The 115,343-nt window shown below is 34.7% G+C and carries 94 protein-coding genes and 1 rRNA gene (1 of these 95 running past the window's edge); 57 read left to right on the top strand and 38 right to left on the bottom strand.

The genetic code is table 11. The features are described 5' to 3' along the window. Positions 1-444, bottom strand: the 5' portion of a protein-coding gene (locus BC781_RS17980) for an SRPBCC family protein (RefSeq protein WP_211323875.1). It extends 201 nt beyond the left edge of the window; only the first 444 of its 645 coding nucleotides appear in the window; the start codon lies at positions 442-444; the stop codon falls past the left edge of the window. Between the two features lie 212 nt (positions 445-656). Between BC781_RS17980 and BC781_RS17975 the strand changes: the two genes are divergently transcribed. Then, positions 657-1,667 carry an isoaspartyl peptidase/L-asparaginase family protein gene (locus BC781_RS17975; protein WP_109620393.1) on the top strand — a complete coding sequence of 337 codons (1,011 nt, stop codon included), beginning with the start codon at positions 657-659 and terminating at the stop codon, positions 1,665-1,667. Positions 1,668-1,728: 61 nt separating this feature from the next. Here BC781_RS17975 and BC781_RS17970 read toward each other — a convergent pair whose 3' ends face one another. Then, positions 1,729-3,084: a tetratricopeptide repeat protein gene (locus BC781_RS17970; protein ID WP_109620391.1), complete on the bottom strand. Its 1,356-nt coding sequence runs from the start codon at positions 3,082-3,084 to the stop codon at positions 1,729-1,731. Between the two features lie 330 nt (positions 3,085-3,414). Between BC781_RS17970 and BC781_RS17965 the strand changes: the two genes are divergently transcribed. The 12 genes from BC781_RS17965 (at position 3,415) to BC781_RS17910 (ending at position 15,587) form a co-directional block, all read left to right on the top strand. Then, positions 3,415-3,762 (top strand): hypothetical protein, encoded by a 348-nt coding sequence (locus tag BC781_RS17965; RefSeq protein ID WP_146201725.1) that lies wholly within the window; start codon positions 3,415-3,417, stop codon positions 3,760-3,762. 71 nt (positions 3,763-3,833) lie between these two features. After that, complete coding sequence (locus tag BC781_RS17960) at positions 3,834-5,327, top strand: acetyl-CoA carboxylase biotin carboxylase subunit (RefSeq protein WP_109620810.1); 1,494 nt, start codon at positions 3,834-3,836, stop codon at positions 5,325-5,327. Positions 5,328-5,458: 131 nt separating this feature from the next. Continuing rightward, positions 5,459-5,815, top strand: a complete 357-nt coding sequence (locus BC781_RS17955; protein ID WP_109620387.1) for a hypothetical protein — start codon at positions 5,459-5,461, stop codon at positions 5,813-5,815. A 345-nt stretch (positions 5,816-6,160) separates the two neighbouring features. Further along, positions 6,161-6,940: a ParA family protein gene (locus BC781_RS17950; protein WP_109620385.1), complete on the top strand. Its 780-nt coding sequence runs from the start codon at positions 6,161-6,163 to the stop codon at positions 6,938-6,940. Positions 6,941-6,948: 8 nt separating this feature from the next. Next, positions 6,949-7,872: a ParB/RepB/Spo0J family partition protein gene (locus tag BC781_RS17945; RefSeq protein ID WP_109620382.1), complete on the top strand. Its 924-nt coding sequence runs from the start codon at positions 6,949-6,951 to the stop codon at positions 7,870-7,872. 124 nt (positions 7,873-7,996) lie between these two features. Further along, the gene (locus tag BC781_RS17940; RefSeq protein WP_146201724.1) at positions 7,997-8,674 is read left to right on the top strand and encodes a DUF5683 domain-containing protein; all 678 of its coding nucleotides are present in this window, start codon (positions 7,997-7,999) and stop codon (positions 8,672-8,674) included. A gap of 61 nt (positions 8,675-8,735) precedes the next feature. Beyond that, positions 8,736-9,455, top strand: coding sequence for a 4-hydroxy-tetrahydrodipicolinate reductase (gene dapB, locus BC781_RS17935; RefSeq protein WP_109620378.1), 720 nt, complete (start codon positions 8,736-8,738; stop codon positions 9,453-9,455). A gap of 38 nt (positions 9,456-9,493) precedes the next feature. Beyond that, positions 9,494-10,630 carry a signal peptidase I gene (gene lepB, locus BC781_RS17930; RefSeq protein ID WP_245935634.1) on the top strand — a complete coding sequence of 379 codons (1,137 nt, stop codon included), beginning with the start codon at positions 9,494-9,496 and terminating at the stop codon, positions 10,628-10,630. Between the two features lie 157 nt (positions 10,631-10,787). Then, positions 10,788-11,099: a hypothetical protein gene (locus tag BC781_RS17925; RefSeq protein WP_109620376.1), complete on the top strand. Its 312-nt coding sequence runs from the start codon at positions 10,788-10,790 to the stop codon at positions 11,097-11,099. A gap of 5 nt (positions 11,100-11,104) precedes the next feature. Then, the gene (locus BC781_RS17920) at positions 11,105-11,872 is read left to right on the top strand and encodes an MBL fold metallo-hydrolase (protein ID WP_109620374.1); all 768 of its coding nucleotides are present in this window, start codon (positions 11,105-11,107) and stop codon (positions 11,870-11,872) included. A 12-nt stretch (positions 11,873-11,884) separates the two neighbouring features. Next, positions 11,885-12,580: an alpha/beta hydrolase gene (locus BC781_RS17915; protein WP_109620372.1), complete on the top strand. Its 696-nt coding sequence runs from the start codon at positions 11,885-11,887 to the stop codon at positions 12,578-12,580. 151 nt (positions 12,581-12,731) lie between these two features. Then, on the top strand, positions 12,732-15,587 hold the full coding sequence (locus BC781_RS17910; RefSeq protein ID WP_109620370.1) for a ring-infected erythrocyte surface antigen domain-containing protein: 2,856 nt from the start codon (positions 12,732-12,734) through the stop codon (positions 15,585-15,587). A 56-nt stretch (positions 15,588-15,643) separates the two neighbouring features. Here the strand turns inward: BC781_RS17910 and BC781_RS17905 are convergent, their stop codons facing one another. Then, positions 15,644-16,240, bottom strand: a complete 597-nt coding sequence (locus tag BC781_RS17905; RefSeq protein WP_109620367.1) for a T9SS type A sorting domain-containing protein — start codon at positions 16,238-16,240, stop codon at positions 15,644-15,646. A gap of 433 nt (positions 16,241-16,673) precedes the next feature. Between BC781_RS17905 and BC781_RS17900 the strand changes: the two genes are divergently transcribed. Then, positions 16,674-17,135 (top strand): hypothetical protein, encoded by a 462-nt coding sequence (locus tag BC781_RS17900; RefSeq protein ID WP_109620365.1) that lies wholly within the window; start codon positions 16,674-16,676, stop codon positions 17,133-17,135. 87 nt (positions 17,136-17,222) lie between these two features. Here BC781_RS17900 and BC781_RS17895 read toward each other — a convergent pair whose 3' ends face one another. Further along, on the bottom strand, positions 17,223-18,548 hold the full coding sequence (locus tag BC781_RS17895; protein ID WP_109620363.1) for a dicarboxylate/amino acid:cation symporter: 1,326 nt from the start codon (positions 18,546-18,548) through the stop codon (positions 17,223-17,225). 372 nt (positions 18,549-18,920) lie between these two features. Between BC781_RS17895 and BC781_RS17890 the strand changes: the two genes are divergently transcribed. Further along, positions 18,921-19,775: a hypothetical protein gene (locus BC781_RS17890; protein ID WP_109620361.1), complete on the top strand. Its 855-nt coding sequence runs from the start codon at positions 18,921-18,923 to the stop codon at positions 19,773-19,775. 152 nt (positions 19,776-19,927) lie between these two features. Then, positions 19,928-24,205: an AAA domain-containing protein gene (locus BC781_RS17885; RefSeq protein WP_109620358.1), complete on the top strand. Its 4,278-nt coding sequence runs from the start codon at positions 19,928-19,930 to the stop codon at positions 24,203-24,205. A gap of 80 nt (positions 24,206-24,285) precedes the next feature. Here the strand turns inward: BC781_RS17885 and BC781_RS17880 are convergent, their stop codons facing one another. The 4 genes from BC781_RS17880 to BC781_RS17865 form a co-directional block, all read right to left on the bottom strand. Beyond that, the gene (locus BC781_RS17880) at positions 24,286-25,275 is read right to left on the bottom strand and encodes a quinone oxidoreductase family protein (protein ID WP_109620356.1); all 990 of its coding nucleotides are present in this window, start codon (positions 25,273-25,275) and stop codon (positions 24,286-24,288) included. 128 nt (positions 25,276-25,403) lie between these two features. Beyond that, positions 25,404-26,333 (bottom strand): helix-turn-helix domain-containing protein, encoded by a 930-nt coding sequence (locus tag BC781_RS17875; protein WP_109620354.1) that lies wholly within the window; start codon positions 26,331-26,333, stop codon positions 25,404-25,406. A gap of 54 nt (positions 26,334-26,387) precedes the next feature. After that, a complete protein-coding gene (locus tag BC781_RS17870; RefSeq protein ID WP_109620352.1) occupies positions 26,388-26,750 on the bottom strand; it encodes a hypothetical protein in 363 nt (120 codons plus the stop codon). A 70-nt stretch (positions 26,751-26,820) separates the two neighbouring features. Continuing rightward, positions 26,821-27,762 (bottom strand): alpha/beta hydrolase, encoded by a 942-nt coding sequence (locus BC781_RS17865; RefSeq protein ID WP_158281517.1) that lies wholly within the window; start codon positions 27,760-27,762, stop codon positions 26,821-26,823. Between the two features lie 254 nt (positions 27,763-28,016). Between BC781_RS17865 and BC781_RS17860 the strand changes: the two genes are divergently transcribed. Continuing rightward, positions 28,017-29,588 carry a PepSY-associated TM helix domain-containing protein gene (locus tag BC781_RS17860; RefSeq protein ID WP_109620348.1) on the top strand — a complete coding sequence of 524 codons (1,572 nt, stop codon included), beginning with the start codon at positions 28,017-28,019 and terminating at the stop codon, positions 29,586-29,588. A 59-nt stretch (positions 29,589-29,647) separates the two neighbouring features. Here BC781_RS17860 and BC781_RS17855 read toward each other — a convergent pair whose 3' ends face one another. Together BC781_RS17855 and pepE are read right to left on the bottom strand one after the other, a co-directional pair. Beyond that, on the bottom strand, positions 29,648-29,902 hold the full coding sequence (locus tag BC781_RS17855; protein WP_109620346.1) for a hypothetical protein: 255 nt from the start codon (positions 29,900-29,902) through the stop codon (positions 29,648-29,650). Positions 29,903-29,916: 14 nt separating this feature from the next. Continuing rightward, on the bottom strand, positions 29,917-30,621 hold the full coding sequence (pepE, locus tag BC781_RS17850; RefSeq protein ID WP_109620344.1) for a dipeptidase PepE: 705 nt from the start codon (positions 30,619-30,621) through the stop codon (positions 29,917-29,919). A gap of 162 nt (positions 30,622-30,783) precedes the next feature. Here pepE and BC781_RS17845 point away from each other — a divergent pair, with 162 nt between their 5' ends. Continuing rightward, on the top strand, positions 30,784-31,998 hold the full coding sequence (locus tag BC781_RS17845; RefSeq protein WP_109620342.1) for a serine hydrolase domain-containing protein: 1,215 nt from the start codon (positions 30,784-30,786) through the stop codon (positions 31,996-31,998). Positions 31,999-32,298: 300 nt separating this feature from the next. Here the strand turns inward: BC781_RS17845 and BC781_RS17840 are convergent, their stop codons facing one another. After that, positions 32,299-33,255: a transketolase family protein gene (locus BC781_RS17840; protein ID WP_109620339.1), complete on the bottom strand. Its 957-nt coding sequence runs from the start codon at positions 33,253-33,255 to the stop codon at positions 32,299-32,301. A 211-nt stretch (positions 33,256-33,466) separates the two neighbouring features. Here BC781_RS17840 and BC781_RS17835 point away from each other — a divergent pair, with 211 nt between their 5' ends. The 3 genes from BC781_RS17835 to BC781_RS17825 all read left to right on the top strand — a co-directional run bounded on the left by BC781_RS17835 (position 33,467) and on the right by BC781_RS17825 (position 37,695). After that, positions 33,467-34,435, top strand: coding sequence for a GSCFA domain-containing protein (locus tag BC781_RS17835; protein WP_109620337.1), 969 nt, complete (start codon positions 33,467-33,469; stop codon positions 34,433-34,435). A 141-nt stretch (positions 34,436-34,576) separates the two neighbouring features. Then, positions 34,577-35,950 carry a signal recognition particle protein gene (gene ffh / locus BC781_RS17830; RefSeq protein WP_109620335.1) on the top strand — a complete coding sequence of 458 codons (1,374 nt, stop codon included), beginning with the start codon at positions 34,577-34,579 and terminating at the stop codon, positions 35,948-35,950. Between the two features lie 332 nt (positions 35,951-36,282). Continuing rightward, complete coding sequence (locus BC781_RS17825) at positions 36,283-37,695, top strand: alanine/glycine:cation symporter family protein (RefSeq protein ID WP_109620333.1); 1,413 nt, start codon at positions 36,283-36,285, stop codon at positions 37,693-37,695. Between the two features lie 93 nt (positions 37,696-37,788). Here the strand turns inward: BC781_RS17825 and BC781_RS17820 are convergent, their stop codons facing one another. From BC781_RS17820 to BC781_RS17810, 3 genes are all read right to left on the bottom strand, one after another. Further along, a complete protein-coding gene (locus tag BC781_RS17820) occupies positions 37,789-38,991 on the bottom strand; it encodes a BamA/TamA family outer membrane protein (protein ID WP_109620331.1) in 1,203 nt (400 codons plus the stop codon). A gap of 621 nt (positions 38,992-39,612) precedes the next feature. Then, complete coding sequence (locus BC781_RS17815; RefSeq protein WP_109620329.1) at positions 39,613-40,401, bottom strand: (Fe-S)-binding protein; 789 nt, start codon at positions 40,399-40,401, stop codon at positions 39,613-39,615. 28 nt (positions 40,402-40,429) lie between these two features. Further along, positions 40,430-41,761 carry a (Fe-S)-binding protein gene (locus BC781_RS17810; RefSeq protein ID WP_109620806.1) on the bottom strand — a complete coding sequence of 444 codons (1,332 nt, stop codon included), beginning with the start codon at positions 41,759-41,761 and terminating at the stop codon, positions 40,430-40,432. A 232-nt stretch (positions 41,762-41,993) separates the two neighbouring features. Here BC781_RS17810 and BC781_RS17805 point away from each other — a divergent pair, with 232 nt between their 5' ends. Both BC781_RS17805 and BC781_RS17800 read left to right on the top strand, forming a co-directional pair. Further along, positions 41,994-42,902: a hypothetical protein gene (locus BC781_RS17805; RefSeq protein ID WP_109620327.1), complete on the top strand. Its 909-nt coding sequence runs from the start codon at positions 41,994-41,996 to the stop codon at positions 42,900-42,902. Positions 42,903-42,905: 3 nt separating this feature from the next. Then, the gene (locus tag BC781_RS17800; protein ID WP_109620325.1) at positions 42,906-44,939 is read left to right on the top strand and encodes a caspase family protein; all 2,034 of its coding nucleotides are present in this window, start codon (positions 42,906-42,908) and stop codon (positions 44,937-44,939) included. A gap of 51 nt (positions 44,940-44,990) precedes the next feature. On the opposite strand, the gene BC781_RS17795 is transcribed toward BC781_RS17800, so the two are convergent. From BC781_RS17795 to BC781_RS17785, 3 genes are all read right to left on the bottom strand, one after another. Beyond that, positions 44,991-45,341, bottom strand: a complete 351-nt coding sequence (locus BC781_RS17795; RefSeq protein ID WP_109620323.1) for a hypothetical protein — start codon at positions 45,339-45,341, stop codon at positions 44,991-44,993. 21 nt (positions 45,342-45,362) lie between these two features. Continuing rightward, complete coding sequence (locus tag BC781_RS17790) at positions 45,363-47,780, bottom strand: penicillin acylase family protein (protein ID WP_109620321.1); 2,418 nt, start codon at positions 47,778-47,780, stop codon at positions 45,363-45,365. 191 nt (positions 47,781-47,971) lie between these two features. Then, positions 47,972-48,982 carry a response regulator gene (locus tag BC781_RS17785; RefSeq protein ID WP_109620318.1) on the bottom strand — a complete coding sequence of 337 codons (1,011 nt, stop codon included), beginning with the start codon at positions 48,980-48,982 and terminating at the stop codon, positions 47,972-47,974. Positions 48,983-49,085: 103 nt separating this feature from the next. Between BC781_RS17785 and BC781_RS17780 the strand changes: the two genes are divergently transcribed. Then, on the top strand, positions 49,086-50,540 hold the full coding sequence (locus tag BC781_RS17780) for a sensor histidine kinase (RefSeq protein WP_146201723.1): 1,455 nt from the start codon (positions 49,086-49,088) through the stop codon (positions 50,538-50,540). Here the strand turns inward: BC781_RS17780 and dinB are convergent. Beyond that, positions 50,525-51,637, bottom strand: coding sequence for a DNA polymerase IV (dinB, locus tag BC781_RS17775; protein ID WP_262510268.1), 1,113 nt, complete (start codon positions 51,635-51,637; stop codon positions 50,525-50,527). The two genes, BC781_RS17780 and dinB, sit on opposite strands and share 16 nt — an antisense overlap. A 175-nt stretch (positions 51,638-51,812) precedes the next feature. Here dinB and BC781_RS17770 point away from each other — a divergent pair, with 175 nt between their 5' ends. The 6 genes from BC781_RS17770 to BC781_RS17745 all read left to right on the top strand — a co-directional run bounded on the left by BC781_RS17770 (position 51,813) and on the right by BC781_RS17745 (position 58,678). Further along, positions 51,813-52,799, top strand: a complete 987-nt coding sequence (locus BC781_RS17770; protein ID WP_109620314.1) for a type I phosphoribosyltransferase — start codon at positions 51,813-51,815, stop codon at positions 52,797-52,799. A gap of 56 nt (positions 52,800-52,855) precedes the next feature. Next, positions 52,856-54,109 carry a cytosine permease gene (gene codB / locus BC781_RS17765; RefSeq protein WP_109620313.1) on the top strand — a complete coding sequence of 418 codons (1,254 nt, stop codon included), beginning with the start codon at positions 52,856-52,858 and terminating at the stop codon, positions 54,107-54,109. Between the two features lie 361 nt (positions 54,110-54,470). Further along, on the top strand, positions 54,471-56,900 hold the full coding sequence (locus BC781_RS17760) for a SpoIIE family protein phosphatase (protein WP_109620311.1): 2,430 nt from the start codon (positions 54,471-54,473) through the stop codon (positions 56,898-56,900). Positions 56,901-56,966: 66 nt separating this feature from the next. After that, positions 56,967-57,347 (top strand): outer membrane protein assembly factor BamE domain-containing protein, encoded by a 381-nt coding sequence (bamE, locus tag BC781_RS17755; RefSeq protein WP_109620309.1) that lies wholly within the window; start codon positions 56,967-56,969, stop codon positions 57,345-57,347. Between the two features lie 165 nt (positions 57,348-57,512). Next, positions 57,513-58,085: a hypothetical protein gene (locus BC781_RS17750; RefSeq protein WP_109620307.1), complete on the top strand. Its 573-nt coding sequence runs from the start codon at positions 57,513-57,515 to the stop codon at positions 58,083-58,085. A gap of 83 nt (positions 58,086-58,168) precedes the next feature. Next, positions 58,169-58,678 carry a hypothetical protein gene (locus BC781_RS17745; RefSeq protein WP_109620304.1) on the top strand — a complete coding sequence of 170 codons (510 nt, stop codon included), beginning with the start codon at positions 58,169-58,171 and terminating at the stop codon, positions 58,676-58,678. Between the two features lie 74 nt (positions 58,679-58,752). On the opposite strand, the gene BC781_RS17740 is transcribed toward BC781_RS17745, so the two are convergent. Continuing rightward, complete coding sequence (locus BC781_RS17740) at positions 58,753-60,381, bottom strand: alpha/beta hydrolase family protein (RefSeq protein WP_109620302.1); 1,629 nt, start codon at positions 60,379-60,381, stop codon at positions 58,753-58,755. Between the two features lie 190 nt (positions 60,382-60,571). On the opposite strand from BC781_RS17740, the gene dnaG reads away from it, so the two are divergent. Beyond that, positions 60,572-62,692, top strand: a complete 2,121-nt coding sequence (dnaG, locus tag BC781_RS17735) for a DNA primase (RefSeq protein WP_109620300.1) — start codon at positions 60,572-60,574, stop codon at positions 62,690-62,692. A 36-nt stretch (positions 62,693-62,728) separates the two neighbouring features. On the opposite strand, the gene BC781_RS17730 is transcribed toward dnaG, so the two are convergent. Further along, positions 62,729-63,502 (bottom strand): TIGR01458 family HAD-type hydrolase, encoded by a 774-nt coding sequence (locus BC781_RS17730; protein WP_158281516.1) that lies wholly within the window; start codon positions 63,500-63,502, stop codon positions 62,729-62,731. A 139-nt stretch (positions 63,503-63,641) separates the two neighbouring features. Here BC781_RS17730 and BC781_RS17725 point away from each other — a divergent pair, with 139 nt between their 5' ends. Together BC781_RS17725 and BC781_RS17720 are read left to right on the top strand one after the other, a co-directional pair. Further along, entirely contained in the window at positions 63,642-64,343 is a 702-nt protein-coding gene (locus BC781_RS17725) for a DUF4386 family protein (protein WP_109620296.1), read from the top strand. A gap of 65 nt (positions 64,344-64,408) precedes the next feature. Continuing rightward, on the top strand, positions 64,409-64,894 hold the full coding sequence (locus BC781_RS17720) for a hypothetical protein (RefSeq protein ID WP_109620294.1): 486 nt from the start codon (positions 64,409-64,411) through the stop codon (positions 64,892-64,894). A gap of 50 nt (positions 64,895-64,944) precedes the next feature. On the opposite strand, the gene ppk1 is transcribed toward BC781_RS17720, so the two are convergent. Further along, on the bottom strand, positions 64,945-67,065 hold the full coding sequence (ppk1, locus tag BC781_RS17715; protein WP_109620292.1) for a polyphosphate kinase 1: 2,121 nt from the start codon (positions 67,063-67,065) through the stop codon (positions 64,945-64,947). Between the two features lie 247 nt (positions 67,066-67,312). Here ppk1 and BC781_RS17710 point away from each other — a divergent pair, with 247 nt between their 5' ends. Both BC781_RS17710 and BC781_RS17705 read left to right on the top strand, forming a co-directional pair. Then, positions 67,313-68,602 carry a NupC/NupG family nucleoside CNT transporter gene (locus BC781_RS17710; RefSeq protein WP_109620290.1) on the top strand — a complete coding sequence of 430 codons (1,290 nt, stop codon included), beginning with the start codon at positions 67,313-67,315 and terminating at the stop codon, positions 68,600-68,602. Between the two features lie 204 nt (positions 68,603-68,806). Then, the gene (locus BC781_RS17705; RefSeq protein ID WP_109620288.1) at positions 68,807-70,114 is read left to right on the top strand and encodes a pyridoxal phosphate-dependent aminotransferase; all 1,308 of its coding nucleotides are present in this window, start codon (positions 68,807-68,809) and stop codon (positions 70,112-70,114) included. A 79-nt stretch (positions 70,115-70,193) separates the two neighbouring features. On the opposite strand, the gene thiL is transcribed toward BC781_RS17705, so the two are convergent. Together thiL and BC781_RS17695 are read right to left on the bottom strand one after the other, a co-directional pair. Next, on the bottom strand, positions 70,194-71,237 hold the full coding sequence (gene thiL, locus BC781_RS17700) for a thiamine-phosphate kinase (protein WP_109620286.1): 1,044 nt from the start codon (positions 71,235-71,237) through the stop codon (positions 70,194-70,196). 84 nt (positions 71,238-71,321) lie between these two features. Beyond that, on the bottom strand, positions 71,322-71,783 hold the full coding sequence (locus BC781_RS17695; RefSeq protein WP_109620284.1) for a hypothetical protein: 462 nt from the start codon (positions 71,781-71,783) through the stop codon (positions 71,322-71,324). A 323-nt stretch (positions 71,784-72,106) separates the two neighbouring features. Here BC781_RS17695 and BC781_RS17690 point away from each other — a divergent pair, with 323 nt between their 5' ends. Continuing rightward, positions 72,107-72,460, top strand: a complete 354-nt coding sequence (locus tag BC781_RS17690) for a hypothetical protein (RefSeq protein ID WP_109620282.1) — start codon at positions 72,107-72,109, stop codon at positions 72,458-72,460. A gap of 48 nt (positions 72,461-72,508) precedes the next feature. Next, positions 72,509-73,123 (top strand): Pathogenesis-related transcriptional factor and ERF protein, encoded by a 615-nt coding sequence (locus BC781_RS17685; RefSeq protein WP_211323873.1) that lies wholly within the window; start codon positions 72,509-72,511, stop codon positions 73,121-73,123. 55 nt (positions 73,124-73,178) lie between these two features. Here the strand turns inward: BC781_RS17685 and gcvT are convergent, their stop codons facing one another. Continuing rightward, positions 73,179-74,273, bottom strand: coding sequence for a glycine cleavage system aminomethyltransferase GcvT (gene gcvT, locus BC781_RS17680; RefSeq protein WP_109620280.1), 1,095 nt, complete (start codon positions 74,271-74,273; stop codon positions 73,179-73,181). 330 nt (positions 74,274-74,603) lie between these two features. On the opposite strand from gcvT, the gene aspA reads away from it, so the two are divergent. Further along, positions 74,604-76,022: an aspartate ammonia-lyase gene (gene aspA / locus BC781_RS17675; protein WP_109620278.1), complete on the top strand. Its 1,419-nt coding sequence runs from the start codon at positions 74,604-74,606 to the stop codon at positions 76,020-76,022. Between the two features lie 79 nt (positions 76,023-76,101). Here aspA and hisD read toward each other — a convergent pair whose 3' ends face one another. Both hisD and hisG read right to left on the bottom strand, forming a co-directional pair. Next, complete coding sequence (hisD, locus tag BC781_RS17670; RefSeq protein ID WP_109620276.1) at positions 76,102-77,388, bottom strand: histidinol dehydrogenase; 1,287 nt, start codon at positions 77,386-77,388, stop codon at positions 76,102-76,104. Then, positions 77,388-78,245, bottom strand: a complete 858-nt coding sequence (gene hisG / locus BC781_RS17665; protein ID WP_109620274.1) for an ATP phosphoribosyltransferase — start codon at positions 78,243-78,245, stop codon at positions 77,388-77,390. The genes hisD and hisG overlap by 1 nt, the downstream gene beginning before the upstream one ends. A 175-nt stretch (positions 78,246-78,420) precedes the next feature. Between hisG and BC781_RS17660 the strand changes: the two genes are divergently transcribed. Further along, complete coding sequence (locus BC781_RS17660; RefSeq protein ID WP_109620272.1) at positions 78,421-79,299, top strand: geranylgeranylglycerol-phosphate geranylgeranyltransferase; 879 nt, start codon at positions 78,421-78,423, stop codon at positions 79,297-79,299. Positions 79,300-79,321: 22 nt separating this feature from the next. Here the strand turns inward: BC781_RS17660 and BC781_RS17655 are convergent, their stop codons facing one another. After that, complete coding sequence (locus BC781_RS17655) at positions 79,322-80,110, bottom strand: queuosine precursor transporter (protein ID WP_109620271.1); 789 nt, start codon at positions 80,108-80,110, stop codon at positions 79,322-79,324. Positions 80,111-80,471: 361 nt separating this feature from the next. Between BC781_RS17655 and BC781_RS17650 the strand changes: the two genes are divergently transcribed. After that, positions 80,472-81,209: a response regulator transcription factor gene (locus tag BC781_RS17650; RefSeq protein ID WP_109620269.1), complete on the top strand. Its 738-nt coding sequence runs from the start codon at positions 80,472-80,474 to the stop codon at positions 81,207-81,209. A gap of 124 nt (positions 81,210-81,333) precedes the next feature. Further along, positions 81,334-82,923 (top strand): toxin-antitoxin system YwqK family antitoxin, encoded by a 1,590-nt coding sequence (locus BC781_RS17645; RefSeq protein ID WP_158281515.1) that lies wholly within the window; start codon positions 81,334-81,336, stop codon positions 82,921-82,923. A 67-nt stretch (positions 82,924-82,990) separates the two neighbouring features. On the opposite strand, the gene BC781_RS17640 is transcribed toward BC781_RS17645, so the two are convergent. Beyond that, positions 82,991-84,991, bottom strand: a complete 2,001-nt coding sequence (locus tag BC781_RS17640; RefSeq protein WP_109620265.1) for a peptidylprolyl isomerase — start codon at positions 84,989-84,991, stop codon at positions 82,991-82,993. Between the two features lie 296 nt (positions 84,992-85,287). Between BC781_RS17640 and BC781_RS17635 the strand changes: the two genes are divergently transcribed. The 6 genes from BC781_RS17635 (at position 85,288) to BC781_RS17610 (ending at position 90,383) form a co-directional block, all read left to right on the top strand. Next, entirely contained in the window at positions 85,288-86,595 is a 1,308-nt protein-coding gene (locus BC781_RS17635) for a thymidine phosphorylase (RefSeq protein WP_109620264.1), read from the top strand. A 50-nt stretch (positions 86,596-86,645) separates the two neighbouring features. Next, positions 86,646-87,341 (top strand): HAD family hydrolase, encoded by a 696-nt coding sequence (locus tag BC781_RS17630; RefSeq protein WP_109620261.1) that lies wholly within the window; start codon positions 86,646-86,648, stop codon positions 87,339-87,341. A gap of 8 nt (positions 87,342-87,349) precedes the next feature. Further along, on the top strand, positions 87,350-88,015 hold the full coding sequence (gene deoC / locus BC781_RS17625; RefSeq protein WP_109620260.1) for a deoxyribose-phosphate aldolase: 666 nt from the start codon (positions 87,350-87,352) through the stop codon (positions 88,013-88,015). A 6-nt stretch (positions 88,016-88,021) separates the two neighbouring features. Next, on the top strand, positions 88,022-89,173 hold the full coding sequence (locus BC781_RS17620) for a phosphopentomutase (RefSeq protein WP_109620258.1): 1,152 nt from the start codon (positions 88,022-88,024) through the stop codon (positions 89,171-89,173). 34 nt (positions 89,174-89,207) lie between these two features. Beyond that, positions 89,208-89,912 (top strand): purine-nucleoside phosphorylase, encoded by a 705-nt coding sequence (gene deoD / locus BC781_RS17615; protein WP_109620256.1) that lies wholly within the window; start codon positions 89,208-89,210, stop codon positions 89,910-89,912. Positions 89,913-90,089: 177 nt separating this feature from the next. Further along, complete coding sequence (locus BC781_RS17610) at positions 90,090-90,383, top strand: YciI family protein (RefSeq protein WP_109620254.1); 294 nt, start codon at positions 90,090-90,092, stop codon at positions 90,381-90,383. 82 nt (positions 90,384-90,465) lie between these two features. Here BC781_RS17610 and aat read toward each other — a convergent pair whose 3' ends face one another. The 4 genes from aat to msrA all read right to left on the bottom strand — a co-directional run bounded on the left by aat (position 90,466) and on the right by msrA (position 95,694). Further along, complete coding sequence (gene aat / locus BC781_RS17605; RefSeq protein ID WP_109620252.1) at positions 90,466-91,176, bottom strand: leucyl/phenylalanyl-tRNA--protein transferase; 711 nt, start codon at positions 91,174-91,176, stop codon at positions 90,466-90,468. Positions 91,177-91,428: 252 nt separating this feature from the next. Continuing rightward, positions 91,429-92,619: a phosphoglycerate kinase gene (locus BC781_RS17600; protein ID WP_109620250.1), complete on the bottom strand. Its 1,191-nt coding sequence runs from the start codon at positions 92,617-92,619 to the stop codon at positions 91,429-91,431. Between the two features lie 331 nt (positions 92,620-92,950). Continuing rightward, complete coding sequence (locus BC781_RS17595; RefSeq protein WP_211323871.1) at positions 92,951-94,813, bottom strand: glycoside hydrolase family 13 protein; 1,863 nt, start codon at positions 94,811-94,813, stop codon at positions 92,951-92,953. A gap of 326 nt (positions 94,814-95,139) precedes the next feature. Then, on the bottom strand, positions 95,140-95,694 hold the full coding sequence (gene msrA / locus BC781_RS17590; protein WP_245935632.1) for a peptide-methionine (S)-S-oxide reductase MsrA: 555 nt from the start codon (positions 95,692-95,694) through the stop codon (positions 95,140-95,142). Between the two features lie 350 nt (positions 95,695-96,044). Between msrA and BC781_RS17585 the strand changes: the two genes are divergently transcribed. The 7 genes from BC781_RS17585 (at position 96,045) to BC781_RS17555 (ending at position 105,182) form a co-directional block, all read left to right on the top strand. Then, positions 96,045-99,374: a response regulator gene (locus tag BC781_RS17585; RefSeq protein ID WP_109620244.1), complete on the top strand. Its 3,330-nt coding sequence runs from the start codon at positions 96,045-96,047 to the stop codon at positions 99,372-99,374. A 169-nt stretch (positions 99,375-99,543) separates the two neighbouring features. Further along, complete coding sequence (locus BC781_RS17580) at positions 99,544-99,927, top strand: response regulator (protein WP_109620242.1); 384 nt, start codon at positions 99,544-99,546, stop codon at positions 99,925-99,927. Positions 99,928-100,125: 198 nt separating this feature from the next. Further along, positions 100,126-100,773, top strand: coding sequence for a Crp/Fnr family transcriptional regulator (locus BC781_RS17575; protein WP_109620240.1), 648 nt, complete (start codon positions 100,126-100,128; stop codon positions 100,771-100,773). 34 nt (positions 100,774-100,807) lie between these two features. Further along, positions 100,808-102,514 carry a SulP family inorganic anion transporter gene (locus BC781_RS17570; protein WP_109620238.1) on the top strand — a complete coding sequence of 569 codons (1,707 nt, stop codon included), beginning with the start codon at positions 100,808-100,810 and terminating at the stop codon, positions 102,512-102,514. Between the two features lie 96 nt (positions 102,515-102,610). Further along, positions 102,611-104,014, top strand: a complete 1,404-nt coding sequence (locus tag BC781_RS17565; RefSeq protein ID WP_109620236.1) for an MBL fold metallo-hydrolase — start codon at positions 102,611-102,613, stop codon at positions 104,012-104,014. 178 nt (positions 104,015-104,192) lie between these two features. After that, on the top strand, positions 104,193-104,750 hold the full coding sequence (locus BC781_RS17560; protein WP_109620234.1) for a YeeE/YedE family protein: 558 nt from the start codon (positions 104,193-104,195) through the stop codon (positions 104,748-104,750). An 18-nt stretch (positions 104,751-104,768) separates the two neighbouring features. Beyond that, complete coding sequence (locus tag BC781_RS17555) at positions 104,769-105,182, top strand: DUF6691 family protein (protein WP_109620231.1); 414 nt, start codon at positions 104,769-104,771, stop codon at positions 105,180-105,182. A gap of 80 nt (positions 105,183-105,262) precedes the next feature. Here the strand turns inward: BC781_RS17555 and BC781_RS17550 are convergent, their stop codons facing one another. Next, positions 105,263-105,970, bottom strand: a complete 708-nt coding sequence (locus BC781_RS17550; protein ID WP_109620229.1) for a hypothetical protein — start codon at positions 105,968-105,970, stop codon at positions 105,263-105,265. After that, positions 105,960-107,123 (bottom strand): serine hydrolase domain-containing protein, encoded by a 1,164-nt coding sequence (locus BC781_RS17545; protein ID WP_109620227.1) that lies wholly within the window; start codon positions 107,121-107,123, stop codon positions 105,960-105,962. Before BC781_RS17545 ends, BC781_RS17550 begins: the two co-directional genes overlap by 11 nt. 516 nt (positions 107,124-107,639) lie before the next feature. Between BC781_RS17545 and BC781_RS17540 the strand changes: the two genes are divergently transcribed. Further along, positions 107,640-108,956: a nuclear transport factor 2 family protein gene (locus BC781_RS17540; RefSeq protein ID WP_109620225.1), complete on the top strand. Its 1,317-nt coding sequence runs from the start codon at positions 107,640-107,642 to the stop codon at positions 108,954-108,956. A 134-nt stretch (positions 108,957-109,090) separates the two neighbouring features. Further along, positions 109,091-110,524 (top strand): right-handed parallel beta-helix repeat-containing protein, encoded by a 1,434-nt coding sequence (locus BC781_RS17535; RefSeq protein ID WP_109620223.1) that lies wholly within the window; start codon positions 109,091-109,093, stop codon positions 110,522-110,524. A 1-nt stretch (position 110,525) separates the two neighbouring features. Here BC781_RS17535 and BC781_RS17530 read toward each other — a convergent pair whose 3' ends face one another. The 3 genes from BC781_RS17530 to BC781_RS17520 form a co-directional block, all read right to left on the bottom strand. Next, positions 110,526-111,137, bottom strand: a complete 612-nt coding sequence (locus tag BC781_RS17530; protein WP_109620221.1) for an NUDIX hydrolase — start codon at positions 111,135-111,137, stop codon at positions 110,526-110,528. Between the two features lie 11 nt (positions 111,138-111,148). Beyond that, positions 111,149-111,688: an inosine/xanthosine triphosphatase gene (yjjX, locus tag BC781_RS17525; protein WP_109620219.1), complete on the bottom strand. Its 540-nt coding sequence runs from the start codon at positions 111,686-111,688 to the stop codon at positions 111,149-111,151. A gap of 168 nt (positions 111,689-111,856) precedes the next feature. Further along, a complete protein-coding gene (locus BC781_RS17520) occupies positions 111,857-112,696 on the bottom strand; it encodes a helix-turn-helix domain-containing protein (RefSeq protein ID WP_109620217.1) in 840 nt (279 codons plus the stop codon). 237 nt (positions 112,697-112,933) lie between these two features. Here BC781_RS17520 and BC781_RS17515 point away from each other — a divergent pair, with 237 nt between their 5' ends. Next, entirely contained in the window at positions 112,934-114,829 is a 1,896-nt protein-coding gene (locus BC781_RS17515) for a beta-L-arabinofuranosidase domain-containing protein (protein WP_158281514.1), read from the top strand. Between the two features lie 426 nt (positions 114,830-115,255). Here the strand turns inward: BC781_RS17515 and rrf are convergent. Next, positions 115,256-115,343, bottom strand: a 5S ribosomal RNA gene (rrf, locus tag BC781_RS17510); the annotation flags it as partial.

The raw sequence follows: 115,343 nt of genomic DNA, 5'->3' as shown, positions 1-115,343 counted from the left end.
AGAAGTCATACTGATTAATGCTAAAGAAGGTGTGAAATATAAATTATTCTTAGTCACAAGCTCCTTATCATTAAAAGGCCATGGAATATCAATAAGCGTATAAGTTTTCCATGATTGTTGAGTTTCATCTATTTCAAAGGCTCTAAATTTTAACGCCCTGTTTAGACAAGAGAGGTTTGATTCATCATCTTTTAAAAACTTTAAAATTCTTTCTAAAGATGACTTAACTTCAAACTCACCTTTATATTCATATACCTTCAATGAATCTAGGTATCTTCTGTAAATATTTACGCCGTCACCCTCCTTTTTCAAAACCCAATCAGATTTAGACTGAGCACTAACCGTACTATTATGAAAAAGCGATACTAATAGTACAATACTCAAAGTACTTTTTAGTATGATATGAACACCTTGTCTCAAAATAAAAACCATGTTTTTACTCATCTTATATTGACAAATATTTACAATATCTTTCAAAAAAAGCAAGTCTACAATCAAATATATACGGAGTGTTGTAATTGATCACTTTGTCAATTAGCTGATTTAGATTCAAGGAAATTAGCCATTCAAACCCTCTGATGAACTAAGGTTTAATAGCTTCGACTTATATTTTTTCTTAGATTAAGAGTATTTTACAATAACTAGAAACTAAAAACATGAAGAAATTACTCTTAACTATCATCATTTTTTTGACTTCCTTGTCGCTTTTTGCACAGTCTAAAAAAATTGCAATTGTGATACATGGAGGTGCTGGTGTCATTAAAAGAGAAAATATGACTCCTGAAAAAGATAAGGCATACCGAGAGAAACTTGATGAAGCTTTGAATGCTGGATATTCAATACTTGAAAATGGTGGAACTAGTGAAGAGGCTGTAATTTCAGCTATCATGATTTTAGAAAACTCACCTTTATTCAATGCTGGAAAAGGAGCAGTCTTAACTCATAATGAAGAATGTGAATTAGATGCATCGATTATGTTTGGAAAAAACTTAAATGCAGGTGCTGTAGCTGGTGTTAAAACAGTAAAAAACCCAATTCTTGCAGCTCAAGCAGTAATGCATAACTCAAAACATGTAATGCTCTCAGGAAAAGGTGCTGATACCTTTGCTGAAGAACAAAATTTAGAGCTAGTAGAAGCTAATTACTTTATAACTGAAAGAAGGCATAAATCATTATTGAAAGCCAAAGAACTAGAGCAATCACAAGGTTATATTGAGAGGGGTAATGATGAAGGCAATAACAATTTCAAATATGGTACTGTAGGTGCTGTTGCTTTAGATCAGTCAGGGAATATTGTGGCAGGTACTTCTACAGGAGGCATGACAAACAAGAAATATGGAAGAGTTGGAGATTCTCCGATAATTGGAGCTGGAACATATGCTAACAATAACACCTGCGGAATATCATGTACTGGACACGGTGAATACTTTATTAGACTAGGTGTCGCTAAAGATGTTTCAGACCAAATGAAGTACCAAAACAAATCGATAGAAGAAGCATCTGAACATACTATTCAAGATCAATTAACTGAAATAGGTGGTACAGGAGGATTAGTTGGTTTAGATAAAGATGGGAATATCGTCATGGAATTCAATACACCAGGAATGTTCAGAGGTTATAAAAAAACAAAGGAAACGACCGTTGTAAAAATATACAAAGGAGAATAAAAAAATACCCCTAGATTCAATAACTTGACTCTAGGGGCAAACTAAACTTTGGTTTAGTTGATTATTGATTTTTTCCTTTAGTAGCTTTCTTATGCAAAGCTTGAACTTCTTTGTTACCTAATTCTAACATTTCAGTTCTTGCAGCAGCCTTAAATGCCGCTGGCATTGGCATATTTAGAACAGCTTTCGCTTCATCATTTTTTCCTTGTTGATGATAAATCATTCCTAAGAGTAAAACACTTCTTGATTTAGTATTGATATCAATTTTAGATGTTTTTAAAAGCTTCAAAATTTCAATAGCTTCCTCATGACTACCCGCCATATGCAAAGCTCTTGCTTTAAAAAATCTGATATCAACATCAACCATATTTTCTTTTTCCATCATAGCAACTAGATCCAGTGCTGTTTGAAAATCTACTCTTTCTAGCTGGTCTTCTATGATTTCAGTATAAATTTTCTGGTTCATTGGCATAGAGGAATTACTAGCCAAGCTCATTTTTGTATCAAACAGTTCATCTTCATCAGAACTCACAGCCCCTTTGATAGTCACTAACAACTTATGAGATGGAAGAAATGAAGGTTTTATTGATATCACCTTTTTCAATAATGCTTCAGCAGTCTCGTAATCGAAGACGTGATAATACCCTAAAGCTGCTTGGTATAAAAACTCAGGAGAAAACTCTTTAATTTTTGATTGGTACTTTGGGTGGTTTACTTTATCAAAAGCAGTGGATGCATGATCAAATTCTTCTAAGTGATGATGAGCATAGCCTAGTTCATAATAAATATGTTCCTTCAGATTATCATTCTTAGAGTCAGCCACTTGAATTGCTTTCTTCAAGATATCTTTTGCAGCCTTATGATCTTTACTGATTTGATTGTGATACTTTGCATCCCAATATAATATTTCAGTATCTGTAGCAGCTAAAGCTTTTACCTCATCGATATGCTTACCTGCTAGATAAAACTTGTCAATTTTTATTAACTTCTTAATAATTTTCTTTTTGTAGCCTACTCTTGATGCTATATCTTTCCCATGAATAAAAGCTTGATCAAGGTATTCTACCGCGAGAATCTCATCTCCTTTTTTTGATGAATAATTTGCCAAAAACAAATATGCATCAATATTCGTCTTATCTAATTTAATCGCAGTTTCTATCTCAGCGACAGCTTCGTCAGCTCTTTTCATTTTATAAAGACAGACTCCCTTCTTGAAAAAATACTTACTATTATTCGGAAGAACCTGAATAGCTCTTTTATAAGTGATCAAGGCTTCCGAATACTTTTTTTCTTTCATCAAAATCTCTGCTCTCACAAAATAGTCTTCAGCTTCAGAACTTTGAGCGTGCAATTGAAATAAAGGACAAAAAACAACAACGATTAAAAGTAGCAGTGAGATGGTTTTTTGAAACTTCATAGTAATACTTTCGAAATTTAGCAATTGGTATGTTATTTGAGCTAAGAAAAAGTTTTCTTATGTGAGATAAATTTAGACTTTTTTTCTCCCTATTTAATTTATCGGCCTCACATTACTCTTTTATTTATAAAAGATTATTAGAATAATACAAAACACTTTTTATTAACACCTATTTTTAGCGTCCTTTCATTATTTTTGTCTGAATAATACAATATTCTAAATCTTATATTACAAATGTCAGACATCAACTCCTCTAGGTTATACTCACTCCTCAAAGAACTTGAAGTCCCTTTTCTTGACATTAGATCTTTACAAAATCTAATTCTTAGAATGGAAGAAAGCTTCAATGCTCTAGACCATAGTGAAAATAAAATTATTTCTGCAGCATGGACAGGTTTTGATAAAGGTAATGGCTCAGATCAAATGGGTATCTTATTTCTGAGACAATTTGGTCTAGCTTTTATAGGTGTAAACCCAAAAGAACAAAAGCTTTCATCATTTGAAGTACCATACACCCTCATATCGGGAATAAAACTTCAGAAAGAGCTTCTCACAGACCTCACACAAGCAATTATTATAAAAACACCTCAAGATAAGCCGTATATATTCAAAGGAATGAAAGGAATGATCCCTTCATCATTTATGAATTGCATGAGAAAAATTGAACTTATAGAATAAATATTTTTAAAATAGTACTTACAACACTTATATTCGAAGACACCGAAACCAAAAACTACAATAAACACATGATCAAGAATATTAAGAAAGTACTAATTGCCAATAGAGGTGAAATAGCTCTGAGAATCATCCGTTCAATCAAAGAATTAGGAATTAAATCAGTAGCTGTTTTCAGTGAGGTAGACCGAACAGCTCCACATGTTTTAGCAGCTGATGAAGCTGTTTGTTTGGGTGGTAATACTGCTGCAGAATCATACTTAGATATTCAAAAAATACTAAATATTGCCAAAGAACTAAATATAGATGCTATCCACCCAGGCTATGGTTTTCTATCTGAGAATGCTGATTTTGCTCAGAAAGTAGAAGATGCTGGAATAATATTTATAGGGCCATCTGCTTCTAGTATCCAAATCATGGGGAGTAAGATTGAAGCTAAGAACACTGTAAAAGCTTACAACATACCTTTGGTTCCTGGCATTGATGAGGCTACACAAGACCTTGATGTTATCCGACCAAAAATCAATGAAATTGGTTTCCCTCTTTTAATAAAAGCAAGTGCTGGCGGTGGTGGAAAAGGAATGAGAATTGTTGAAACAGAGGAAGAATTTGAAGAACAATTGGAAAGGGCTATAAGTGAAGCTAAGGCCGCTTTTGGTGACGGAACCGTATTTGTGGAAAAGTACATCACTTCACCAAAACATATCGAATTTCAAATTCTAGCTGATAAGCATGGGAATGTAGTACACCTTTTCGAAAGAGAATGTTCGATTCAACGAAGACATCAGAAAGTAATTGAAGAAGCCCCATCTATTTTCCTTGATGAAAAATTAAGAGCTGAAATGGGCAAATGTGCAGTTGATGTTGCAAAATCGTGTAATTATGTTGGAGCAGGAACGGTAGAGTTTATTATGGATAGTAATAAGAACTATTACTTCCTAGAAATGAATACCCGACTTCAAGTAGAACATGCCGTGACTGAAGAAATTACAGATGTCGATCTAGTTAAAGAACAAATAAAAGTATCTGACGGACATCCTTTGAGTTTTACACAGGATGACTTAAAAATAAATGGACATGCTATAGAAATCAGGGTTTATGCAGAAGACTCTGAAAATGGGTTTATGCCTGACACAGGAACTTTGTCCACATATCAAATTCCACAAGGGTACGGCACTAGAGTTGACGATGGCTATCAAGAGGGAAATGATGTATCTATTTATTATGACCCAATGATTTCTAAATTAATTGTAAGAGCTGATAATAGAGATAATGCAATTGATAAAGCTTTAAGATCAATCGATGAATACATAATTGCAGGAGTAAAAACCACACTCCCATTTGCATCTTTTGCTATCAACCATGAAGCATTTAGAACAGGGAATTTTGATACTAATTTCATCAGCAAATACTACAGCAAGGATAGTCTAAAACAGACAATGGAAAATGATGAAGAATTTATCGCCTCTGGAATTGCAGGATTACTCTTCAATGAAGAAAATAAAAACATAGAAACTCAACATCAAACTGAAGGAACTGTAAATAAGTGGAAAACAAGAGCTAAATAAGGTTTTAACGGGTTGAAAGCTGTGCGAATTAGACGTGACTTGAAGAAAAAAATTATAGCTAAGCTATTTTTAGTACAATATTTGAGAAGGAGATTTTTTTTTCTACAATGACGGACTAAACTTATAGATAGATGAAAAATCCTTTAAGTCAATTAAAAAACAATTTAGCTTCAGCCTATACAACTCATAAGAATAATGTCAAAGCTTCATTGAAGCGTATGAAAGCTAAGTTTTCACCTGCCTACGAAGTAGAATTCACTTTATATATTGTAATTCCGGGGCAATCTTTAAAAACAGATGTGAAAACTTATTCTTTTGACAAAGGGGATTTACAAGGAGCCAAAGAATTCTTTGAAAAAGTAGTATCGTCTACTGCTGAAATTAAGTTAGCACCTTCTGAGGTCACGCTCAAAACTAAAAAAGGGAAGCTACTTGATAGAAAAACTTTTGGACCTGTAGATGAAGTTTTAAAAACAATTGCAGCTTAGATATAATCCGACTGAAAATTCAGTCGGATTTTTTTTATAAAAAATACAGGTTTCATGTCCATCAATGCTTTCAAGCAATAGCATTTATCCTTTAAAAGATTATATTTGTAGAAGAGTATTTGAATCTAATCGTGTTGAATGAGCTATTTAGTTCATGTGCAGAGATTTGGAAGTAATAAATAAGAAATAAGTTTTCCTTGTTTTCTTATTATGCAGGGATTAGAAGGTAAATTTCATACTCATAAAGAATATTATTCTATATTTTTTACTTTTTTTAATTCATCCCTAAACCAAAGTGAACTCGTTTAAAACCTTACTCGGTTTTAAATTTAAATGTGAAAAAAGATGGGTAAAATTATAGCAATTGCCAATCAAAAAGGTGGTGTTGGAAAAACAACTACTTCAGTGAATTTAGCAGCCAGTTTAGCTGCACTTGAATACAATACCCTTGTTGTAGATGCCGATCCTCAGGCAAACTGTACTTCAGGTTTTGGACTTGACCCAAGACAAGAACGAAATACCATCTATCATTGTATGGTTGGTGAATCTGACATTGAGTCTGCTATAGTACCCTCTGAGTATGATTACTTGGACATTCTTCCTTCTGACATTGATTTAGTTGGTGCAGAAGTTGAAATGATTGACATTGAAGATCGCGAATTCAGAATGCGCAAAGAGCTGAACAAAATTCGTGATAAATACGACTTTATCATCATTGACTGCTCTCCTTCACTCGGTCTAATCACAGTAAACGCACTTACAGCTGCCGACTCTGTAATTATACCTGTACAATGTGAATATTATGCATTGGAAGGTTTAGGAAAGTTGTTGGCTACAATAGAAAGAATTCAACAAAGACTCAATCCAAAACTTGATTTTGAAGGAATTCTTCTAACTATGTATGATGTTCGTTTAAGACTGTCTAACCAAGTAGTAGAAGAAGTAAAGCAACACTTCAAAAACATCGTTTTTGATGTACTCATTCCTCGAAATATCCGTTTAAGTGAGGCTCCAAGTTTTGGCGTACCTGTTATCGCTCACGACGCTACTAGTAAAGGAGCTGTGAGTTACTTAAACCTTGCTCAGGAAATTTTAGACAAAAATAAAGTATCGCAAAAGGCGTAAAATAATATATGGCTAAGAAAACGTTGAAAAAACGCTCTTCTTTAGGAAAAGGATTAGGGGCTATTTTAGGTGATGGACCAGAAAACTCAAGTTCTGGGCAAGAAAATGTGCAGAAGGAAACTGTAGTTGAAAAAATGGATGAAATTCCTGTTTCTGCTATTGAGCCCAACCCTTATCAACCTAGAACTCACTTTGAGGAAGAGGCTTTAAGAGAATTAGCTGATTCTATCAGAGTTCAAGGTGTTATACAGCCAATCACTGTTCGTAAATTAAGCGAAGGTTCTTATCAACTTATTTCTGGAGAACGCAGATGGCAGGCGTCTAAGCTTTCTGGCTTAGAGACTATTCCTGCATATGTAAGAAGTGCTGATGACCAACAAATGTTGGAAATGGCATTGATCGAGAACATTCAAAGGGAAAACTTAAACCCAATTGAAATCGCAATTTCATATCAACGTCTTATTTCTGAATGCGATCTTAAACAAGACGAATTGGGAGGAAGAGTTGGTAAAAAAAGGTCTACAGTTACCAATTACTTAAGACTGTTGAAGCTTCCTCCAGAAATACAAAAGGGAGTTGAGTACAGTAAAATCTCAATGGGGCATGCTAAGGCATTGATTAACATTGAAAATATTGAATTACAATTAGCGATTTATCAGAAGATTCTTGATGAAAACTTATCGGTAAGAAAAGTCGAGAATCTTGTTAGAGATATCATTCAAGGTAAAGAGCCGCTTTCTAACAAGAAACCTGCTCCGAAACCATTGAGTCAAGAATTTAATAAATTACAATCAGACCTTTCTTCACACTTTGGAACACGAGTGAATGTCAAAAGCAGTGGAGAAGATAAAGGAGAAATTCGAATTCCGTTTACATCAATCCATGATCTAAACAGAATTCTTGACATCCTCAAGAATAACGACGATCTATAATTGTCTATTTTTTAGAAATGAGTATGTACTCAAAAGCATAAATAATTTTAAATAGTTGTTGTTTATGCTTTTGAGTTTCATTTTTAAAGCGAATTCTGCTAAAACTAAGATTAAATCAGTACTTGTGAGATCATTTTTTGGAAAATTAGGGCAATGGAGAGCGCTTCCAATTCTTATTGTGCTTCTGACAGGAGTGCAATCGATGGACTGTTTTGCTCAGGGGTTTGAAATCACAACTCAAGATGCTGAAAAGTATGCCTCTGCTGTTGAGGATTCTTTGTTACAGCTAAAAAAGAAAGCTAAAATTAAAGAAGTAAAACCTCAATCATACGCACTAAGAAGTCCAAGTAAAGCAGCACTTCTCTCTGCTGTTATACCTGGAGCAGGACAAATCTACAACAAAAGCTATTGGAAAGTACCCGTAGCATGGGCAGGCTCAGCTATATTTGGTTACTTAATCGGCTGGAATCATGTACATTACCTAGAGTCAAAGACAAACTTGGCATATCTTACAGATAATGACCCTACAAACGATGAACTTATCGATGATCGTTTTGCCGGTGTTTCTGCTGATGCCTTTAGGAGAAACCGTGATCGATTCAGAAGAGACCGAGATTTCTTTGTCATACTTACAGTAGTGTGGTATGGAATTGTAGTTGGAGATGCAGCTGTAGATGCTCACTTCAAGAATTTTGACCTAAGCGAAGATTTATCAGCCCGAATTCAACCTACTTTAATTGAAGTTGGTGGTCCTGATCAATTCGCTCCTGGTTTCAAAATAGCTTTTAGTTTAAACAACTAATTGATGTAAATAACGTACATCAGTTTCAAGACAAGATCAAATTGACTTATTTTCAGATACTATGAATGTTTTAATCGTTGGATACGGAAAGATGGGACAAACCATCGAAAAAATACTAATTGAAAGAGGACATAATGTTGTTGGCATCGTCGATAGAAATACTGATACTAAAATTGAAGATTTTGACGGTGATAAAGTAGACATTGCTATTGAGTTTACACAACCATCTTCTGCATTCAATAATATTTCTAGCTGTCTTAAACAAGGAATTAAAATAGTAAGTGGAACTACTGGTTGGCTAGATAGAAGAGATGAAATCGAAAAACTATGCGCAGATAAAAATGGTGCTTTTTTCTATGCGTCTAATTTCAGCCTTGGTGTTAACCTATTCTTTCAGCTAAATAAACAATTAGCAGAGCTCATGAAACCGTTTAACGACTACGGTGTGAGCATGGAAGAAATTCACCATACTGAAAAACTAGACGAGCCTAGTGGTACTGCGATCACGCTTGCAGAAGGTATCATAGAAAAATATGACAATATTAATGATTGGTATTTAGAGGGTGAAGAGAGGAAAAATGAGGCTGTTGGAATCAAAGCATTAAGAGAACCTCATGTACCAGGTACTCATACTATAAGATATACTTCAGAGCTTGACGAAATAGAGATCAAACACACGGCTCATACGCGTACGTCTTTTGCTTTAGGAGCAGTAGTAGCCGCTGAATGGGCGAAAGATCGTCAAGGGATTTTGAGCATGGACGACATGTTAAAAATCTAAGTATCATTTTAATAAAATCCGATCCGAACTGACCAATTATGGTAAAAAATATGGGCTTATTTAAAAAGGAGAAAGAACAAAAAAAGAAAAAAGGAATTATCAGGGAATGGGTAGACGCATTCCTTTTTGCTGTAGTTGCAGCAACACTAATTAGATGGTTCTTTATGGAAGCTTACATGATACCTACGCCATCAATGGAAAAATCATTGTTGGTAGGTGATTATCTTTTTGTAAGTAAATTACACTACGGCCCTCGTACGCCACAAACACCTCTTCAAGTCCCTCTAACGCATCAATCTTTAGGAAACATCAAAACTTACTCTGATGCTATCCAACTTCCGATGTTCAGACTGCCTGGTTTTTCTGAAGTAAAAAGAAATGATGTTGTTGTATTCAACTTCCCTGAGGAAATGCAATACCCTACTGACTTGAAAACAAACTACATCAAACGTTGTGTAGCTGTTGGTGGTGATACGCTAAAGATCAGAGATCAGCAATTATATGTAAATCATACTGCTGTAGATGCACCTGAAGACAGCGAATACTACTACAAGGTAACGACTAAAAAGCAGGGTATCAGCCGTAAATTCTTTAAAGATCATAACATTTACGACTATACATCTGATCATTACACCAACTACTCGCTTAGCCCAATGAGAAAAGGAGATGAATCTATTTATAGACTTCCTCTTACTCAAGCTCAGGCTCAAGATTTAAAGAAATACAACTTTGTGAAGTCTGTAGAAGTTGACCTTGATAATCACAGATCATATCAAGATGCTTATACAAAAGACTCTACTTATTTGTGGCAAGTAGATAACTTTGGTCCTTTAGTTGTTCCTCAAGAAGGCATGACTATCCCAATGAATGAGAAGAATATTACACTATATAGAAAAGTGATTCAAAACTTCGAGTATAATGATAATGTAGAAGTTAAAGCCGGAAAACTTTTCATAGATGGTGAAGAAGTTCGTTCTTATACATTTAAGCAAAACTATTACTTTATGATGGGAGATAACAGACATAATTCTCTGGATTCTCGATTCTGGGGATTTGTACCAGAAGATCATATTGTAGGAAAAGCATTATTTGTATGGTGGTCTATGAATCCTGATGCTTCTGAAAGTCCATTAGGAAGAATTAGATGGAATAGAATTTTCAAGATCATTGACTAAATGGTCTTAAGCCTTTAAAAAGCCAAGTACTTCAGCTGAAGTACTTGGCTTTTTTATTTATCATTTTCTCGGATTTTTTCAGTTAAATAATTCCCAAAAGACAATTCAATATAAAAAATGGAATGTTATATTGGTAAAATACAAAATCAGGAAGTAGATGATTAAATACACAAAGCATTTCTTAAATAAACTAGAAGACTTATTTGCAGAGTCTGATTATGTGCTTAGATATGAGAAGGGGAATTTCAAGTCTGGTTTTTGTGTCTTGAAAAATACTAAAATTGCCATTATCAATAAATATTACCCTCTTGAAGGAAAAGTAAACTCTTTAGTTGAGATCGTCAAAACAACAGACATGGACGAAAGTTTATTCAGTGAAAAGGTATTAGAACTCTATAAAGAAATTAAAGAGCTGAATAAACAACAGTCAACTTTAGAGAGCCTAAAAGAAGAAGATCATCAAGTCTAGAATTTATGCAAATTAACTTTTTGGGTACAGGCACTTCACAAGGTGTTCCTGTCATTACATGTGAATGTCCAGTTTGTAAATCCGTTGATTTCAGAGATAAACGATTAAGAACAGCTATTCATATTTCTGTAAATGGTCATAGTATATTTATTGATGCGGGTCCTGACTTCAGACAACAAGCACTTAGAGCAAAAATCGCGAAATTAGATACCATTTTATTTACTCACGAACATAAAGATCATACCGCAGGTCTAGACGACATAAGAGCTTACTTTTTTGCTCAAGGATTAAAAGATATCCCTGTATATGCCACTGAAAGAGTAAAAGCTGAACTTAAAAAAGCATATGGTTATATTTTTCAAGAGAAAAAGTACCCAGGAGTTCCTTCTATTATTCTAGAGTCCATTGAAAAAGATCGTGATTTTTATTTCAAAGATCAGCTCATTCAACCCATTGAGGTTATGCATGGGAAACTCCCTATCATGGGCTTCAAAATTGAAAATATGGCATACATAACAGATGCTAATTTCATTGCAGATGATCAAAAAGAGAAATTAAGGAATCTTGATGTACTTATAATAAATGCACTTCATCATAAAAAACACCATTCGCATTTCACATTAGAAGAAGCATTGGAAGTGATTGAAGAACTGTCACCTAAAAAAGCATACCTAACTCACATCAGTCATCAAATGGGAAAGCATATCGATGTACAAAAAAGCCTACCCGATAATGTATTTATTGCATTCGATGGTCTAATTCTGAACATCTAAAACCTAAGAGCCATGAACGGATTAAAAAAAAATGACATCCACATCTCCTACTCTACTTCATTTTTTCAGCTAGGAGAATTCAATCATCAAACAAAAAGAATCTGGGTAGTTTGTCATGGATATGGTCAATTAGTCAAATACTTCTCAAGAAGGTTTGATGCAATTAAGTCCGAGGAAGATCTAATTCTTTTTCCAGAAGCTCTATCTCAATTCTATTTAGACCAAGAATACAAAAATGTGGGTAGTTCTTGGATGACTAAAGAAAATCGGTTGAGAGATATAGAAAATATCCACTCGTATCTAAATTCAATGTTAAGGTCTATTTCTTCTTTAAAGGAAATACAAAAGCGTAATATTTCTATAAACCTTCTTGGCTTTTCACAAGGGGCAACTACAGTCAGTCGATGGGCATTTGCAGAAAAAATACCTTTTGACAATCTCATATTATGGGGCGGAAATACGCCTCATGAAATGGAGGAATATGATTTTTCCTTCTTGAAAACTAATGCCAAAATACTTTCTGTCATTGGGAAAATTGACCCATTCTTTAAAGATAAAAGAGATGAAAAATTAATAGACTACCTAAAGAGTACTTTTGGAGAAGACAGATACTCAAATCTGTATTACAACGGAGGACATCAGATTATTAGAGAAACTCTTTCAGAGGTTAAAAGTCTTATTGAAAAAGAAAGACTATTAAACAGTTAACAACTTTACCAATAACTGAATGATGCGATTCAAAAACTGTATTTTTATAATGATTATAAGAATAAATTTTTGCATCTTTCGTTACTTTTATAATTACTAGCATAAGTGTGATGAATCCCTTTGAGTGGGGAAAAACTAAAACTAAGGATATATGTCATTTACGTTAAAGGCTGAGAATTTGGGAGCGCTTCTAATAAGCACTTCAGACTACAAGAAAGAAAGTGCGTTTACGGAAAATTTAGAAGCTAAAAATAATGTAGAAAGCCTTAAGGCTCTACTTGCTGATGCATATATTTTGGGGTTACCTCAAGAAAAATTATTAACCGTTTCTGATGAAGCTGATAATACCAAACTTCTAGAAAAATTAGCCGATTTATCTGGGAATTGTGGTGATGCTTTTCTCTTCTACTATAGTGGAGATTTAATTGTTAGAAAGAATAAATTATTCCTTGCTGGCCCTAAATCGACAGTAGCTCAAGCTCACATAAATGCTCTATCTTTAGAAAATATCATTGAGGTTTTAGAGGAAAGTACAGCAAAGCAACTTTACTTTATCTTTGATGTATCATACCATTCTTACCACTCAGACGAAGATATCCACTCAGTTTTAGAAGATAGATTTAAGTTTTACAACACGGAAGGAAAACGCAAACTATTCCTTTGTTCAAATACATCTTCTGGTTCATCATTCACTTCTGATTTCTCTAAAGTATTATCTAAAGGAGACCTAAAACCTAAGGAATATCTATCGTTTTTAGATACTGCAGATTTGTTAATTAATCACCTTAAAAGTTATAATGAGCTTACTCCTTTTAGCTTCGGAGAAACTGAATCTGACTATCCGTTTATTCCAAATACTAGGTACCAGAAGTATCTTAGAAATAAAAGAGAAGCTGATTTGTACTTTGAATCAGAATCTTATCAAGCTGCACTTCCTTTTTATCAGATGGCGCAAGAGCTTTACTCTGATCCGGATAACCTTAAGAAGATTCAGTTTATTGAATTGATACAAAATGCAGATGATGCGTTAAGAGTTGAAGATTTACATAGCAGCAAAACATATTTTAAAGAGGCTACGGCTTTATTCCCGAGTAGTTATGCAACTGGAGGGGTTAAGAATGTGCTTACTAAAATTGGTGATTTAGAATTCAATACAGGTAATTTTGAAGATGCTAAAAATGCATATTTAGAATTAGAACGCATTGAAAACACTGATACTGTACGTTCAAAAGTAGAACTATGTGAAAAAGAAATTAAGTTTTCAAACTTCAATGATGAAGCAGACCAAGCTTATTTCAATAATGATTTTCACAAAGCTCACCTACTCTACGATAAAGCTTTGCAGTTGAAACACAGTCTTCAATTAGTAAGAAGAAAAGAAGAATGTGACCGTTTCATTAAGCAGGAAGTTAATATAAGGGAAAAAGTAGAGGAAGAAATCAAAGCGCAATATGAGAATGAGTTGCGTCAAACTTCGTCTAAAGACTCTCTTGTTTCAGAAATAAAAGACGAATTAAAGTCTGATATCGAAAGAGAATTCAACTCTAAAATTGACCACGAACTTTGGAGAAGAGTGGCTATCATGAATGACCTTTCAGCCTATCAACTTTATTTGGGTATTTTCCCGAATGGTATTCATGTAGAAAAAGCCAATAAACGAATTGCTGAAATACATGAAATAGAGAAAAGCAAACAAGCACCTAAAAAGCCTGCTCCTATTCCACAGGAAGACTCTTCTGGAATCCCTGTAGATTTACTTTTGAAGCTTAGAACAGATGACATCGAAGATATTTTAGGTGAAATAAACGCTACTCCTTTACAAGTTTCTGAAGACAACGTTGAAACAGAAAATGAAGTAGAAACTGCTGAAATACCTCAAAAAGAGGAAGAGATTTCAGAAGAAGAAAACGCTCAGAAACCTGAGAAAAAAGTTATAGTTGTTGAGCCAAAAGCAACAAAACGTAAAGAAATTCCGAAAGAAGAACAACGTATTGTAGTTGTAAAACCTAATAGTAGTGAAGAACTACAACAATTGGATGAAGCTTCTCTATGGAATTTTGCGGAACAAGAAGGAACGATAGAATCATACATGGCATATGTTAACCATACAAAAGCATCTTTGCACTTAGCTGATGCTTATTATATGATTAACAAATTAAACCTTGATGACTTACAGAGTGATAATACGCCTGTATTTACAGAGGAAAACACTGAAGTAGTAGTAAAAGAGGAAACAGAAGCTCCTTTAAACGAAGTAGAAACAGTTGAAGACAATTCTACTATTGTTGAAGAAGAGCCTAATCAAAATAATGAAGCTACGATAGAAAATATAGTAGAATCAGCTGTAATTGAAGACGAAGAAAACCAAATCACTGTTGGCTTGATTGAAAATGATGAAATGGTTGGTCTTTCTGAAAGTGAATTATGGCAAAAAGCTACTGAAGATGATACGATAGCTTCTTACAAAACATACTTATCTTTCACAGAAGAATCTGATCATATTGCAGATGCTTATGCAAGAATCAGTGAACTGAAAAGTGGAGAACCAAGCACTCCTACAGTTTCATCAACTGAGACTCAAGAAGTAACTGTAGAGCAAAAAGCTGAAGTAGTTCAAGAAATTGTCGAAGAAAAAACAGAACCTGAAGTAGTAGTAGAAGAAAAAGCTCCAGCTAAAGAAAACGAATCTTCGATCTTAAGCACATTGAAAGCTAAACCTGAAGCTCTACCGAAAGTTGATGAAGAAGACATTTGGAAAACTGCACAATCAACAGATACTCTTAGTGCATATTTCAATTATCTAAACTCTACTCTTGAGAAGAAATATTGGGCAGAAGCTAAAGAGCGTATTCATCAATTAAAGAATGACTCTATGCTTAAGGAAATTCAAGACTGGGAAGACACTGAAAATGAAGATACATTAGAAGCTTACAAAGCATATATCCAAAAATACCCACTTGGAAATTATTATGCGAAAGCAATGTTCAGAATAGACAAGCTTTCATAGTCTGCATAAAATGTTTGAAAGCCTCCATTTGAAAATACAAATGGAGGCTTTTTTATTTACAATTCTAAGGTATCTTCAAAATTGAAATGATCCCCTTCCAGTTTTAGAGTATATACCCCAGATTTCAACTTTTCTAAATTGAATCGTTTTTTTATTTCAGATTCAATAAATGAAGTAGAATACACTAGCAATCCATTTTCATCTAAAATCTCTAAGCCATATTCTTCTTCAAATTTATTAGACATTACAAACTCTAACTTCTTTTCTTTTAACCTTAAATAAAATGGATCTCCGTGCTTTAAAAGCATCTTATGACTAGTCATGATAGCTTTACGCTCTTCATTGATAGAAAATGTTTTTATGACTCTCCTATCGCTTAATTCCATAATAAATAGGTAGTCTCCTTGGGGTAAGTAACTAAAATTCACTACTTCATTGGCAGACTTAACATCTACAATCATTTTATGGAGGAATCGAGTACCTTTCATGTCTTTAATTGAATAAGTAACTCTCTCTCCTGAAACATTTCTAAGCTTTAAAGTCGCTGATTTATGATCAACAGAAGATTTGAAAGAATAAGATATCAATCCATCTTCAGCAAAAGAAATAAGGACTCTAAGAAGTAGTAATGAGCAGAATAGTAACTTTTTCATAGGACTTGACTGTAAGTGAATGGGTTATAAATTATTACAAGACAAATCAACCACCTAAAAAATTTGAAATCAAAGGACAATCTCACACTTAACTTTTAAAGTGTTAATCATAGCCTTAATGACAGAAAGCTCCTTATGATCCATTTCATTCTTTTTAAGAAATAAATATTTATACTTTCAAATTCTATTCTACAATACTTCAAGTTGATACTCAAAGAGCTTTGTTCTGTTGAAATAAATAAGTGTAAACATGATTGATAATTTAATTAACTTATTTTAACAACAGAGTCACTAGATGAATTTTCAAAATGACTAAAGGTAAGAGGTATTACCCTGATTAATAGAGATTGATTTCAATTAAGTTTAACATCTAAAAGAATTATAGCTATTTTGTAAATCATTATTATGACTTCGAAAATGAACCACTAAAATTATGAAGAAGGTATTCTATTTATTAATCACTACTTTATTTTTCACTTCATGTAAGTCAAACCAAAACACAGGTATGGCACAAACAACATTAAAACAAGGTATTAAAGGACAAGTTATTTGGGTTGAAGGCAATCAAATGCCTTCTATTGGAGAGACTAAAAAAGCTGAACCTAAGGGAATTGAAAGAGAGGTTTATATTTTCCCAGCACAGAACACAAGTGATCATAAAATAATTGGTACATTTTATACCATTGAAGCAAAACCAGTAAAAGTGGTAAAAACAGATGAAAATGGGTTTTATGAAGCTGAACTAGAAGCTGGAACTTATTCTGTGTTTATAAAAGAGGATAAAGGCTTTTTTGCAAATGGTTTTGATGGGAAAGGAAATATTTCTCCAGTAGTAGTCACTGAAGGAGAAATAATAGAGAAAAATATAAGAGTTGATTATAAAGCTGCTTATTAAAAAAAATCATTATTTATTTTTAGATAGCATAAAAAAGAGCATGTTCTGTAACTAGAACATGCTCTTTTCATATAAATCTATTAAACCTTAGGCCGCTAATTCTTCTTCTTGTGCTTTCCTCTTTAAAAGCATACGTTCAATCAATGTACATACTGCTGCATCGCCTGTTACATTCACCATAGTTCTGAACATATCTAAGATTCTATCAGGAGCTAAAATCAATGCGATACCATAAACAGGCAAACCAACTTGCTCCAATACGATGATCAACATAATCAATCCAGCGCCAGGTACGGCAGCAGAACCGATAGAAGCCAAAGTAGCTGTCAGAATGATACTCAACTGATCACCCAAATCTAGAGGTATACTATATACTTGGGCAATAAATACAGCTGCAACACCCTGATAAAGGCTAGTACCGTCCATATTAATTGTAGCTCCAAGAGGCAGTACAAAACTTGCCGTTTCTTCTGATACTTCTAACTCTTCCTCTACTTGCTTCATTGTGACAGGCAATGTTGCGGCACTAGAACTAGTAGAAAATGCCATCATTTGAGCTGGAAAAATTCCTTTTAAGAACTTTTTGATAGGCACACCACCAAAAAATCTCAAGATTAAAGGATAAACTCCAAACATCATCAGAGCTAAACCTACGACTACAGTCAAAGAGTACTTGGCTAAAACCGACAATAACTCTAAGGCTTTATTTACGTCTCCTCCAGAAAAATCTACAATTAACGATGCCAATAATGCGAATACTCCAATCGGAGCTAAAAGCATTATGATGTTAACCATCTTAATAATGATTTTATCTAAAGCTATTATAACATTCTTAAGTGGTTGAACAACGTCTTGAGGCTTTATCATCACCATCGCAGTACCGAAAAGTAGAGCAAAAGTAATGATTTGAAGCATATTTGAATTGCTAGACATTGAACTGATAATGTTCTTAGGCACTAGATCAACAAGTGGTTGAAGAGGACCCTTATTTTTAACTTTACTAGCTGCTTCAGATCTTTGCTCAGTATCTTTTGAAAATTTTTCAGTCAATTCCGTTTTCATCTCTTCTGAAAAACCTTCTCCAGGCTGAAAAGCATTAACCAAAAATAATCCTATAGAAATAGCAATTACAGTGGTCAAAATATAAATCCCAATCGTTCTTGATCCCATCAAGGATAACTTAGATACATCAGTAAGACTTGTAACACCATTAACTAAAGAAATGAAAACCAATGGTACTGCTATTAGTTTTAGCAAGTTCAAAAATATGGTTCCAAATGGTTTGATCCAATCATCAGAAAAGTCTCCCATTCCTGCCAAGCTCAGAAGTAATCCTGCGACTACCCCTAAAACCATCCCAATAATAATTTTCCAATGTAGTGCTAGCTTCTTCTTTCCTGATTGCTTCTCCATATAAAAATTTAATTTGCTTCTATTAAGTTTTCAACTGAGAAGTTAGCTATTTATACTAAACTCCCCATCAATAATTCAAACATATTTTTAAATAGTAAAAGAATACCCTCTCTGAACAATTGAAGATTTTACTATTCAAAAGCCTACAAATATAGCATTTCCAAGAAGTGTATGCCATCCATCATTGATTATTTCGAGTTATACATTTTAAAGATTTAAAGGGATAAACTTGTGAAAAATAGAATAAACGTTAAAAATACTTGATTATCAATTAAAAAAGTTGCAAAATAATAATAGAACGCAGGTTAGTGTAGACAGATATAATTATTGCATCATTACTTTAAACGCCATTTTTACACTAAAGCCTTTACTATGTTTTTTAAAATCCAAAACAAATTCTACAAGTGGAGAACTGATCGAAATGAATCCAAAAAGATAACTTTAGTTGATTCCCTCCAAAATAGTTTAGCTGATTCACACCATATCAGCAAAGAAATTGCAATGTCATCGGTTCGCATTCAAGATGTCATCAATTATTTAAAATCTAATAGTTCGCAAATTGATATTCAATACCGTTCTATTCATCAAGATAGTCTTGAAGCAGCTTTAAATGACAATAGCTTATTGCTTAATCAATTAATTGAAGATGAACTTCAGTTGAAATATACTCAGAAAGTTTACCTACATAGAGTTGAAGAGCTTAGTATTCTACTTGATTATCTCAAAGAAGGTGTTCATGAAATTGATGATCTTATTCGAAGACAAGAAGATCGAATACTTTACTTGACATCTAATAATTTTAATAGTTTACCTACTGAAGATATTCAAGAGAGTCTCATTAATTCTGAGAAAAACCATAAGCAAATTTGGGATATTATTAGCCATGCGAATAAACTATTATCTAAGTATCAGCAAATCCCAACCTTTAATCAGAAGAATCTTAAGATTGAAGATATTGAAGCTAAAAAGCAAAGTATCTACTTAGAGTTGAAAGAAAATCATAACCTGGTTGCTCATATTACTGCTCTTAAATCTTCAAAAGATAAAAAATCTAAAAGATCAGAGGCTCTAACACAAAAAGAGAAATCTGCGATGTTCAATGAATTCCTCAATGATCCTTTTAGCAGTAATGAGACCAATATCAATCATGAAAAAGTGAATAAGGTCCTAGATGCTTTTCTAAATTCGACACCTATTCAAACCTACAACCATCGTAAAAGGGGGTAAATACCTCAAATAAAATATTTTACCTATACTCCTTTCGTCATAACTCAATCCATAACTGTGAAGCTGCAAAGTCAAATTTGTAGCTTTTTCATTTGTCAAATAGCTTGTTTGTTATATTTGTATTCCAAATATCTATAAAAAGGAAGAGAAGTATGGCAGAGCACCCTAAGGCAGTAGAGTTTTTTAAAGGGATTCAAGACATTCACAAAGATGATAGACTAAGTGAAGATCAGAAGTTTATAAAGCTTAAGAGTCTGACAGAACTTATCACAAAAGAACTTACAAGTGAAGAAACTCTTCATTTCTCGACCTTATTTGCCAGAATTTCATTTATCGGAAACAAGTATAGACTTCCTCGAAAATTAATTTGGCGACTTCATAAATTCAGAATTACTGAGCAAAAAGTACGTAAAGAGCATTACAGGCCTTCAAATGAAGAATACTTATTTGCAATTTGGACAATAGCTCAGACCATCCATTTAATTTATGAGGCGAGTATTCCAGAAGAAATAGAGGAACTGAAGCCTACCTCATCTCCTTACATTGAAACAGCCTATGAAGTTGAAGACAGAATTGATTATATCCGTATGGAAGTCATCGGGTTTGATCATGAACTGAAAATACTTCAATGCGATACAGATGACAGCCTTTCCATTGAACCGATCAAAGTCAAATATGGCATTCCAAATGTTAACTATGGCTATGAGCCTTCTATTCTAAAACTTTGGGTTGGTGCTCAACTCAATTTAATTGATACCTATATCGATCATGATGGCTTTTTCATACCAAAACACTTCATTCTTGAGCCAGACTATCTAATTGATGTAACCGCAGTTGCAGAAAGTAGACAGAAAACGCAATTTCTTCCTAAACTTCATTTATTAAAAAAGTTCTCAATTAGTAGCACTTCTGCGGCCATGCATTTGGGTAATGTAGCCAACTTTTTCCTAGATGAATTGCTTCAAGAAGACGTAGATGATCCAATTGTTTTTGAAGAAACACTAAAAAAGACCTTCCAAAACTATCCTTTAGCATACACTTGTATTGATGACCTTCAGAGTAAAGATGAACTGAAAAAGTTTATTGAGAAAGCTAAACTCCACTTCGGAAATATTAGAAGAGTCGTAAGACAAGACTTGAAATCAAACAACATCGATTCGACAAACTGTTATATAGAGCCTTCGTTCTTCTCTGAAAAATACGGCTTACAAGGTCGTCTAGATTTACTGCATTTTAGTGAAAAAAAAGACCATTTCGACATTATAGAATTGAAAAGTGGTTCTAGCCCTCAGATGGGAATGTGGGGAGAAAGCATGTGGTCAAATCATCAGATTCAAGCCAACTTATACCGCATGATGCTGGAAAGTGCGTTTGGTGTAGATAGTCAGCAGATTAACCCTGCCATTTTCTACTCTTCCGCTCCCGAATCTAACCTCAGATTTGCAGCCATTGCTCAAACATTAGAAAGAGAAATTCTTAATGCTCGAAATATGATTGTGCATTTTGAGTTTGAACTGGCTAGAGCGACTTCAAATCTTGAAATCTTGAAATTATTGAATGGAATAAATAACCGACAGTTACTTGGTTTACCTCCTTTCACACAACAAGATGTTCAGATTTTTGAAGACACAATAAGAGATTTAAATCCGACAGAAAAAGCCTACCTCCTCACCTACACAGGCTTTATTGCTAGAGAACATTTACTTGCAAAAGTTGGAGATACCGAATTCAGACAGGGGCTTGCATCTATTTGGCTAGACGATTTCGAGTCTAAAGCAGAGAACTTCAGCATCTTTTTCGATCTTGAAATCATAGAAAATAAAGCTGATGCAGAAAATCCATTCATCAGATTTAAACGTACAAACCCACTCAATGATTTTGTCAACTTCAGAGAGGGAGATATCGGTATTCTGTACCCTAAGAATAATGATAATGACACGGCTCTTAATAATCAGATTTTCAAGTGTACTATTTCATCAATTACGAAAGATGAAATACTGATCAGATTCAGATATAAACAGCGAAATACTGCATTTTTCACAGAATACACCAAATGGGCAATTGAACATGATTTTATGGATCAAGGAGTTTCTTCTATGTATAAAAGTCTGTTTTCTTTCTTGAAAAATACGCCAAATTCAAGAAAACAAACACTTTTAGGAATTGCTCCACCTGTCCAAAATCCTTTAGCAGAGTTTGAGTCTGATGATGTCCTCAATGAAGAAGAAAGAAGAATCTTAGGAAAAGCTTTAGCATGTGAAGATTACTTCCTTATTGTTGGCCCTCCAGGAACTGGGAAAACCTCTAGGATGCTGAAAAACTTGACTGCAAACCTTCACAAAGACCCCGAAAGAAATATTCTACTCATGGCGTATACCAATCGTGCCGTAGATGAAATCTGTGAATCGGTAGATGAAGCCATTTCTAAAACCGTAGATGGAAAACGTAAATTTATTCGAATCAGCTCAGAGTTTTCTACTTCTCCGCAATGGCGAGATAGTTTGCTGGATAAAGTTGCTTCTGAAGCGACTACACGCAAAGAGCTGAAAAGTAAGATTGAACCTTACCGTATTTTTATCGGGACGGTTGCGTCTATCACGGGAAAGCAAGATATCTTCAAATTAAAAGATTTTGATATCGCACTTATCGATGAGGCATCTCAAATCTTGGAACCACAGATCATTGGTCTTTTGCCAAAAATCAAACGATTTGTGATGATTGGCGACCAAAAACAGCTTCCTGCCATTGTACAACAAGAATCGAAAGAATCAGCTACTGAAGAAAAGGTTTTACATGACATTGGTCTTCAGAACTGTAGAAATTCATACTTCGAGCGTATCTTCAATCAGTGTAAATTAAATGGATGGGATTGGGCATTTGACATGCTGACACATCAAGGTAGAATGCACGAATATATTTCTGTTTTTGCCAATCAATCTTTCTATGACAATAGGCTAACAACGGTTCCACTACCTTGGCAGAGTGCTCCTTTTGATATAAAATCAGGAGGTGAAAATGAGTTTGAAAATATCTTAGCTTCAAATCGACTATTGTTTATTCCTTCGGGAGAAAATCAAGATCGAAAATCGGACAAAGTACATTCTGAGGAAGCGAAAAGATGTGTAGAAATTGTAAAGGCGACAGAAGCACTTTATAAGAAAAATAACAAGCCTTTCAATCCTGCAAAGGTGATTGGGATAATTACTCCTTATCGTAATCAGATTGCATTAATCCGTCATGAACTCGAAAAAGCAGACATTGAATATGTAGATCAAATCACAATTGACACTGTAGAAAGATACCAAGGAAGTCAGCGTGAAGTGATCATCATGTCATTCTGTGTAAACACCATTTTCCAAGTAGAAAACTTGATGTCTTTGACCGATGACGGGCTTGTAGACAGGAAATTGAATGTTGCAATCACTCGTGCTCGTCAGCAAATGATTTTCTTAGGAAACGAAGAATTACTTTCTAAAGAACCGATTTTCTTCCGTCTTATTGAATGGGTAAAATCATGTAAAGGTTATATTTCTTCGAACCCTGTTCTTGACACTTTAAATGCCATTCCCGATGAGACATTTGAAAATATCTACAGAACAGAAGTTACAAGTGTTCTTAAAAATGATCCTCGAACAACTAATAGCTTAATTCTTGGAGAAAATAATCACTACCTCAGAAACATCATCATAGAATACGGAATCACTGATTTCTCAAATGAATTTAAGCATAGTGCGCAAAGCTTGAATACCGACAACACAAGCTTTAGTCCAAGAGATAAAGTATTGTTATACGCATCTCTTAAAATGAAAAAGCGTTATTACGCATCAAGATATGTGTTCAATTCCGAAAGACACATTATTGAATCTTTTGCAAAAACTCATCATAATCGTATCTGCTTCTTCGATTTTGGTGCAGGTCCGATGACTGCAGGACTTAGTTTCTTCCAAGAATTTAAAAACTTGGAGAAAAACTTCATTGCGAATTTCATTGGGGTAGAACGAGCTGAAGAAATGAGAAATCTAGCAAAAGTCTTTAGTTCTGAAATCATCAGCAAGCAATCGTATATTCAGAATGAAGCACTTATAAAAGACTTAAATTGGAAGTATCTAGGAGATTGCTTCAACCAATCTCATCTTGTGATTTTCAATTTCTCATATATTTTTAATTCATTGAATTTGTCCGATGCACTGCGTTGGGCTGAAAGGATTGAGCAAATTGTAAAGCACTATCATCAGAATGAATATTTATTGATCTTCCAAACGGCAGCAACTGAAAAACACCATTACAATTACCGATTCTTCAGAGACAAACTGAAAGTCCTCACTCGTCTTCATTCTTCGGGTAATAGAATTATCCGATCGGAGTCCAAACTTTACCAAGATGATTATGACCAACAAGAAGAAGTTTATTATGAAGTTTGGACACAGTAAATCTAAAATTCAATTTAGATAAAGAAAAGCCACTTCAAGTCTAAACACTAATGAAGTAGCTTTTGTCATTTATAAAATTCTTAATCATTTGTCAGAAGTAATTTTCCTTTTACGAGACCTTTTTCAAGTTTCTGATGGGCTTCTTTTACATTACTCAAAAGCATTGTTTCATAAATCGGATTTATCTTTCCTTCATCAAGCCATTGATAAAGTTCTTTCAATCCTTTGTCTACTTTTTCATAATCATTGAAATAGGTCGCATATATTTCTGAGAATGAAATAGACGGAGCTTTACTAAAATATTTCACAGACTCTTCCATTAGGTTAAAATCACTCATTCCTCCTATAAAACCGAAAATGACGATATGTCCTAAGGGAGCCAACAACTCCAAATCATTCTTAACACTATTCCCTGCCACAGGGTTAAAAACATAATCAATGCTATTTTCACCTACGGCTACTTTAAGCTCTTCTTTCCAATTTTCTTGGGTAGTATTGAAAGCGTAATCTGCCCCTAACGAAAGTGCATTTTGTAACTTAGTATCTCTTCTTTCCAATGCTACGATTTTCAAATCTAGTAACTTTGCAATCTGAATCAGTGCTGTTCCAACGCCTCCCGATGCAGCATAGATCAAGGCTGTTTTCCCAGCTTTTACTTGTGCCACATTTTTGAGCATATGGTAGGCTGTAAAATAATTGACAGGCAATACGGCTGCAGCCATTAAATCTGCCTCAGAACTTAGAACAACAAGCTTACCTGCATCTACCAAAGCATATTCGGCATAAGTAGACGAACCAATCACTCCTAAAAATGCTACCTTATCTCCTTTTTTAAGAATGCTATCATTTGGATCTTCCACGACACCTGAACCTTCTACTCCAGGAATAAAAGGTAGTTCGGGAGCCATTCCCGGAGGCATATTCCCCTCACGTAAAACGGTATCAATAAAATTAACAGGCGCAGCATGTATTTTTACCAAAACTTGCCCTTGAGCAGGGATTGGCTTTTCTACATCTGTAAAATTTAGGACTTCTACCCCTCCGTTCTTTGTGATTTGTACTGCTTTCATACCAATCGATTATATCTGACAAAATTCATCTATCAGATAACATCAAAAAAGGAAAAATAATACCCCTCTACCCGATTCAAAAAATAATGCTTCAAGACGCTCGGTTAGATGAAAAAATATTAACAAACTCAATTGGCACTAGTACTCTCTATATAAGCTTTCGGACTCATTCCTGTTTTCTTCTTAAAAAGTCTTGAGAAATACTGAGGATACTCAAACCCTAATTTATAAGCAGTAGATGAAATTGATGCCTCGGGAGCTAAAAGTAAATTCTTAGCTTCTTCAATCAAGAAAAGGTTGATCTGATCTACTGCTGTTTTACCTGTTTCAGCCTTGATCGTATCACTCATATACCGATGACTAACTCCTAATTTATCAGCAAACCATTCAACACTTGGTATTCCTTTTTCTTCTAATTGATTGGTGGCAAAATACGTTTCTAGAATGGTCGTAAACCTTGTAAAAAGATCTTGATTAATCTCTTTTCTATCTAAAAACTGACGCTTATAAAAACGGTCTGAATATTTCAATAAAGTATCTAGATGAGAAAGTATTATTTCTTTACTAAACTCATCTTGGTTATTATGATACTCTGCTTCAATATTCTTGAAAATAGTTTTTAGAGTCTTTTCTTCCTTTGGAGAAAGATGAAGCGCTTCATTTACATTATAATTGAAGAAATTGTATTTTTTGATTTTTTCAAACAGTTCATAACCATTCAAGTAATCTTTATGGAAAACAATATGGTAAGCTTCAGAACTAAAGACCATATTCTTGAAAACCATTGTCTGATTTGGTGCTGTAAATAAAAGAGTTCCTTTACTTCCATCATATTTGGTACGCCCATAGACCAACTCTCCAGAAATGATATTTTTCAGACTGATGCTATAAAACTGATTGGTCAAACTTACTGTTTCGTTTAAACCATCAGTTTCACAGTCATTCGTTTCACCTTCCTTTAGTTTGGTATGACTCACACTGAATAAAGGATTTTCGGGCTCTGCCTCTCCCATATATTCATGTAATTCTGCTATATTTTTAAAAATGAGATTTTTCATTTTGACGCTTTCATGTAATTTCCGACAGGAACAGTATCTCCAATTATTTCAATTCTACAACTTCGGAACAAGCTCTGTTGTAGAAGCCCCATGTTTTGATCTATCATAAGTCAATCGCATTAACCAATACACGATATTCATTTTCTTGAAATATGCTTTATTGACTTTCGGATTCACTTCATCTAAATCTTTTGGTACTACCCCATCAACATTAAAAATCTTATCTCCGATCTTCATAGCTCCATCAGAATTCTCTAAAAAAGCTTCTCGCCAACTCCTTTTCCCAAATTTGTACTGACGGACAAAAAACCTTCCTTCTGCTTCAACAATCGAGATATCGATAAAACGATGATCTCCACCTCTGATTTGATGCGTCCATCGAGAATTTACCAATTTTGCTATTTCTTGTGTATCCATTTTATTGTTCCCAATTATAAATTATAATAGAGTGAGGATTAATTAGAATATCCTCACCCTAAATCAAAAATTAATACTTTCCGAAGAATTCAACCATTTTCTCTACAGCTCTATCCACATCTTTATCGATGTCATAAAGACTAACGTGAGATGCATCTGGTATTTCAAAAAGTTCTTTTGGTTCACTACAAGCATCATAAAACATTGTGGTCAATGGTGCTGTATCAGCCATTGCTTTTTCACCATAAATACCAAGATATGGCGTATTTAGATTTGGCGCATAAGCCGTTGCATTAGCCAAAGGTGCTTGCTCCATCAAAAAAGCTGGAGCCATATGTGTATAATTTGGGTAAGTTTGCGTACCAGCACGTTCTGTCATGTAGTAATCATAACCTTCTCCATACGCACCTTCTGGAAGTTTATTTGGATCAACCGCATTCATATTAAGCGCATCGTAATAATCTACTTCACCTGACTCATATGCTTTCTGACGTGCTTCATTTGCCATATTAAACATAGCATTCAATTGTTCTTTAGTCATCACTCCAAAATACGAAGCTTGATTATTCATCATACCACTTACAGTTGCGATCGCTTTCAAACGCTTATCGGTTGTTGCTACGATAGGCATATACCCCCCACTTGCACAAGCACCATATCCGTAAAGTTTTTCTCTGTCCACACAAGCCAAAGTTCTGATGTATGAGATAGAATCACGGATACTTTCAATTTTAGTAAATGGATTTTCGTAGTTACGAACATCGCCTTCGCTATCTCCGTAACCTAAATGATCAAAGCTTAAAAAGATGTAGCCTTTGTCTGCAAACTTCTGACCGTACAAAGCGCCCATTTGCTCTTTGACTTGATTGAAAGGTCCCGAAAAAACAACCGTTGGGTACTTTTTACTCGCATCAAAATTGGACGGAGTGAAAATCAAGCCTGCGAGACTTACGCCTTGACTTTTAAATCTTACTTCGTTTTTCCCAGCATTAATTTCTGTAGTATTTTTCATTGTGTTCATGTTTAAGTGCTTCTTTTTCGATTTTTGCTATTGCAAAGTTCGCTCAAACAGAGTGCTTACCACTTAAACATTTTGGTAGATAAAGTATACATTTTAGTTTCTCTACAAAACTCACTTTGAAGAAGACATACTAACCCATATTTAAATACAAATAAAACTTAACCAACCACTTAAAATAAAAGACTTAAACATCTTTTATTATACATTTACCATAAATGGATCACAAACCAATTCTTTGTTTGTAAATGAGAAATTTCTTTTCGCCTATCCCTAAACGGACATATAAACTAGCCAAATCATGGCATAAATACATCGGACTTGCGCTATCTCTCTTTCTGATTTGGATGAGTATTTCGGGTGTTATTCTTAACCACCCCGATTGGTTTGCGAATTTTAGTGTATCCAAAAATCTAGTTCCAGATGAATATCATCCATATAATTGGAACAGAGGAGCTGTAGTTGATGCAGAATTCATAGGAGAAGACACGCTATTCTTTGCTGGAAAACAAGGGATTTGGAGATCTATAGATAGAGGAAAATCTTTTATTTCAGAAAAAGAAAATGGATTTACAGACTCAAGATATTTTCAGAAAACAAATGATATCTGTCTGCTGAAAGAAAACAAACAAATAGTAGCTGCTACTTATGGCGGAATTTGGTTACTGGATTTAGAAAACAATCATTGGCAACAGGCTGACCTTGGGAATTATACAAACGATCAATTTGTCAAAATTATAAATAGAGGAAATGAGTTATTAGCTTTTTCTAAGTCAGGAGTTTATAAAAGCAGTATTCAATCACCTCTCCTATTTGAAGAAGTTGAATTGAGAAGAAACAGCCGTCCGTACATGGATTTAATTATGTTTTTCTTCGCACTTCACAGTGGTTGGCTTTGGGGCTTGCCCGGAAAACTAGTTTATGACATCGCTGCTATTGTTTTAATTTTTCTTTCTGCTACAGCTCTTTACATCACTTTCAAAAAGAAAATAAATCGAAAAAATAAGCAAAATGGCAAAGTCAGTTCAAACAATAAATGGCTTGCCTTTACCATTAAAAATCACAGTAAAATTGGGCTATGGATACTCGGTTTTCTAATGATTTTTGGAGGCACAGGCTTATTTATGCGCCCTCCTCTACTCGTCGCTTTAGTAAACGGAAAAGTACCCGATAAATATATTCCATCATATATAGTCAAAAACCCTTGGTATCATTCTATCAGAAATACTTGTTATGATCCTGTAAAGGATCGAATCATCTTAGATACCACAGAAGGTTTATTTGAGGGAAAAGCTGATCTGAGTGAAGAGTTTAAGCCGATTAATTGGGATGTAAATATCTTTGTAATGGGAGCAACAGTTTTTGAGGCTAAACCCAATGAGCATTTTTGGATAGGCTCATTTTATGGGCTTTTTGATTATAAAGAAGGAAAAAAATTATCAAAAGATTTGATGATGAATACCGCAGTTCCTCTTTACCAAAGCATGGGACGACCTGCACAATATATGGTTACAGGATATTTTCAGAGACCTGACGGAGAAGAATTTGTGAGTGCACACGGACAAGGCTTAATGAACTTAGATATGTATGGAAAACAGCCTTATCAGATGCCGAAAGAAATGTATGAAGATTACCGTATGTCATTATGGAATTATATGTTTGAGCTTCACAACGGAAGACTTTTTAGTCCAATTCTTGGAAAATGGGGCATTTTATTTATCCCAATTACAGCTCTCCTATTTCTGATTTTAAATATTACGGGTACATACGAGTATATATACAGAAACAGAAAAAAGTTATTCCGCCTAAAAAAGAAGTAAAAAGAAAATCCTGTCTCTACCACTTGAGTAAAGACAGGATTTTGTTCTTCTGAGAGAAATTAAGCATTCTTGATTTCAGCAATTTTAGCTAAAACAGCATCCAAATTCTTTTGCGCTTGCTCATTTCCTTCTACATCCAATGTTTGAAGATAAGCCTCAACTTTGCCAATGATCTCTGCAATTTGCTCTGGACTCATTCCGCTTCCTTGCAAAAACATCATTGCTTGTCCGATTTGCATTGAGATTGTGTCTTCACTTTCTGCTGTCATGATCACATTTTTGATCTGAGCAGCAATCATATTTTCATCAAACATAATTTCCTTTGTTCTTAAAATTTGATTTTACTTCCTGTCGGAACCTCATAAGGTTCTTTTCCTTGCTCAAAAATACGAGCAGACAATTCACCGCACAAAGTTACATCTTCTCCCATTACTTCCAACCAACTTCCCTCACGGATACCTACCACAGGCTGATCATTGAAGAAATGAAATTCTTTAATTCTAGTTTCTCTTGTCTCTCCCATATGTTTTGAATCTGGGTTCGGATCAAGATAATGTGGATTGATATTGAAAGGAACTAGCTGTAAAGCTTTGAATGAAGGAGGGTAAACAATTGGCATATCATTGGTTGTACAAATGCTCAATCCCGTAATGTTAGAACCAGCACTTGTTCCCATATATGGCTTACCGTTTTCTACTGCATTTCTTAAGGGCTCAATCAAACCATTTTCATACAATTGCTTCAATAGCACATAGGTATTTCCACCTCCTGTAAAAAAGCCATCGGCTTCAGCTATTGCTTTTTTCGGGTTTTCAAACTCATGAATACCTTTTACTGAAAGCCCCAATTCTTCAAATTTCTTACGAGCAATCTCAGTATATTCATCATGTGAAATGCCACCTGGTCGTGCATAAGGAATAAAAACAATGTTCTTATTCTCTCCGAAGAAGTTCTTAATCTCTTCTTCCATATAACCAAGATAACCCTTTCCGTATACTGTAGATGTACTGACGATTAATAAATGCTTACTCATATTGGTTTCGTTTGTATTCGGGGTAAAACTACGAAGACATTAACAGAATCTCACTTTTTAATACCTAAAGAAAACAAACTTTAATAGAGAGAACCTTCCAGTACAAAAGTCCCTTTGTATATTTGTGTTTCGATTAGACCAACTGTAGAGATTGAAAAAGTGATGCGAAGAAATTTACTTCTCGGAATATTATCCGTGATCATAATTATAACCAGCTACTCCCATTTTACTGACGAACCAACGCAAGCTGTACTTACAGCTTCTTCTGATTCTACATATCATGAAACAGCAGGAGAAAATGTGAGTGTTGAAGATAGTATCAATGCCTTGATCGAGACATTTAACTTCGATTTGAAAGAGCATGTCATTGATTCTATATTCCAAAGAAGAGCCAAACATAATGCTTTCAATGGGGTCATTTTAGCTGCTCAGAAAGGACAAGTAATTTATGAGGAGGCCTTTGGGTGGGCAAATACAAGTAAGAAAGAAAAGATGCAGAAAGACCATGTTTTTCAGTTGGCATCTGTATCTAAGCAGTTCACGGCTGCATCTGTCATGTTGCTCAAACAAAAAGGATTATTAGCTTACGAAGATACCATTCAGCAATACATTCCGAACTTCCCCTATGAAGGTATAACTATCAGACAGTTGCTTACGCACAGGTCTGGTCTTCCGAACTATATCTATAAGGCTGAGGAATATTATCCTAAATCATACCATCATGATAGTGTGGTTTCCAATGAAGAAATCATGGAAATGCTAATCGCTGACCCTCCAAATAAATACGGACAACCTGATGGTCGCTTCTTGTACAGCAATACGGGGTATATCGTTTTGGCATCCATTGTAGAAGAAGTAAGCGGTTTACCTTTTGATGTTTTCTTAAAGAAAGAAATTTTCGAGCCTTTAGGCATGAAAAATACTTTTGCGAGATCTGTTCAAACCCCAAAAGAACAATTAGAAAAAGTTGTACAGGGTTATACGGCAAGAAGACGTCCTTATAGAGATTATTTCTTAGATACCGTAATGGGTGACAAAAGTGTTTACTCAACAGCATACGATATGTTCTTGTGGGATAAAGCCTTATTGGATGGTACAATTATTCAGAAGGATATTTTAGCAGATGCATTTGAAAAAGGAAGTCCGAAGAAAAGAGGAAAATACAATTACGGGTTTGGCTATAGATTGTATGAAACTACTGATGGCAAAACGGTAGTCTATCATACAGGATGGTGGAAAGGGTTTTCTACACTATTTGTTCATTACCCAGAATCAGAAAGTTGTTTGATCATTCTCACAAACCGTCTGAATAAATCTTACTATAATATCAATATGGTCTTAGATACTTTAGCTATTCCAGAATATCACAGAACTTAATGACCAGGACATAAGAAAATGGATATTCTATTCGAAGAGTTAACGAAGTGAGCGAGTGCAGCATCTTCGAATTAAGAAATGGGAATTAGAGTCTTCATACTCGACATTTTAGCAGATTTTTCGAATCTAAAGACTTTTGCTTTCACAGACAAATCCTTAGATCACTTCGTTAACTCTAAGGATAGTTACACTCATTTCTTTTGTCCATCTACTAATGTTCTAAGAAAGTATAAATATGAAAAAAGAGTCATCCCGAAATATTCAGGATGACTCTTTTTGTATAGAAATGAAAAATACTAATTAAGCATTCTTTCTTTTCATTACGTTTTCTACTGATTCAACGATGTTAACAGCTTTCAAACCGTATTTTTCCATCAATTCATCAGGAGTACCACTCTCACCGAACACATCTTTCACACCGATCATCTCGATTGGAGCTGGATATTCTCTTGAAAGTACACCCGCCACGCTTTCTCCAAGACCACCGAAAATTTGGTGCTCTTCAGCAGTAACTACACAACCTGTTTTCTTCACAGATTTCAAGATTGCTTCAGTGTCAAGAGGCTTGATTGTGTGGATATTGATGATATCAGCTTCAATACCTTTTTCTGCCAACATTTCACCTGCTTGGATAGCTTCCCATACCAAGTGACCAGTTGCAATGATAGTTACATCAGAACCTTCGTTCAATTGGATTGCTTTACCAATTTCGAAAGATCCTTCTGGCATAAATACTGGTACTTTCGGACGTCCGAAACGCAAGTAAACAGGTCCATCATAATCAGCGATTTTGATCGTAGCTTCTTTTGTTTGATTGTAATCACAAGTATTGATTACAGCCATGTGAGGAAGCATTTTCATCATACCCAAGTCTTCCAATACTTGGTGAGTAGCACCGTCTTCACCTAGTGTTAAACCTGAGTGAGAAGCACATACCTTTACATTTTTCTTAGAGTATGCAATCGACTGTCTGATTTGATCATACACACGGCTAGTAGAGAAGTTAGCGAAAGTACCTGTGTAAGGAATTTTATCACCAATTGTCATACCTGCAGCGATACCAATCATATTAGCTTCTGCAATACCTGTTTGGAAGAATCTTTCTGGAAATTCTTTAGCAAAAGCGTCCATTTTCAATGACCCAGTAAGGTCAGCACAAAGACCTACTACTTTGTCATTCTTCTTTGCTACTTCCAACAACCCATCACCAAAACCTGAACGGGTATCCTTTTTTTCTGTGTACGTATATTTTTTCATAGTCAACACTCAGGAAATAAGTAGAATATTATTTATTTCTTCTTATGTTATTTTTATTTCAATCTAAGGTAAGTGTAAAAATTAATCTTCTTACCGATTGAAATTTGATTTCAGTCCACAAAAGTAGTTATTCCAAGTACATTAACAAAGGAAGATTGTTTTTCATTATAGAGAGATAAACAATTAGTTTTGCAAAAAAAGTTGATTCGCAATGGCTAGAGTATTCCGTACGACATTTGAGATAAATCCTTCGGATAAAAAAATATCATTTGACACCCCCATTTTACTAATTGGATCGTGTTTTTCGGAGCACATTGGTAATTTATTAGCCTACCACAAATTTTCAATTCATCAAAATCCTTTTGGGATATTATATAATCCTTCATCAATCAAACAGTGTTTAAGCAGGTGCGCTTCTGAAAAGTTAATAGAGGAAAAAGACCTATTCCAAAATCAAGGAGTTTGGCGACATTTCGACTTTCATTCTTCTCTGAGTTTTTCTTCTCAAAAAGAAACCTTAGAAAAAATGAATAAAGAGATAAAAAAGATTCATAGAAATCTGACACATTATAAAAAAGTAATAATCACTTTAGGTACTGCTTTCGTTTACAAAAAGAAAAACTCAAGCCAAATCGTAGGCAACTGTCACAAGATTCCTAATAAAGAATTTGACCGAGAACTTTTAAGTTATGAAGCTTGCTTAAATGATTTGAAAGAAATCAGATCATTATTCCCTTCTTCCACTGAGTTTATCTTTACGGTAAGTCCTGTTAGACATATCAGAGATGGTTTAGAGCTGAATAGCGTGAGTAAATCTACATTACGATTGGCTTGCCATCAAATGACACAAGAATTTGATAACTGTTCATATTTCCCTTCTTATGAATTACTTTTAGATGATTTGAGAGATTATAGATTCTTTGAATCTGATATGGTACATCCTAGTAAAGAAAGTATAGACTATATTTGGGAACACTTTCAGCAAACATACTTTGACAACAAAGCAAAAGAAATGTTGAAAGTGGTTGAGAAATTAAAACGAGCTGCCGAACATCGCCCTTTTAATCCGAATACTGACGAATACCGAAACTTTGCAGAAAAAACCATACAAAAGATGGAAGGTCTTGAAAAGCTCGACTTTCAAGATGAGATTGCCCATTTAAAGAATCAGATCAGTTAAAAAGCCTTTAATTAAGCTCAACAATTAACTTCTTGAAGAAGGTTAATAGGATTATAGTTAAAAAAACGATATTTTTGTACGTTCAAATTGAAGCGTCACATAAGAATATTACAACGAATATTTTTTTAAAGTCTAATATTCATGTTTGAGAATTTAAGTTCAAGGCTAGATAGAGCCGTTAAGAATATCAAAGGAGAAGGTCGTATCAGTGAAGTAAACGTTGCTGCTACGATCAAAGAAATAAGAAGAGCTCTTCTAGATGCCGATGTTAACTTCAAAATTGCAAAAGAAGTTACCAACGAGATCAAGGAAGAAGCATTAGGTCAAAACGTACTTACTGCAGTTTCACCAGGACAAATGTTCACTAAGATCGTAAGTGATAAACTTACTGAGCTTATGGGTGGTGAGATGGTTCCTTTTTCTCCAAAAGGCAGCCCTGCGGTAGTTTTAATTGCTGGTCTTCAAGGTTCTGGTAAAACTACTTTTACTGGTAAACTTGGACTTCGTCTTAAAAAACAAGGACAACAAGTTTTATTCGTAGCCTGTGACGTTTATCGTCCTGCCGCTATCGATCAGCTTGAAACGCTTGGTGAGCAAACAGGAATTGAGGTTTATACCGAAAGAGAAAATAAAAACCCTGTTGAGATTGCTCAAAATGGTATCAAACATGCGAAAGCAAACGGTAAAAGCATTGTAGTAGTCGATACTGCAGGTCGTTTGGCTGTCGATGAGCAAATGATGAACGAGATCACTGAGATCAAAGAAACCATTGCTCCTTCTGAGACACTTTTCGTAGTTGACTCAATGACAGGTCAAGATGCTGTTAACACTGCTAAGACTTTCAACGATCGTCTGAATTTTGATGGTGTTGTTCTTACTAAGTTAGATGGTGATACTCGTGGTGGTGCTGCTCTATCAATTCGTAGAGTTGTAGAAAAGCCAATCAAATTCATCTCTACTGGTGAGAAACTAGACAACACTCTTGATGAGTTCTTCCCAGAGCGTATGTCACAACGTATCTTAGGTATGGGTGACGTTGTATCTTTGGTAGAAAGAGCACAACAAGCTTTCGACGAAGAAGAAGCTGCTCGTTTGAACAAAAAGTTGCGTAAAAACCAACTTGACTTCAACGATTTGCTTTCTCAAATCCAAAGCATCAAGAAAATGGGTGACATCAAGGACTTGATGGGAATGATCCCGGGTATGGGTAAAGCCTTGAAAGATCAAGAAATTGATGAAGATGCATTCAAACCAGTTGAAGCTATCATCTATTCAATGACTCCAAAAGAGCGTGCTAATCCAGACTTGATTGACAACTCAAGAAAGAAAAGATTGGCAGCTGGTTCAGGTACTTCTATCCAACAGGTTAACAACTTGCTGAAGCAATTCAATGAAATGCGTAAAGCAATGAAGAAAATTAACCGTATGACTGGTGGTAATGCTCCTGGTGCCGGAGGTGGTAAAAAAGGAAAGAAAAAAGGAGGCCTTAGAGGTCGTTTAATGGGAAGAGGATAAATCTATCCTTTTCAATAAATTAGCCCGTTTTGAAGCAATTCAGAACGGGTTTTTTCATGTCTTTCAGTATTCCTTATGAAATGACCGTCTCATTTATAAAGTAATATTTCTACCTCATTCTGGTAGATTTGAAAGATTTTAATCTAAGCATATAATCACCCTTATTTCTTAGCGACTCTGTATTTCTAAAAAATAAATAGGAATTAAGTGTCACGAAAGGAATAAGTAGATCAAAAAAGTGGTTGTAATTATTATATATTTCTTTTGAGAAGATTTCATTGAAAATATACCACGTACTTCTCAAGAATAACACATCACAGGAATCTCAAATTATGTTAGAACTCTTTGAATCATTTGTAAACGAAAGTAACAATATTCTTTGGTCTTATGTACTTATCATTTTATTGATTGGAGCAGGCTTATTTTTCACGATAAAAAGTGGATTCGTACAATTTGTCAATATAAAGGAAATGTTCAGCCTTTTGGCACAAGGAGCAACCAGTAAAAGAGGTGGTGTTTCTTCTTTTCAAGCATTTTGTATCAGTACTGCATCTCGAGTAGGTACAGGAAACTTAGCGGGTGTAGCACTAGCTATCGTAGCAGGAGGACCTGGTGCTGTATTTTGGATGTGGTTAATCGCTCTTATTGGTTCTGCATCTGCCTTTGTAGAAAGTACTTTAGCTCAGATTTATAAAGAAAAAGAACCAACCAAGCATTCATTTGTTGGTGGCCCTGCTTATTATATCGAAAAAGCATTAGGAAGTAGAAATCTCGGTATTGTATTCTCCATACTTATTACCATTTGCTTTGGTTTTATTTTTAATGCAGTACAATCAAACACCATCACTTTTGCCTTCCAAGAAGCTTATGGAATTGATCGTATTCAGCTCGGATTAGCACTTACATTTCTGACTGCAATAATCATTTTTGGTGGAGTAAAAAGAATTGCAAAAGTATCTGAGACATTAGTACCTATAATGGCTGTTGCTTACATTTTGGTAGCCATCTATGTACTTATTTCTAACATCGGACAAGTACCTTCAATCATTGCTTTGATTGTAAATAACGCTTTCGGACTTGAACAAGTAGCAGGTGGAGCCGTAGGAGCAGCACTAATGCAAGGTATTAAGAGAGGGCTTTTCTCCAATGAAGCAGGTATGGGATCAGCACCAAATGCGGCAGCAACAGCCAATGTTACCCACCCTGTAAAGCAAGGATTTATTCAAACACTCGGTGTATTTACAGATACGCTTCTTATTTGTACTGCAACAGCTTTTCTTATTCTTATTTCTGGAGAATACACTGTAAAAGGAGTTGATGGTATTCAGCTTACTCAAGCAGCTATGAAAAGCCAAGTTGGTGATTGGGGTACTCCTTTTATAGCTGTATGCATTCTTCTATTTGCATTCAGCTCGATTGTAGGTAACTACTACTATGGCGAATCAAATATTAAGTTTATTTCAAGCAATAGAGTCTACCTTATAATGTATAGAGTTTTTGTTCTGATCATGGTGATGTTTGGAGCATATACTTCAATTGGATTGGTATGGAACCTTGCCGATTTATTTATGGGCTTAATGGCTCTTATAAATATCTACGCAATTTTGAGACTTTCACCGATTGCTTTTGCAGCCCTTAAAGATTATATGGCTCAAAAGAAAGAAGGAAAAAACCCTGTATTTCTAGCTAAAAATATAGGTCTAGATAAAGGTGTTGAATGCTGGAAAGAAGAAATTAAGGCATAGTTATCTCATTTATAAATAATATAAAGACCTCTATTCAACACTAGAATGTTTGAATAGAGGTCTTTTTTATTAATTGACGAATAAAGGAAATGTTTAGAACGCTTCGGTCATGTTCATATAGAATAGCACATTTCCAGTTCCTGGTTCAAGCCCTACGTCTAATCTAAAATTCATTCGTGGCTGAACCTCATATCGATAGCCAACACCGACGTTTGGAAGTAAATGACTCCAATCTTTAGGAGTATCCCCCATTGTACCAGCTCCTACCCAAGTCGCAAATCCAGATTTAGATTCATAACTCCCTTCTTTATTTGGCTTTCGTCGGTTAAACATATGTCGGTACTCTACCATACCATAAGCCATACTTCTGTCCCTAAACTTCCCCCATCTATAACCTCTTAAGTCATTAGGGGAACCAATCATTGACATTTCTGTATAAGGTACATCTCCAAAACCTATTTCTGTTTTTGCCATCCATGCCAAAACACTACGTCTATTGAATAGCTGTTTAAACTGGCGGTACTCTAGTTCTAACTGTTGATAGCTGAAGTCACTACCTAAGCTTTTTGAGAAAAAGTTACCTCGAATGCTCAAAAGCATCCCCTCGTATGCATTTGCATTTACATCTCTGGTATCATACTGTGCTTGAAGTATGAATCCACTGTTAAAGATATCATCTCCAAATTTCTTGAAGTCTTTATCTTCTTGCATTCTCTCATTCGGGTTTTCCACCCAAGTTCTATTTAAGTCTATACCAGCACCTAAAAATACATTAGGTACAGCTTGCCAAATAAATACGGGGTTTAATTCCCATGAAAATCGATCATAAAGTGTTGTATTATCTCCTACATCACCAATTTCAGTTGCAGATTCGTACCCTACCCCAAAATAATGATCGGGCATCTGTTTATAGATTACCTTATTTTGGATTCTGAATTTATCTTGGTTAAAAAAGAGACTTTGAGCTGAAGCAAAAACCATTGCTCCTGTAAGTGAAAAGTTGAAGGCAATAGGCACGGTTGACCGTTGAATCAATGAATCTTTTGGATTAGTCTTAAAAGTAAATAAGACCGCACCTCCTACCCCTGCACTCATTTCTGGAGTATAAGAAGGACCACCCATTATACTTGATCTCAGGTTCTTTTCTGGTTTTGTAGAAATCGGTTCTTCTACAATGGTCGAATCTGAATAAACAGTATCTATTGTATTTCCTATAGCAAGTTCTTGACTTTGAGCTTGAAGGTTAGGAATTGAAATAATGGATAAGAATAAGGCTAATGCTACAATTGTAAGCATGCGAAATCAGGTTTGTTATTTATTTGCTTTTTAACTAACAATTAAAAGCAATATTCACCAAAAAGTTATATTCTGTTGGGACTAATTAAGCAAAAAACCCATCGGCAAAGCCCTATGGGTTTTTCTATGTTAATCAAGAAACAGTGGAGAGAAAATTTCATTTTGCCTGAAGAAATGCTTCAGATCAAATATTTTTAACACTGAATAAAATCATTTCTTTCAGATGTAATAAGTCCTACCATGATTACACCTTTCGAATAAATAAACTAGAGTTCTTAACATATAATTCCCAATCCTAGACCTATGTAATAAAAATGAAGAAGTACAAAAAAAGGAGCCTTACTTAGGCTCCTAAATCGATTTATTTTTTTGATTTTCTCTCGCTTTATAACTTTTTTTCTTCTTTCGATAATCCAAATAATACCCTGCCATTGGGAAAAGAGTACTCGCAGCTAGGATAAAAATGATGAGATTTATATTTATTTCCATAGTTCAATATTTGTTTAATGATTTAACCCAAACACTTTAAATTTGTTTAGCAAAAGAAAGCCCCTATTCACACAAAGTAAACAGGGGATCCTTTAACTACATCCATTCATTAATTGGAAAAGTTTTCAAAGACTATAATTGTTGAGCAAGCATTTCAGCTAAATCTAGTACTTTTACTTCCTTCTCTTTTTCTTTATTCTTGATACCATCTGAAAGCATAGTCATACAGAATGGGCAACCTGCTGCGACAATTTTAGCTCCTGTATCCAATGCCTGTTCAGTACGTTCAATATTAATATCTTTATTTCCTGGCTCAGGCTCTTTAAACATCTGAGCACCTCCGGCACCACAACAAAGACCTTTAGTCTTGCATTTTTTCATTTCTACAAGATCAGCATCTAATGCCTTCAAAACATCACGAGGAGCTTCATAAACATCATTTGCTCTACCTAGATAGCAAGAATCATGGAAAGTGATTTTCTTTCCTTTAAACTCACCCCCGTCTTGTACCTTCACCTTTCCTGCATTAATCAATTGTTGGAGATATTCAGAGTGATGAAGCACTTCATATTCTCCGCCAAGCTCAGGATATTCATTCTTCAGTGTATTAAAACAATGAGGACAAGCTGTTACAATCTTTTTCACATTGTAAGCATTTAATACCTCAATATTGGTCATTGCTTGCATTTGGAAAAGAAACTCGTTACCAGCTCTACGAGCAGGGTCTCCAGTACAACTTTCTTCAGGTCCTAACACTGCAAAGTTGATTCCTACTTTGTTTAATATTTTGATAAATGAAACAGTAACTCTTTTATATCTATCGTCAAACGAACCTGCACATCCTACCCAAAATAAGATTTCTGGTTCTTTGCCTTCAGCAGCCATTTCGGCCATTGTAGGGATTTTAATATTCTCGCTCATGGTTGATTGTGTTTATTTGGTTAAAAAATTATTGTTGGCTGTCTACAGAATTTGAAATCTCTTCAGCCCATTTGAAACGGTCTGCAGCAGGGAATGCCCAAGGTGCTTGACTGTTTTCTACATTTTGGAACATTGCATTCCAAGAAGCTGGTGTACTTGCTTCTTCCATTGCAACATATCTTCTCATATCCAAAATGATTGAAAGTGGATCAATGTTAATCGGACAAGCATCGGCACAAGCATTACATGATGTACATGCCATCAACTCCTCTTTTGAGATATAATCTCCATATAGTGATTTACCGTCATCATGATCTGCTCCATGTTGATCAATATTTTTCCCAACTTCTTCAGCGCGATCTCTTATATCCATCATCACTTTACGAGGAGATAGTTTTTTACCTGTTAAGTTTGCTGGACACTCAGAAGTACATCGACCACATTCAGTACACGAATAAGCACTCATGATTTGATTCCACTGCAAGTCTTTAACATCTTTAGCTCCAAAAGTCCCAACTTCTTCGCCTGAATCCTCAGCAGGTGCTCCCATCATGATTTTAACCTCATTAGTCACACTCTCCATATTTTTCATCTTACCACGTGGCTCCAATCTAGAGAAGTAGGTATTTGGGAAAGCTAATGCAATGTGAAGGTGTTTAGAATATGTGATATAAACAGCGAATCCTAAAATACCAATGATATGTACCCACCAAGCTGATCTTTCAACCATCACTAAAGCCTCAGGAGAAAGGCCACTATATAAAGGCACTAGATATTGACTAATTGCAAAGCTGCCAACTACAGGGTAATGAGCATCACCTGCTTCTTGAAGCAAATAATCTGTTGCATTCATGGTATATAGAAAGAACATCAAAACGATTTCCCATACCAAAATGATATTTGCATCACTTGTAGGCCAACCTTTCATTTCATCCTTATGGAATCGTTTGATACGAGCTACATTTCTTCTAAGTAAGAATACGACACAAGCCAAAACGACTCCTATAGCTGCACACTCAAAGAAATTGATTAGAAAAGGATAAACATCTCCCAAAACAGGAACAAACAATCTATGAGTACCCAAAATTCCATCCAATATAATTTCCAGCATTTCTATATTGATTAATAGAAATCCTGCATAAATCAAGAAGTGCATAAATCCTACGAACGGGCGATCAAACATCTTTTGTTGTCCAAAAGCAACTCTGAACATTGTCCCCCATCTCTTTCCTTTTTGATCGTTGAATTCAGCGTCTTTACCTAAAAGGATATTCCTACGAATGGAACTAGCTCTCTTAAAAACAAAGAAGCCAGCTATTCCGAGGGTAATCACGAATAGTACTTGCTGAATAATAGTGATTGTATTCATCATGTGTTGTTTATTGGTTATTGCGTAGTTGTCTTTGGTTATTCTTAAACTTCAAAAAAATATTAGAATCTTTGCTCTACATACTAAAATCGTCCAAAATTAGTATGCATGCAGAGCTTTTTCTCTAGATAATCATTCTAAATATTTTTTGCAAATAAAGTTAAATGCTAATTTCTAGTAAACTTCGGTAAAATACTGAAGAACCTTGAGCTAAAAACTGAAAATGAAGGAAAAAGACACTATTTGGAATAAGTATAAATTGTACTTTATACATTTTAAATTTCATTGCATCGCAAAAGCCTTAATTCTCTCGTTTCTATTAAATACACAGACGCTTAACTTTGGATATTCACAAGATAACCCAGCTTTTGAATTTCATGTATCCCCTCTTCAGTTACTAAATTCTCCCGACTTAAATGGAAGTAGAGCAAGTAATTTTGGCGGCGCTTTACTCTACAATATTAGTCGCAATATTGCCATAGGTACCAACTATCATTTTATAAGACTAAATGACCTTTATACGATTGGAACTATGGTCATAAATGAAAATAATACAAATGATATCATATTATTAGATGAGTTTGCTGGTAACCTTCAACTTCAAAATCATTTCTTAAATGCTGTTTTCAGATACCAAACCTTTTCTATTAAGCGTACACAATTTTATATCAGCTTTCTAGCAGGCATACTTTTCCATCGACCGAGACTTCTAGATTTCCCTCAAAATACATATATGATGCGCAAAGGATATAAGGATATTATAACAGATGCAAGCGAAGGTGCAAACCTTGATATTTTTGATATAGATGATCCTTTTAACCCAGAATTCATTGAACCTATTCGCTATTTGGACAATGACGAGCAAATCATTTTTGGTCTTGAATTGGGAATTATATTGAAAGTCAATAGAGTTGTGTCTTTTGATTTAGGAATTTCTTTAAATGATGTTTTCAAGGCTGTAGAATACTATAATACCCGAACCATAGGAATGATTTCTGAAGTAGAGGATAATGAAAACTTTCTTCAAGATGCATCAGCTTCTTATTTGGGGCAATCAACTACTAGAGAGAAAAATTTGTTCTTAAATTTTAAAATAGGATTGATTTTTTCATTTCTGGACAAGAAGCTTTAAAGCATGTATAAATATTGGTTTTATATTTTCTGTTTTCTGATTATCCCTTCTTTCTGTTTAGGACAAGGGGAAGTTGTGACGTTCCCAACCGAAGGTCATATCAAACAAGTCGATTTTAGTCCTAATGGAAAATATTTCGCTATTGCCCACAAGAGTCGTATTTCAATTTGGTATTCGGGGAGTAGAGGACTAAGGTCAATTATTCAAACTGATCTTGCTTTCTTACATGATATTAGCTTTTCTGCAGACAATGAAAAAATCTATTTCGTCGGCGATAAAAAAGTGTTCGGCTCACAAAATACACTCAAAAACTGCATCTGGGAATACAATCTTGAACTTGATACCACTCGCGCCATCATTTGCAATATTCAGGATAAAATATACAATCTCACTGTCAATTCTAACAATCAAGAAGTCTCTATAGGCACAAAAGGTGGTGATATATTTATATACCATCTTAAAACAGGTAGTAAAATAAATAGCCGTAACCCAAATAAAGGACAAGCTATTTTAGACTTATTCTACGCTGCTGATGGTACTATGTTAGGATTCAGTAATACCAAAGGCGAAGTAGGAATCTGGGATTTATTGGAAGATGAACTCATTGATGTTTACCAACATGATGATTGGGTTAGAGCTATAGCTATTAGCCCCAATAAGCAACTCATTGCATCTGGAGATGACAAGGGTTGCCTTCTAATCCATAGCCTCGAAAATGATAGTATCAAAAGTATAAAACTACCCAAAAAACACACTGATCGAATTTACGATATTGCTTTTAGTATTGACTCAAAGTATTTAGCCAGCAGTGGGAAAGATGACTTCTTTAATATTTGGGAAGCTGATAGTAGACAATTCAGAAGTCAAAACATAGTAAAAAATGGTGGTACAATCACTGCCATTGAATTTGACCCAACCGGAAAATATCTAGCCACAGGAGCATTCCTATCAGAGGATTTATTTATGTGGAATGTCACCAATCTCAATATTATACCTCCGATAGTTTACAGAGATGAAGAAGATATTTACCCACCCCTCATTAACATCAGCCATCCTGTGGTGAGAGGTGGACAATTACTTATGACACAAGAAGAAATTCTAATCAAAGGAAATATCATTGATGAATATGGTGTAAGTAGTGTTTCGGTCAATGGAATGAAGCTTGATCTGACTGAACAAAATGATTTCCAAGTGTATGTAGAATTGGCTATGGGACAAAATGACTTCCAAATAAAAGCCACTGACATCAATGGGAATGAGGCTATCAGAGAAATTACCGTTACGAGAAGAGAAGACGAGACCTTAACTGCAACTAATAAAGAAGGACATAACTATCTTCTTGCAGTTGGCATTAATGATTATGAAAACTATCCTTTACTAAACAATGCGGTGAGTGATGCTAGGGCAATTGTCACTACATTGGAACAGAAATATACATTTACAGCTCCTAGAACTATTGAATTATATGACAATAAAGCAACTCTTGATGCTATTCAAGACACCTTAAAGTATTTAGTTAAAAATATGAGTTGGAATGATAATCTGATGATTTACTTTTCAGGTCATGGTATTTTTGATGAAATCTTGAAAGAAGGATATTGGGTTCCTGTAAATGGTGTTCCCGATAAAATGAGTACACTATTGAGTAATGCTGAAATTATACAGAATATAAAAAATATAAGAGCACAACATATCTTTATAGTAGCTGATGCTTGTTTTTCAGGTTCATTATTCAATCAAAGTTCTAAAGGGTTTATTGAAAATGTTGCTCAATATCGGTCTAGGTGGGCTTTGGCTTCTGGTCGGTTGGAAACTGTTGGAGATGGTATAGCAGGACAACATAGCCCATTTTGTCAGACCATGCTAGATTTCTTGAATCAGAACAATGTCAAATATGTAGCAGTATCTGATCTAGTGCAATATGTGAAAAAAAATGTTGCTGAAGAGAGTTATCAAACTCCCATTGGAAACCCATTAAGAAGCGTGGGTGATGAAGGAGGAGAATTTATTTTTGAACGAATATCTGATACTGAATAAAAAAGACCATCCAAGTTGGATGGTCTTCTTAATTATATTTTATTCTTAGAACTAAAACAATTTACGCAGTGAAAAGCCTGTTAAACTAGACAATCCGCCAAGCAACCCTCCGAATACCGCAGTAATCAGAAATAAATACTGATAATTTGGTAACTGAAATAACTCTCCAATTTTTGTACTTAGAATAGATGCATTATTTGAGTCTAGATAATAAGCATAAGCAAACCAAAGAATTCCAACACCAACAAACCCACTTAAAAAAGCTTTAGTTGCTGTCTGATTTACATAAATCAGAGCAAAAGTAGCCGCAGCTACAGAAGCCGTTCCCCACCACGGAAATACCCATTGGGCTAAACCTACTACAAAAGCAATTCCGATTGATTTTAATAATATATCTTTCATTTCATTAATTCTTTAAAAAAATTACTCCGCTTTTAATGTAAGCTTTGACATTACTGGGTCTTCCTTGGAAATCAAAGTATTTGGGTAAAGCTTACATGCCTCCCAATTTCTAATCATGTTATCATAGTAATAACTCCCTGGATTTCCCTCTTGACCTCCTGGATAAGCAAAATACCCTTTTGTACCTGAAGGGTCTAACTCAACAACCATTCTCCAAGATGGACCATGTCTTTCACTTGTCGCATTCACAATATTATGATTTCCTCCATTGTGAACTTCTACACTAAATGGTGCTAGCCTAGTCAAATGCTTTACTTGCGTAGATTTATAATTTTTCCATACCGCATTTTGTTCTTCTCCCTCCCAATCTTTGACTTTCTTTACTGCGTTTTCAAAAGAAATAAGAAGAACATCTTGCATCGTTTCTACCTTATCTGTTTCAGCAATATCAAATAGAGGAAAGTCTGGATTTTCCATAATCAACTTGTGGGTCACAGCCTTGTAAGGTCGTTTTAATGCCATAAAGTCAGTTGTGGTTTCATCCCAAATAGTTTCATAAAGTTCATCCATCCAAGCTTCAAAATACGCTGGAGCTACTTGATCGGCATCATTAAAGAAATCCCAATCAGCTAATGTCTTGAAAAACTTCTTTTTACTCTCAGTATTCATTTTATCTTTCACTTGCGCTAAAAGGAAAGGTAAATTTTCAGAAGCAAGTAGGTTAAAATTATCATCAAGCATTTCCTCCATCTCAGATACAGTAATGTTAGACTTCTCTGTCAAAAGTTGATTGATTCGTCTATTTCTGTAATGCTCATATACCGCATCAAAAATATAATATGGATAAGTATAATCTGCAGGAATTTGATTTGCCGAGCTTACAAAACCTCTTTCTGGATTTTTGTCAAATACATTATGTTCTACAGGAATGAAACCCTGCCAGTCATTAGCTTTTGTCGTACCATCCATTACAAATTTACCTTGCCCTTGCCATTTCATTGGATATCTTCCTTGTACTGTCATTCCAATATCTCCGGTATTAGATGCGAAAATCATGTTCTGTCCAGGACTAGAAAAATCTTTAATGGCCTCACGATATTCATCATAACTTTTGGCTTTATTTAGATTCATCAAAGCTTTTATTTCTTGAGATGGCTCATGTGCAACCCATTTCAAGGCATAGTAATGAGGGTCTAAATCTCCACCATAGCTATTATCATAAACCACAGGCCCCCAATATGTATGATAAACAGTATCTATAAAATCTGCACCACCTCTAACTTTGAAAGATTCGACAGCCATTTCAGCCTTAACCCACTCATCATCTAACAGGTAAGAATTATTGCTTTCATCAAAGATTAACTTATACCAATCTTGAACATCTCTTTGTGCATTGGTTACTCCCCAAGCAATATCTTCATTGAAACCAATAATAACAGTTGGTGCACCTGGAAGTGATGCCCCCATCACATTCATTTCTGGAGTATTCAGGTGAATTGCATACCAAATAGAAGGTAAATTTAGACCTAGGTGAGGATCATTACATAGAATAGGATTTCCTGAAGCTGTTTTAGAACCTGCAACAACCCAGTTATTACTACCATTATCTGGATTTGGCTTCGGGTCCATTTCTTTCAAAACAGGCATTTCTGAAAGTGTTCCTAATTGAGGTTTTTCTATTTTCACTGCATCAAACTCCCATCTGTTCTCTTTATTTACAATAGGATCCTCACCTTCTAACCTTTCTGGATACATTAAAGCAAATAAGTCCGAGCCAAAAAGCTGGATTGCGTTAGTGTACTCCACATCTTCATTACGACCAGAAAGGTCATTCGCCATATATTTTAAAAGTAAACCTGACTTTAGCTTCGTCCATTCTTCGGGAGCATAATCTAATAATTTATACTCTAAAGGATACTCTCTGTAAGTAAGTGAATTGATATAAGAATTTACACCTTGTACATAAGCCCCTAGTTTTGAATCTACTTCCTTATCTTTCTGAATTTCATTTATAAATATTTCAGCTGCTCTTTTCAAACCAATACGTCGATGATAACGATCAGTTTTCAACAACGACTCCCCCATGATTTCAGTAAGCCTACCTGCAGCCAAATGTGTTTGCATTTCCATTTGCCACAATCGGTGCTTAGCAGTAAGATATCCTTGAACTAAGAAAGCATCGTAATCATTTTGAGCATAGACATGAGGAACAAGTATGGAATCATAAGAAACTTGAACATCATTTTTCAAGCTTGGAAGTTGTAATGTAGCATCGGTATAAGCCGTACTACTTTCTGCATTTTGCCAAAATCCATTAAATGGATCAAAAAATTTCCCCAAAGGTGGTACAGGATTGCCCCCAATTTCCTGTCTTTTATTTCCACTCCAAATAAAAAGTACTGTGAGAGAGAGTGATAGTAAAAATCGTAATAGTTTCATAAAAATGATAGTTGAGTTCTCTCTTAAAAAAAGAACATTGTAAACGTTATAGGCTAAAAATAGCTAGTCTATACATTAATAATGTTCAAAAAATAGAAATAAATGGTATTTTTTACTATTAAAAAATAATTTTTCTTACTATCATTTTATAAAAATAGAGAACGACCAGTTCGCTCACCCGAATTATTATATCATTTCAAGATAATTTTTGATATCATTTCTTCAGATAAGGGCTTACAGATAAAGCCTTTCACACATTTAAAACTAAAAGCTTTTACTCTATCTCTGTTGTCCAAAGAAGACGAAAGCATATGAACTTCTATATTTTTATCTTCTTCACTCAATAAGCTCTCGAGAAATTCCCAACCATCCATTTCAGGCATATTAATATCTAAAAGGATCATGTCTGGAACCTCTGCATTCAAGAGGATATGTTTGAGTGCATTTTCTCCAGATTCAAAAGTCTTCACTTTCATATCAGCAGCATAATTATGCAAAAGCTGAGTGTTAAGTGCATTCTGAAAAGGGTCATCATCAATCAAATAAATAGATTGAATTCTTTTGGGCTCTGAATTTGTCATAAAAGGATTCTCTATTTCATCTGCAATTGCTGTATTCATGTCAGTAATGACTTGATCTAAACTAATTGCATTTTGGTGTAGCATCTCTTTTAACACTTCAGAATCATTATCGTTCAATTTATCGATCAAACTGAGGATGTTCACCATAGGCCCTCTCACCTTATGAGAGTTGATAAAAGCAAACTCTTTTAACTTCTCAGATTGATTGATGATTTGATCTTTTAACTGAGAAATACTCTCCAAAGAAGGCTGACTCTTGACTATTCGTGCATTAATTGCATCAATTAACTCTTGGTAGTCAAACGGCTTGGTGATATAGTCATCAGCTCCTTTATTCATACCCGATCTCACATCTGTCCGCTCCGATTTAGCTGATAAGAAAATAAATGGAGTATGCATTAGGGTACTTTCTTGCCTCACAAAATTCAAAACAGCGTAGCCATCAGCTCTTGGCATCATGATATCAGAAACAATTACATCTGGCGTCTCTTCGGAAAGAACTTCAATTCCATCCAAACCGTCCTTGGCTAAAATAACTTCAAAACCTTCAAGTTCTAAAATATCAGCTAATGACTGACGCAATACCTCTTCATCTTCTATGACTAATACTTTTGTACTCATTTAAACTAAAAGATTACATATAAGTGATTTTGTGATTTATTCAGCGATTAATATAAGAGCTTCTCTTTAAATTGTGAGCATTGATGTACTAACTAGGAACACCTTGAAGAATTTTAATAGCCTAATCGATACTTACTTTAAAGATTTCATTTATTTTTTTAGTGGTCACCCCAAAGACTTCCCTCTAGAGCATAGAACCCTAAACATTGCATCATTAATCGCTTTTGTATTTATATGTGCATTCAACATTGCGATTAACCTACTCTTACATTCACCCATGCTTATGCTTTTCTTAAGCATAAACGCACTCACTTACGTTTATTTCTATTACCGTTCCAAAATCAAAGGTGAGTATCAAGGAATAGTCATCCCTTGGTTTATCCTTACTTTTTTTCTTTTTAATGTGATATACTTTTTCTCTGATGGATGGAAAGGAACAGGTACGATATTAATTTTCTATGTGATAACCATTCTACTTTTTCATTTTACTGATAGTAAAAAACATATTCTTTTCGGATTACTAATCATTGTAAATTTGGCAATTCTAATGATTATGGATTATGTCTATCCTGATCATACTTATCATTTCCCTACTGATAAAATTCGATTTGTTGATGATTTTATCGTGGTCATCTGTTCCTTCTTTGCAATCATACTCATTATCAACACTTTTAAACGAAACTTTGAATTAGAAAGAAGGCAAGTTGCTTATCAAAATATATCTTTGAAAGTCGCAAAAAAACAAGCTGAAACAGCTTTACAAAGACAAAGAGAATTGACCGAAATGGAATCATTCTTTATTTCAATGGCTTCTCATCAATTCAAAACACCACTAGCCATTATCAAAAGCAATATTCAAATCCTACAAAAAATCAGTAGTCAGAATGAGGAAATGAAAAAAAATGAGATGTCGAATAGGGCTTATCAAGGAATTGAATATGCTGTAGGACAAATGAATCACCTCCTTCAAGATGTATTGTACATGAAAAAAACTGAGCAAATGCAATTACATTTTGTCCCGACTAGGTTATCAATGCTCTGCCATGAATTATCAGCACAGTTACAAATCAGTGATAAAGAAAGACGACGCGTAGAAGTAATTATGGAAGGAACAGAAGTCCCTATCTACCTTGATACGGAATACTTCAAAAATGCTTTATCTAATCTATTTTCTAATGCATTAAAATATTCGGAAGGACAAAGAGCACCAATTATTTTCATTTCTTATTATGCAAAAAATGTTTTCATAAGAATAAAAGACTTTGGAATTGGTATTTCACAAGGAGATATGAAAAACCTTTTCCACCCATTTTATAGAGGGCAAAATGTCAAACAGTTAAACGGCTCTGGTTTAGGATTATCAATTTCTAAGATAATTATTGAAAAACATCATGGAAAAATACGCGCTTTCAGTCAGTTAGAAAGAGGCACGACTATATGTATCAACTTGCCGTACGAGTTTGCAAATCTAGCCGAAAATGAAGAAATAATGACGGATGAAATGATTGATGAATTAATAGCAAATGAAGAAAGCATAAGTAATCAAAAACCTTCATAGTTGATTTTAAGCTGTCTTACTATATGTTCTTTCTTAGGTTCTCCAGTAGATAAATTCGAAATACTTAAACCCAACAATCTTATCTGAAAATCTTGTTCATTCCATTCATTGAGTAGTTCCATGTAGATTTCTCTAATTTCAGATTGACTTTGGATTAAATGATCGACTGTTTTACTTCTTGTCAAGACCGTAAAATCAGAATTCTTCACTTTGAGGGTAAGGGTTTTTCCTCTTTTCTGAATTTTCTCAATACGTTTCCACAAAATTTCTTCAATTTTTTGAAGTTTCTCTGTTAGCTCATCAATAGTATTCAAATCATCAAAAAAAGTAAGCTCTGCTCCTACTGACTTTCTTTCACGACTCGAAATAACACGCCTACCATCTATTCCTCTAACAATATTAAAATAGTAACTACCTGATTTACCAAACAATCTTTTTAACTCACTTTCAGGCCACATTTTAAGATCTTTCCCCCTATGAATACCCAGAGATTTCATTTTTTTGGATGTCACTTTTCCAATACCATAAAACTTTTCAATGGCTAAATTCTCAAGAAATTCGATAGCTTGGTTTGGTAGAATGACCGAAAGTCCATCAGGCTTATCAAGATCAGAAGCCGTTTTGGCTAAAAACTTATTATAAGAAACTCCAGCTGAAGCCGTAAGCCCCGTCAACTCCTTAATTTCTCGTCTGATCAATTGTGCGATACGTATTGCAGACTTTATTTCAAGTTTATTTTCTGTAACATCAAGGTAAGCCTCATCCAATGAAAGTGGCTCGATCAAATCTGTATATTTCTCAAAAACACTCCGAATCTGCCCCGAAACTTCCTTATACACCTCAAACCTTGCTCTCACAAAAATCAAATCCTTACACTTCCTTTTGGCTACAACAGAAGACATTGCTGACCTAACTCCAAATTTACGTGCCTCATAACTTGCGGCAGCTACAACTCCCCTTTTAGAATCGCCACCTACAGCTATTGGTTTACCTCGTAAATCTGGATTATCCCTTTGTTCAACAGATGCATAAAAAGCATCCATATCTACATGGATAATCTTACGGATTGGTTCTATATCGTCCTTTATATTTTCCAAATGAATTTTAAGACTTTTTAAGGTCGAGTAAAGATTCTCTAAATTGCACCCTCAGGCAAGCGGTCGTGAAAAGATCATAGTCTGAACAACAGATTATTTTCTCCGCCCGAGCCCTCAAAAGCTAAACTTATTTAGTTTTTGAGGGCTTCTTTATGAAAACAAATAATGTTTTATCATGCTTCAGGAGATCCGAAATCAGAAAGAAAATTCCCTCTACAAAATTGCAGATGAAAAGTCTACAAATGTTGAACGTTTCATCTTGTCTACCCCAGAATCAAGAGCCATTTGTAATGATCCATTAGTACTAGGAATAGAATATACTCGCAATTTAAGAAAATCCTGTTCTAAATTCTTTAAAATAATTAAAGAAGAACACGTTTTTGAGCTTGAAGAAAAGCAAACAGTAGTTTACAATATTCTTAGAGGAGGGCTTAATTTTGACCTCAGAGAAGCTTTAGCTGATGCTTACTCATGGAACCTACATAACTCTGCATTTATTTCAGCCCAAAGAAGTCGAGTGTCAGAAGATTCTGAAGAATGGCATATTCTAGAATCTGATTACAAAAAAGTATATTTCCCAAATGATGCTGACATTGTGATTGGAGATGTAGTCGCGACAGGAACTAGTCTCAAACATGGGATGGAAATCATGATTAAAGAAGCACAAAAGCAAAACAAAACGCTAAGATCATTAACATTTTTCACCTATGGTGGCCCAATTACCGACGATGTACTTGAAGAAACGGATCAAAAACTCAGAAAAGCGTTTCCAAACTATCAAAAAACAATGCTTTGTTACTTGGAAGGTCGATTTGAAATCCCAACTCCAGAAAGTGTTTTCCAAATAAAAATAACGGGAACCGACCTTGTTCGAAAAGATTCTTTAATGGCTCCTGAGTTTATAGAATCACAATATGAAGCTCCTAGTTTCCCCCTTGAAAGGTGTACAATTTATGATGCTGGTTCAAGGGCATTTCATGTTCAAGAATACCTAGAGGATGTTTTAGAATATTGGAGTGAGGTATTAAAATTAAGTGATAAGGATACATTTGAGACATATCTAGAAGAGCGTTTTCCAGAACTTGACCAAACACGATTTGGTAACCAAAACCTCAAAAGTATCTGCGAAGAACAAATCAAAAAACTTCAGAAACTACTATAAGAACTATCACTAACTTCCAATTATTTTAAAACTGAACTACAAACAAAACACTTAATATGTCACAAACTGAAGACCGAGATTTTGCATTAGGCAAAGTAAAAGAATCACACAAGAAAGGGTTCCTTCCAATGCTAGTTCTAATGCTTGGATTCACTTTCTTTTCTGCTAGTATGTGGACAGGAGGAGAATTGGGCACAAAGGTAACTGCCTCTGAATTTATTATTGCGGTACTTTTCGGGAATTTAATTCTGGGTATTTACACAGCATCGCTCGCATATATCTCAGCAGATACAGGATTATCTACACACCTTTTAGCAAAATATTCATTCGGAAAAGTTGGAGCGCACCTTCCATCAATTTTATTGAGTGTGACTCAAGTAGGCTGGTTTGGTGTAGGTGTTGCGATGTTCGCATTACCTCTTCAAAAAGTGACAGGCTGGGATTTACAAACCATCATTATTGTGTCGGGTTTAGTCATGACACTTACAGCACTTTTCGGAATTAAATCATTGACAATCCTAAGTTTCATTGCTGTTCCTTCAATTGCTGTTTTAGGATGTTATTCTGTAGGAAAATCTTTATTTGATTTTGGAGGCACAGACGCACTCTTCAATATTCAACCAACAGAAACAATTCCGATGTACACAGCCATTAGTATGTGTGTTGCTACATTTATCAGTGGAGGTACATTGACACCCGATTTCACAAGATTTTCAAAAAATAAGAAAACAGCCGTATCAACAACTCTGATAGCCTTTTTCTTAGGGAATTCGTTGATGTTTATTTTTGGAGCAGTCGGAGCTGCATTTTACAAAGAGTCTGATATTTCAAATGTATTGATGCAGCAAGGTATGATTGTAATTGCAATGATTGTGCTTGGTCTTAACATCTGGACTACGAATGATAATGCTCTTTATGCCTCTGGACTTGGTATTTCTAATATCACTCAACTTCCTAAAAAAATAGTTGTACTCATCAATGGTGTGCTAGGAACATTACTTGCTCTCTGGTTATACAATAACTTTGTAGGCTGGTTGAGTTTCCTTAACACTATGCTTCCTTCTATTGGAGGAGTAATTATTGCAGACTATTTCTTAGTAAAAAAAGGCGTTTACTGTGACTATACATCCAATACTTTTCAAAAAATTAGATGGACGGCAATTGTCGCTTGGGTAATGGGAGTTTTAGCCGCTCAGTATTTGCCAGGTATTCCACCGCTAAATGGCGTAATTTCAGCAATTGTATCTTATTGGATTTTCGAAAAAGTCCAGCTTTCTATACAATCGAAAAAACAGCTAGAAACGAACTAAAGTATACAATTAATAGAGATTTTAGAATAAGATGGATGCTTTAATTAAGGTATCCATTTTACTTATATCTTTTTACTGGTATTTAAATCAGCTGTATTCTTAAAAATCAATTGATATTTTTTGAAATGTTATTTCGGTATTATACTTTTATCTGTCTTTTTAAGATGAAATAAAGCCAAAATTCATTTTAGCTTTGTCTCTAAACATTCTTAATTGATATTTTTTGATAATTATTTGCCTTAATTCATAAGGGAATAGTTCTTTTTCTAAGGTTAGATTTATCTTTTACCATATCTTTTTGAATCTTCTGATCCGAAAACTAAAAAAGAAGGCTAAGGATACACCAAATGACTTACTACTGATGAGATACTTACTTTTTATTATTGGACTGTGGATTACAAATTCTGCTTTTGCTGATCAGATTGTTCATCTCAATGAGCAGAAAGAAATATATCACACACATCCAACTTGGCATTCTACTCCTAGAGACCTATCATTTGACCTTATTCAAAATCACTTTGAAAATAAAGAGTGGGATAATTTAGAATTGCCAAAAGATGACAAGGCATTTTGGGCTGTATTAAACCTAGACAATCAGACAGAAAAAACTGCTTGGACTATCGAGCTTTCTGATGTTTTAATTGATTCTGCGTTCATCTATATTCAAGATGAAAATCAAGTTTGGCAACGTGTAAACTTGAGTGAATCTCTTACAATTACAAGCTCTTCATTTCATTTACTTTCTAAACAAAGTATCGAAGCTAAATCAATTGCTAAAGTTTATATCTCAATCTATGATGATGAAGATCGCAGTAATCAAACATTGATAATTAAAAGCTCAGAAGCCTCTAAAAACACTATTGATATAAAGAATACTTATTCATCAGTTATTTTCATTCTTATATCAATTATTTTCTGCGCTAGTTTTGGTCTTGTTTTCTTCTTACCGAAACAGAGTATTATTTCACTTTTTACCTTCTTATTAGGAAGTGTTGCTTTGTTTTATTTAGATAGCGGATTTCTTCTTCATAAAATTGCTTTTGTTCCTCTACAATATATTCCACATTCACAGGTTATTGGCAGTTCTCTATTTATCATCTTCGGACTGTTCTACACCAATAGCTTTTTACAAACTGGATTGCATTTCCCTTGGTTGAATAAGATCAGTTGGGTAATGATGCTTTTCGCAGTTACTGCTATTCCAATGATGGTATTGGGTATTGGCAATAACTCCCAAAATGCTCTTTATACTTTAGTATTTGGTCTTTTCTTCAACCTTATTGTTATTCTTGCTTGTATTATCCGAAAAGTTCCCAAAAGCGGGTTCTTACTGATGTGTTTTGGGCTTCTATTTTTGGTTAAAGCAGCTATTCTAATATCAACTTTCGAAAGCAGTCTTTACCATGGTGTCTTATTCAGAATCTCTGAATTTGCCTTAGGCCTTAACACATTACTTCTACCAATTACTGTTTCAAGCTTTAGAATAGGTAGAAGAGCCGAATTCGACAAAGAAAAGAGTGAAATAGCAACAGCGCCTAAAGACGTAGCCGAGAAAGAATTTTACAAAGACCTAGTTCATAATTTTAGACACCAATTTATATTTTTCTCTTTAGATCAGTCTTATAAAGTCACATACATAAGCCCATCATTTACGGATTTATTAGGCTATCAAATTTCTGATATTCATAATAAGAATTTTGTAGAAGTAACCCACAGTGTTCAAACTTCAGAACCTATAGATTCGCTCTTAGAAAAAGTATTTAATGGAGATACATCTGAAAAAACAGAAGTACGACTAAAGCATCTTAAAGGTCATTATCTCACATTTGAATGTACTATCGTTCCTGTTTTAGATCGTTACTCTAAAGTATATGCAGTAAAAGGAATCGTACAAGACATTACAATCCGAAAAGAATCACAGCAGATTCTTGAAGATACACTTGAAGAACTTAACGCAAGTACAGATATGCTTAGTTTTTCATTTAATCAGTTGAATAAACAAAAGCTGCTGATTTCTTCAAATAATGAGCAAATCTCGGCAAGTATCAACTATGCAAAAAGGATTCAAAGAAGCATACTTCCTACTAAAGAAGAATTCACTAGTCACTTCCCTTATTCTTTTATTTTCTATCAGCCTAGAGATATCGTAAGCGGCGATTTCTACTTAGTCAGAAAACTGAATGATGGTCGTACACTTTTAGTAGCTGCTGACTGTACGGGACATGGTGTTCCTGGAGCATTAATGAGTAGTGTTTGTATTCACCTTCTTGACTCTGTAGTAGACAAACTGTGTTTAAGTAATACTTGCTCAGCAAACAGAATCATTGAAGACCTCCATCAAAGTCTTTACACTACCCTGAATCAGGAAACTACTGGGATGAATGACGGTATGGACCTTGCCGTTTGTATTATTGATGATGAAAGAGAGGAATTGGAATATGCTGGAGCCAAAACACCTTTAATTTATGTCCAAAACAATGAATTAAAGATGGTTAAAGGAAACAGACGCTCAGTTGGTGGTGAACTGATGGGTAGTACGGTCAATTATGATAGTCATTTTATTGACATCAGTGAGTCTACTGTAATCTACCTTTTCTCAGATGGTTTCCAAGATCAATTTGGAGGACCACAAGACAGAAAGTACATGGCTAGAAGATTGCGAGAAGATTTATACAAAATCCATAAACTCCCTATGCATCAGCAGAAAGAAGTAATGGAAAAAATATTTACAGATTGGAAAGGTGATGAAATGCAAATTGATGATATCATGCTACTTGGTGTCAGATTATAAAATAGATTCAAACTTTTTCTAACCATTCAAGTTGTAGAGTAGATTGTCAACTGCATATTTTTTGTAATGAGAAATTGGATTTTAATACTTGGAGTCAGTTGCCTTTTCGGGTTTGCTTGTAGTAGTAACATCTCGAAAGAGGAATTTGATAGTGAAGTTTGGAAGAATGATCGGTTAGCTTGTAAAGATCAAAGAAAAGCCTTGAAAGATAACCTGATCAATATAAAACAGAAATTGATTGGTTTATCAGAGTCACAAATTAGAGGAGTTCTTGGAAAACCTGATCTTGTGAGTTTGTCTAAAAGACATGAAAAATATTATCTCTACTACTACGAACAAGGTTCACAATGTGAAAGCACTGTTTTCACAACTAAAGGAAAAGCCTTTGAAGTACGATTTAACCCTCTAAATCAAGTAAAAGAGATTAATCATATTTTACAGCCATAAAATTTAAAAGCCTCTATTCCACACCGAATAGAGGCTTTTTTAGTGAATTTATTATCTAAAACTTACATATTAAAAGCTCTTAGGAACTCAAATCAATTTCTTTTCTAAAAAATTGTACTTTTGTATCTACAAATAGAAAAAACTAACACAGATACACATTTCCACATGAAAAAGTACATTTTATCCATTTTTGCTTTATTATTAGCTCAATCACTTTTTGCACAAGAAACAGCAACATACCTTAAAGGGCCTTCCGATTGGAAATATGAAAAGATTGATTTCCCTTTAGATTTTGCTCCAGAAATTAAATATCAAGGCTTCGAAGAATTACGTTTTGCACCAGGTATGTTCGATACAAATGCTGAAGGCTATTTTTCTTACGCTTTTGCATTCGAATTGGATGACATTAAAAAAATTGAGGAAAAAGAACTGAAAGACATCCTAGAAAAGTATTATAAAGGACTGCATTGTGCAGTTGCTACAAGTAAAGAAATGCAACTTCAACCCGAACTTATTGCTGTAGAAGTAAAGAAATTAAGCAAAAGTAGCTTTGAGGCAAATGTGTCTTTTATTGATACCTTTACCAATGGTCAAGCAATTAACATAAAAATGGAAGTGAATACTTTCAGAGCAAGGGCTAAAAATGCGTTAGTAATAATGGCTATTGCCAGTCCTCAGTCACACTCCCACCCTATTTGGAAAGAACTTTATCAATTGAGAGACTCTTTAGCTATCTAATCAAAGATCAAGCAAAAGTGAATTGATTTTGAAGCATCATTCACTTTCTTTACTTTTGCATTCCAAAAAATTAGATATTTAAAATGAGCAAATTTCAATCTCCATACCCAATAGTCGATCGCATCAGAGTTATTTTCTATGCAATGACTGCACTTACATTACCATTATTCTTATACACATACTCGCAGAGTAAACAAGGAAACTACCATCCTCCATTTGAGGATTTGTCTGATACATTCTTATGGGTCTTGGCAGCAATCTGTGTTATAAATGCTGTAATTGCTTACATTATTTATCAAAAGAATATTACGGAGCATCGTAAACTGCCTACACTCTCTGATAAACTTCATATTCTGTTGAAATCAAATATCAAAAAGTTTATCCAAATGGAAATCACTACAGTAATGGCTGCAGTTGTTTATCTTTTAAATGGAACGGAGGCTGCCGCAGGGGTATACATTATCGCCATTATCCTGTTTGCTATGAGTAATCCTACTATTTATAGCATTATTGGTGACTTAAAACTTCCAAAAGATCAAGTACACCAACTCAAGAAAGATATTCCATTTGATCAAGCAGAATCAGCTGAATAATAATTTCTTAAAGGTTATAAAAAATGGGATCTCAATAGCAATTGAGATCCCATTTTTGTCTATTCAAAATTTACTTAAGGCTTATCTTTCCCTAAATAAAAATCTACCCAATCTATAATTTGATAAAAGACTTCAGGAGTATATCCAGTGACTTCTGAAAGCTGAACATCACCTCTATTTGCCTCCAAGAACATCATATGATTCGTTTTTGGATAAACTTCAACTTTTACTTTATCAGAGTTTTTCTTCAAATATTTCTTTGCTAAATGTGCATTTTCTTTTGCAGATAGCAATACATCATCTGCTCCGTAAAGTGCTAAATAAGGTTGCTTGACTTTTTTCAATTCTTCAGCAGGGTCAAAATTATAGAATTTCTCCCACCAAGCCATATATGCTTTATTGCTTGGCATGGTAAGGTATGAGGCAAAAGCTCTATCCTCAATTTTTTTAGCATCCTTTTCTAATTCATCCATTGAAACTGTCCCCTCCCAATAATTGAAAAATTGATCAAGATAAGAAATAGCAGCATTCACTTGTTCTTCATCAAAACCATCACCTTCCATACGATGCTTTAATGCAAATTTCTCATGGGCTTTCATCCCAACTGTAGGAGAAGAAACACTCACTGCAAACTTTAATTTATCTGATTTATTCAATGCAATAGGCATCACATAACCTGCTTGATCAAAACCGACCAGACCAATACGTTCTGCATCAATTGAATCATTCTGTACCAACTGATCTACAAAGCTTAAAATATCTGATGCTAAAGTATCAAAACTACTGTTTCGATCTCCTTCAGACATTCCACAACCTCTTTTATCATAAACTAAAGTTGCATAGCCATAATAAGGCAAAATTCGCACAAATTCATCAAACGTATTACCTCTAGCTTGCACACCTGCACCTGGCACAAAAATGACTAAAGGGGCTTTTTCTTTGATATTAGGATAAGTAATTGTGCCATAAAGTGGGCTTCCTTCACTCTCAACTTGTATTTCTTCTACTCTTTCTAATCCCTGTAATCGTTTACCTCCTGTATAAGTTTTCTTACTTTCTAAATCGATCAAATCGATGCTCATCAAAGCTCCTGCCGAGTCTCTATGACTCACAATTTGGAGAGATGAAGGATAGTAATTATACATAGAAGGCCCTGCCTCAAACACATTTTCTTCAACAGGAATTGCCATTCTACGCTTTCCTGTTTTATAGTCTAGTATCTCGATAGGAGCAGCAAGAGTTCCCATCATTAAAGGATTCAATTCTACTACATGATTGGCATCAAAAGAAAAATAACCGACCATATCGGCCATATCTTCTAAGCCTACTGCAGCCATTTTTCTGAGATGAAAGGGAAAATCTTCCCCTCCTGCTCTAACTTTTCCTCTGATAGTATTTTCATTTTCTCTGTAACCAGAGAACTCCCCTTGCCAATCCAACGAATTGATCGAAAAAGAAAGCGAATCATTTTGTGTTTTGAAATCAATAAGTGGAATCAAGTCCACATTATTGTAGAACATTTTTGCCAAGACTGTACTATCCATCACTCGAAGACTCAAGAGATCTGGGTAAGGCTCTGTACTTACTTGCCCGATCCATTCTCCTTGTAAATTACCTGTGTCTACTTTTTGTGCAAAAACAGTATTTGAATAAAAAAATGAGAAGAAAATGAATGATATATATAAGTTCAATTTCAGTTTCATATGACTTTAGTCTAATTGCTAAGAATGGAAAATTAAACTTCCTTCATCAAAAAGTGAAAACTTTCGATCAAAGATTGTGTAAATTGCGTTTTCTTAACACCAAATACCATGTTTTAGTCAGCTTGGAAAAACGGCGAATCTACTTTCCAACGGAATAGCCCTTCACCAAGTTTCATCTTGTAATTGTTCTATGCCGATTAGCGAAAAAAGCATACAAGAGGTAAAAGATGCCTTAGATATTGTCGATGTAGTTTCCGATTATGTTGATCTCAAAAAAAATGGGAACAACTGGTGGGGATTATGTCCTTTTCACCAAGATAATACGCCTTCTTTTTCGGTTGCACCCAATAAGAATTTCTATCACTGTTTTGTATGTAAAGCCAGTGGTGATTCCATCAAATTCGTGCAAGAGATTGAGGGGATTTCTTATATAGAATCTATCCGAAAACTTGCTCAGAAATTTGGTGTACAAATTCAAGAGACACAAGTCACACCCGAAGAAGAAAAAGCTCAGAAACACAAAGAAAGTCTTCACATTGTCTTAAAATTCGCTCAAGAGTTTTTCTATGACAATCTGATGAACTCCGAGGAAGGGAAATCCATCGGTCTGAGTTATTTCAAGGAAAGAGGTTTCAGAGAAGGTACAATAGAAGAATTCGGACTTGGATATACGATCAACGATTGGCATGCCTTCGAAAAAGCTGCCTTGGAAAAGGGCTATCAAGCAGAATTGCTGAAAGAAGCTGGTCTGATTATTCAGAAAGAAGGAGGAAAACAATACGACCGATTCAGAGGACGTGTAATTTTCCCTATTCATGATCTTTCGGGAAGGCCTATCGCCTTTGGTGCTCGTACACTTAAGAAAGACGAAAAGCCGAAGTATCTCAACTCACCTGAAACACCTGTTTATCACAAGGGGCAAGTTCTGTATGGATTATTTCAAGCGAAGAATGAGATCAGACAGAAAGACAATTGCTATCTGGTAGAAGGATATACTGATGTAATTACCCTTTATCAAGCAGGAATTCACAACGTTGTAGCAACATCGGGTACAGCTCTTACAGAAGGTCAGATCAAGCTAATCAAAAGGTTTACTGAAAATGTAACTGTACTTTATGATGGTGATGATGCGGGTATCAAAGCTTCATTGCGAGGTACTGACCTTTTACTCGAGCAAGGGTTAAATGTTCGTGCTGTCCGATTCCCTGATGGAGAAGACCCCGACAGTTATTGTAGAGGTTTAGGTGGTGAAAAGTTCCAAGAATACTTAGAGCAGAATCATCAAGATTTTATTCTCTTTAAAACAAATCTCCAACTCGACGAGGCTTTAAATGACCCGATCAAAAAAGCCGCTGTCACTAGAGAGATCGTAGAGAGTATTTCTAAAATACCAGACCCAATCAAGCAATCATTCTTCTATAAAGAATGTAGTTCACTTCTACAGATTGACGAAGACATTCTAAAAGAAGAAGGACGTAAGATTGCAGAACAGAAGATTTGGAAAGAGGAAAAACGTAGAACACAAGGACGTAGATCTTGGGAGCCTCCAATTTATGATGCCCCAATTCCTACACAAGACCCTTCTTCGGTTCCTCCTCCACCTCCAATGGACTATCCTCCTCAGGAAGCCTTTATGCCTCCTCCAGAATATATGGATATTCCTACAGATGAAGCCCCAAGTGTATCGCCCTTACCTCCAATCGGTAAACAGGAATACAAAGAGCCTGAGTTTCCTTCATTTGTTTCAGGAGAATCTATTAATGTTCCCTTAGAAGTTCAAAAAGCAAATAACGAAAGATTATTTATTGCAGAACTTGAAATGATAAGAGTGATCTTGGAGAAAGGTACTGAGGTAGATTCTCAAAACATCTCTGTTTTAAGTCATATTATTGAAGATATTGGTGATGCATACTTTATTTCACCGACCTTGAGAGACATCTTTAATACTTACAAGAATGAAATCATTATCTCAAAAAATATTGATATAGACTTCTTTAAAAATCACTCTGATCCACTAATCAGAAATGCATGTAAAGATATTTTAAAGATTAGTCCTAAAGCGAGTAGGAATTGGCTTGAAAAATTTAAGATTTTTGTCCCTGAAAAAGACGAGGATCTTGAACAAATTGTTTTTAAAACCATTGCTCACTGGAAATATGTCAGACAAAAATATCTTTTTGAACAAAGACAAAAAGATTTGATGACTTCAACAGATTTTGAAGAGCAAGATCAGATTTTGAAAGAGCTAGCTGAGCTAAAAAATCAAATGACTGTTCTTGCCAATGATTTAGGCTATAATGATATCAATTAAGATAAAAATAGGGCAAGTTTTCACTTGCCCTATTTTTTATAGCTTAGATGCTAAATCCAGTAAATTTTCGACAATTAAATCTGGCGTCACTCCCGACTTCGCAGTAAATGAGGCATTATACTTTCCTGTTTTCACTAAAACACCTCTGATTTTTGCATTCATAGCTCCTCCAACATCACTCAACACATCATCCCCTACCATTAATACCTCATCTTTTGACAATCCCATACTTTTTTGAGCTAGCTCAAAAAATGTTGCAGAAGGCTTTCCCATAACTTTGGCTTCAGAATTTGTCGCATACTCCAAACCATGAACAAAAGCCCCTATATCTAACTGTAAATGGTCTTTCTTCTTCCAAAATCGTCCCTTGTGTAAAGCCACAAAATCAGCTCCATTCAAAATGTGTTCAAAAAGAGTTGTCATTAGTTTATGATCCCATTTACTCCCAATATCCCCCACAACTATTGCATCTGTATTTTGGTCGTCCTCTTCTAAAAAGTCAAAACAGGATTTTATTGAATCTCTAATTATAGGCAAGTAAGTCTTATAGTTCTGAGCCTTTAGATAATCAGCAGCAGCAAAAGGAGGATTAAATATTTGAGAAGCCTCTACTGTAATACCCATATTCTGCATATGCTGTTGAATCATCTCAGGAGTTGCACCCGAAGTATTTGTAACAAATCGAATTTGTATGCCTTTATCATTTATAATTCTTAGAGCTTCTATTGAGCCTTCAATTGGAGTTTTAGAGGTGTAAACTACTCCATCTAAATCACAAAGAATGCCTTTTATGTTGTTTATCCAGTTCATACTTTTCATTATTTGGACGAAAATAAAATAATGACAAAGAAGTTGAAAATAAACACAAGATATATCAGAGCAACTGATACAAAACTGAACCTTTAAAGCTTGATTAAAGCTAATTAGATAAGAATCATCAGAAAGAAATATGAAAGATGAATATCTAAGAAAAAGTTGTAAACAAGGAGCTTATTTCAATTTCGTTGCAGGCTTCTGCTACCTAGCCATGACAATTTGTGCATTTATCTTGCCTAGCTCTATTGCCACTTACCTTCCAACTGATGCTTATTTTCAAGAATTCCCTGATTACAAATACCTGTTCATCACTCTCAAATACTTAATGATTCTAGGTAATTTGGCAATGCTTGGAGTCATTTTAGCCATTTACAGAGTGACAAGGCCCGAAAATAAAAGTACCGTCACTTGGTTGAGTTTAATTGCAATTATCGGATATGGAATTAGCTTTTTTCAATCAGTGGAAGACATGAGTAGAATTCCATATTTGGTAGAACAATATAATTTGGGAAATGAAAATATAAGACATAGCATCAAGACTTTTGGAATCACCAATCTCCACTTATTTATTTTATCGATGGGATTTCCTGGAATTTGGGCTATAGGGATTGCTTGCCTTGCATATTCTAATCCAGTTGTACCAAAGTATGTTGTGTTCTTTGGCTTTTTATTTGGTTTAGGTAATATCACAACAGTCTTTGCTCATGTTTTGGTCATCCTACCGCTTATCTATTTAGTAGCTTTAGGAGCATTTATTTTTACACCTTGTTGGGCAATTGCAGAAGGTTTATTTCTATTAAAAGTAGCTAAAGGAGAAGCACCTACAAAAGCATAAATCTAAACTTTTTAAAGGTCTATTCGTACATAATTAAAACCAAAAAACTACTATAAGAATAAACCATGAATATCGAAAGTACATCATCAAATGGGAGTTTCACATTTTACAATAATGGCGTTTCAATAAGTTCTCTTCAGTTTATAAAATGGTATTCAAAAGAGGCCGAAATAAAATACTTGGATTCTACCATCAAGATAATGCAAGATGGATTTTGGGGGACTAAATATAAAATTGAAAAGGACGAGCAGAATGTCGGTAAGATCACGATGAATTGGAAAAGTGATTTTCTACTAGAATTCAATACCTCTGAGAAAAGCCTCAATTATACACTAAAGTGTAAAGGATTTGCTAAAACAAGGTTTGAATTACATGATGATAAAGGAAATATCATAATCATTTTACACTCGAATATGAATTGGAAAAAATTCAATTACAACTATGAAGTTGAAGTGAATACAATTACTGATGATTATGACATAAACGAATTGATCAGCTATTGCGGATATGCGGCTAATCTATATTTGGCTATGATGGCAGGAGCTGTTTAGCATAAAAAGGAACTCCCACAATTTTAGGAAAGTTGTGGGAGTTTTATTTATTAAAAAAGTTGAGCTTTCTTCAAGTTTTTCTTTGTCAATTTAAAGAACTCTTCCATCGAGTTAAATCGAGGTTCGCCTTCTACTCTTTTCACCTTATCGTAAGACCCATCTTCATTCATCTGATAAGCATTTACATTGTCTTTCAAATTATAATGAAGAAGGTTAATCGTCTCCAGCTTACAAGCTTCATCTTGAATAGAGAACATTGATTCAATTCTTCTTTCAAAACTTCTGACCATTGCATCTGCACTACCACCATAAACAACCGGATTTCCATTATTATGGAAATAGAAAACTCTAGAGTGCTCTAGATAATCGCCTACTAAAGATCTAACAGTGATATTTTCACTCAATCCTTCTCTACCAGGTCTGATACAACAGATACCTCTTACAATCAAATTTATCTTAACGCCAGCTTGTGAAGCTCTATACAATGCATCAATAAATTTATCATCTTGAAGTGAATTCACCTTCACCACAATTCCAGAAGCTTGTCCCGCTTTTGCATTTTTAGCTTCTTGATTGATCAAATCAATGAGCTTCTTACGCATATTTTCGGGAGCAGTAAGAAGTACATTATAGCCTTTTGGTTTCGAATGTCCTGTAATTGCATTAAAGAATTCAGAGACATCTTCTCCGTATTTACTATTCGTAGTAATCAAGCCAATGTCAGTATAAAGTCTAGAAGTATCTTCATTGTAGTTACCACTAGCCATGTGCACGTATCTTGTCACTTTATTACCTTCCTTTCTGACAATCAGCATTAGCTTTGTATGGGTTTTCAAAGAACTGATCCCATGAATAACAAAACCACCTGCTTTCTGAAGTTTTTGAGCTTGACGAATGTTGTTTTCTTCATCAAATCGTGCTTTCAATTCAAAAAGAGCTGAAACATGTTTACCATTTTCCAAAGCCTTATGTAAAGCTTGGATAAATCGAGAATCATCAGCTAGACGATAAATCGTCATTTTGATAGCCAAAACTTTTGGATCGTCGGCAGCCTTTTCAACCAAATCCATCAAAAACTCTGGGCTATTATATGGATAATGCAAAAAGACATCTCTCTTTTTTAGTACATCAAATACACTATCTTCTTCGTTTCTGTCTTTAAGTGTAAGAGGCTGAACTGGATTTGGAAACTTAGGACTTAAATACTTGAAGTTTCTATGTTTTATGATTTGCCAAAGAGCAGTGTAATCAATCAGAGTACCAATGTGGAAAAAGTTAGTTTCGTCAATATCCCACTTTTCAGCAAGAAGATTCATGACCATTTCAGTTGCCCCTTCCTCAACTTCTACCCTGACTACTCGACCTGTTCTACGTGTTTTCAATTTCAACTTGATTTCTTCAATGAAATCAGTTTCCATATCCTCACTTTCCTCTAAGGTAAAGTCTCCATTTCTTGTAATACGGAATAAATCAACAGAGTCAATCGTTACATTTCTGAATAGCTGACTCATATTCTCACGGATAATCTCCTCAATAGGAACAAAAACCAAGTGATCTTCTCTCTCAATCGTATAAAAACGAGGGATATTTTTTGGTATTTGTACGAAAGACAACTTCTTACGATTCGTTTTATCTTCCTCCTCTCTAGTTACAATTGCAAAAATATTTAATTTATTCTGCAGCAATGGAAAGGCATGATATGAATCATAAACCATTGGTGTTAGCATTGGGAAAATAGCCTTTTTGAAATATGCTGATACGGCATCTAATTCAGCAGCATTCAGGTCCGAGCCTTTCGCTATTTTGAACCCATTCTCCTCAAAATACGGAGCTAACTTTGTATTGTAAAGTTCTTTTTGTTTATCATAAAAGTCATGGATTTCAGCATATAACGTATCTCTAAACTGATCTTCTCTCAGACCTGAATAATCTGTACGACTTTTATTAAAATCTATATAATTATATAAACTCCCGACTCTGACCATAAAAAATTCATCTAGGTTAGATGCTGTGATCGCCAAGAATTTCATTTTCTCAAAGACAGTCCTACTATCTTTATATGCCTGATCTAATACACGATAGTTGAATTGCATCCAACTCAGATCCCTACTGATGTATGGACTATTTTGTATTAAAGATTCGAAACGTTTCAAATGGTTTGTAGCTGGCATATTATGTTATGGTTTATAAAGCTTATTCGTTAGAGGGGCAAAACTAAACAACAAAAATGTCATCACATTCATTTTAGGAGCAGCTAACGGTTAAATTTCACAATAAATTAATTTAGACTACCCTCGTTTCCCACTAACGTATTTATTGAATAGAATAAAAAATAGGAGCTGTTCACATTGAATATTCTTTTATATCGGTAGTTATTGTTAAATTTACATGATTTAAATTATAATTAATAAAGGTTACATGATTATTGTAAGAGGAATTGTAGGGTTATTACTCCTTATTAGTATAGGGTTTCTTTTCTCTGAAAATCGCAAAGCTATCGACTGGAAACTGGTTGGTGCAGGTTTATTTCTCCAAGTTATTTTTGGTATTGCGATTTCTCAATCTGAAATGGTTGCAGGAGCATTTGAAACCATCGGACAAGCTTTCGTTACTTTTCTAAACTATTCGGCTGATGGAGCTGCATTCCTTTTCGGGGGGTTTGTAACAGATATGAATCAATACGGATTCATCTTTGCCTTTCAAGTATTACCAACTATCATTTTCTTTGCCGCAGTTACTTCTGGACTCTATTACTTAGGTGTACTTCAGAAATTTGTCTACGTTATTGCTTGGGTAATGTCCAAATCAATGCGTTTGTCTGGAGCAGAAAGCCTTTCTGCTGCTGGAAATATTTTCTTAGGACAGACTGAGTCTCCTCTTTTGGTTAAACCATTCATCGAAAAGATGACTCGATCTGAGCTTATGTGTTTGATGACTGGAGGTATGGCAACACTTGCGGGTGGTGTACTTGCTGGATATGTAAAGTTTTTGGGTGGTGAAGACCCAGTAGAACAAGCAAAGTTTGCTAACTACCTTCTAACGGCTTCTATTATGAACGCACCTGCGGCTATCGTAATGGCAAAAATGTTAGTACCTGAGACAAAGCCTGAATTAATTGATACAAAATTACGATTGAATAAAGATAAAATCGGATCAAACTTCCTAGATGCGGTTTCAAATGGTACTTCTGAAGGTCTAAATCTTGCATTAAACGTAGGTGCAATGCTTCTTTCTTTTATTGCAATCATTGCAGCCTTGAACGGACTACTGGGATGGATTGGTGATTTAGTTAATATCAACCATACCATTGCTGAAACTACAGAAGGACAATTTGGAGAATTATCTCTTCAATATTTATTCGGTTTAATCTTTAGACCAATTGCATTTATAATCGGTGTAGATTGGGATGAGACTCTTCTCATTGGTAGCTTATTAGGTCAGAAAACTGTAATCAATGAATTTGTAGCTTACGATGCTCTCTCAAAAATGAAAGAGGCTTCGATGTTAAGTGATCAAGCTGTAAGAATTGCTACTTATGCTCTTTGTGGGTTTTCTAACTTTAGTTCTATTGCTATCCAGATTGGAGGTATTGGTTCTTTGGCACCAAGCCGTAAAGGAGAAATTGCAACACTAGGTACAAAATCTCTTTTGGCCGCCAGTGTCGCCTGTCTGATGACAGCCACAGTTGCAGGAACTCTGATGAATTGATCTAAAAATATTCATAAATCAAAGGCATTGAAAGTTCCACATTTTCAATGCCTTTTTTTATTCTAAATACCTAAAGAGGATGCTTTTAAAGATGTTCAATAAAATTATTAGTCCTTAACACAGAAAAGTATATTGAATTTATTGTATTCTCTAATAATAAAGTACAAATTTGCAGTCCGTTTCCGAAAAACAAAATAATGTATTATGAGACAACAACTACTCAGAACAGGAGCTAATGAATTAAGCTACGAAATTAGAGGTATTGTCAAAAAAGCAGAACAGCTTCAAAAAATTGGCTATGACATTCAATGGGAAAACATTGGAGACCCTATTGAGAAAGATAACCGAATGCCAGAATGGATGAGAAACATCATTTCTGAGCTAGTACAAGACAGTAAAACTTTTGGGTATTGCCACTCAAAAGGAGTCCCTGCCACAAGAGAATTTTTGGCTGAAAAAACAAATGCTCTTGGAGGAGTTCAAATTTCTCAAGACGATATATTATTTTTTAACGGACTAGGAGATGCTATTTCTAAAGTCTACCAATATATTTTACCAACATCAAGAATTATTGGTCCTTCTCCAGCATATTCTACGCACTCTTCTGCAGAGGCTGCTCATGCCAATGCTCACCCATTGACATATAAGTTAGACCCTCAGAATAATTGGTATCCCGACATGGAAGACCTTTATTTGAAGGTAAAATACAATCCAAATATTGTCGGTATTCTGATCATAAATCCTGACAACCCTACAGGAATGGTTTACCCTCAAGAGATTTTGAAGAGGTTTGTAGAAATCGCTAAAGAATTTGATTTATTCTTGATTTGTGATGAAATCTACCATAATGTCACCTATAATGGAGCAATAGCTCATCAGTTAGCTGAATATATTGAGGATGTTCCGGGACTTGCTTTGAAAGGGATTTCTAAAGAATTCCCTTGGCCAGGCTCTAGATGTGGTTGGATAGAATATTACAACAGAGACAATGATGAACAGTTTGACAAATTATGTCAGACCTTAGATAATGCAAAAATGATTGAGGTGTGCTCAACAAAGCTTCCTCAGCTTGCAATTCCAAAAGTGATGTCAGATCCTAGATATTTACCATATCGAAAGGCTGAAAATGAAAAGATTGGAAAAAGAAGTAAAATAATTGCTGAACTTTTGGGCGATCTTCCATATATATATTTCAATGAAACTTTTGGTGCTTTCTACAACACAATCATCTTTAAAGACGATGTTTTAAACCAAAAGCAATCTCTAAAGATTGAAAATCCTCAAGCTAAAGGTCTTTTAGATGAGTGGTTAAATACAGAAGAGATTAAAAATGATAAGCGCTTTGTGTATAATCTTTTAGCGTCTAAAGGCATTTGTGTCGTCCCTATTTCATCTTTCTGTTCTGATCTACAAGGGTTCAGAGTGACACTTTTAGAAGAAAATGAGGACACTTTAAGAGATACATTTGGGAAAATCCGAGAAGCAATTATAGAGTATTGTACTTCTGCATAATTACTTTCATAAAAGCAAAAGAGTCACTTTCTCTACTAAGAAAGTGACTCTTTTTTTATTGCTATCTAAGAGAGAGGGCTTAGAAATGTTTCCAACCTTGAGCAGTGATATCTACTACTTGCTGACCTCTGGTTACAAACTTACGCCCCTTTGAAGCCTCAGTTGTATAACCAATAGGTGTGATATCTGGAAGATTCTCAATTTTAGCAAAATCTTCTTGTTTAACCGTAAATAGTAGTTCATAATCTTCACCACCATTTAGCGCACATACAGACGGCGTGATATTAAAATCTGTTGTAGCTACATCAACTGTCATACGATCAATTGGCAACCTGTCTTCATAAATCACAACGCCTAAATCACTTTGAGAACAAATATGAAGTAATTCTGATGCTAAACCATCAGAAATATCCATCATTGCAGTAGGTACTACACCTTTTTCTCTCAGTTCATAGACCACATCCATTCTAGCAGAAGGTTTCAATTGACGTTCAATCAAATAATTCTTTCCATCTAGTTGAGGCTCCATATTAGGGTTTGCTAAAAACTCTTGCTTTTCACGTTCAAGAATATTTAAACCTAAATATGCAGCTCCTAAATCACCAGAAACACAAATTACATCTCCTTTCTGAGCCGTATTTCTATAAGTGATTTTATCTTCTTCTACAGTTCCTACTGCTGTGATAGAGATAATCAAACCTACATTTGATGAAGTTGTATCACCACCAACTAGGTCAACATTATATTCTTCACAAGCCAGATTTATACCTCTATAAAGTTCATCAATTGCTTCAACTGAAAAACGATTACTAAAAGCAATACTTACGGTTACTTGTTTAGGAATTGCATTCATAGCTGCAATGTCTGAAACATTTACTGCAATAGCTTTGAATCCTAAATGTTTTAGAGGAGCATAGCGTAGGTCGAAGTGAACACCTTCAACTAGCATATCTGTAGAAATCACTGTAAGTTCTTTCTCTCCTTTTATTACAGCTGCATCATCTCCTATTCCTTTAAGGGTAGAAGCATGATGAATTTTTGCATCTTTTTTAATTCTGTCAATCAAGCCGAATTCACCCAACTCAGCTATTTCTGTACGTTTTGACTCTGATTGATTTGCCATTAAGTATTTGCGGTTTCTAAAATTGAAATGCTTTACTTCACAAAGATAAGAATTCGAAACATCATAGATGCATCATAGCATCATTTAAGATTCTAATTCTAATCTTGTTTTCAGATTTTCTATGGTTACCTCTTCAATATCTGAAACACCGTCTGAAGCTTCGGCAAAAAGAGTAAGGATATCTAAAATATCATCTTTCTCATATTCATGCGCTTCAAGGTATGACCTCAAGCCTTCAATTAATTTCCCCTCCCATTCATCGAGGTTGTCACTCAAGAATACTAATTCATTGTAAAAATCGTCGATTAGCTCAGCATATCGATCTTCAGATACTTCATCTCTGTGCGTATCAGCCATGAAACGAGCTAAATATTTAACATATACCCATTCTTCATCGTCAATAACGCCATCACAGGCGACAATAAGCAGACATGGAAAATACGTAAAAAGAGTATAAAAATTATCGAGTTCTATCTTACTAGAACTTTCCTTTTTATAACTCTCATATAGACCTATAATAATGGTTTCGTTGTTAAGGTTTTGCATAATTGCGAGTAAAAGTCTATAAACTAGTTGAAAGAAGTTTATTCTATATAATTTAAAAGAAAGTAAGCTAATGCAAAGCTAAAGTTTACATTTTATGCCCATAAAGGTATCCATTCTATATATATTCACAAAATTTTAAAAATTAAAGCAAGATTAAACACTGTTTACCCTAAAACCTCTTACTATTTTTAAAATAATTCAATATATTTGCATTTATTATATAATTAGTAGTATATATGATTTAATATTTGTATATTTTTTAACGGAAGTTTAATTCTGTTATTTTTTTACTTACAGCTAACTATTGAAAAAAGTCATTTTTTATGAATAGGCAGAGGAAAAATTATCCAGGGGACCTACGAATTGCTGGTACTAAAGACTATGGGCTGATCTTGGGTAATTTAATGAATTATAGAAATCAGTTAATCCGCGAAACGGATGAGCAAAAGGTAGGTGATTTGTTTTTAAAAGTGTCTGAGAAACTTAAAGAACTAGGTTTTCAAAGAGCCAGTGATGCCACAAAAAGAAAAGCTGGTAGAAGAAAGCTCGGTAAATTCCAAGACATAACATTGAAGAAGAAAGAAGAAGTCATTGACTCTGCTGCTAAATATTGGCATCAAGGCAAAGAGAAACATGAGTTAGCAAAGAAGTCACTTAAAGAAGCAGTAAGTAAATAACCAATTGTTAATATTATCATTTTAACCTATTTCTAAATTATATTTTTTATGCTAGTAAAGTTGCTACTCAAGAATTCTCCTAAAAAAGTCATTATTGATGACCATGTTTACGATTACCTGAGAACCAATCCTTATCTCCAAAGCATCGACTTTATACACAACTTAAGGGAACACTCTTCTGGACGTGCTGTTTTCCAAAAGTCGTGGAGACAAACTGATGGTTCTTACAAAACTGAAACCATTTATCTACATAAGATGGTAGCCGAGAAATTTCTTGAGAAATCAGAAGACCGTAAAGGAGATCTGATAAAGATCATAAACGGAGACCGATTAGATTGTAGATTAAAGAATTTGGAATGGAGTAACCGATCTGATATCAAAAGGAATATCGGTTCTACTCGTAATAAGACTGGTTTTATTGGTGTATTTAAAGACAGATACAACTATAGAGCCGTAATCTACCAAAACCGTAAACCTATTCCTTTAGGAACATTTAAAACCCCTGAAGAAGCTGCCTTAGCCTACAACAAAAAATCATTAAAACTATTTGGCTACACCAAAAGCTTGAACAAGATTAAGGAACTACCTGATGGTTTAACTGCTACTCCTGAAGAATTAGGATTGGTATCTGTGAAAAAAGAAAAACTTCAGAGTTTACAATAACAAAAAAAGGCAATCCGAACAGATTGCCTTTTTTATTTATCTCTTTATCGATCAATTACTTCAAGAATGGAGCTTTAGTAACTACTGCTTTCAGTTTTCTTTTTCTTACTGCAACAACTACTTCTGTTTCTGCTTTATCAAATGGTTTATTGATATAAGCCATAGCAATACCGTATCCCAAACTTGGAGACATTGTACCTGAAGTAATTTTTCCGATTACATTTCCTTCGTTATCCTCAACCTCATAACCTTGACGAGGAATACCTTTATCAATCATTTTAAGACCTACTAATCGTCTAGTTACTCCAGCCTCCTTTTGAGCTTTCAAATTTTCAGAGTTAGTAAAATCTTTGGTGAATTTTGTAATCCAACCTAAACCAGCTTCTAGCGGTGATGTCGTATCGTCAATATCATTTCCATACAGACAATACCCCATTTCAAGCCTTAAAGTATCTCTAGCACCTAAACCAATTGGTTGAATACCGTAATCTTTACCTGCGGCAAAAATTGCTTCCCAAACAGCCGCTGCATCCTCATTTTTCACATAAATTTCAAAACCTCCAGAACCTGTATATCCTGTTGCTGAAATGATCACATCAGAAACACCTGCAAACGTATCAATAGTGAAAGTATAGAAGCCCATTTCGCCTAAATTCACTTCAGTCAGGCTTTGCATTGCCTCAACTGCCTTCGGACCTTGAACTGCGAAAAGAGACATTTGGTCTGAGATATTTTCCATCTCTACACCTTCTGTATTTCTCTCACTAATCCAATTCCAATCTTTTTCGATGTTAGAAGCATTAACTACCAAAAGATACTCTTCATCCTTGATTTTGTAAACGATCAAATCATCTACAACTCCACCATCTTCATTTGGCAAACAAGAATACTGAGCTTTACCATCAAATAACTTAGATGCATCATTTGATGTTACTCTTTGGATAAGGTCTAATGCTTTTGGACCTCTCAACATGAATTCTCCCATATGAGACACATCAAAAACACCTACTCCTTCACGAACACATTTGTGCTCTTCAATGTCAGATGTATATCTCACAGGCATATTATAACCTGCAAATGGAGTCATTTTAGCTCCTAGTTGTTCATGAACATCATTAAGAGCGATTTTTTTTACAGTTTCCAATTCCATCAAAAAATGTGTGTTTATACAAATCGTTTTCTAATTCCAATGCACGAAAATACATGCACAGAATCTAAGGTCAATATTTTTTAATGTTTTTTTATTCCTTGATTAATTTTCTATCCACTAAATGAGACAAAAAGATAAAATAGTATTAATAGAAGATTGGTAATTTCAGACTTAACACTCATTAACCTCAAAGTCGGTTTTAAATATAACAATCAACCTATATTTAGAATTATTGATATACGACTAAAATCATCAAAGATTTGAAAGGAACTATTATCAAAATTCCTTTATTATTTAACTAATGTAAAGTAATACGCAATGCCACATAGAATGGAACGCTTTAGAACAGAATCTGACCTAATTGGTGAAAAACAGGTACCCGGAAATGCTTATTACGGTATTCAAACACTGAGAGCGATGGAAAACTTTGACATCTCTGGAGTCAAAGTAAGTGCTTTCCCAAAATATATTGAATCACTCGCATTGGTTAAATTAGCCGCGGCTAAAGCCAACCACGAATTAGGTGATATCTCTGACGAAATGATAAAAGCCATTGAACGAGCTGCTGAAGATGTGTCTGCAGGTTTGTTCAATGATCAATTCCCGATTGACCTAATCCAAGGTGGAGCTGGAACTTCAACCAATATGAATATAAATGAAGTTATAGCGAACCGCACACTAGAAATATTAGGCAAAAAGAAAGGGGAATACGAATTCTGTCATCCAAACGATCACATCAATATGTCACAATCGACAAACGATGTGTTCCCTACAGCTATAAAGATTGCTCTGATCAAAATGAATGTTGATCTAGAAGAAGCTCTTGCCCAACTTGTTGAAGCCTTCAGAAAAAAAGGAGAAGAGTTTTCTCATGTCATCAAGATGGGACGTACTCAACTTCAAGATGCTGTACCGATGACTGTCGGTCAAGAGTTTGAAGCCTTTGCTGCAACTTTAAGTGAGGAGACAGCAAGACTAGAACAAAATGCAGCTCTTTTTGAAGAAATAAATATGGGAGCAACAGCTATTGGTACAGGTATCAATACTGACCCAAATTATACAGATAAAGTAGTAAAGCATTTATCAGACTTAACTGGAATAAAACTAAAAAGAGCAAAGAATTTCATTGAGGCGACTCCTGACACAGGTGCATTTGTAATGTACTCTTCTGTGTTGAAAAGACTTGCTGTTAAGTTGTCTAAAATCTGTAATGATCTTCGATTACTTTCTTCTGGCCCTCGTACAGGGTTAAATGAGATCAACCTACCTCCTATGCAGCCAGGTTCTTCAATTATGCCTGGTAAGGTAAACCCAGTTATTCCAGAGGTAGTAAACCAAGTATGTTTTGTTGTCTTTGGAAACGATACAACAATTACATTTGCAGCTGAAGCTGGTCAATTACAACTAAATGTAATGGAGCCTGTTTTAGTGAGAAGTTTATTCGAGTCAATGGATATGCTTCAAAAAGCGATGGACACACTTCGCGAACTATGTATTGATGGCATTACAGTCAATGAAGAACATTGTAAAGCTATGGTTCTAAACTCTATTGGAATTGTAACAGCACTTAACCCTGTATTGGGTTACAAAGTTTGTTCAGCTTTGGCAAAAGAGGCTCTAAGAGAAAATAGATCAGTCTACGATTTAGTATTAGAGAAAAAACTCTTAGAAAAAGAAGATTTGGATGATATTCTTAGCCCTGAGAATATGGTACAACCAAGACGCTTCAAACAAAACAATAAGAAGTAGTTTTCATTTGGAGATAAAAAAGACCCCTTTCTCAAAATTTTGAGAAAGGGGTCTTTTTTATACCTTCTTCTTTCTTGAATTAATCTTTCAAGGTCTGAAGTCTGACTGTCACAGCATTTTTGTGAGCATCTAATTCTTCATGTTTTGCCATAATTTCAACATTAGGGCCTAAAACTTTTAGCCCTTCTTTTGAAATCTTTTGGAAAGTTATCTTCCTTACAAAACTATCAAGTGATACCCCACTATAACTTTTTGCATAACCATATGTTGGCAAAGTATGATTGGTCCCAGAAGCATAGTCTCCAGCCGATTCTGGAGTGTAGTGACCAATAAATACAGAACCAGCATTAATGATTTGCTCAGCTACATCCTCAGCATTATCCAAAGATAAAATTAAGTGTTCAGCTGCATACTCATTGATCAAGTCAAGCGCTTCTTTTTCATCCTTCAAAAGGATTATATGGCTATTCTCTAATGCTTTTGCCGCAATTTCTTTTCTAGGTAATTGCTCCAATTGAGAAGTTACTTCATCAGAGACTTTAGCAATTAACTCCTCAGAAGTAGTTACCAAAATCACTTGGCTATCGACACCATGCTCAGCTTGAGAAAGTAAATCAGCAGCTATAAATGAAGGATGAGCAGTTTCGTCAGCCCAAACAGCAACCTCAGATGGTCCTGCAGGCATATCTATCGCAACTCCAGCTTTCATAGCCAATTGCTTTGCAGCAGTAACATACTGATTTCCTGGACCAAAAATCTTATCAACTTTTGTAATTGATGAAGTACCGTAAGTCATAGCAGCTACAGCTTGAGCACCACCTACCTTATAGATTTTCTTTAACCCAATAAGATTTGCCGTATAAAGTATAGCTGGATTGATCTTTCCTTCTTTGTTGGAAGGAGTACAAAGAATCACTTCTTTACAATCAGCCAAAATAGCAGGTACACCCAGCATTAAAACTGTTGAGAAAAGTGGAGCAGTCCCTCCAGGGATATACAAACCTACTTTCTCAATTCCCACGCTTTTTCTCCAGCACTCTACCCCTGCCATAGTCTCTACCAACTTCACAGGTTCGAACTGAGCTTCGTGGAAAGTCTTAATGTTCTGATGGGCAACTTGAATTGCTTTTTTAAGCTCCTCATCAGTGTTAGCAATAGCGTCCTCGATTTCACTTTCAGAAACTAAGAATTCATCTAAGACTACTTGATCAAACTTTTGAGCAAATTCTTTTACAGCTTCATCACCTCTCGTACGAACAGATTCCATGATCGGAACAACTCGATCAACAATTTCATCAAAGTCCATGACAGGACGTTTGAGAATTTCTGACCAAGCTGTTCTTTCAGGGTATTTGAATACCTTCATTATAGTACCATTTTTTCGATTGGGACAACCAAAATACCTTGGGCTCCAGCTTCTTTTAGCTCTTCAATTTTATCCCAGAAATCATTCTCATTAATCACAGAATGCATAGAAACCCAGCCTTTTTGCGCTAATGGTAAAATTGAAGGACTTTTCATTCCAGGTAAAACAGAAATAATTTTATCAACTGCTTCTTCAGGTGCATTTAACAAGATATACTTGTTACTATCTGCATTTTGAAGTGCATTAATTCTGAATAATAATTTGTCTAAGATTTCTTGTTTCTCTGCAGATAAACCTGGGCTAGCCACTGCTACAGCTTCTGAGAAGAAAATCTCTTCAACCTCTTTCAATCCGTTTTGGAAAAGAGTACTACCCGAACTTACGATATCACAAACCCCTTGAGCTAGTCCAATACTTGGAGCAATCTCAACAGACCCACTGATTTCGTGAATTTGAGCATTTACGCCTTGCTCTTTTAAATAATCAGAAAGAATTTTAGGGTATGAAGTGGCAATGTCTTTACCTTCAAAATAGCTGATCCCTGAATATTCTTCAGACTTCGGAATAGCCAAAGACAATCTGCATTTAGAGAATCCTAAACGATGTATAAGCTTAACTTCTTTAGCCTTTTCAACAAGAACGTTCTCTCCAACAATTCCGATATCAGCGACACCATCTGCCACGTAACCAGGAATATCATCATCTCTTAAGAAAAGGAATTCGATTGGGAAGTTTGAAGCTTCTGCCTTAAGTTTTCCTTTTCCGTTACTTACCTTGATTCCACATTTTTTAATCAAGTCCATAGAGCCTTCGCTCAACCTACCCGACTTTTGGATGGCTAATCTAAGTTTTTCCATTAATTTAGAATTGTAAATTGCAATTAGTTATTTGTATTAATAGTCAGTGAAAGTTACTAATCACTTTTATAAAATTGGTCAAAAACCTAAAAAGTTTTCCATATTTTAATACTAAACACTAACTAAAATAAAGTTTAGATGTTTAAAACTTCAAACATTTGATCATACTAAATCAATGAACGTCAGGAGAAAAATTTATTATCTGGGAATAAAAACAACCTATTTTCTAAGGCTCATCAGAATCAATAATTTGATCATGATGATACTAACCCAGTATTTTCTAAGAATTTTTGTGATCGGTTCTAGAGCTGATTGGTTGCAATCTCTTACCGATCCTTTATTTGCAAGAGTGGTATTAGCTACCACTTTAATTGCGGCTGCAGGATATGTGATTAATGATTATTACGATATAAAAATTGATACCATAAATAAACCTTCCCGAGTCTTTATCGGAAGAATACTCACAAGACGGAAAGCCATGTTTTTACATACTTTCCTCAATTTTATTGGAATAGCCCTTGGTACTAGCGTCTCTATAAAAATTGGGGTAATATGCTTTATCTGTGCCTTTCTTCTTTGGCTTTACTCCAATCAGCTAAAACGGATGCTTTTCATTGGTAATTTATGTGTAGCGGCACTTACTTCACTTTGTATTCTTATCATCGGAATTTATGTAGACGATCACTATGCCTTAATCTACATCTATTCATTATTTGCTTTTGGAACTACAGTGATAAGGGAAATAATCAAAGACATTCAGGACTTGAAAGGAGATAAAGCTTTTGGTTGTAAGACGCTTCCAATTGTTTGGGGGATTAGAAAAACAAAATACTTGATCTATTTTCTTATTTCCACATTGATTATAAGCACAGGAGCACTGATTCATCTTTATGAATTCAGTGCTCTCAATATATTTTTAATATTTCTGTTAGTACCTGTACTTTACCTAGCTTACAGACTCTATAATGCAGATACTGTAAAAGAGTTTGCTTGGTTAAGTAGCTACTGTAAAGCAATCATGCTTGCAGGTATTTTAGGTATCTATTTTGTGTAAAAGACCTTAATGAACCCTTAAATTATTCAACACTTAAGGGTTCATTTACTTCCTTTAGCTCCTCTCCCAAATATCGATCGATCAGATAATGTCCCAAGTAAATTAATGGCGTCAAGAAAACTGCAATTAAGAACTTGTAAATGTAGTTGATTATACCCACCGAAATTACCATTTCTAATTCCCAATTTCCCCAAACGTAAAAGGCAACCCAAAGTACCACAAAGCTATCAATGAACTGAGAAATCAGCGTAGAACCAGTTGCTCTTAGCCATACTTTCTTTGAGTTAGTAATGTTTTTTAGCCATTGGAAAGTCCAAGCATCAAGTAATTGCCCAATTAAAAATGCAACCAATGAGCCTACAATGATTCCCATTCCTTGTAAAAAAACTTTAGAGTAAGCTTCATTTATATCGAAACTATTCCCCGCCGAATCAGTCGCATTGACATCTAACCAAAATTGAGCTGGAGGTAATTCTGTTGCTATCCAAATCACTACAAATACATAGGCTATTAGTCCTGCAGTAATAAATGTAATTCGCCTTACTCCTTTTACCCCAAAATATTCATTGATTATATCTGTTGTCACAAATACAATTGGCCATAAAACCACCCCTGCTGTCAGGTTAAAATCGAGCTTTACGCCTTCTAGAAGTGGAATTTGAGCTGGTGCAAAACCTAAAAGTGATTCAAGTGAAAAAATCTTACCTCCTACCATTTCTGCTACCAACGCATTCGTTAGGAAAATGGATGACAAGATGATGTACAAAAGTGTTTTCCGCTTATTTTTTTCTTTGAAAGTTATTTGAGTCATCGCTAGAGTTGTTTCAGTAAAGTTTAAAAATCCATTATTTATTACGTAAGCAAAAATTATTTCTAGCTAAAATTGTTTCGGTTAGATGAAATTTATTGTTCTGTAAGAAAATTTTTGAAGGAGTTACAACCGTAATAGAATTCTAAAAATGAGAATTTTATTGGAATATACAGGCGAAAAAAGTTTACTAAAATGAGACTATCTATCAACTTTTAATGTTAATAGTAGTGAATGAATGTAAACTATAACGGAAAAAAACGTGTCTTTTGTAAAAAGAAAACGCACTTGATATGTGTTAATGGCTTAATATCCCATAATCATTCACAATAAAATTTATTAATATCCAAATAACCTTTTGAACATGAATGCAAATACAAAAATATTGTTAGTAGAAGATGATAGAATTATCGCTTCCCTAGTAAAAAAATATTTAGACGTTAGAGGTTATGTCGTACACCACTGCGAAGATGGTGTAAGTGGTCTAAAAGAATTCCAAAAATTCAAATTCGATCTTTGTATTCTTGACGTAATGATGCCTCATAAAGACGGTTATGCTTTAGCTGAGGAAATCAGAGCTGTTGACCAGTACATTCCTATCTTGTTCATGTCTTCAAACAACTTGCCTAAAGATAAGATCAAAGCTTTCCATATTGGTGCCGATGATTATATCACGAAACCTGTAAACGTGGAAGAGTTATTACTTCGTATTGAAGTGATCTTAAAACGTCAGAAGCAAGAGCCTAAAGTTGACCAAACGAAAGTAGAAAACCAATCTGAAATTAATATTGGTAGCTACATCCTTGACTTCCCTTACCAAAAGTTGAGTCATGGAGAAGAAACTAGAAGATTAACAACGAGAGAGGCAGAACTATTACGCTTCTTGTACCTTCATAAAAACAGTTTGATAAAACGTGAATACATTCTCCAAGAAGTTTGGGGTGATGACGACTACTATAAAGGTAGAAGTTTAGATGTGTTTATGTCTCGTTTAAGAAAATATCTTAAAGATGATCCAAGCATTGAAATCTTGAATGTTCACGGTATCGGATTCAAATTCTTAGTATCTGATGCTCATACTGGAAATCAACAAGCATCATAAAATATCACAAAAGCCTGTCTTCATTTAAGACAGGCTTTTTTCATGGCATAATATTCGTAAAATGGGGTTTAGAATAAACCAATATATCGTTTTCATTATCTTTGCGAAAAATCATTTCCAAGCCATGAGATTTATAATTACGACCACACTTTTTTTTCTACTCACAATATCAAACACTTATGCCAAAGGGCTTCAAGATAATCCAATTAAAACCAAAGAAATCAAGACCTATTCTGATCTTAACCAAGCAATCTTAAAAGAAAAATATATCATAATAGATTCTCCCGATTCTATAAAACATGGAGCATATCTTAGGTTTTACCCAGATTCAAACTTCAATAACGTTGAAGTAAAAGCCTTTTTTCAGAACGGAAAATTAGAAAAGGAATACATTGAATATTACGAAAATGGACAAGCACGTATTTCTAAATTTTATAAAGACGGACTTGAAGAGGGAGAATTCGCAAGCTATTTCTTTGACGGAAGAGTAAAAGCAAAAGGTTTTTATATCAAAGGTCAATTAGAAGGTGAGCTTAAAAGGTATTACCCTGACGGCAGTGTTAATGCTGAAGTGAGCATGAAAAATGGAAAACGACATGGTAGTTTCAAGGAATATTACCCGAATGGAAATATCATGAGTGTTTACCAAATGGAAAACGACCTAAGAGAAGGACCTGTTGAAGCTTTTGATCGAGATGGTAAAATTATACAGCAAGGTCACTATCACCATGACTTAATGGATGGTGAGTTCATTACTTTTTACCTCAGTGACACCATTAAAACCAAAAGTCAATTTAAAGCAGGTCAACTAGAAGGGATTACTCAGTCTTTTTATGAAAATGGCGCTTTAAAAGAAGAAACTCCTTATCAAAACGGAAAAGAGGAAGGAGTTAGAAAGACGTACTATTCTGATGGAACGCTTCAATCTGAAACAAATTTTGAAGCGGGAAAAAACACCAATAATTACAAAATCTATTATCAGAATAAGCAAATTAAACAGGAGGTTGTAACAATCCCATCTGGGAAAGGATACTTTAAAGAATACACCGAAGATGGTACCCTCATTCGTGAAGCAGAGACATTAAATGGTCAACTTCATGGCATTTCAAAAGGTTATTTCACCAATGGAAACAAAGAATACATTTTCAGATATTCCAACAATCTAAAAGAAGGAAAATCAGAAACCTTCTATCCTTCTGGAATTTTAAAATCTGTAATTGTTTACAGCAATAAAGAACGCGATCAACAGATTAAAGAGTTTTATGAAAATGAAAAACTGAAAAGTGAGTCATTCATAAAATATAAAAGAGAAGAAGGCATTTGGAAAAGCTATCACCCAACTGGCGCAATCAAAGAAGAAACCAAATTTACGAAAGGACAGATCGTAGAACCTAAGAAATATTATTATGAAAGTGGTAATCTTAAAACTCTAGAGCCTTATCTGAGAAAAAGGATTCATGGACTTGTCGTTAATTATTTTGATGAAAAAGGTGGACAGATCAAGTCGACAATAACTTACGACAAGGGTAAAATTTACGGCGCAGCCAAATATTATTATCCTAATCAACAAATACGAAAAGAAGGAAGACTTTACCTTTTGAAGAAGTTAGGAGAATGGAAGTACTATGATGAGGAAGGCAATTTGACCAAAGTTGAAAAATACAACAAAGGTGAGCTAATCGAATCCAAAGACATGCCTCCTATTGAAGAATAAATAATACAAAAATGGCGTATCAATTCATTATTGATACGCCATTGTTTACATAATGTCATTTCAAATATTAGATCAGAAGATGATTATTTTCCCAACTCACATTTAGAACATAATCCTCCTCAGAAAGTCGTTCAACAACATCCATTCCTTGAATAACTTTCCCAATCACTGTATATCTCCCATTCAATCTTGGAGTATCGGTCAAAGTAATAAACCACTGACTAGACTCTGTATCCTTTCCTAATGAAGCTACTCCTACAGTTCCTTTTTCATAATAATCTGAAGTAAATTCCGAAGGAATCAATTCTTCAGCATCAGTACCAAATCCATCGCCTCTGTGGCAGCCTGTTTGCACAACAAAATCATGAACTACTCTATGAAAACGCTTATGGTTGTAGTATCCTTTATGTAAGTTCTCCACAAAATGCTGAACACCAATAGGTGACTTTTCTAGGTTCAATCTTAGAAAGATATTTCCTTCTGATGTTTCTACCTTCACAATCCCATCTGAAGGGATAGTTGCTAATGTTTTGGTGTTAAGCTCTTTCTTCAGAAATACCGAAGGATCTAAATTTTCTTCGTCTTTACCTTCATAATAAGCTATCGTTTTATTCAACTCATATAGTGCTTCGTATTGAAGAGGTAATCTTAACTTATCTTTAGTGGTATACAAAAATTCATAATCTTCTATCAGTCTTTTATAGCCCAAAACAGGGTCTCTTAGTGAAGAAGCCGCTATCGAAATCAGCCCTTCATCATTAGATTCTAGCATAACTTTCAACATGGCTAAAAATTCTTCTTCAATTTTAGGGTATACAGCCTTTACAACCTGTTCATCACTTTGCTTATAGGCATTAATTAAAGACTGTAACGCAGAAGTTTTCAATTGCTGTGAAGTATCCTGCATAATCACTTTTGTAGCCAACTCCCATTGTGTCGTATCCTTACATAACGCATCCAAATACCATGCTCTTTCGTGTGTTTTTGAGGAAGAAGAGTAAAGTGATTTCACTTTAGCCAAAACACTTTTCTTATTACTATTTTTAACCATTGAAGCCAATAAAATAGACTTAGCTTTTGAATAAGAAATCCTATCAATCACCTTTTCCCAGTACTCCACTTCCCAAGCTATCATTTTATCAGCTATCAACTTTGAGGCGTAATATGAGACACCTTTATTCTCACTTGAAAGACTAGGTATCACCTTTTTCTTTTCTCTATAAGTCAAAGAAAATGAATTTAAAGCTTGTAATGCTTCCATCAATACTAAAGGTGATTTTTCCGTTTCTAAATGATTCAATAAAAACTTCTTTACATCCCCATTTTTCGGATAATGACGCAAAGAAAGAATTAGTTTACTTCTGCTATCGGTGTCTGTTTCATTATTTATTAAGCCTGTAATTGAGGCGTATGGAATGACTGCATCAAGATTTGGTACTCTACTGAAATATTGAGCCCCCAAAGTTCTGTACATTTCATCTTCTGAAAGAAATTTTTCTAATATGTTAAATACAGCTTGCTCATTATAAATGCCTTTAGCTAACAATTCAGATAAGCCTTGTAAACATGAAAAAGCATATTGATGATTGCTTTCTTTTAAGTGAACCAAAAAATCAAGCTGAGCTTCTCCTCCCACTTTCCCGAGAGCAACAATCATCTCATCAACAAAAGACTTCTCTGACTCAGAAGTAATCAGATTTGTTAGATCTGCAGCATTTTTATTGTTTCTAAATTGACCAATAGCAAATGCAGCTTCTTTTCTACTCTCCAGATCACTTAAAGTATCTTTCAACACCTCCATTAAAAAAAACTCCGATTTTGGGTCTTGAATTTTTCCTAAGGCAGAAATAATTGAAGCTTTAATCTCTGCACTTTTACTTTTTTGGTACAACTTCTCCAAAGCTTCTGTATCTCTGGCTAATTGTAACTTCAGAACATTTTGTAGCTTTTTATTTTCATATTTATTGAGGAAAATACTTTGTGTGGAGAAGAAGTTATTAAAAAATAAGAAAGCACCTAAAGCAAGTGCAAACACTGTAAAAACAAAGATTTTATTATTTCTTTTCATATGGCAAATGGATACAAAAAAGCCTTGTGGTTTCTATTTCAAACGTTAATGTAATTTAATATATAATTTTTAACTTAAGTCTTAAAAAATACAACCTACTGTATTTCTTTAAGATAGTCTAACATATTCTTTATTCGGAATTAACATTTTTCAGAATTGGTTGAACCCTTTTCTTAAAATACGATATTTGTACTATTAAAAGTCTTACTCTAAATACTGACATAGAAACTTCTTCATCAAATTCAATATTTACCTTATTGAGTAAGCATTCCTATTTATAGAAACCGCACTTCACAATGAGACCTGTAGACATAATAGATAAAAAGAGAAATAATAAAGCTCTTAGCAAAGAAGAAATTAGTCGTTTTTTCCAAGAGTATTTACATGGAGGAGTCACAGACTACCAAGTGGCAGCATTTCTTATGGCTATCTGCTTTAATGGAATGAGCAACGAAGAAATTTTTGCGCTTACAAGCGAAATGATTGCCTCTGGAGAAACCATAAAGTTTGATGATGTTGAAGCTTTTCTGATTGACAAACACTCTACAGGTGGTGTTGGTGATAAAACAAGTATTGCAATAGCCCCTCTTATTGCTTGCTTAGGAATGGCTACAGCCAAACTAAGTGGTAGAGGCTTAGGACATACAGGTGGAACAATTGATAAGTTTGAAGCGATAGAAGGTTTTCAATTTGCTAAAAATGAAACTGATTTAAACGCTTTAATCAATCAAACAGGAATCGGGATTGCAGGTGCAGCAAAGAACATTGTTCCACTTGATAAAAAATTATATGCACTAAGGGATGTAACTGCAACCGTACAGAGTATTCCATTGATTGCAAGTAGCATTATGAGTAAAAAACTTGCAATTCATGCGGATGGGATCATTCTCGATGTTAAAGTAGGTAGTGGTGCATTCATGAAAGATACCGAAACAGCCAAAGAGCTTTCGAAAACGATGCTTCAACTCGCAAAAGACTTCGAAAGAAAAATGATTGTGGTACTTTCAAATATGGATCAACCTTTAGGCTTCAGTGTCGGGAATAGTCTTGAACTTATTGAAGCGATAGAAACACTAAAAGGAAATGGCCCTAAAGACTTCACTGAATTAGTAATTCATTTGGTTGCAACGGCACTATTTATCAAAGGAGATACAAATAGTATAGAAGAAGCAACAGATAAAGTAAAAGCACTTATCGGCACAGAAGAACCCTTAGAACACCTTCGTAAATTCATTAAGGAAAGTGGCGGAAATGAAAAACTTGTCGATGACTACACTCTCCTTCCTGTTGCTGAAAAGACAATTGAAGTTGTAAGTACGGTGGATGGTTACGTGCACAAAATTGTAGCTGACCAAATCGGAAATGCAGCCATGGAACTAGGTGCAGGTAGAAAAACAAAAACTGACCAAGTTGACCATAGCGTTGGAATCATTCTTCATAAAAAAGTAGGTGATAAAATAGAAAAAGGTGACGGACTAGCGACACTTTATTTCAATTCAGATCATCAATTAGAAGATGTCATGGATATGGTAAAAGATGCCTATACAATCCTAGAAGAAGAGATTTCTGCTCCTAAAGTCATTTTGGAAACAATCATTTCATAGATTTGCGCCGAATTTAATTTTAACTTTTGAAATTCTAATCAATCGAGTTAATGACAAAACCTTCTGTAATTGCTTTTGATGCTGACGACACCTTGTGGGTGAACGAACCAATCTTTAACGAAGTGGAAGATAAGTTCGCAAAACTTTTGTTGCACTACACCTCTGAGGAAACGCTAAAAAAGAAGCTTTTTGACACAGAAATCAAAAACTTGCACATTTTCGGTTATGGCGTAAAAGGCTTTATGCTTTCCATGATTGAAACTGCAATTGAACTTACAAATGGTCAAATTACAGGTGATGAAATTCATAAAATAATTTCATGGGGGAAAGATATGCTCCAACATCCTGTTCATTTATTAGATGGAATCGAAGAAACTCTTAAAGAATTACATGGGGATTATAAACTCATGATCATTACAAAAGGAGATTTATTCGATCAAGAATCAAAAATTGCTCGTTCGGGGCTAGCAGACTATTTCGATCATATTGAGATTGTAAGTGAAAAAGATGAAAAGACCTACCAACAAATTCTTGATAAGTATAATATCGCTAAAGAAGAATTTTTAATGATTGGAAACTCTGCAAAATCAGATGTTCTTCCACTCATAAATATTGGTAGTCAAGCCATACATATTCCCTATCACACAACTTGGGAACATGAAAAAGTAGATGAGGCTCAAAAAGCTAAGCTTCCTTACATCGAAATTTCTGAGATCAAACAAATTTTCAATTACTTGAACAAATAACGAATACAATGGAAATCAATAAATATATAGATCATACCGTACTGAAAGCGACTACTACTGAAGCTGATATTATTAAGCTTTGCGAAGAAGCAGTAAAGTACAATTTCTTTTCAGTATGTGTAAATTCTTCATACGTTCCTTTGGCTGCAGAGCATACTAAAGGAAGTGAAGTTGCTGTTTGTTCAGTAATCGGATTCCCTCTTGGTGCAATGAGCACTGAAAGTAAAGTTTTTGAAGCTAAAAATGCCATTGAAAACGGCGCGACTGAAATTGATATGGTGATCAATGTAGGTTGGTTACAATCAGGAAAATCTGAAGCTGTTTATGAAGAAATCAAGGCGATTAAAGAAGCTATTGGTTCTAATCTCTTGAAGGTTATCATTGAGACTTGCTATTTGAGCGATGATGAAAAGAAATTGGCGTCTGAGCTTTCTGTAAAAGCAAATGCTGATTTTGTAAAAACATCGACAGGCTTTGGTACAGGCGGTGCTACTTTTGAAGATATCCAAATCATGAAAGATGCTGTAGCTGGTAAAGCTAAACTAAAGGCTTCTGGAGGAGTAAGAGATTTCGAAACTGCGAAAAAATACATCGACATGGGTGTAAGCAGATTAGGAACGAGTAATGGTATTGCCATTATGGAAGGAAAAGAAGTTTCTGGAGATAGTTACTAAGAAATAATGAAAAATATAGATCGTGTCATTCTCGTAGTCTTAGACAGTGTTGGGATAGGTTTCTCTGCCGACGCTGATGAATACGGGGATTTAGGAGCAAATACACTTGGTCACATTGCTGATGCAGTTGGTTTAGATGTTCCAAATATGCACAAAATGGGGCTTGGAAACATTGCTCCAATTAAAGGCTTAAACCCTTTGAAGCAAACTACAGCTGCCTACGGTATGGCAAAAGAAGTTTCCAAAGGTAAAGACACTACCACAGGTCACTGGGAAATTGCAGGTTTAACATTGACAGAACCGTTCCCAACCTATCCCAATGGTTTCCCTAAAGAGATCATGGATGAATTTGAGCAAAAAACCGGAAGGGGAACAATCGGGAATAAGGTAGCATCTGGTACGGCTATCATCGACGAATTAGGAGACGCACATGTTGAGACTGGTAAACTAATCATTTATACATCTGCAGATTCTGTTTTCCAAATTGCAGCACACGAAGAGATTGTACCAATCGATGAACTTTATCGCTATTGTGAAATTGCTCGTGAAATGCTAAATGTCGGACGTGTAATTGCTCGACCGTTTATCGGAGAGTCTGGTAATTATACTCGTACACCTAATAGACATGATTACTCTTTAGAGCCAATCGGTGAAACGATGATGGACAGAATAAAATCTGCAAATCAGAGCGTCATGGCTGTAGGTAAAATTTCTGACATTTTTGGTGGAAGAGGCTTTACAGACTCAGTACGTACAAAAGATAATCAAGAAGGTATTGATCGCACGATTGAATATATCAATACTGATAAAAAAGGACTCATTTTCACTAACCTTGTAGACTTTGATATGCACTTTGGTCATCGTAGAGATGTAAAAGGTTACAGACAATGTTTAGAAGAGTTTGATCAACGTCTTCCAGAGATCACTTCAGCAATGAAAGAAAATGATATGCTTATCATTACAGCTGATCATGGAAATGACCCGATTTTCAAAGGTACAGACCATACACGAGAGCATATTCCTATTTTGGTATATGGTAAAAATATAAAAGCTGAAGATATTGGTTTCAGAAACTCATTTACTGATATCGCAGCCACAATTGAAGATGTACTTTTAAATAAAAGTGCTGAGAATAGCTTCACAAAAGCTATTATCTAGATTAATAAACTGACTTAAGAAAAAGAAAATATCGATGAGTGTACATATAGCAGCAAAGAAAGGAGATATTGCAGAATCAATTCTTCTTCCTGGAGACCCGCTAAGAGCAAAATTTATTGCTGAAAACTATCTCGAAAACCCTGTGTGTTACAATGAAGTAAGAGGCATGCTTGGCTTCACAGGAACATACAAAGGGAAAAGAATTTCAGTTCAAGGTACAGGAATGGGTGTTCCTTCTATCGGGATTTATTCTCACGAACTTATTAATGAATATGGTGTAAAAAACCTTATTCGTGTAGGTAGCTGTGGTTCTTACCAAAAAGCAGTTAATGTAAAAGATTTGGTATTGGCACAAGCAGTTTCTACAAATAGTAACTTCAATCATAGAACTTTTGAAGGTCATACATTTGCTCCTGTAGCTGACTTTGACCTCCTTAAAACAGCCTATGATGAAGCTCAAAAAATTGGATTAAAACCTCACGTAGGAAATGTATTTACATCTGATATTTTCTACGAAGATGAAGGTGCTATGAAAAAATGGCAAGACCATAATGTATTAGCTGTTGAAATGGAAGCTACTGCTCTTTATACTTACGCAGCTAAGTTTGGCGTGAGAGCCTTAGCGATTCTTACTGTAAGCGATAGTTTGGTTACTCATGAAGCATTGTCTTCTGAAGATCGCCAAACAAGCTTCACTCAAATGATGGAAGTTGCATTGAATACAGCAATCCAATTCTAAACTATCTGAGTTAAATGCCAAGAATCCCTTTTATTCTTTATGGAATGAAAGGGATTTTTTTATTGAAAAACATTCTTCTCAGCTAAAATCAAAAAGCACTGATTTAAATACTAAATTGAGAAATTAAAGATATCCTCAGATCTTATTTAAAGATTTGGAAAACTAAAAAAAGAGAGAATGATTATCATTGAATTGACTTACAAGGTTGCCGTGGAAATGGCTGATAAATACATGAGTGAACATCTAGAATTTATCAATAAGCAATATGAACTAGGAAACTTTATTGCCTCTGGAAAGAAAGAACCACGAACAGGGGGAATCATTTTATCGAATATGGAAAGTCAATCCGATTTAGAAAAAATTATGGATGAAGACCCATTCAAAATACATGATATTACCGAATTCAAATTCACGAAATTCATTCCGAGTAGAACAAGTGAAGATTTTAAATTTCTAATTGAATCGAAGTAGAAAATAGAAATCTAAACTTTGGTATAAATAAAATCCCTTTCAGTATTTTGAATCATAACTGAAAGGGATTTTCTATGAAACATTAAAAGTCAAAATCTGTTCTGAAGTGTTTATCCCAAGAATTCTTCTCAAACTTCTTTTGACGATTTCGCTCTAAAACCTTTAAGAACTGAGCTCGATTTACCATTTCAGCACCTAAGCTTTCCAAATGATTAGAGTGTACTTGGCAATCAATTAATTCAAAATTATGCTCTTCTAAGTTCTTACTTAATATTATAAATCCAACTTTGGAAGCATTACTTGTTTTGGCAAACATAGATTCTCCAAAGAAACATTTCCCCATTACTCCTCCATACAATCCACCAACTAACTCATCTCCTTCCCAAACTTCTACGGAATGAATAAAGCCTTTATTAAAAAGTTCTGTATATGAAGCTTTCAACTCATCGGAAATCCAAGTCATGCCCTGTTGGCCCGGTCTATAGACTTCTTCACAACCAGAAATTACTCCTTCAAAATCCTGATCAAATGTTACTCGAAACTTCTTCTTTCGTAAAACTTGACGCATACTTTTAGAAACCTTGATCTTAGAGGGGTACAATACAAATCTAGGATTTGGTGACCACCACAATGGTTCTTCGCCAGGATTAAACCACGGGAAAACGCCTTCTGCATATGCTTCTATTAATCGGTCAGGAGATAAATCTCCTCCTACAGCTAGTAAACCCGATTCATCTGCTAAATAAGCAGGAGGAAACATCAATCTATCTTGCTCTAATTCAAATACAGGCATCCAAAAAGGTTTTACTTCTACAAATAAGTCTTGGTGAAATAATAAATATTACCGTAGCCTCAAAGTTAAGTAAAAATTTAAGATTCCACTATTATCACTCTTTAGTCATACTCAACTAGAACAACACTTAGGCTACTCAGGGTTCAAGAGTGTAAATTGATGAATTGATTTCAGAAGTATGAAAACATAAAAAATCCCCTAAATACCGGAGTACTTAGGGGATATATTTTAGAAAACTATTATTGATTCAAATTAGTCCTCCAAAGCTGCGATACCAGGAAGTTTTTTACCTTCCATAAGCTCCAACATAGCACCACCACCTGTAGAGATGTAAGATACTTTGTCACCGAAACCTAAAGTATTGATTGCAGCAGCAGAGTCACCACCACCGATCAATGAGAAAGCTCCGTTAGATTGAGTTGCTTCAGCTACTGCTTTAGCTACCTCGATAGTACCGTTAGCGAAGTTAGAGAATTCAGAAACTCCCATAGGACCGTTCCAAAGGATAGTCTTAGAGTTTTTCACTACTTCTACAAACTCAGCTTCAGCTTTTGGTCCGATATCCAATCCCATGTAACCTTCAGGGATATCCATGTTGTCAACTATTTTGCACTCACCGTCGTTAGAGTAACCAGTATTTGCACGAGAGTCAACTGGTAAATAGATATTTACACCTAGTTCTTTAGCTTTCACTAGCAATTCTTTCGCTAGGTCTAATTTATCTTCTTCACAAAGAGAGATACCGATCTTACCACCTTGTGCTTTAAAGAAAGTATATGCCATACCACCACCAATAATGATGTTGTTAGCTACTGACATCATTTTCTCAATGATCAAAATTTTGTCAGATACTTTTGCTCCACCCATGATCGCAGTTACAGGCTTTTCACCTTCTTCCAAGATTTTCTTAGAAGCTTCAACTTCACGACCCATTGTGTAACCTGCTACTTTGTCAGTAACAAACTTAGCAATTACAGCAGTAGAAGCGTGAGCTCTGTGCGCAGTACCAAATGCGTCCATTACCCAAACATCACCACGAGAGGCCAATTTCTTAGCGAACTCTTCATCACCAGCTTTTTCTTCTTTGTAGAAACGAAGGTTGTCAAGTAGCATTACTTCACCAGCTTTCAAATCAGCTGCCATCGCGTCTGCATCAGCACCGATACAGTCACCACCAAATTTTACTTCAACACCTAATTTCTCAGACAAAGGAGCAACGATATGCTTAAGAGAGAATTTGTCTTCTGGTCCATCTTTCGGACGTCCCATATGAGACATCAAGATTGCAGAACCACCATCTTTCAAGATTTTTTGTACAGTAGGAATTACCGCATTGATACGCGTGAAGTCTCTTACTGAAAAATCATCATTAAGAGGTACATTAAGGTCTACTCTTACTACGGCTTTCTTGCCTTCGAAATTGTAATTGTCTACGTTTTTCATTAGTTATTATATTTTGATGCTAATACAGCAATAATGAAGTTCTAAATCTAAAACGCTGTAAAATTAGAAGGTCAACGGATATAAAAAAAATGACTTTTATCGCCTCTTACACAAGACTAGCACTCCTATTTTTAGTGATTATGAGCAAAGGCTAAAATATTGATTTTTAGTGTAAAAAAGTCCTTTATTCTATTCCCTTCATCTACAACTAATTGTAAATCATTCGAACTCTTTCTCATTCAACAATTGGAAAGGGAAGACAATTCTAAGGGATAAAAAAAAGATCTTCGCTCTCAGAAAACGAAGATCTTTTTTATAAAATATAGGAAGATTATTTCAACTCTAGTACTAAAGCTTCTCCTGCTGGAGCTGTAAATGTACCTGCTGTTAAGTCGAATTCTTTACCAGAAATCACATCCGTACCTTTAGTTTCTCCATCAAGTACTTCTGCATAATCTGCCAAATACAATTCTTTATCTTCTCCCATATTCAATACAACCATTACTTTTTGATTGTCGTCATATCTGAAATAAACGTATGATCCTCCGTCCATTCCAGCTGGAGCAAAGTGAGTCAATTTACCGTCATGAATAGCTGTAGCTGTCTTTCTCCAGTTTGTAAGCTTTTTATTGAAGTCTTGTGCTTCCTTAGCTTTAGCATCAAGACCTTCACCTGTAAATGCATTTACTTTATCTCCTTCCCATCCACCAGGGAAATCAGCTCTTAATGCACCATGAGAACTAGTTCCCATGTGGCTCATCAAGATTTCTGTACCGTAATAAATTTGAGGAATACCTCTTGTAGTAAGCATGTAGGCAATTGCCAATTTGTATTTAGTGTAGTCTTCTTCCAATTGCGTATAGATACGATCCATATCATGGTTATCGGGGAATACTACCAAATTGTAAGGATCTGCATACAAGAAGTCATTTGCTTGCATTTCGTAAAGCAAGTTAAAACCTTGCCCCCATTGTGTATGATCACTATTCAATGATTTTGCTAGTGCATCTTGAATTGGGAAATCCATCAAGCTCGGAAGCTCAGAAGTGTAGCCATTAGCATTCTTCTTATCTCTTTGCCAGTATGCAACAAGTGCTGGATTAGTCGTCCACTCCTCTCCTACAATATTAAATTCAGGGTATTCAGTCATTACAGCCTCAGTCCAGTCTGCCATAAAGTGTTGATCTGGGTAAGGGTAAGTATCCATTCTGATACCTTCTAGACCTGCATATTCAACCCACCAAATTGTATTTTGAATAAGGTAAGTAGCCATGAATGGATTTCTTTGGTTCATATCAGGCATTGTTTCAACAAACCATCCATCAAAGTGAAGTTTTGTATCTGCTTTAGAAGCGTATGGATCTTGAGTTACAGAACGCTTGTGGTTTGTAGGTTTAAATCCATCTTGGAAGTTCAACCAATCTGAAGTTGGAAGGTCTTTCATCCACCAGTGCTCTGAACCACAGTGGTTCATAATCATATCCATAATCAACTTAATACCTCTTTCATCACAGGCATCAGCTAATTTTTTATAGTCTTCATTAGAACCAAAACGAGCATCTACTTGGTAAAAATCAGTGATTGCATAACCATGATAAGAAGAGCTAGGCATGTCATTTTCGATCATAGGATTCACCCAAAGGGCTGTATACCCCATGTCTTCAATATAGTCTAAATGATCAATCATACCTTGGATATCTCCACCATGTCTTCCGTAATCATCTTCACGATTGTATTTGTCTGCCATTCCATCTACAGAGTCGTTAGATGGATCACCATTTGCAAAACGGTCTGGCGTAATCAAATACATCACATCAGTATTATTAAAACCAATTCTGTCTGCTGAATCTTTAGCTCTATCTAACAACTCGTAAGTATAAGACAAGGCTTTTTTACCGCTCTTTGTAAAAACGATTTCAAACTTACCTGCTTTTGCACTTTCTGCAATTGTCAGGTCAATAAACATATAGTTCGGATTTTCAACCAAAGAAACTTGGTCTAAAGTCACTCCATCATATTTGATTTCAGGACGGAGTTCTGAGATATTTTCTCCATGAACCAATAATTGTAGTTTAGGATTTTTCATTCCTACCCACCATGTACTTGGCTCTAAATGATCAATTTGATACTTGGCTGCAGAAGCCATGTGTCCCATAAAGAAAAAGGACAGTAGTAAAATTAAGCTGTTCTTCATATTCATATTTACTTTAATAGTAGTTAAGTCTGACAAAGACCTTAAATTATTGATTCGTCAATCAGAATCTTCTAATTTCAGTTATGATGGTGAAATTCAAAGTCTCTAAAAACCTAACAATCTTTTAGTTGATGGTAGTTATCACTCATGTATTCAAATTTAAAATGAAATACAGATGTGATTTAGTTCTAATTGGTTCTCTCAATTATCCTAAGTCTGTCAATTGTGAGTGCCAAAATAAGTGGAAAAATTTTAAGTGTAAAAAAAGAATTAATTATTCAATGTGAATAATTACAAACTACATTGAATAATTAATCCATAAAAACTTAGTTCTGACTCTTCAGTAAGTGCTTATATTCTGAGTATAATTTTTTCAACTTTGGGGCTATCACGATCTGACAATAAGGCTGCTGAGAATTGTTATTATAGTAGTTTTGGTGGTAATTTTCAGCAGGGTAGTAATCTTTCAGTGGAGTAATTTCAGTGACAATAGGATCTGACCACAAACCACTTTTTTCAACCTTTGCTTTAGATTGCTCGGCAATATTTTTTTGTTCTTCGTTGGCATAAAAAATTCCAGACCTGTATTGCGTACCCTTATCCGCTCCCTGTTGATTCAGAGTCGTCGGGTTATGTGTATACCAAAAAACTTCTAACAATTGTTCAAGTGAAATGACTGTAGGGTCAAAAGTAATTTGGGCAACCTCAGCATAACCTGTCGTACCCGAACAAACTTCTTTGTAAGTAGGATTTTTTCCTTGTCCATTAGAATAGCCTGACTCTACTTTTTCTACGCCAATCAAATCTTGAAAAACAGCTTCTACACACCAAAAACAGCCTGCGCCAAGTGTGATCATTTCTAAATTTTCTTCCATATCCATTTTCTTATTTTTTTGAGAAAAAGAAAAATTCACGAATCCTATCGAAAGGAAAATTGTAATAATAATTCTCAGTCTTAATTGCATGTCTTGTTCTCTTGTTTATTATTTATTGTTTAACCACTATCTCGTACGATAGTTGCAATTATTTTTTAGATCAAAAATGAATTAAGGATTGAGATAATTTAAATATGGATATAACAACTTAGTTATGTACATTTATTCGAGATAGTATTGATTAAATGCTTATCTTATACAAAGAGAAGAACATTCCCTTTTTCTACTTACTTAATAACTCACCTAACTATTAGCTAGTTAGAATTGATCAAGTTTCGGACATAAAGACCAATATTTTGCAGACAACGGACTCTTTCAATCAGGAATTAACCTCTGCCGAAGAAATTGCTAATTTAAAATCTCAGCTAGAATTCCTAAAAGAAGAAAATAACGAGCTCAAGCATCAGCTTAAAAATGTCACAAGTATTATCAAAAACAACTCAGACTTGGAAGAGTACATGGAGTTTTTTGATATGTCCAATGACCTCATTCTAAGCTTTGATGAAGCAGGAGAAATTCTTTTTGCCAATACCGCTTGGGTCACTACCCTCAACTACCCTGATTGGTCTGATATAAACTTATTTGATATTGTAGATACGGCTCTAGTTTCTGCGGTAAGAGAAATTCTTTCTCTTCTAAAGCTGAAAGGAAGTTTCACCAATTTCAGGTTTGATCTAATTAGTAAAGATGGTTACAAAGTTTTACTAGAAGGAAGTATTAGTTGTCAATTCAAAACTGACATCGATAGATATATTTATAGAGCAATCCTCAAAAATGTAACTAGCCAAGTCAGAATAGAAAAGTCTCAAACAATTTATACCAACATTGCCAAAATTCAGGAAGGTCAAATTTCAATGAGAGATTTCTTCCATAAGTTTTCTTTGTTTGTTGGCGATGTAATGGACTTAGAAAGTTTTGAGATTCTTTTGTTGGATGAAAACAATTCAAAAGAATATTACAAACTGAAACAAGGCTTTTATTTTGGTGAGGAAAGTCTAAGGGAAAAAAGCACTCATCTTCTGCCTTTTAATGAAAAATGCATAAAGCAACAGCGTCCGATGATTATGTTGGACGATATCATTAAGAAGGTCGCTAAACCTTTGGGTATTGAAACTGAGAACACACCCAAAGTATGGATTGGAATACCATTAAAACTTGAAACCAAGTTGATCGGTATGATGGTTTTGCAATCTTTTGAATCATCTGCAAAATACTCGAAAAAAAACCTAGAGCTTTTACAATACGTGAGCGGACAGCTTACAAGTTTTATTGTAAGGAATCAGAATCGTCAAAAACTATCTAGCCACGCAGCAAGATTAAGAGCATTTTTTGAAAGTGGTTCATTCTTGATGTGGTCTATCGATAGAGAATATACGCTCATAAGACATAACCAAAATTTTGCACAGAAACTATTTGAGAATTTCAATACCAAAGTGCAAAACTCAATGAAAATGATTCCTGTATTCAAGGAATTCAATGTTGGAAATCAACTGTTTGATTTCATCGATAAATACCAAAGGGCTTTCAAAGGTGAATCAACTACTTTTGAACTAAAAATACCGAATAAAAATGGGATACATAAGTGGTGGGAAATCAACTTGAGTCCTGTTATTGTTCAAAATAAAATAGTAGAAGTTGCAGGTCTCGGGCAGGACATTACTTATAAAAAACAATCTGAACTACTCTTAAAAGAAAGTGAAGAGAAGTTTAGAGGTATTTTTGAATCCCTTCAAGATGTATATTTCCAGACTGATATGAATGGTAAATTCATGATTATTAGCCCTTCAATTAAAGAATTGATTGGTGAAAGTCATCATAAAGTCATTCATAAATCTATATCAGACTATTACTTCGGTAAAACTGAGAAAAAACGAATTTGGAAGTTGCTTCTCAGTGACCAAACTGTAAAAAACTATCATATTTCTCTGCCTGTTCGCTCTGAGTTAAAAGAAATTGCCATTGATTTCAGACTAATCAAAGACGATAAAGGTAGGCCTACAGGGGTTGATGGTTTAGCCAGAGATGTTACTGAACTCACAAAAGCTCACAAGGAGGCTGAAAAAGAAAAAGAAAAGGCACTTCGAGCACTTGAAGTTAAGAAACAATTCCTTTCAAATATGAGCCACGAAATTCGTACTCCTATGAATGGAATTATTGGTATGGTAGATATTTTGGGATATACATCTCTAAACCCAGAACAAAGAGACTATATCAGTACGATCAAAAAGTCTTCAACCACGCTTCTTACGATTCTAAATGATATTCTCGATTTATCTAAAATTGAAGCAGGTAGAATGGAGCTTTCTGAAAAGCCTATTTCTCTAAAAATTATTTTAGATAACATCCATGCCATGAACCTTGGCAATGCTCAAAACAAAGGCATTGATTTCTCATATACAATGTCTAATGAAGTACCTGAAGTATTCATTGGGGATGACACAAGAATCTTCCAAATCATCAATAACTTGACTACTAATGCCATAAAGTTTACCGATGAAGGAGGCGTTTCGATTAATATTAAGGCTAAGAAAAAATTCCACAAGAGATTCATCATAATTGTTGAAGTAAAAGATACGGGTATCGGAATTCAGCAAAAGGATATTGAAAAGCTCTTCAAAGAATTTAGTCAAGTTGAAGAATCTTATACAAAACAAAATCAAGGTACTGGCCTAGGGCTTGCTATTTCATTAGAACTGAGTAAGCTTATGGGTGGTGATATTTGGGTAGAGTCTACTTTTGCAAAAGGAAGTACTTTCACATTTACGATGGAAGTTGAAGCTACCGAAGGAAAAATCCCTCAAAATGTAGAAGACGTTGACTCTAATACACTCTTAAAATCATTCTTAAGATCACCTAGAATCATGGTGGTTGATGATAACGAGACCAATCTAAAGGTAGCTAAGACAATTCTTGATAAAGCGGGTTGTTCTGTTCAGACCTTCCAAAGAGGAAAAGATGCAATCAGAGTTTTAGAGGTAAAAACTTTCGATGTCATTTTTATGGATATTCAAATGCCTGAAATGAATGGTATTGAGGTTACAAAAACGATTCATGAGAAATTCCCACACTTCAAGACTCCTATAGTTGCTATGACCGCTTTCACTTTGAGTGAAGAAAAAGAAGAATTTCTTGCAGCAGGAATGGATGATTTCTTGGCAAAACCTATTCGTCCTCAACAACTTATCGACAAGGTTTTATGGATACTTCAAAAACCAGAAGATGGTGAGGAAGAGGTAACAATGATAGAAACTGAAAATGAGACATCTAATGATGAATCATCAGCACTTCCTATTATTCAAGTAGAAGTGGCTAATGAACTTAAAAAATATGGAGGTAACGAAATTATCAAGATGTCTTATGAAGAATTTGAGGAAGAGACAAGTGGATTAATCGAGGAATACAAAGACGCTGTAAGAAATAAAAATATTACTGAAGCCAAATCTGTTCTACACACTATCAAAGGTACTGCAGGTACACTAGGGGTTGCCAGATTAGCCAATCAAGCTCGTTTAGCAGAGGAAAAGCTTAAAAATGACGACATTTCTGATCTAGAAAGTCAGTTTCAAGAAGCTGTTTATGCCTTTGAAGAATACAAAAAAAATTACATTAGAATTTTAGGACTTTAATAGGATTAAAAGTATCAAAATCCTTTAAATAATAGATTTTTCTACCTAATACTTAAATTATTTTAAGATTCAATCGACATTTTTCTGATGTAAGAGAATTCCTTAAAATTTATTTTTAAATTAAATTCACGGAATAAAAATAATTTATCACATCATAAAGCGGTAATCAATGAGTGACAAAAAGATCCTAATTGCTGAAGATAGTTCTGTAATCCAAAATATCACAAAAAAAGTTTTGCAGTTCCAGAACTACAAAATTGTATCAGTAAAAAACGGTAAACAAGTTTTAGATAAGTTAAATAAAGAACCTTTTGATGCAATCCTTTTGGACATCAACATGCCTATCATGGATGGTATGGAGTGTGCTAAAAGAGTTCGTTCATTGGGTGATCCAGACAAAGCTAATATTCCTATTGTAGCGATCACTGGTAATGCTAAAAACTATTCTGAAGACGATTTTAAAGCTGTAGGTATTGATGAATACCTTCCAAAACCTCTTAATTTTGACAACTTGGTGGATACAGTTAACAAATTGACATCAAGATCAAACTAACCATTACTACTCCGTCAACAAATTGAAGAAGGACTTGCACTACGCAAGTCCTTTTTTGTTTAATGAACAATTTTATTCAAATCATTATATAAACATATCATCATTTGTATATTTGTAATAATCTCAACACCTGATGAGAGGAAAGAATACCTAATACTTGTTTATTCAAAAAACAATTATCCACAATTACACTACACAATGTCTACTAACATCGATCTAAAAAAAGAATTACAAGAACAATATGGGTTCATCTTTGAAAAAGAACTCATGGAAGACATCAAGAAAGAAGGGATTTTTCGAAGTGTTGAAAACGGAGAAAAACTCTTTGATGTAGGAATGCATATGAATAGTATCCCACTTCTTCTTAAAGGAGCGATCAAAATCCTTCGTATGGATAAAGAAGGTGATGAACTTCTACTCTATTATTTAGAAAAAGGAGATACTTGTGCGCTTTCATTAAATAGTTACTTAAGTGGTTCTGTTAGTGAAATCAGTGCAATTGCTGAAGGAGAAACAGCCTTAGTTCTTATCCCTAGTAGCCTAATGGACCATTGGATGGTAAGCTATAGTTCTTGGAGAAGATTTGTCTTGAGTAGTTTTGATTTCAGAATGCGAGAAATGCTTCAGACCATAGACAGTCTTTCATTCATGAATATGGATGAACGTATCTTGAAGTATCTCAAGGATAAAGCCTATGTAAACGGTTCCACTAAAATTCAAGCTACACATCAAGAAATTGCTTATGATCTACATACTTCAAGAGTTGTAGTATCTCGAATTTTGAAGAAGTTAGAAAAAGAAAATAAAATCAATCTGGGCAGAAATCAGATTGAAATCATTCTCTAAGCTTAATCTAAAGCAACTTTATTATTTTACACAAATGACTATCTCACCTCTTTTTTTAGATTTAAAGGAATACTCTTCCTCTAAATTTAAAGGTGATCTATCTGCAGGGCTTACCGTAGGAATTCTTCTAATTCCACAAGGGATGGCCTATGCAATGCTCGCTGAACTACCACCAATTTACGGACTCTACTCATCTCTATTCCCTTTATTAATTTATGGAATATTTGGGTCATCTAGACAATTGTCTGTTGCTCCTACAGCACTAAGTTCAATACTTACGGCCTCTGCTTTAGGAGCGTTATCAACTTCGAGCTACGATCTTTTTAGCTTAAGTATTATTCTAACTTTATCAGTTGGACTCATCAGACTATTGATGGGCATAGTTAGACTAGGATTTTTATCTAACTTCATGTCCAATGCTGTAATCTCAGGCTTTACCACAGGTGCAGCAATTATAATTGCAACAAGTCAACTCAAACATCTATTTGGGATTAATCTGGAAGGTGGAAGAATAGATCAGATTATTACTGAAATAATCGCTAAAACTTCCTATATAAATGCAACGACTTTAGGAATTGGTTTAATTGGGATATTTGGGATTAAATTCATTAAACGAATTAACTCAAAACTTCCCGCAGCTCTTATCATTCTAATATTTGCCATCTTTGGTAGTTATTTGTTCCACATTGAAGAATATGGAGTTACTATTCTAGGAAAAATTCCTAGTGGACTACCTACATTTCAATTCCCGAACATCTCTATTGAAATAATGAAGGCAGTATTTCCTTATGCTTTTATCATTGCTCTGATTGGATTTATTGAAGCTACTTCAGTTTCTAAGAGTCTCCAAAACAAACACAAATCCTATAAAGTAATTCCAAATCAAGAATTAATTGCTTTAGGTTTGTCTAATATTGTTGGCTCATTTTTTCAAGCCTTTCCTACAACTGGTGGATTTTCGAGATCGGCCGTTAATGATCAAGCAGGAGCCAAAACAGGATTGGCATCTATTATAAGTTCTTTCATTGTTGGATTAACTCTACTATTCTTAACGAAGCCATTTTTCTATCTGCCCAATACCATTCTTGCAGCAATTATCTTAGTAAGTGTAATCAGCTTAATTGACCTCAATACCATCAAAAGACTATGGATTGCTGATCCTAAAGATTTTGGAATGATGCTAATTACATTTTTAGGAACGCTATTTATTGGCATCCAAGAAGGTATAGCTATTGGAATTCTCGCTTCATTACTTTCTGTGATTTATAAAGCATCTCAACCACATCTTGCTGTACTTGGACGCATACCAGACACCACTTTTTACATGAATGTAGAAAGATATGATACGGTTCAGAATGATGAGATTTTGATCATTAGAATTGATGGTCAATTATTCTTTGCAAATGCAGATCGTATTCAAAAACAGATTCTACAATGCTTACAGAAAAAAGAAAAAGCTAAAACATTAATTATAAATGCCAAAGCAATAAGTACAATTGATTACACGGCTCTAGAAATGATTGATGAGCTATTTGAAGTACTCCAAAAAAGAGGTATTCAATTAAGTTTTTCAAATCTGAATGGCCCCGTCAGAGATGTACTTATTCGAACAAATTATGTTTCTAAAGTAGGTGACTCTCATTTCTTCATGAATGTAGATGAAGCCGTACTTTATTACGAAAAACACAAAGGAACCACTGTCAAGGACATTGTCCTTCAATCTAACAATAGAAAAAAATAATTCCGATGTAACTTTTGTTACGCAAACTGACGATTAAAATAGTCAACTTTGCGTGATAGGATCGGAATCTTGAACAAACACAAGAAACTACCAGTCATGAAAATTGAACAACTTTACACAAATTGTCTTGCAGAAGCAGCGTATTATATCGAATCTGAGGGAGAAGTTGCCATCATCGATCCTTTAAGAGAAACGGCTCCATATTTGGATAAAGCAGAAAAAAATGGAGCTAAAATCAAATATATATTTGAAACTCATTTTCATGCAGATTTCGTTTCTGGGCATATTGATCTAGCAAAGAAAACAGGTGCTAAAATCATTTTTGGCCCTAAAGCAGCTCCTCAATATGATATTTACTCTTCTACAGATGGAGAAATACTGGAACTTGGTAAAATAAAAATCAAAGTTCTGCATACTCCTGGTCATACGATGGAATCTTCTTCCTTTTTATTATTTGATGAAAATGGAAAAGAACACTGTCTGTTTACTGGAGATACCTTATTCATCGGCGATGTAGGGCGACCTGACTTGGCAATTAAATCTGACCTTTCAAGAGAAGATTTAGCAGGTTTACTTTATGATTCATTGAGAGCAAAAGTTATGACTTTGCCAGATGACATCATTATTTACCCAGGTCATGGAGCAGGTTCAGCATGTGGTAAAAACATGAGTAAAGAGACTCAAGACACTTTAGGCAATCAGAAAAAAGTGAATTATGCACTTCGCGAAGATATGAGCAAGGAAGAGTTCGTAAAAGAAGTTACTGACGGAATTTTACCTCCTCCTCAATACTTTGCTAAAAATGCCAAGATCAATAAAGACGGTTATGATAGCTTTGAAGATGTTCTTCAACAAGGAATTCAAGCTTTAACCGTTGAGGAAGTAGAAAAAAAACAAGCCGAAGGAGCTATTGTCCTTGATGTTCGAAAGGCTGGAGCATTTGCAAAATCACATATTCCAAATTCTATTTTCATTGGTCTTGACGGTCAATTTGCGCCTTGGGTTGGAGCAGTCATTACAGACATCAAATCTCCTATCATTTTGGTCGTAGAAAGTGGAAGAGAAGAAGAAGCTGTAACAAGACTTTCAAGAGTTGGCTATGACAATACGATTGGATTTGTAAAAGGTGGAGTTGAAAATTGGGTAGCAGAAGGCAAAGAAGTTGCTACTGTTGATGAAATTTCTGCTGAAGGACTAGCAAACTTAGAACAAGAAAATATCAATATTCTTGATGTTCGTAAGCCAGGAGAGTTCCAAGCTGAACATCTTGAAAGAGCTGAGCACCTAGCACTAGATTACATCAATGAAAATTTAGATAAAGTCAATTCTGATAAAAAATACTACGTGCACTGTGCAGGAGGATACCGTTCAATGATTTTTATTTCAATTCTGAAAAGAAATAATATTCATGACATGGTTAATATACTTGGAGGTTACAATGCTTTGAAAAACACAAATCTTCCAAAAACGGATTTTGTTTGCCCTTCGACTCTTGCATAGAATTAAAAGCTTAATAAATACCATAGGACGTTGATAAATACGTTCTATGGTATTCCCCAATCCAACTTACTACTTAATAGCTACTAACAAATAAAATACTCTTTCAGACTTCATTGTTCTACAGAAGTAGAATACTCTAAAGTCTGAATTAATAAACTGACAAATAATAATTTCTAAAATGGATTGGATTACACAACCATGGCCTTGGTATGTAGCAGGCCCTATGATAGCTCTTACATTGTTCTTGATGTTGTTTTTTGGTAAAGAGTTTGGAATCTCTGGAAACCTTAGAACAATCTGTACAATAGCAGGAGGAGGTAAATATGCAGAATTCTTCAGATTTGACTGGAAAAGTCAGAAATGGAATTTAATGTTTCTTTTAGGTAATGTATTAGGTGGTTTCCTTGCCAACCAATTTCTCACACCAGATCAAACTATTTCTTTATCCGAAAAAACGATAAGCAGTCTACAAGAACTTGGCTTTGAAAACATAGGTGCTTCTTATTTACCCGAAGAAATTTTCAGTCTCTCAAATGCATTTAGCATTAAAGGATTTCTAATTCTTCTTATCGGTGGTATTCTAGTTGGTTTCGGCACACGTTATGCGGGCGGATGTACTTCAGGTCATGCTATTTCTGGTTTGAGCAACCTTCAATTACCTTCTTTAATTGCTGTTATAGGCTTCTTTATCGGAGGACTCATCATGACCCATTTTATATTACCTATTTTATTCTAAGCCCTAATCTAACAACAAATGAAATATCTAAAATTTATATTGGCTGGTACACTCTTCGGTATTGTACTAAGTAAAGCAGAAGTAATTTCTTGGTACAGAATCTATGAGATGTTCCATTTCCAATCTTTCCATATGTATGGAGTGATCGGTAGTGCTGTCCTACTCGGCATCGGGATCGTTTACCTCATTAAAAAATATAAATTCAAATCTATTGAAGGTGAAAATATCACTTTCGTACCTAAACAGATGTCTATAGCTAGGTATTTGATTGGAGGTACAATATTCGGATTAGGTTGGGCACTTACAGGAGCATGTCCTGGCCCTATGTTTATCTTAGTTGGTAAAGGAATTTGGTCTATTCTGATCGTAATTTTCGGATCTGTTTTAGGTACATTTCTTTACGGAGTATTTAGAGATAAATTACCTCATTAAAATACAATACATTTAGTCTCAACAACGAAAGGAGTTGCCTTAAAAAGTTCAACCCCTTTAATATGAAAATGAAAAATTAGTTAGTTCGGAAAGTGCTGTAATCGGTGATAAGTAAATACCATTTCTTTATTACTTGCAGACTTTCCGACTAATTTCAAAGTAGAATCACTTACTTCAACTTTCCATGATTCTGCATCTTTACCTTCAGAATGTGGCATAATAGTCAAAAGTGGTTTATGCCCATGCATATGCCAATACCCTGTAGACTTCTCCCCTTTCTCATTTCTTTCAAGTACTATTCTATCCCATCTTATAAAAAGGTAACGCTTATCTTCTCCATCAAAACTGGACAAAATATCTGCATCAGATTGGCGTGCTTCTACCAAATCCCATAGTCCAACTACTTTATCAGCCGTAGATTTAGGCTTTTCAATAATTCTGACTAATGTCACGACTACAGCCATTCCTTCTTCCTCCCTGGTCCATATCATTTTATTTTTATTGAAAGAAACCGTAAATCCCCCAAACTCATCCAATAACCCCAAAGACTGTGTAGGCGTAAACTTATTAGTCGATTTATCGAAAGTCCAAGTTCCTTTACCATTTTGCAACCAACCATTTCCCGATTCAAAACTCTGATCCGCATTAATTTTAGTCCATTTGGCAACAGGAGTCATCACTTCTTCTCCTACTGTTACTTTTTGGAATTCCCAAAAACCTACAACATCTTGAGCATGACCAACTGAGTAAAAACTTAAAATGAAGAGTATTAAAAAATTAGCTTTCATCTGATTGTTTATTTAAAAGTTGAACAATTTTTTCGGCAAGCTGAAGCTCATTTGTACGTGAGCCAATATTTGATAAGAAAGAAATCACCCACTCCCCAGAGTTGATATTAACAAGCATAGCTTTGTAACCACCTGTGTTTCCTCCGTGAATAATATACTTTTTAGCTATTGGAAGTTTTCCCATCTCATAATTCCCTTTTCCATCAAAAACAACCCAACCATATCCATAAGACAAGCTATTTGAGACTTCTTTCAAATGATTCGTTTTCATCAATTTTAGTGAAGAGTGTGAAAGAAATGTAGTATCATCCATTGCTAAACCCCATTTATATAAGTCTGTTGAAGTTGAAAAAATACGACGTCCTAAACTCAAATCAATAAAATCGTTTTCATACCATCTACCCGATTTTTCTTGATAATTATAAGCCGTGGCTAAGCTGTCTTGGATTTCTTCATTTTGGGTATAAGCCCGAGTTGAGGCTAATTGTAGTGGCTCTGTGATTTTCTCAATTAATAATTCTGAAAAACTCTTATTGTAGAGTTCTTCTAATAAAATAGGGAGCAAATGATAGGCAAAATTACTGTAATAAAATTTTTCTTTGGGTTTTCCTACCACAGGTAGTTTACTAATGAAGTCCACATATTCAGTATTACTAAATCGTTTCCTCTTAAAATTTATGAAGAAATTTTCTGATAGCTCTTCGGGTACCGCATTATAATCGGGTAAACCAGAAGTATGTGAAAGCATCTGATGAATGGTAATAGAATCACTAAAACTCCCAGTATATACGATTTCTAATTCCTTGAGAATATTGACAAGTTTATCACCTAAACTCAGTAAACCTTCTTCGACAGCTTTAAGGGTTAAACCAGCAATGAATGATTTATTCACAGAGGCGATATCAAATCTGACATTCATCGACATTGGAATTTCCCAAGATCTATCAGCTACCCCAATTGCTCTTTGAAAAATAATTTCGTCATAATTACCAATAGTAATAGTTCCTTCAAACTTACCTTCCTCAAACTCTTGTTGAATAAGCTGATTTAATTCAAACTCTAAACTCTCATTTTTAACTTCTTGACTGTGTACTTGGCAAGACACTAAGATTATTGACATTAGAAAAAGGTAAATACTAAAAAGTTGTTTCATATTTTCTTTGATTGGTTTTATTCAAAGTTGAAGAAAAAAATGTGTCTAAATAACTAGAAAAAGCAGTTTGGGGTGAAAATTTTGAATATGGGATGAATAAAAAATTCAAGTTATATATAACCTGTATTTTACATCATCCTAAAATGTTCTTCTAAAAATATTAATACTATTAGAAAATACTTTTATCAGTTGATTCATCAACCAAATATTACCATCCCGCACTGTTAACATTCATTTTTAAGTTTTTTTAGCTAAAATATCTCCGATTTTATTTAAATATACCTAGAAAGGGGGATAGACTTTTACGATAAGAATGTGCACCTTTGAATCAGTGATGTATACTGTAAATGAAAGTCTATAACCGATCTTATTGACCTATCATTAAGGGTTGTTCAAATTGTATTCTCAATTGGGGAGGAATTTACTTTTTGAACGCCCTTTTTTTTTGCCTTCCAAATCCCTAACTTCTTATCTGAACCCATAAATAAAACCTAGACTAATTCTGATCTTAGCTATATGACTGTGTCGGATAGAATTTCTCTCGTTCATCGTTTTTATCAATTCTTGGAAGAGAAAAATATTGATGAATGGATCAAGCTGTTTTCCAAAGATGCTCGAGTATGTAACCCATATGCCTCTAACGTTTATCCTAAAATTCTTCTTGGCAGAGATAAAATTTACGCTAAGTGGAGTTCACTTCCTGATGTTTTTGAACGATTGGATTATCAGCATATCCAAGTTAGCAGTATAAATGAGAATGAATATGTTGCTATCTCTAGCGGTAGAATGCGGCTTAAAGAGGGTAAAAAATATGATAATGAATATGTTTGTTTTTTTACTTTTGATGAAGAAAATCTCATTACCGACTATATAGAATACTTCAACCCAATTACTCTTATTCATGGTTACGATCTCGATTATCCAGAACCACCTACTGTTAAAGAAGTTCGTTTTTTAGTAGAAGGAATTAGAGTTTCTGGAAACCTTTACCTCCCTAGCAACTTTAACTATTCTGATCCATTACCTGCTATCGTAATTGTCGGAGGGTGGAATACTCATAAAGAACACTACCCTGCTTCTTTTGCTAAAAGATTAGCAGAATTGGGTTTTGTATGCTTTTGCTATGACCCCAGAAATATTGGTGAAAGTGATGGAAATCCTAGAAATTTTGGAAGTATGTCTATTCGGGCTACTGATATAAAGGAGGCTATTCAGTATTTAAACAGACTTTCAGAAGTAGACTCGAAGAATATCTATGCACTCTCTTTCACACAAGGCTGTAACTATTTGATTGAAGCTCTGAAGGAAGAAACCCTTGTAAAATCTGCGACTATGGTTATTCCATCCTTCTACTCTGAAAATGATAGAATAAAGATTTTTGGAGGGGAAAGTCATCTGAATGAGTTCAAAGAAGCTTCATTAAAGGCAAAACAAGTATTTGATGAGAATGGAACAGTCATTTACATTTCTTGCCTACCTGATGACAGCTCCGATATTAATAATATCTCTTTCAATCAACAATACTTTGAGGTTCTACGTGATGCTCATGTTCCAAACTGGGAAAATAAAATGGTATTAATGGGAGCGACAGAATTACTTGAGTTTGATTCAATGAAAGATGTAGAAAAAGTAAATACTCCTATTCAAATCATACACAGTAAACAAATTCAATCAAATGAAGGAACACAGCAATTCTTTGAACTATTAAAAGGAGAAAAACAGTTTATCTGGGCACGAGGTAGTTATAAAAAATTCTTTGAAAACGAACTACAAGTCTCTGAGATAGTCCAACTCACATCCGATTGGTTTCAGCTTTCCATTCAAAAACAATAGTCATCATTCATGAATCTGTTGTCTGATTTGACTCAATTCTTTCTTTTCTGCCACCAAACTCACCTAAGTACTGTTTAAACACAAAAGCTAATTACTCAACAGACTATTTTTAGAGAACCCAACTTTATTACGCTATGAACTACCAAGAACCGAGGAAAATGATTGGTGACTTCTTGTTTGCCACATTTGTCTGCATGCTATTTATGTTTTTTTTGGTAATAGGTACTGCCAATGCTCAAACAGCAGACTGTAATTGTGATCACGTTATTCCCGTTGGCACTACTTCTGTAAATGGTGCAGGAGAAAGTAAAGATAAAAATGATGTAATACTCATCTTAAAACCAGGAGATATTATTTGTCTTCAATCTGGTAGCTACCCTGACTTAAATCTGAAAAATATAGTAGGGACTACTGAAAAACCAATTTCAATTATCAACTGTGGAGGAAAAGTAACCATTGGCGAAAAACCTTGGAATCATAGTTTATACATTAAAGATTCTCGTTACTTCAGATTAAGTGGAACGGGTGATCAGAATATTGAAAGAGGTATTTTTGTCACTGCAATTGAGACTAGAGAAGGCATTGCTTCAAGTGGAGTGGTTGTAGAAGGCATATCTACAGATTATGAAATTGATCATATCGAAATTGCAGATATTCCATTTGCTGGAATTGTTGCCAAAGCTGATCCCAAATGTCATTTGCCAGACTACTGGCAGAGAAACTTTGTGGCAAAAAACATCAAAATCCATGACTGTTTTATCAGAAATACTGGTGGTGAAGGAATGTATATTGGATATACAGGGGGAGAACTAAAATGCGGTGAAGAAAAAGTCTTTCCTCACAATATTGAAGACCTTGAAATCTATAATAACCATGTAGAAAACTCTGGTTGGGATGGTATTCAAGTAAATAGAGTGGTTAAAGGGGGTAGCATTTATAACAATCGAGTATATAACTATGGAACAAAAGATGAACTTTACCAAAACACTGGTATTTATTTAGGATGGCAAACTTCAGCTAAACTTTACAATAATATCATCAGAAAAGGCGCAGGAATGGGTGTTGAAATCAAAGGTATTGGAGATGTATGGGTTTATAATAACCTAATCTGTGATGTTGGTTTTGATGGAATCTACTGCAATGATCTAGATGCAGAAGTGGGACGTAGCGGATATTGTTTCATGAATAATACAATCGTCAATACTGGAAGACATGGCATCCGATTAGAAAACAACAAAAGCCTTTCTTCAGAAAAGAATTCCGTAGACCGTGTTTATAACAACATTCTTATTAACGTAAAATCAAAACGTTTCAACAACAAAAGAGATTTCCTTTATTTCGCACATGAGTCTGATAAGAAAATCCTTGATGTATCCAATAATTACTATGCAGAAGACTTAAAAGAGGCAGGTTTTACTGATGTTGAAAATATGAATTTCCGTCTTCAAGCCACTTCTCCTTTAAGAGATAAGGGTAAAAATCTATATGACTTTGGCGTGAAGACAGATATTGAAGGAAAAGAACGTCCAAAAGGGGGACTATACGACTTAGGTGCTTATCAAAAATAAATCAGATTATTTCCAACAATTCACTCAGCATCATTGCTGTAGCACCCCAAACAACATTTTCATCTACCATGAATGCTGGTGCTTTTATTTTCATCAGACCTAAATCGATGCTTTGCATACTTTTGGTATTGGGGTGTTTTAAAGTCTGAATATCAGTTTCTATGATCTCAACCACTTCTATCGGATCGGCTGTATATTCAGGCTTTGACTTAGCAAAAGCAACAACTGGAGTCACTAACATATTACTCGGAGGAATATACAAATTACTAAGAGTTCCAATAACTTGAGAACGGCTCACCTCTACACCAACTTCTTCTTTACATTCTCTTAATGCAGTTTCTACTAAATCAGTATCTTCCAAATCATGTTTCCCTCCAGGGAATGCCATTTGCCCACTATGAACACCATTGTACTGAGGTCTTCTTATCAACGGAAAAGCAAAAGAGTCTCCCTTAGGAAAAAGTAAAATAAGTACTGCTGCTTTTCGGGCATTATCAGGTATATCTAAACTTTCTTCTATTCTCTTTGGAGATGCCATTTTCAAATGAGCATCTGCTCCTGGTAAATCTTCTTTTAATTTTTTCGCTAGTTCTTCTATAAACGGATTCGACATATTTTTTTTAATTAGACATATAACTCAGCGTGAACATAAGGAATTAATGCTAAGATTACGGCTTGTGTATAATATGATGTTCTATCTACCACTCCATTTGTAAGAATACCTACCGAACCACCTTTTTGTTTTGAATTCGTCTTCTTAAAAACCATATCATCGGCTACACCAAGTTCTATTCCTTGATCTATAAGTTCAGTGATCTTAGGAGGAAGATAAAAAGAGCTTGTTCTAGATTTACTTTCTTTTCCATCTTTACTTTTGACGTACATCCAAGCAAATGCCGACATTTCACCAGCTTCTTTTTCTATTCCACCTTCAAGACCTATCCAAAAATCTGCTTTCAACTTCACTTTTTGGGCATTCAAACACCTGTTTTTAGCACCCTCTAAAGTTTCTTTCTCTGTCATCGGTTGGTCACTTACCTCTGAAGGAACAGAAATTCCTTCCATTTCTATCTCACAATTAGGGAACATTTGAGAAAAGGCTAATCTGCTTGCTTCAATCTTCACAGGATTCAATGAAGCAACTACAATATGAAGTTTTTGCATATGCTAGTGTAATTCTATCTTATTATTTTTTTCAAATATAAATAGATACCCAATCAGATTAAAATAAAGATATTGGGAAAATATTATCTGTTATTTACTATGAGCCTAGCATTCATAAGATAAATCATTCAATCTTACATGAAATACATGCAAGATTGAAACAAACTCCTAACTAAGGCTAAACTGCTTTCTGTACTCTCTTGGTGAACAACCTTTGTACTTTAGAAAGGATCTATTAAAATTGCTCAAACTCTCAAAACCAGTTTCAAAAGCAATCTGAGAGATTGGCAAATCTTTTTCCCACAATAATGTACTCGCTTTTTCCACTCTCAATTGATTAAGGTATGTAACAAAACTTTTACCAATCGATTTTTTAAACCATCTACAAAAAGCAGGGCTTGTCATTCCTGTAAAATCTGAAATCTCTGTTAACGTGATTTCTCTATTCATATGTTCTAGAACAAAATCTAGTACTTTCGTAATCCGCTCAGAGTGTTTCGCAATCTGCTGATTTCCTTTTCCATTTTCACTCGAAAGAATTTCATAGTTTTCATTCATTGATAAATTCAAAATATCAAAAAATAAGAGCAGTTGCTGAAATTCATTTTGAGACTCATACTGTATGATTTTCCCGATCAATTCAATCGAAGGATTTGTAAAATGAATTCCCCTTTCACTTGAGTTCAGAAATTGATAAAGCTTTTTAAACTCTGGAATTTGTGAAAATACAACTTTTGAAAATTGGAAAATATATGTCTCAACTTCATCATCTTCACCATCACTTACCCATTGATGAGGCAAATTCTCACCTAATAAAACTAAGTCTCCTTCTTGAAAAGGAGCTATATGATCACCTACAAACCGAAGTCCTTTCCCCTTTACAATATACGTCAGTTCCAACTCTGGATGAAAATGCCAATATGGTGTAAAAGCAGGTAATTTTAATTTTGAAAAAAGGATTGTCTTTTCATTTTTATCAGTTGTTATATGTTCTCTTTCTAATTCCAAAACATCATTTTTTAACCCATTAAACTCTAAAGTGAAATATAAATATCAAAATTTGCACAGTATCAATCAAAATCCAATGAGAATACTCAATTTCTATCCTCTACTTTTGTTACATCTGATAAACTAAACGAACAACTACTTCACATGAGAAAGAGATATTTCATACCATCATTATTGCTTGCATCACTTTTTGCTTGCAGTCCACAAAAGAATAAGGAAAAACATAAAACTCAATCTATGGAACAGCTACATTTCGGAGAAATCAAACCCAAAGGATGGATTCTCGAACAAATGTCTGATGACTTAAAAGAAGGATATGTTGGACATTTAGACAAACTAGTTCCTGATCTTATCGTTGAAGATGACATTTATGGAAAAGACCGACTCACTAAAAAAGTAAAAGCTAAAGATGTAGGTGCAGTTACTGATGATAACGGTGAATGGGAAGTACAATTTTTATGGTGGAACTCTGAAACACAATCAAATTGGTGGGATGGACTTATCAGACATGCCATTCTTACCGAAGATAAAGAAGCACTCGAAAAAGTCAGAAAGTATGTAGAAAATAAATTAGCTACTCAAGATCCTGATGGTTATATCGGTGTTTATGCTGATGACTTGAGGTATGGACATACTACTGAAAATGGTGAACTTTGGGCTCAATCTTCTTTATTCAGAGGATTACTAGCTTATTATGAAGCTTATGGAGATGAAAAAATTCTTGACGCTATTGAGAAAGCAGTAGCCCTCACTATGAAATCTTATCCAATAAACAACTCAACACCCTTTAAAGTCGACAAACCATATGCTGGCGTCGGTCATGGACTGACATTTACTGATGTGCTAGATCGACTATATCAACTTACAGGGAAAAAAGAATATTTAGATTATGCCATTTTCCTTTATGATGATTACAATAAACACAAAATGTCAGAAGTCGATATTCAAATCGCAAACTTGAATGACAAAGACTTCCGATTTAAAGGACATGGTGTTCATACCTACGAACATCTCAGGTCATTGACTGTTGCAGCCCAACACTCAAATGATCCGAAATACAAAAAAGCACTCACTTCATATTTGGAAAAGCTGGAATATACCCTTACTCCTAGTGGAGGTCCTATTGGAGACGAATGGATTTTTGGAAGAACTTCTGATTCAGATACAACTGGCTATGAATACTGTTCCATACATGAGCTACTAGACTCCTACACGGTTCTGCTTCAGAAAACTGGAGAATCAAAATGGGCTGATAAAATTGAGTGGTTGCTTTACAATGCGGGACAAGGCGCAAGACACCCACATGAGCATTCTATCGCATATTGTAAAACTGATAATTCAAGACATATGCTCGGTGCTATTGACTTGAAAAATGCAGATTTAAAACACCACAATCGCTATAAATACTCACCAGCTCATCAAGATGTGGCTGTCTGTTGTGTGCCAAATGCAGGTAGAATCTATCCGTATTTTGTTAAGTCAATGATGATGAAATCATACGATGGAATAACTATTAATCTTTATGGGCCTTCTGAAATGGAAACCGCAATTAATGGAAATCCGATAAGTATAAAACAGAATACTATTTATCCGTTTGAGCATAAAATTCAATTTGATATCAATTCCGATGTGGAAAATGAATTTGCGATTTCATTACGTAAGCCAAGTTGGGCAAATGATGTAAAGGTAAACACTGATGCTCAAATCGTAGATCATGGTGATTATATCACACTATCGAAGAAATGGACAAAAGGTGATCATTTTGAGGTGGAATTTGAATCTTCTGCAAAGGTAAATACTGATCATAAGGGTAAAAAATATGTTAGCTATGGTCCTCTCGTATACTCGTTATCTTTAGAGGGAGTTGCAAAAGAAATTAAGGATTTTGAAGAAGAAGGATTTAGAGATTTACATTATAATGTTACTTCAGACAAACATGTAAATTATGTCTTACCTAAACAATCAACCTTCACACTAAAGAATAACAAAGTAAATGATGAAAGACTATGGACTGACGCTCTATTTCTTCATACCAAATTAGTTAATCCTAAAAATAATACTCTTCAAGAGATTAAGCTGCAACCAATGGGAGGTACTGTACTCCGTATTGTAAGCTTTCAAGAAGAAAAGTAGACAAGCGTTTTTGATAAGACTACTTATCGTTTCATTTTCAGTAATAGAGATTATTTCAAATTGAGATAGTCTCTTTTTTATATACAGCTATTTTCATAAATACTTACTCTGATAACCCCTAGAATCCACACATTCTAGTATAATTTCTAATAGATAGAAATACTTTACCTAGATAAAGTATTGCTATATTAGTCAATCAGTAAATTTGAAAGGGGACTTATTTTCAAGCTAGATATTCTAAGAAATTACTATTCATTACACCTATAAACTTTATCCATAGATTACAATACCTAATCCCTATTGCTCTAGTATATACTGCAGTCAGCTTTGTTATACCTTGTTTTAAAACAAAAAAGCTCAGCTAACATCCTGTGTTAACTGAGCTTTTGTTTGTAGCTTCTGCTAAAGCATTTGCTACATTAATAAGGTTGGCAATGACCTACTCTCCCACCTGTTACGGCAGTACCATCGGCGCGGTAGGGCTTAACTGCTCTGTGCGGAATGGGAAGAGGTG

The sequence above is a fragment of the Sediminitomix flava genome (assembly GCF_003149185.1).
GTDB lineage: Bacteria > Bacteroidota > Bacteroidia > Cytophagales > Flammeovirgaceae > Sediminitomix > Sediminitomix flava.
This window is presented reverse-complemented; position numbering and strand designations above follow the sequence as displayed.

Coding starts and splice junctions, on each gene's coding strand:
- BC781_RS17855 (WP_109620346.1), bottom strand. CDS start 29,902: ATGTTTGATGAAAATATGATTGCTGCTCAGATCAAAAATGTGATCATG.
- BC781_RS17515 (WP_158281514.1), top strand. CDS start 112,934: ATGGAACAGCTACATTTCGGAGAAATCAAACCCAAAGGATGGATTCTC.
- BC781_RS17560 (WP_109620234.1), top strand. CDS start 104,193: ATGGATTGGATTACACAACCATGGCCTTGGTATGTAGCAGGCCCTATG.
- BC781_RS17570 (WP_109620238.1), top strand. CDS start 100,808: ATGACTATCTCACCTCTTTTTTTAGATTTAAAGGAATACTCTTCCTCT.
- BC781_RS17955 (WP_109620387.1), top strand. CDS start 5,459: ATGAAAAATCCTTTAAGTCAATTAAAAAACAATTTAGCTTCAGCCTAT.
- BC781_RS17835 (WP_109620337.1), top strand. CDS start 33,467: ATGGCTAGAGTATTCCGTACGACATTTGAGATAAATCCTTCGGATAAA.
- dnaG (WP_109620300.1), top strand. CDS start 60,572: ATGCCGATTAGCGAAAAAAGCATACAAGAGGTAAAAGATGCCTTAGAT.
- BC781_RS17865 (WP_158281517.1), bottom strand. CDS start 27,762: ATGAAAAATACTACAGAAATTAATGCTGGGAAAAACGAAGTAAGATTT.
- deoD (WP_109620256.1), top strand. CDS start 89,208: ATGAGTGTACATATAGCAGCAAAGAAAGGAGATATTGCAGAATCAATT.
- ppk1 (WP_109620292.1), bottom strand. CDS start 67,065: ATGCCAGCTACAAACCATTTGAAACGTTTCGAATCTTTAATACAAAAT.
- BC781_RS17730 (WP_158281516.1), bottom strand. CDS start 63,502: ATGAACTGGATAAACAACATAAAAGGCATTCTTTGTGATTTAGATGGA.
- aat (WP_109620252.1), bottom strand. CDS start 91,176: ATGCCTGTATTTGAATTAGAGCAAGATAGATTGATGTTTCCTCCTGCT.
- BC781_RS17720 (WP_109620294.1), top strand. CDS start 64,409: ATGAATATCGAAAGTACATCATCAAATGGGAGTTTCACATTTTACAAT.
- BC781_RS17655 (WP_109620271.1), bottom strand. CDS start 80,110: ATGACTCAAATAACTTTCAAAGAAAAAAATAAGCGGAAAACACTTTTG.
- gcvT (WP_109620280.1), bottom strand. CDS start 74,273: ATGGAATTGGAAACTGTAAAAAAAATCGCTCTTAATGATGTTCATGAA.
- BC781_RS17580 (WP_109620242.1), top strand. CDS start 99,544: ATGAGTGACAAAAAGATCCTAATTGCTGAAGATAGTTCTGTAATCCAA.
- BC781_RS17690 (WP_109620282.1), top strand. CDS start 72,107: ATGAATAGGCAGAGGAAAAATTATCCAGGGGACCTACGAATTGCTGGT.
- codB (WP_109620313.1), top strand. CDS start 52,856: ATGTCACAAACTGAAGACCGAGATTTTGCATTAGGCAAAGTAAAAGAA.
- BC781_RS17600 (WP_109620250.1), bottom strand. CDS start 92,619: ATGAAAAACGTAGACAATTACAATTTCGAAGGCAAGAAAGCCGTAGTA.
- BC781_RS17555 (WP_109620231.1), top strand. CDS start 104,769: ATGAAATATCTAAAATTTATATTGGCTGGTACACTCTTCGGTATTGTA.
- hisD (WP_109620276.1), bottom strand. CDS start 77,388: ATGAAGGTATTCAAATACCCTGAAAGAACAGCTTGGTCAGAAATTCTC.
- BC781_RS17660 (WP_109620272.1), top strand. CDS start 78,421: ATGAACGTCAGGAGAAAAATTTATTATCTGGGAATAAAAACAACCTAT.
- BC781_RS17815 (WP_109620329.1), bottom strand. CDS start 40,401: ATGAGCGAGAATATTAAAATCCCTACAATGGCCGAAATGGCTGCTGAA.
- BC781_RS17895 (WP_109620363.1), bottom strand. CDS start 18,548: ATGGAGAAGCAATCAGGAAAGAAGAAGCTAGCACTACATTGGAAAATT.
- BC781_RS17910 (WP_109620370.1), top strand. CDS start 12,732: ATGTCATTTACGTTAAAGGCTGAGAATTTGGGAGCGCTTCTAATAAGC.
- BC781_RS17920 (WP_109620374.1), top strand. CDS start 11,105: ATGCAAATTAACTTTTTGGGTACAGGCACTTCACAAGGTGTTCCTGTC.
- BC781_RS17790 (WP_109620321.1), bottom strand. CDS start 47,780: ATGAAACTATTACGATTTTTACTATCACTCTCTCTCACAGTACTTTTT.
- thiL (WP_109620286.1), bottom strand. CDS start 71,237: ATGGCAAATCAATCAGAGTCAAAACGTACAGAAATAGCTGAGTTGGGT.
- hisG (WP_109620274.1), bottom strand. CDS start 78,245: ATGGAAAAACTTAGATTAGCCATCCAAAAGTCGGGTAGGTTGAGCGAA.
- pepE (WP_109620344.1), bottom strand. CDS start 30,621: ATGAGTAAGCATTTATTAATCGTCAGTACATCTACAGTATACGGAAAG.
- ffh (WP_109620335.1), top strand. CDS start 34,577: ATGTTTGAGAATTTAAGTTCAAGGCTAGATAGAGCCGTTAAGAATATC.
- BC781_RS17550 (WP_109620229.1), bottom strand. CDS start 105,970: ATGAAAGCTAATTTTTTAATACTCTTCATTTTAAGTTTTTACTCAGTT.
- BC781_RS17685 (WP_211323873.1), top strand. CDS start 72,509: ATGCTAGTAAAGTTGCTACTCAAGAATTCTCCTAAAAAAGTCATTATT.
- BC781_RS17795 (WP_109620323.1), bottom strand. CDS start 45,341: ATGAAAGATATATTATTAAAATCAATCGGAATTGCTTTTGTAGTAGGT.
- BC781_RS17745 (WP_109620304.1), top strand. CDS start 58,169: ATGAGCAAATTTCAATCTCCATACCCAATAGTCGATCGCATCAGAGTT.
- BC781_RS17925 (WP_109620376.1), top strand. CDS start 10,788: ATGATTAAATACACAAAGCATTTCTTAAATAAACTAGAAGACTTATTT.
- BC781_RS17915 (WP_109620372.1), top strand. CDS start 11,885: ATGAACGGATTAAAAAAAAATGACATCCACATCTCCTACTCTACTTCA.
- BC781_RS17530 (WP_109620221.1), bottom strand. CDS start 111,137: ATGTCGAATCCGTTTATAGAAGAACTAGCGAAAAAATTAAAAGAAGAT.
- BC781_RS17840 (WP_109620339.1), bottom strand. CDS start 33,255: ATGAAAAAATATACGTACACAGAAAAAAAGGATACCCGTTCAGGTTTT.
- BC781_RS17870 (WP_109620352.1), bottom strand. CDS start 26,750: ATGGATACACAAGAAATAGCAAAATTGGTAAATTCTCGATGGACGCAT.
- BC781_RS17645 (WP_158281515.1), top strand. CDS start 81,334: ATGAGATTTATAATTACGACCACACTTTTTTTTCTACTCACAATATCA.
- bamE (WP_109620309.1), top strand. CDS start 56,967: ATGAGAAATTGGATTTTAATACTTGGAGTCAGTTGCCTTTTCGGGTTT.
- BC781_RS17805 (WP_109620327.1), top strand. CDS start 41,994: ATGAAGGAAAAAGACACTATTTGGAATAAGTATAAATTGTACTTTATA.
- BC781_RS17875 (WP_109620354.1), bottom strand. CDS start 26,333: ATGAAAAATCTCATTTTTAAAAATATAGCAGAATTACATGAATATATG.
- BC781_RS17640 (WP_109620265.1), bottom strand. CDS start 84,991: ATGAAAAGAAATAATAAAATCTTTGTTTTTACAGTGTTTGCACTTGCT.
- lepB (WP_245935634.1), top strand. CDS start 9,494: ATGGTAAAAAATATGGGCTTATTTAAAAAGGAGAAAGAACAAAAAAAG.
- BC781_RS17770 (WP_109620314.1), top strand. CDS start 51,813: ATGCTTCAGGAGATCCGAAATCAGAAAGAAAATTCCCTCTACAAAATT.
- msrA (WP_245935632.1), bottom strand. CDS start 95,694: ATGGATATGGAAGAAAATTTAGAAATGATCACACTTGGCGCAGGCTGT.
- BC781_RS17535 (WP_109620223.1), top strand. CDS start 109,091: ATGAACTACCAAGAACCGAGGAAAATGATTGGTGACTTCTTGTTTGCC.
- BC781_RS17880 (WP_109620356.1), bottom strand. CDS start 25,275: ATGAAAGCAGTACAAATCACAAAGAACGGAGGGGTAGAAGTCCTAAAT.
- BC781_RS17725 (WP_109620296.1), top strand. CDS start 63,642: ATGAAAGATGAATATCTAAGAAAAAGTTGTAAACAAGGAGCTTATTTC.
- BC781_RS17975 (WP_109620393.1), top strand. CDS start 657: ATGAAGAAATTACTCTTAACTATCATCATTTTTTTGACTTCCTTGTCG.
- BC781_RS17650 (WP_109620269.1), top strand. CDS start 80,472: ATGAATGCAAATACAAAAATATTGTTAGTAGAAGATGATAGAATTATC.
- BC781_RS17905 (WP_109620367.1), bottom strand. CDS start 16,240: ATGAAAAAGTTACTATTCTGCTCATTACTACTTCTTAGAGTCCTTATT.
- BC781_RS17950 (WP_109620385.1), top strand. CDS start 6,161: ATGGGTAAAATTATAGCAATTGCCAATCAAAAAGGTGGTGTTGGAAAA.
- BC781_RS17620 (WP_109620258.1), top strand. CDS start 88,022: ATGAAAAATATAGATCGTGTCATTCTCGTAGTCTTAGACAGTGTTGGG.
- BC781_RS17545 (WP_109620227.1), bottom strand. CDS start 107,123: ATGAAACAACTTTTTAGTATTTACCTTTTTCTAATGTCAATAATCTTA.
- BC781_RS17890 (WP_109620361.1), top strand. CDS start 18,921: ATGTTTTTTAAAATCCAAAACAAATTCTACAAGTGGAGAACTGATCGA.
- BC781_RS17540 (WP_109620225.1), top strand. CDS start 107,640: ATGACTGTGTCGGATAGAATTTCTCTCGTTCATCGTTTTTATCAATTC.
- BC781_RS17970 (WP_109620391.1), bottom strand. CDS start 3,084: ATGAAGTTTCAAAAAACCATCTCACTGCTACTTTTAATCGTTGTTGTT.
- BC781_RS17860 (WP_109620348.1), top strand. CDS start 28,017: ATGAGAAATTTCTTTTCGCCTATCCCTAAACGGACATATAAACTAGCC.
- BC781_RS17710 (WP_109620290.1), top strand. CDS start 67,313: ATGATTATTGTAAGAGGAATTGTAGGGTTATTACTCCTTATTAGTATA.
- BC781_RS17695 (WP_109620284.1), bottom strand. CDS start 71,783: ATGCAAAACCTTAACAACGAAACCATTATTATAGGTCTATATGAGAGT.
- BC781_RS17900 (WP_109620365.1), top strand. CDS start 16,674: ATGAAGAAGGTATTCTATTTATTAATCACTACTTTATTTTTCACTTCA.
- BC781_RS17965 (WP_146201725.1), top strand. CDS start 3,415: ATGGAAGAAAGCTTCAATGCTCTAGACCATAGTGAAAATAAAATTATT.
- BC781_RS17845 (WP_109620342.1), top strand. CDS start 30,784: ATGCGAAGAAATTTACTTCTCGGAATATTATCCGTGATCATAATTATA.
- BC781_RS17595 (WP_211323871.1), bottom strand. CDS start 94,813: ATGAAGAACAGCTTAATTTTACTACTGTCCTTTTTCTTTATGGGACAC.
- BC781_RS17785 (WP_109620318.1), bottom strand. CDS start 48,982: ATGAGTACAAAAGTATTAGTCATAGAAGATGAAGAGGTATTGCGTCAG.
- BC781_RS17565 (WP_109620236.1), top strand. CDS start 102,611: ATGAAAATTGAACAACTTTACACAAATTGTCTTGCAGAAGCAGCGTAT.
- BC781_RS17630 (WP_109620261.1), top strand. CDS start 86,646: ATGACAAAACCTTCTGTAATTGCTTTTGATGCTGACGACACCTTGTGG.
- BC781_RS17820 (WP_109620331.1), bottom strand. CDS start 38,991: ATGCTTACAATTGTAGCATTAGCCTTATTCTTATCCATTATTTCAATT.
- BC781_RS17945 (WP_109620382.1), top strand. CDS start 6,949: ATGGCTAAGAAAACGTTGAAAAAACGCTCTTCTTTAGGAAAAGGATTA.
- deoC (WP_109620260.1), top strand. CDS start 87,350: ATGGAAATCAATAAATATATAGATCATACCGTACTGAAAGCGACTACT.
- BC781_RS17610 (WP_109620254.1), top strand. CDS start 90,090: ATGATTATCATTGAATTGACTTACAAGGTTGCCGTGGAAATGGCTGAT.
- yjjX (WP_109620219.1), bottom strand. CDS start 111,688: ATGCAAAAACTTCATATTGTAGTTGCTTCATTGAATCCTGTGAAGATT.
- BC781_RS17760 (WP_109620311.1), top strand. CDS start 54,471: ATGAGATACTTACTTTTTATTATTGGACTGTGGATTACAAATTCTGCT.
- BC781_RS17705 (WP_109620288.1), top strand. CDS start 68,807: ATGAGACAACAACTACTCAGAACAGGAGCTAATGAATTAAGCTACGAA.
- BC781_RS17740 (WP_109620302.1), bottom strand. CDS start 60,381: ATGAAACTGAAATTGAACTTATATATATCATTCATTTTCTTCTCATTT.
- aspA (WP_109620278.1), top strand. CDS start 74,604: ATGGAACGCTTTAGAACAGAATCTGACCTAATTGGTGAAAAACAGGTA.
- BC781_RS17635 (WP_109620264.1), top strand. CDS start 85,288: ATGAGACCTGTAGACATAATAGATAAAAAGAGAAATAATAAAGCTCTT.
- dapB (WP_109620378.1), top strand. CDS start 8,736: ATGAATGTTTTAATCGTTGGATACGGAAAGATGGGACAAACCATCGAA.
- BC781_RS17825 (WP_109620333.1), top strand. CDS start 36,283: ATGTTAGAACTCTTTGAATCATTTGTAAACGAAAGTAACAATATTCTT.
- BC781_RS17750 (WP_109620307.1), top strand. CDS start 57,513: ATGAAAAAGTACATTTTATCCATTTTTGCTTTATTATTAGCTCAATCA.
- BC781_RS17800 (WP_109620325.1), top strand. CDS start 42,906: ATGTATAAATATTGGTTTTATATTTTCTGTTTTCTGATTATCCCTTCT.
- BC781_RS17575 (WP_109620240.1), top strand. CDS start 100,126: ATGTCTACTAACATCGATCTAAAAAAAGAATTACAAGAACAATATGGG.
- BC781_RS17885 (WP_109620358.1), top strand. CDS start 19,928: ATGGCAGAGCACCCTAAGGCAGTAGAGTTTTTTAAAGGGATTCAAGAC.